General features: G+C 74.6%; 90 protein-coding genes and 3 pseudogenes (1 of these 93 running past the window's edge). 49 read left to right on the plus strand and 44 right to left on the minus strand.

Annotated features, from left to right (window positions below; translation table 11 throughout):
- The 3 genes and pseudogenes from ACFU9E_RS28695 to ACFU9E_RS28705 form a co-directional block, all read right to left on the minus strand.
- Positions 1–122, minus strand: a pseudogene (locus ACFU9E_RS28695) (ABC transporter ATP-binding protein); the annotation flags it as partial.
- 202 nt (positions 123–324) lie between these two features.
- Positions 325–2,481 (minus strand): restriction endonuclease, encoded by a 2,157-nt coding sequence (locus tag ACFU9E_RS28700; protein WP_380684483.1) that lies wholly within the window; start codon positions 2,479–2,481, stop codon positions 325–327.
- A 148-nt stretch (positions 2,482–2,629) separates the two neighbouring features.
- A complete protein-coding gene (locus ACFU9E_RS28705) occupies positions 2,630–3,349 on the minus strand; it encodes a hypothetical protein (protein ID WP_380684482.1) in 720 nt (239 codons plus the stop codon).
- A gap of 122 nt (positions 3,350–3,471) precedes the next feature.
- Here ACFU9E_RS28705 and ACFU9E_RS28710 point away from each other — a divergent pair.
- The 5 genes and pseudogenes from ACFU9E_RS28710 to ACFU9E_RS28730 form a co-directional block, all read left to right on the plus strand.
- A pseudogene (locus tag ACFU9E_RS28710) lies at positions 3,472–3,675 on the plus strand (MBL fold metallo-hydrolase); the annotation flags it as partial.
- Between the two features lie 159 nt (positions 3,676–3,834).
- Entirely contained in the window at positions 3,835–4,647 is an 813-nt protein-coding gene (locus tag ACFU9E_RS28715) for a TSUP family transporter (RefSeq protein WP_380684481.1), read from the plus strand.
- A 48-nt stretch (positions 4,648–4,695) separates the two neighbouring features.
- Positions 4,696–5,283 (plus strand): rhodanese-like domain-containing protein, encoded by a 588-nt coding sequence (locus tag ACFU9E_RS28720; RefSeq protein ID WP_380684480.1) that lies wholly within the window; start codon positions 4,696–4,698, stop codon positions 5,281–5,283.
- A 192-nt stretch (positions 5,284–5,475) separates the two neighbouring features.
- Positions 5,476–6,390, plus strand: a complete 915-nt coding sequence (locus tag ACFU9E_RS28725) for a DUF2797 domain-containing protein (RefSeq protein ID WP_380684479.1) — start codon at positions 5,476–5,478, stop codon at positions 6,388–6,390.
- 84 nt (positions 6,391–6,474) lie between these two features.
- Complete coding sequence (locus ACFU9E_RS28730; protein ID WP_380684478.1) at positions 6,475–7,440, plus strand: alpha/beta fold hydrolase; 966 nt, start codon at positions 6,475–6,477, stop codon at positions 7,438–7,440.
- 137 nt (positions 7,441–7,577) lie between these two features.
- Here the strand turns inward: ACFU9E_RS28730 and secD are convergent.
- The 3 genes and pseudogenes from secD to ACFU9E_RS28745 all read right to left on the minus strand — a co-directional run bounded on the left by secD (position 7,578) and on the right by ACFU9E_RS28745 (position 11,698).
- A pseudogene (secD, locus tag ACFU9E_RS28735) lies at positions 7,578–9,937 on the minus strand (protein translocase subunit SecD).
- Between the two features lie 149 nt (positions 9,938–10,086).
- On the minus strand, positions 10,087–10,491 hold the full coding sequence (locus ACFU9E_RS28740; protein WP_380686029.1) for a hypothetical protein: 405 nt from the start codon (positions 10,489–10,491) through the stop codon (positions 10,087–10,089).
- A gap of 217 nt (positions 10,492–10,708) precedes the next feature.
- A complete protein-coding gene (locus ACFU9E_RS28745; protein WP_380686031.1) occupies positions 10,709–11,698 on the minus strand; it encodes an alpha/beta fold hydrolase in 990 nt (329 codons plus the stop codon).
- A gap of 179 nt (positions 11,699–11,877) precedes the next feature.
- Between ACFU9E_RS28745 and ACFU9E_RS28750 the strand changes: the two genes are divergently transcribed.
- From ACFU9E_RS28750 to ACFU9E_RS28760, 3 genes are all read left to right on the plus strand, one after another.
- The gene (locus tag ACFU9E_RS28750; RefSeq protein WP_380686033.1) at positions 11,878–12,450 is read left to right on the plus strand and encodes a helix-turn-helix domain-containing protein; all 573 of its coding nucleotides are present in this window, start codon (positions 11,878–11,880) and stop codon (positions 12,448–12,450) included.
- Between the two features lie 360 nt (positions 12,451–12,810).
- A complete protein-coding gene (locus ACFU9E_RS28755; protein ID WP_380686045.1) occupies positions 12,811–13,326 on the plus strand; it encodes an RNA polymerase sigma factor in 516 nt (171 codons plus the stop codon).
- Positions 13,326–14,366 carry a hypothetical protein gene (locus tag ACFU9E_RS28760; protein ID WP_380686035.1) on the plus strand — a complete coding sequence of 347 codons (1,041 nt, stop codon included), beginning with the start codon at positions 13,326–13,328 and terminating at the stop codon, positions 14,364–14,366. Before ACFU9E_RS28755 ends, ACFU9E_RS28760 begins: the two co-directional genes overlap by 1 nt.
- Positions 14,367–14,440: 74 nt before the next feature.
- On the opposite strand, the gene ACFU9E_RS28765 is transcribed toward ACFU9E_RS28760, so the two are convergent.
- Positions 14,441–14,743: a hypothetical protein gene (locus tag ACFU9E_RS28765; RefSeq protein WP_380686037.1), complete on the minus strand. Its 303-nt coding sequence runs from the start codon at positions 14,741–14,743 to the stop codon at positions 14,441–14,443.
- 302 nt (positions 14,744–15,045) lie between these two features.
- Positions 15,046–16,017, minus strand: coding sequence for a formylglycine-generating enzyme family protein (locus tag ACFU9E_RS28770; RefSeq protein ID WP_380686039.1), 972 nt, complete (start codon positions 16,015–16,017; stop codon positions 15,046–15,048).
- An 86-nt stretch (positions 16,018–16,103) separates the two neighbouring features.
- Here ACFU9E_RS28770 and ACFU9E_RS28775 point away from each other — a divergent pair, with 86 nt between their 5' ends.
- A complete protein-coding gene (locus ACFU9E_RS28775) occupies positions 16,104–16,730 on the plus strand; it encodes a PadR family transcriptional regulator (protein ID WP_380686041.1) in 627 nt (208 codons plus the stop codon).
- Positions 16,727–18,508, plus strand: a complete 1,782-nt coding sequence (locus ACFU9E_RS28780) for a sulfatase (RefSeq protein ID WP_380715462.1) — start codon at positions 16,727–16,729, stop codon at positions 18,506–18,508. Before ACFU9E_RS28775 ends, ACFU9E_RS28780 begins: the two co-directional genes overlap by 4 nt.
- 63 nt (positions 18,509–18,571) lie before the next feature.
- Here the strand turns inward: ACFU9E_RS28780 and ACFU9E_RS28785 are convergent, their stop codons facing one another.
- Genes ACFU9E_RS28785 through ACFU9E_RS28795 form a run of 3 tightly spaced genes read right to left on the minus strand, consistent with a single transcriptional unit; the run spans position 18,572 to position 21,953 of the window.
- Positions 18,572–19,309, minus strand: a complete 738-nt coding sequence (locus tag ACFU9E_RS28785; protein ID WP_380688887.1) for a succinate dehydrogenase/fumarate reductase iron-sulfur subunit — start codon at positions 19,307–19,309, stop codon at positions 18,572–18,574.
- Positions 19,306–21,252: a fumarate reductase/succinate dehydrogenase flavoprotein subunit gene (locus ACFU9E_RS28790; RefSeq protein ID WP_380688889.1), complete on the minus strand. Its 1,947-nt coding sequence runs from the start codon at positions 21,250–21,252 to the stop codon at positions 19,306–19,308. Before ACFU9E_RS28790 ends, ACFU9E_RS28785 begins: the two co-directional genes overlap by 4 nt.
- Positions 21,249–21,953 (minus strand): succinate dehydrogenase cytochrome b subunit, encoded by a 705-nt coding sequence (locus tag ACFU9E_RS28795; protein WP_380688891.1) that lies wholly within the window; start codon positions 21,951–21,953, stop codon positions 21,249–21,251. Before ACFU9E_RS28795 ends, ACFU9E_RS28790 begins: the two co-directional genes overlap by 4 nt.
- Positions 21,954–22,049: 96 nt before the next feature.
- Here ACFU9E_RS28795 and ACFU9E_RS28800 point away from each other — a divergent pair, with 96 nt between their 5' ends.
- Positions 22,050–22,970, plus strand: a complete 921-nt coding sequence (locus tag ACFU9E_RS28800; protein ID WP_355361491.1) for a LysR substrate-binding domain-containing protein — start codon at positions 22,050–22,052, stop codon at positions 22,968–22,970.
- 93 nt (positions 22,971–23,063) lie between these two features.
- On the opposite strand, the gene ACFU9E_RS28805 is transcribed toward ACFU9E_RS28800, so the two are convergent.
- Positions 23,064–23,552 (minus strand): glutathione peroxidase, encoded by a 489-nt coding sequence (locus tag ACFU9E_RS28805; protein ID WP_380684922.1) that lies wholly within the window; start codon positions 23,550–23,552, stop codon positions 23,064–23,066.
- A gap of 114 nt (positions 23,553–23,666) precedes the next feature.
- Complete coding sequence (locus ACFU9E_RS28810; protein ID WP_380684921.1) at positions 23,667–24,194, minus strand: pyridoxamine 5'-phosphate oxidase family protein; 528 nt, start codon at positions 24,192–24,194, stop codon at positions 23,667–23,669.
- Positions 24,195–24,731: 537 nt separating this feature from the next.
- On the opposite strand from ACFU9E_RS28810, the gene ACFU9E_RS28815 reads away from it, so the two are divergent.
- The 5 genes from ACFU9E_RS28815 (at position 24,732) to ACFU9E_RS28835 (ending at position 28,408) form a co-directional block, all read left to right on the plus strand.
- Entirely contained in the window at positions 24,732–24,896 is a 165-nt protein-coding gene (locus ACFU9E_RS28815) for a hypothetical protein (RefSeq protein ID WP_380684920.1), read from the plus strand.
- Between the two features lie 110 nt (positions 24,897–25,006).
- The gene (locus tag ACFU9E_RS28820) at positions 25,007–26,494 is read left to right on the plus strand and encodes a SulP family inorganic anion transporter (RefSeq protein WP_380684923.1); all 1,488 of its coding nucleotides are present in this window, start codon (positions 25,007–25,009) and stop codon (positions 26,492–26,494) included.
- A gap of 72 nt (positions 26,495–26,566) precedes the next feature.
- Positions 26,567–26,863: an MTH1187 family thiamine-binding protein gene (locus tag ACFU9E_RS28825; RefSeq protein ID WP_380684919.1), complete on the plus strand. Its 297-nt coding sequence runs from the start codon at positions 26,567–26,569 to the stop codon at positions 26,861–26,863.
- 92 nt (positions 26,864–26,955) lie between these two features.
- Positions 26,956–27,546, plus strand: coding sequence for a TetR/AcrR family transcriptional regulator (locus tag ACFU9E_RS28830; RefSeq protein ID WP_380684918.1), 591 nt, complete (start codon positions 26,956–26,958; stop codon positions 27,544–27,546).
- 91 nt (positions 27,547–27,637) lie between these two features.
- The gene (locus ACFU9E_RS28835; protein ID WP_380684917.1) at positions 27,638–28,408 is read left to right on the plus strand and encodes an SDR family NAD(P)-dependent oxidoreductase; all 771 of its coding nucleotides are present in this window, start codon (positions 27,638–27,640) and stop codon (positions 28,406–28,408) included.
- A 53-nt stretch (positions 28,409–28,461) separates the two neighbouring features.
- Here ACFU9E_RS28835 and ACFU9E_RS28840 read toward each other — a convergent pair whose 3' ends face one another.
- A complete protein-coding gene (locus ACFU9E_RS28840) occupies positions 28,462–28,737 on the minus strand; it encodes a helix-turn-helix domain-containing protein (RefSeq protein ID WP_380684916.1) in 276 nt (91 codons plus the stop codon).
- Positions 28,738–28,834: 97 nt separating this feature from the next.
- Between ACFU9E_RS28840 and map the strand changes: the two genes are divergently transcribed.
- From map to ACFU9E_RS28880, 8 genes are all read left to right on the plus strand, one after another.
- Positions 28,835–29,602, plus strand: a complete 768-nt coding sequence (map, locus tag ACFU9E_RS28845) for a type I methionyl aminopeptidase (RefSeq protein ID WP_380684915.1) — start codon at positions 28,835–28,837, stop codon at positions 29,600–29,602.
- Positions 29,603–29,755: 153 nt separating this feature from the next.
- Complete coding sequence (locus ACFU9E_RS28850) at positions 29,756–40,612, plus strand: LamG-like jellyroll fold domain-containing protein (RefSeq protein ID WP_380715464.1); 10,857 nt, start codon at positions 29,756–29,758, stop codon at positions 40,610–40,612.
- A gap of 22 nt (positions 40,613–40,634) precedes the next feature.
- Positions 40,635–41,186: a hypothetical protein gene (locus ACFU9E_RS28855; RefSeq protein WP_380683370.1), complete on the plus strand. Its 552-nt coding sequence runs from the start codon at positions 40,635–40,637 to the stop codon at positions 41,184–41,186.
- 396 nt (positions 41,187–41,582) lie between these two features.
- Complete coding sequence (locus ACFU9E_RS28860) at positions 41,583–41,852, plus strand: hypothetical protein (protein ID WP_380683371.1); 270 nt, start codon at positions 41,583–41,585, stop codon at positions 41,850–41,852.
- A gap of 62 nt (positions 41,853–41,914) precedes the next feature.
- The gene (locus ACFU9E_RS28865; RefSeq protein ID WP_380683372.1) at positions 41,915–42,286 is read left to right on the plus strand and encodes a hypothetical protein; all 372 of its coding nucleotides are present in this window, start codon (positions 41,915–41,917) and stop codon (positions 42,284–42,286) included.
- Between the two features lie 319 nt (positions 42,287–42,605).
- Complete coding sequence (locus tag ACFU9E_RS28870; protein WP_380683373.1) at positions 42,606–43,550, plus strand: universal stress protein; 945 nt, start codon at positions 42,606–42,608, stop codon at positions 43,548–43,550.
- Positions 43,543–44,385 (plus strand): universal stress protein, encoded by an 843-nt coding sequence (locus ACFU9E_RS28875; protein ID WP_380683374.1) that lies wholly within the window; start codon positions 43,543–43,545, stop codon positions 44,383–44,385. Before ACFU9E_RS28870 ends, ACFU9E_RS28875 begins: the two co-directional genes overlap by 8 nt.
- 87 nt (positions 44,386–44,472) lie before the next feature.
- A complete protein-coding gene (locus tag ACFU9E_RS28880) occupies positions 44,473–46,389 on the plus strand; it encodes a tetratricopeptide repeat protein (protein ID WP_380683376.1) in 1,917 nt (638 codons plus the stop codon).
- A gap of 40 nt (positions 46,390–46,429) precedes the next feature.
- On the opposite strand, the gene ACFU9E_RS28885 is transcribed toward ACFU9E_RS28880, so the two are convergent.
- Both ACFU9E_RS28885 and ACFU9E_RS28890 read right to left on the minus strand, forming a co-directional pair.
- Positions 46,430–47,344: a hypothetical protein gene (locus tag ACFU9E_RS28885; protein ID WP_380683377.1), complete on the minus strand. Its 915-nt coding sequence runs from the start codon at positions 47,342–47,344 to the stop codon at positions 46,430–46,432.
- Positions 47,341–48,357 carry an SPFH domain-containing protein gene (locus ACFU9E_RS28890; protein ID WP_380683378.1) on the minus strand — a complete coding sequence of 339 codons (1,017 nt, stop codon included), beginning with the start codon at positions 48,355–48,357 and terminating at the stop codon, positions 47,341–47,343. The genes ACFU9E_RS28885 and ACFU9E_RS28890 overlap by 4 nt, the downstream gene beginning before the upstream one ends.
- Before the next feature lie 112 nt (positions 48,358–48,469).
- Here ACFU9E_RS28890 and ACFU9E_RS28895 point away from each other — a divergent pair, with 112 nt between their 5' ends.
- Entirely contained in the window at positions 48,470–49,570 is a 1,101-nt protein-coding gene (locus tag ACFU9E_RS28895) for a hypothetical protein (protein ID WP_380683380.1), read from the plus strand.
- Positions 49,571–49,803: 233 nt separating this feature from the next.
- The gene (locus ACFU9E_RS28900) at positions 49,804–52,155 is read left to right on the plus strand and encodes a transglycosylase domain-containing protein (RefSeq protein WP_380683379.1); all 2,352 of its coding nucleotides are present in this window, start codon (positions 49,804–49,806) and stop codon (positions 52,153–52,155) included.
- A gap of 79 nt (positions 52,156–52,234) precedes the next feature.
- On the opposite strand, the gene ACFU9E_RS28905 is transcribed toward ACFU9E_RS28900, so the two are convergent.
- Complete coding sequence (locus ACFU9E_RS28905) at positions 52,235–53,515, minus strand: glycerophosphodiester phosphodiesterase (protein ID WP_380690305.1); 1,281 nt, start codon at positions 53,513–53,515, stop codon at positions 52,235–52,237.
- A gap of 351 nt (positions 53,516–53,866) precedes the next feature.
- Positions 53,867–54,415: an RBBP9/YdeN family alpha/beta hydrolase gene (locus ACFU9E_RS28910; RefSeq protein WP_380690278.1), complete on the minus strand. Its 549-nt coding sequence runs from the start codon at positions 54,413–54,415 to the stop codon at positions 53,867–53,869.
- A gap of 253 nt (positions 54,416–54,668) precedes the next feature.
- Between ACFU9E_RS28910 and ACFU9E_RS28915 the strand changes: the two genes are divergently transcribed.
- The 4 genes from ACFU9E_RS28915 (at position 54,669) to ACFU9E_RS28930 (ending at position 58,983) form a co-directional block, all read left to right on the plus strand.
- Positions 54,669–55,235, plus strand: coding sequence for a DJ-1/PfpI family protein (locus ACFU9E_RS28915; RefSeq protein WP_355361459.1), 567 nt, complete (start codon positions 54,669–54,671; stop codon positions 55,233–55,235).
- A gap of 250 nt (positions 55,236–55,485) precedes the next feature.
- Positions 55,486–56,784, plus strand: coding sequence for a serine hydrolase domain-containing protein (locus tag ACFU9E_RS28920; RefSeq protein WP_380684890.1), 1,299 nt, complete (start codon positions 55,486–55,488; stop codon positions 56,782–56,784).
- A 363-nt stretch (positions 56,785–57,147) separates the two neighbouring features.
- The gene (locus tag ACFU9E_RS28925; protein WP_380684889.1) at positions 57,148–58,350 is read left to right on the plus strand and encodes a serine hydrolase domain-containing protein; all 1,203 of its coding nucleotides are present in this window, start codon (positions 57,148–57,150) and stop codon (positions 58,348–58,350) included.
- Between the two features lie 87 nt (positions 58,351–58,437).
- Positions 58,438–58,983 carry a gamma carbonic anhydrase family protein gene (locus tag ACFU9E_RS28930; RefSeq protein ID WP_380684888.1) on the plus strand — a complete coding sequence of 182 codons (546 nt, stop codon included), beginning with the start codon at positions 58,438–58,440 and terminating at the stop codon, positions 58,981–58,983.
- Between the two features lie 9 nt (positions 58,984–58,992).
- Here the strand turns inward: ACFU9E_RS28930 and ACFU9E_RS28935 are convergent, their stop codons facing one another.
- The gene (locus ACFU9E_RS28935; RefSeq protein WP_380684887.1) at positions 58,993–60,264 is read right to left on the minus strand and encodes an MFS transporter; all 1,272 of its coding nucleotides are present in this window, start codon (positions 60,262–60,264) and stop codon (positions 58,993–58,995) included.
- A 159-nt stretch (positions 60,265–60,423) separates the two neighbouring features.
- Between ACFU9E_RS28935 and ACFU9E_RS28940 the strand changes: the two genes are divergently transcribed.
- From ACFU9E_RS28940 to ACFU9E_RS28955, 4 genes are all read left to right on the plus strand, one after another.
- Positions 60,424–60,660 (plus strand): DUF2277 domain-containing protein, encoded by a 237-nt coding sequence (locus ACFU9E_RS28940; RefSeq protein WP_380684886.1) that lies wholly within the window; start codon positions 60,424–60,426, stop codon positions 60,658–60,660.
- Between the two features lie 33 nt (positions 60,661–60,693).
- Positions 60,694–60,930, plus strand: a complete 237-nt coding sequence (locus ACFU9E_RS28945; protein ID WP_380684885.1) for a DUF6296 family protein — start codon at positions 60,694–60,696, stop codon at positions 60,928–60,930.
- 125 nt (positions 60,931–61,055) lie between these two features.
- Positions 61,056–61,340, plus strand: a complete 285-nt coding sequence (locus ACFU9E_RS28950) for a DUF427 domain-containing protein (protein WP_380684884.1) — start codon at positions 61,056–61,058, stop codon at positions 61,338–61,340.
- A 148-nt stretch (positions 61,341–61,488) separates the two neighbouring features.
- On the plus strand, positions 61,489–62,379 hold the full coding sequence (locus ACFU9E_RS28955) for a hypothetical protein (RefSeq protein ID WP_380715466.1): 891 nt from the start codon (positions 61,489–61,491) through the stop codon (positions 62,377–62,379).
- Between the two features lie 123 nt (positions 62,380–62,502).
- Here the strand turns inward: ACFU9E_RS28955 and ACFU9E_RS28960 are convergent, their stop codons facing one another.
- From ACFU9E_RS28960 to ACFU9E_RS28980, 5 genes are all read right to left on the minus strand, one after another.
- Entirely contained in the window at positions 62,503–62,799 is a 297-nt protein-coding gene (locus ACFU9E_RS28960; RefSeq protein ID WP_380684893.1) for a hypothetical protein, read from the minus strand.
- A 199-nt stretch (positions 62,800–62,998) separates the two neighbouring features.
- Positions 62,999–63,160: a hypothetical protein gene (locus ACFU9E_RS28965; protein ID WP_355361438.1), complete on the minus strand. Its 162-nt coding sequence runs from the start codon at positions 63,158–63,160 to the stop codon at positions 62,999–63,001.
- 184 nt (positions 63,161–63,344) lie between these two features.
- Positions 63,345–64,550 carry a cytochrome P450 gene (locus tag ACFU9E_RS28970; protein WP_380684892.1) on the minus strand — a complete coding sequence of 402 codons (1,206 nt, stop codon included), beginning with the start codon at positions 64,548–64,550 and terminating at the stop codon, positions 63,345–63,347.
- An 88-nt stretch (positions 64,551–64,638) separates the two neighbouring features.
- Positions 64,639–64,887, minus strand: a complete 249-nt coding sequence (locus tag ACFU9E_RS28975) for a ferredoxin (protein ID WP_380684882.1) — start codon at positions 64,885–64,887, stop codon at positions 64,639–64,641.
- A 223-nt stretch (positions 64,888–65,110) separates the two neighbouring features.
- Positions 65,111–66,658: an ATP-dependent DNA ligase gene (locus ACFU9E_RS28980; protein ID WP_380684881.1), complete on the minus strand. Its 1,548-nt coding sequence runs from the start codon at positions 66,656–66,658 to the stop codon at positions 65,111–65,113.
- A 277-nt stretch (positions 66,659–66,935) separates the two neighbouring features.
- On the opposite strand from ACFU9E_RS28980, the gene ACFU9E_RS28985 reads away from it, so the two are divergent.
- The 3 genes from ACFU9E_RS28985 to ACFU9E_RS28995 all read left to right on the plus strand — a co-directional run bounded on the left by ACFU9E_RS28985 (position 66,936) and on the right by ACFU9E_RS28995 (position 70,548).
- Entirely contained in the window at positions 66,936–67,445 is a 510-nt protein-coding gene (locus tag ACFU9E_RS28985) for a GNAT family N-acetyltransferase (RefSeq protein ID WP_380690410.1), read from the plus strand.
- A 181-nt stretch (positions 67,446–67,626) separates the two neighbouring features.
- Positions 67,627–68,679 (plus strand): CAP domain-containing protein, encoded by a 1,053-nt coding sequence (locus tag ACFU9E_RS28990; protein ID WP_380715468.1) that lies wholly within the window; start codon positions 67,627–67,629, stop codon positions 68,677–68,679.
- 186 nt (positions 68,680–68,865) lie between these two features.
- Complete coding sequence (locus ACFU9E_RS28995) at positions 68,866–70,548, plus strand: sigma-70 family RNA polymerase sigma factor (protein ID WP_380689300.1); 1,683 nt, start codon at positions 68,866–68,868, stop codon at positions 70,546–70,548.
- A 27-nt stretch (positions 70,549–70,575) separates the two neighbouring features.
- Here the strand turns inward: ACFU9E_RS28995 and ACFU9E_RS29000 are convergent, their stop codons facing one another.
- The 4 genes from ACFU9E_RS29000 to ACFU9E_RS29015 form a co-directional block, all read right to left on the minus strand.
- Complete coding sequence (locus ACFU9E_RS29000; protein WP_380689298.1) at positions 70,576–70,824, minus strand: hypothetical protein; 249 nt, start codon at positions 70,822–70,824, stop codon at positions 70,576–70,578.
- A gap of 102 nt (positions 70,825–70,926) precedes the next feature.
- Entirely contained in the window at positions 70,927–71,808 is an 882-nt protein-coding gene (locus ACFU9E_RS29005; protein WP_380689296.1) for a hypothetical protein, read from the minus strand.
- Positions 71,795–72,316: a SigE family RNA polymerase sigma factor gene (locus ACFU9E_RS29010; protein ID WP_380689293.1), complete on the minus strand. Its 522-nt coding sequence runs from the start codon at positions 72,314–72,316 to the stop codon at positions 71,795–71,797. The genes ACFU9E_RS29005 and ACFU9E_RS29010 overlap by 14 nt, the downstream gene beginning before the upstream one ends.
- 491 nt (positions 72,317–72,807) lie before the next feature.
- Positions 72,808–74,307 carry a M1 family metallopeptidase gene (locus ACFU9E_RS29015; protein WP_380686533.1) on the minus strand — a complete coding sequence of 500 codons (1,500 nt, stop codon included), beginning with the start codon at positions 74,305–74,307 and terminating at the stop codon, positions 72,808–72,810.
- Between the two features lie 367 nt (positions 74,308–74,674).
- Between ACFU9E_RS29015 and ACFU9E_RS29020 the strand changes: the two genes are divergently transcribed.
- Positions 74,675–75,568, plus strand: a complete 894-nt coding sequence (locus ACFU9E_RS29020) for a carbohydrate kinase (RefSeq protein ID WP_380686531.1) — start codon at positions 74,675–74,677, stop codon at positions 75,566–75,568.
- Positions 75,569–75,857: 289 nt separating this feature from the next.
- Positions 75,858–79,223 carry a hypothetical protein gene (locus ACFU9E_RS29025; protein ID WP_380686529.1) on the plus strand — a complete coding sequence of 1,122 codons (3,366 nt, stop codon included), beginning with the start codon at positions 75,858–75,860 and terminating at the stop codon, positions 79,221–79,223.
- A 231-nt stretch (positions 79,224–79,454) separates the two neighbouring features.
- On the opposite strand, the gene ACFU9E_RS29030 is transcribed toward ACFU9E_RS29025, so the two are convergent.
- Both ACFU9E_RS29030 and ACFU9E_RS29035 read right to left on the minus strand, forming a co-directional pair.
- Positions 79,455–79,979, minus strand: coding sequence for a 2'-5' RNA ligase family protein (locus ACFU9E_RS29030; RefSeq protein ID WP_380686527.1), 525 nt, complete (start codon positions 79,977–79,979; stop codon positions 79,455–79,457).
- Positions 79,966–80,499 (minus strand): GNAT family N-acetyltransferase, encoded by a 534-nt coding sequence (locus tag ACFU9E_RS29035; RefSeq protein WP_380686525.1) that lies wholly within the window; start codon positions 80,497–80,499, stop codon positions 79,966–79,968. The genes ACFU9E_RS29030 and ACFU9E_RS29035 overlap by 14 nt, the downstream gene beginning before the upstream one ends.
- Positions 80,500–80,716: 217 nt before the next feature.
- Here ACFU9E_RS29035 and ACFU9E_RS29040 point away from each other — a divergent pair, with 217 nt between their 5' ends.
- Positions 80,717–81,664, plus strand: coding sequence for a polysaccharide deacetylase family protein (locus ACFU9E_RS29040; RefSeq protein WP_380715470.1), 948 nt, complete (start codon positions 80,717–80,719; stop codon positions 81,662–81,664).
- Positions 81,665–81,718: 54 nt separating this feature from the next.
- Here the strand turns inward: ACFU9E_RS29040 and ACFU9E_RS29045 are convergent, their stop codons facing one another.
- On the minus strand, positions 81,719–82,156 hold the full coding sequence (locus ACFU9E_RS29045; RefSeq protein WP_380687351.1) for a YchJ family protein: 438 nt from the start codon (positions 82,154–82,156) through the stop codon (positions 81,719–81,721).
- Between the two features lie 467 nt (positions 82,157–82,623).
- Here ACFU9E_RS29045 and ACFU9E_RS29050 point away from each other — a divergent pair, with 467 nt between their 5' ends.
- Both ACFU9E_RS29050 and ACFU9E_RS29055 read left to right on the plus strand, forming a co-directional pair.
- Entirely contained in the window at positions 82,624–87,609 is a 4,986-nt protein-coding gene (locus ACFU9E_RS29050; protein ID WP_380687353.1) for an amino acid adenylation domain-containing protein, read from the plus strand.
- A 103-nt stretch (positions 87,610–87,712) separates the two neighbouring features.
- On the plus strand, positions 87,713–93,244 hold the full coding sequence (locus ACFU9E_RS29055) for an amino acid adenylation domain-containing protein (protein WP_380715473.1): 5,532 nt from the start codon (positions 87,713–87,715) through the stop codon (positions 93,242–93,244).
- Between the two features lie 239 nt (positions 93,245–93,483).
- Here the strand turns inward: ACFU9E_RS29055 and ACFU9E_RS29060 are convergent, their stop codons facing one another.
- From ACFU9E_RS29060 to ACFU9E_RS29100, 9 genes are all read right to left on the minus strand, one after another.
- The gene (locus tag ACFU9E_RS29060; RefSeq protein WP_380683716.1) at positions 93,484–94,887 is read right to left on the minus strand and encodes an aldehyde dehydrogenase family protein; all 1,404 of its coding nucleotides are present in this window, start codon (positions 94,885–94,887) and stop codon (positions 93,484–93,486) included.
- Positions 94,888–94,933: 46 nt separating this feature from the next.
- Positions 94,934–96,670 carry an asparagine synthetase B family protein gene (locus ACFU9E_RS29065; RefSeq protein ID WP_380683717.1) on the minus strand — a complete coding sequence of 579 codons (1,737 nt, stop codon included), beginning with the start codon at positions 96,668–96,670 and terminating at the stop codon, positions 94,934–94,936.
- A gap of 89 nt (positions 96,671–96,759) precedes the next feature.
- Positions 96,760–97,335 carry a hypothetical protein gene (locus ACFU9E_RS29070; RefSeq protein ID WP_380683718.1) on the minus strand — a complete coding sequence of 192 codons (576 nt, stop codon included), beginning with the start codon at positions 97,333–97,335 and terminating at the stop codon, positions 96,760–96,762.
- Between the two features lie 49 nt (positions 97,336–97,384).
- Entirely contained in the window at positions 97,385–98,287 is a 903-nt protein-coding gene (locus ACFU9E_RS29075) for a hypothetical protein (protein WP_380683719.1), read from the minus strand.
- A 29-nt stretch (positions 98,288–98,316) separates the two neighbouring features.
- Positions 98,317–99,489: a hypothetical protein gene (locus ACFU9E_RS29080; RefSeq protein WP_380683720.1), complete on the minus strand. Its 1,173-nt coding sequence runs from the start codon at positions 99,487–99,489 to the stop codon at positions 98,317–98,319.
- The gene (locus tag ACFU9E_RS29085; RefSeq protein ID WP_380683721.1) at positions 99,486–100,634 is read right to left on the minus strand and encodes a hypothetical protein; all 1,149 of its coding nucleotides are present in this window, start codon (positions 100,632–100,634) and stop codon (positions 99,486–99,488) included. The genes ACFU9E_RS29080 and ACFU9E_RS29085 overlap by 4 nt, the downstream gene beginning before the upstream one ends.
- Entirely contained in the window at positions 100,631–101,302 is a 672-nt protein-coding gene (locus ACFU9E_RS29090; RefSeq protein WP_380683722.1) for a cupin domain-containing protein, read from the minus strand. Before ACFU9E_RS29090 ends, ACFU9E_RS29085 begins: the two co-directional genes overlap by 4 nt.
- Positions 101,303–101,448: 146 nt before the next feature.
- Entirely contained in the window at positions 101,449–102,528 is a 1,080-nt protein-coding gene (locus ACFU9E_RS29095) for a polyprenyl synthetase family protein (protein WP_380683723.1), read from the minus strand.
- A complete protein-coding gene (locus tag ACFU9E_RS29100) occupies positions 102,525–102,992 on the minus strand; it encodes a hypothetical protein (RefSeq protein ID WP_380683724.1) in 468 nt (155 codons plus the stop codon). The genes ACFU9E_RS29095 and ACFU9E_RS29100 overlap by 4 nt, the downstream gene beginning before the upstream one ends.
- Before the next feature lie 357 nt (positions 102,993–103,349).
- Between ACFU9E_RS29100 and ACFU9E_RS29105 the strand changes: the two genes are divergently transcribed.
- Entirely contained in the window at positions 103,350–103,727 is a 378-nt protein-coding gene (locus tag ACFU9E_RS29105; RefSeq protein ID WP_380683725.1) for a hypothetical protein, read from the plus strand.
- 79 nt (positions 103,728–103,806) lie between these two features.
- Here ACFU9E_RS29105 and ACFU9E_RS29110 read toward each other — a convergent pair whose 3' ends face one another.
- Positions 103,807–105,459: a cytochrome bc complex cytochrome b subunit gene (locus ACFU9E_RS29110; RefSeq protein ID WP_380689839.1), complete on the minus strand. Its 1,653-nt coding sequence runs from the start codon at positions 105,457–105,459 to the stop codon at positions 103,807–103,809.
- Positions 105,460–105,833: 374 nt separating this feature from the next.
- Here ACFU9E_RS29110 and ACFU9E_RS29115 point away from each other — a divergent pair, with 374 nt between their 5' ends.
- Positions 105,834–106,178, plus strand: coding sequence for a hypothetical protein (locus tag ACFU9E_RS29115; protein ID WP_380689837.1), 345 nt, complete (start codon positions 105,834–105,836; stop codon positions 106,176–106,178).
- Positions 106,179–106,269: 91 nt separating this feature from the next.
- Entirely contained in the window at positions 106,270–106,617 is a 348-nt protein-coding gene (locus ACFU9E_RS29120; RefSeq protein ID WP_380715476.1) for an ArsR/SmtB family transcription factor, read from the plus strand.
- Between the two features lie 40 nt (positions 106,618–106,657).
- On the opposite strand, the gene ACFU9E_RS29125 is transcribed toward ACFU9E_RS29120, so the two are convergent.
- Positions 106,658–110,584, minus strand: a complete 3,927-nt coding sequence (locus ACFU9E_RS29125) for an amino acid adenylation domain-containing protein (RefSeq protein WP_380682683.1) — start codon at positions 110,582–110,584, stop codon at positions 106,658–106,660.
- Positions 110,585–111,105: 521 nt separating this feature from the next.
- Here ACFU9E_RS29125 and ACFU9E_RS29130 point away from each other — a divergent pair.
- A complete protein-coding gene (locus ACFU9E_RS29130; RefSeq protein ID WP_355361372.1) occupies positions 111,106–111,339 on the plus strand; it encodes a hypothetical protein in 234 nt (77 codons plus the stop codon).
- Positions 111,340–111,383: 44 nt separating this feature from the next.
- On the opposite strand, the gene ACFU9E_RS29135 is transcribed toward ACFU9E_RS29130, so the two are convergent.
- Complete coding sequence (locus ACFU9E_RS29135; protein WP_380682682.1) at positions 111,384–112,688, minus strand: MFS transporter; 1,305 nt, start codon at positions 112,686–112,688, stop codon at positions 111,384–111,386.
- Positions 112,689–112,835: 147 nt separating this feature from the next.
- Here ACFU9E_RS29135 and ACFU9E_RS29140 point away from each other — a divergent pair, with 147 nt between their 5' ends.
- Entirely contained in the window at positions 112,836–113,561 is a 726-nt protein-coding gene (locus tag ACFU9E_RS29140; protein ID WP_380682681.1) for a TetR/AcrR family transcriptional regulator C-terminal domain-containing protein, read from the plus strand.
- Positions 113,562–113,572: 11 nt separating this feature from the next.
- Positions 113,573–114,085, plus strand: a complete 513-nt coding sequence (locus tag ACFU9E_RS29145) for an isochorismatase family protein (RefSeq protein ID WP_380682679.1) — start codon at positions 113,573–113,575, stop codon at positions 114,083–114,085.
- On the opposite strand, the gene murQ is transcribed toward ACFU9E_RS29145, so the two are convergent.
- Positions 114,072–114,992, minus strand: coding sequence for an N-acetylmuramic acid 6-phosphate etherase (gene murQ, locus ACFU9E_RS29150; RefSeq protein WP_380682678.1), 921 nt, complete (start codon positions 114,990–114,992; stop codon positions 114,072–114,074). The two genes, ACFU9E_RS29145 and murQ, sit on opposite strands and share 14 nt — an antisense overlap.
- A gap of 72 nt (positions 114,993–115,064) precedes the next feature.
- On the opposite strand from murQ, the gene ACFU9E_RS29155 reads away from it, so the two are divergent.
- Positions 115,065–115,343 carry the start of an endonuclease gene (locus tag ACFU9E_RS29155; RefSeq protein ID WP_380682677.1) on the plus strand. Its footprint extends 360 nt past the window's final position, so 279 of the gene's 639 nt are visible here — the first part of the coding sequence; it begins with the start codon at positions 115,065–115,067; its stop codon lies beyond the right edge, outside the window.

A 115,343-nucleotide genomic window follows, 5' to 3' on the forward strand; every position in this document is an offset into this window, starting at 1 on the left:
AAGGTGACGCTGACGTTGTCGAGGGCGACGACGCGGGTCTCGCCCTCCCCGTAGACCTTGTTCAGGCCGGTGGCGCGGGCGGCCGCCCGGCCGGTACGGACGGCGGTTGCGGACATCGTCACGAGGGCTCCTTGGAGGTGCGAGGTACGAGGCACGAGGCGCGAGTAGGAATATCGGAAGATTGCCTTCCCTTTACATTCTTCCAACCGGCCCGTGCCCGTTTTGTCGCCCCCGGGTACGGCCTCCCCCCGCCGTACCGGCGGTCCGGCGGGGGTGCTTCTCATCCTCAGGTATGACCTCCGACCCTGAGGCACCGTGCGGCAACTACTCGATCGCGACGCCCCAGCGCACCGCGAGTCCGGCCAGCCCGTCCTCCACCGGCGTCCCGCCCGGCGTGAACCGCCAGACGCCACCGCGCCGTTGGAAGGAGCCGAGGACCATCGCGCTCTGCGACACCCCGCCGGTCTCGGCCGCCCACTCGGCGGGGCCGTCGGTGTCCGGGCCGAACGCGCCCGCCACCGTCAGCCCGTGCACGTACCCGAGCGGCAGCACCGGCGGCTCCTCCTCCTCGGTGGACACCGCCACCACGACCTCGTCCACGCCCGGCGCCAGCCGCCCCGGCTCCAGGGTGAGCTCGGCGCGGCGCACCGGCTCGCCCGGCACCGAGCGGGTGGGGTGCAGCCGCACCGCGCCGGCCGGGTCCTGCGGGTTGTTGAAGAACACGAAGTGCTCGTCGTCCAGCACCCGGCCGTTGGCGCACAGGAACGCCGAGACGTCCAGCTCGACGGCGTCCCCGCCGGCCGTGCGGCTGCGCCAGGACAGCGCCAGTGCGGTGGTCGCGCCCTGCTCGGGCGGGTCCCCGGCGGGCGAGGCCCCCGGCACGCGGTGACCGGCGCCGTTCGTCCGCTCGCCCAGGCGTCCGCGCAGGCCCTGCTCCGCCAGCAGCTCCACCAGCTCCGGCCCGCTCACCAGGCTCAGCGGCTTGTTGCGGATGTACTCGTAGGAGCCCGGCCCGAAGCCCGCGGTGGTCACCAGGATGCCCTTGATCGCGCCGTGGTGGCGCACCGTCGAGTCGAGGTCGCGCACCGCGGTGGGGGAGACCGTCGAGCGGTAGCGCTTGGCCTGGATGACGATCCGTCCGCCGGTCACCGGATCGAGGTCCTCGGCGACCACGTCCACCCCGACGTCACCGCTGCGCGCCGTGGTCATCACCCGGAAGCCGCGCAGCCGGAACAGCTCGGCGATCAGCTCCTCGAACTCGATCGGGTCCATCTCGAAGAGGTCCGGGTCGTCCTCGCCGCCCTGCCCGGCCACACTGCCGCCGACCGTCTCCGGCAGCCGGTCCGGCCGCACCTCGTCCAGTCGCTCGGGGCGCGCCGACAGCACGCCGCCCAGGCCCTGGAAGCACTCCACGGCCGCCACCCGGTCCAGCGCCAGCCCGGCGAACTCGCCCCGGTCGACCGTCACCGTGGTGAGGAACCGCTCCGCCTCCCGGCCGGTGGCCGGGTCGATGCCGCGTACGAAGCCGTTCAGCACCACCGAGGCCAGCAGCCCGTCCCCGTCCGCCCGGTACAGCTCGGCCACCACCCGCAGCGCGGTCTGCGCCAGCACCTCCCGGTACAGCGCCTTGCGCTCCGTCGCCGGGCGGGCCACCTCGGCCTCCCGGTCGTCGGACTTCACGTACCGCACCCGGGCGGTCGCCGGGACCACGTCCGGGCCCGGCAGCTCCCAGTTCACCACCAGCTGGCGGCTGGACGCCTCCCAGGCCGCCACCAGCTGTCGCGGGAAGCCCTCCGGCCAGCCCGCCGAGGCGTACAGCACGGCGGTGAAGTACTCCTGCACCGCCTCCGCCTCGCCGGACCGCAGCCGGCGCAGCAACTCCTCGGTCCGGGCGGCCCGTTGCTCGTCCTCCCGGCGGAACCGGGCCACCCACTCCAGGTACTGCCCGTGGTACTCGGCCAACCGTCGCTGCCGGTCCGCCTCCGCGGCCTGCGCCGCGTACCAGTCCTGCTCGAACCGGGCCCGCGCCTGCGCCACGTACTGCTCGTACTGCTGCCACACCCCGGGGTTGCGGGCCTGCACCGGGTCCGGCGGCGGCACCTGGTAGCGGGCCTGGTCCGGCATCGGCACCGGCTCGCCGAGCCGGCCCGGCTCGAACGGCGGCACCGGGCGCGGGGCCAGCAGGCTCTGCGCCCGGAACGCCGCCGCGCCCGCGCCGGTCGCCAGCAGGCCGCGCAACTCCTCCACCCGGGCGTCCAGTTCGGCCGTCCGCCGGGCCGCCTGGGCCTCCCGGTCCTGTTGGTACGCCTTCTGCGCCTCGCGCTCGGTGCGGGCCGCGGCCTTCTGGGCCTCGCGCTGCTCCCGCTCCCGCCGGTTCTGCTCGGCGGCCTGGGCGCGCCACCGGGCCTCCTCCCGGCGCTGCTCCTGCCGCTGCGTCTCCGCCCAGACCGCCAGCACCCCGTTGTTCCGCCGCCCCGCCACGTCCACCCCTTCGTTCCACACCGGTCCGCCGCGGCGCCCGGCTCCCGGCTCCCGGCCGCGCCGCCGCCGCGCCCGCCACAATAGAACGTGTACCGGGGGCGCGCGCAAAGCCCCGGCGACCTGCGGCGTCGGCGGGGGTGAGCGGGCGTCAGGGGGCGGTGGCCGGCTCCCGCGCGTCCGCGTACCAGCGCCACTCGGTGCGGCGCGGGCGGCCGGGCGCCGCGGTGCGGCCGGTGGCCCAGAGCAGGGTCGGCCAGGGCTCGGCGCAGGCGGCGGCGGGGGTGGCGGGGGCGGATGCGGCGCCGGGCGCCACGTCCGGCGCCACGTCGGGGAAGAGCCGGGCGAGGGTGCGGCGGCAGACGTCGGCCGGCGGCTCCCAGGGCAGGCCGAGTCCCTCCGCGACGTCGTGCACGTGCACCAGCGTCTCCACCAGGCTCATCGCGACGAACCCCGCCGGGTCGGCGAGCCCCCAGGGGTGGAAGGCGCGGACCTCGGGGGTCCTGGCCCGGGCGATCGCGACCATCAGCCCGCCGCTCGCCTCCAGGACCTCCAGCAGTCCGTCCGGGCCGTCCTCGCGACGGGCGAAGGCGAAGCTGTTCGGCCCGCCGGGGAAGGGGCGCCGGGCGACGAAGGGCACGTAGCGGTCGCGCGGCGGCTCGGCCGGGCCGAGCTGGGCGGCGTAGGCGAGCAGGTCGTCCGCGAGGTGTTCGACGGTGGTCCAGCAGTCCCAGTCGACGCCGCCGGCCGGGCGGGACCAGTCGGCGTCGGCGGGGGCCGCGCGCAGGGTGTCCACGGCGAGCCGGAGCACGTCGGCCAGGTCGTCGGGGGTCGGGTCGCCGGGCGGCGTGGTGGGGTCCGTGGTGGTCATGCGCAGGACGGTAGCCGGTCGGGCGGACTTCGCCCAGCGATGCCCCTGGGGGTATCTCTGCTACAGTCGACAGTGTCCGGTGGATACCCCTGGGGGTAAAAAGCCCAGAGAAGGAGAGGCACGTGTTCTTCGTCGACACCCTGGAGATCGAGGGCCTCGGCAACCGCGGCTACGTCACCGGCGGCCTCGAACTCGCCCGGATCACCGGCGCGCACCACCTCGTCCCCGCCGACGCCGCCGTCTCCCACCGGCGGGTGCTGGTCCACGACGGCGACGACTTCGACGTCGACCGCGTCGCCGGTCTCACCCTGCGGGCCGTCGCCACCGCCTGACCGCCCTCCCGGCACGGCACGGCACCGCCCTCCCGGCACGGCAATACCCCCTCGCAGGAGCACCACCATGCACCACCACCCCCGCCCCGCCCCGGCCGCCCGAATACCGGCCGCCCCCCGCCCGGCCCGCCCCCACCTCCCGGGGTGGTGCCGATGACCACCCTGCTGCTGGCACTCGCCGCCGGAGCGGTCGTCGGACTGGTCCTCGGCGGGCTCGGCGGAGGTGGCGGCATCCTGGCCGTCCCCGCGCTGATCTACCTGCTCGGACTCTCCCCGGCCGCCGCCACCACCGCCGCCCTGCTGATCGTGCTCGCCACCTCGATCTCGGCGATCGTCGCCCACACGCGGGCCGGCACCATCCGCTGGCGCACCGCCCTCGCGTTCGCCGCCGCCGGTCTGCTGCCGGCCGCCCTCACCGGTGCGGCCGCCGCCAGGCTGCCGCAGAGCCTGCTCACCGCGGCCTTCGCCCTGGTCGCGGCGCTCGCCGCCGTCCGCATGCTGCGCCCGCCCCGTCCGGCTGCGTCCGACGGGCCGGCGACGGGTGACGGACCGGCGACGGGCGACGGACCGGCTGCGTCGCCCGGACCGGTGCCCGCCGGTGCCCGCCCCGGGCGGGCGGCCGCCTCCGGGGCCGGACTCGGCGCGCTGACCGGCCTGCTCGGCGTGGGCGGCGGCTTCCTGGCCGTGCCGGCACTGGTCGGCGCGGTCGGGCTCTCGATGGAGGCCGCCGTCGGCACCAGCCTCCCGGTGATCGCCGTCAACGCCTCCGCCTCGCTCGTCACCCGCGGCGGCGGCGCGGCCGGACTCGACTGGGCGGTGATCGCCCCGTTCACCGCCGCCGCGGTACTCGGCGCCTGGGACGGCAAGCGGCTCGCCGCCCGCCTCTCCGGGGCCGTCCTCCAGCGGACCTTCGCCGTCCTGCTGCTCGGCGTCGCGGCCGTGATGGGCGCCGACGCCCTGCTCTGACCCCCGACCACCTCCTTCCCCCCTTTTCCTCTACCGCAAGGAGCCTCCATGGCCGCCCTCACCGAGCTCACCCCGGCCCAGGCGCACCCCCGCCTGGCCGCCCTCACCGTCGTCGACGTCCGCAGCCCGGGCGAGTACGCCGCCGGTCACGTCCCCGGCGCCCTGAACATCCCGCTCGACCAGCTCGACCTCGCCCTCCCGGCCCTGCGCACGGTCGCCGAGCGCGGCGAACTGCTCGTCGTCTGCGCCTCCGGCAACCGTTCGGGCCGGGCCTGCGAGGCACTGGCCGCGGCCGGCATCCCGGCCGCCACGCTGGTCGGCGGCACCAGCGCCTGGGCGGCCGCCGGACACGAGGTGCAGCGGCCCGAGGGCGCCCCGGTGCGGGCGCCGTGGGCGATGGACCGGCAGGTCCGCTTCGCGGCCGGCGGGCTGGTGCTGGCCGGTGTGGTCGTCGACCTCGTCCGGCCCGGTGCCCGCTGGGTCTCGGCGGCGGTCGGCGCGGGCCTGGTCTTCTCGGCCGTGACCAACACCTGCGCGATGGGCTCCCTGCTCTCCCGCCTCCCGTACAACCGCCCCCGCCCCGGCCAGGTGGCGGACCTCGAAGCGACCCTCGCCACCCTCACCGGGGCCCGCTGACCGCACCCGCGCCCCGCGCCGCTGCTCCGTCGCTCCGCCGCCGACCCCCCGTCGGCGGCGGAGCCGTTCCCGGCCCGTCCCGGCCTGCCCGGCCCGCGCACCCACCCACCCGCCGGCGGAAGCGGGACTTTCCCGGCTGTCGGTGGCCGAGGGTAGCCTCGGGGGTTCGGACGGTGTGCGGTGAGGTGGCGGGTGAGCGTGGCGGGCGGCTGGATGTCCACCGGGTTGGGCTGGCGGGACGGGCGGGCCGTGCTGAGCGCGGTGCACGGGCGGCGGGTGCACGAGCGCGAGGTGGTGCCCGGGGTGGAGGTCGGCTGGCTGGTCGGCGGCCCGCGCCGTTGCATCGGAGCGTGGCTGGAGGGGCAGGACGAGCGCACGCCCTGCCCGCACCACTCCGTGATCGCGCCCGACGGCGCCGCCGTGCAGTGCGCCTCCTGTCAGAGCGTGGACCGCGGGCTGGCGCTGGCCCGGGACCAGATCCTCGACGACGGCCGCACCTACCGGCTGTACCTCGCCTGGTTCGGCGAGGGGCTGCTCAAGGTCGGGCTGACCGCCGAGCAGCGCGGTACCAGCCGACTGCTCGAACAGGGCGCGCTCGCCTGGACGTTCGCCGCCCGGGGCGCGCTGCCTGCCGTCCGCCGGGCCGAACTGACCGTGGCCGCCTCGGGGTTGGCCCGGGAGCGGTTCAAGAGCCGGGTGAAGGTGGACCACTGGTGGGACCACGGTGACGCGGACCACCGCCGCGCGCTGCTCACCGCCGCCCGGGACCGGGCGCACGAGCTGCTGCGCGGGCACGGCGTCGAACTGCTGGCGGACCACCCGGTCACCGACCACGTCGGGGTCTTCGGGCTGACCGGCGGCGCCCCCGACGTCTACCACGCGGTCGAGGGACTGGCGGACGGCGCGGTGCTGGCCGGGCGGCTGCGCCCGCCGATCGGCCGGCACCTGCTGCTCGACCAGCCGGCCGGCGCCGCGCCGCTGCTCCTGGACAGCCGGCTGCTGACCGGCTGGACGCTCGCCCCGGCGCCCGGGCGGCCGGCCTCGGGCCTGACGCTGAGCGAGCGGGTCCGCCCGGCCGAGCCGGACACCCAGGAGGCGCTGTTCTGAGCCGGCGGGCCGTCGACCTCGGTAGTTGCGTATAAAAACCGGCGCGCCTAGGCTCGGCCCTGCCTGGTTGCACTTCGCTACCGCATGGCTTTCCACTGCCCGCGCGAGAGGCCCGCCGTGATCGACGCCCACGAGACCTTCGACGGCACGTTCCCCTACCGCCCGCACTTCAGCACCGCCCCGGGCTTCCCGATGCACTACGTCGACGAGGGCGCCGGCCCGGTCGTCCTCTGCCTGCACGGCGAGCCCACCTGGGGCTACCTCTTCCGGGACGTCGTGCGCCGCCTCGCACCGGCCCACCGGGTCGTCGTCCCGGACCACATGGGGTTCGGCAAGAGCGCGACGCCCGCCGACCGCGGCTACTGGCTGCAGGACCACGTCGACAACCTGGAGGCGCTCGTCCTGGACCTCGGTCTGCGCCGGATCACCCTCGTCGGGCACGACTTCGGCGGGCCCGTCGGCATGGGCCTCGCGGCCCGCCGGCCCGAGCTGATCGCCCGGGTGGTCAGTGTCAACGGGCCCACCCCGTTCGGGCAGCCCGGCCTCGGCGACGCGCTGGCCGCCAACGCCGCCGACTCCCCGTGGTTCCGCTGGATCGCCAGGGCGCACGCCGACGGCACGCTGGACCCGGTGCTCGGCTCCCTCGACGTCACCATCCTGAGCACGCTCAGGCTCAACGGCTTCGAGAACCCCGCCCTCGCCACCGACACCTGGCTGCGCGCGTACGGCGCGCCGTTCCCGACCGCGGCCGAGAGCATCGGCGCGATCGGCTGGGCGAAGGGCTTCGCCACCGGCGCCCACCGCTTCGAGCAGCCCGACGCGGCGGCCCGCGCCGCGCTGGCGGCCGTCCCGGCGCTGGCCCTGTGGGGCGCCGCCGACCGGACGCTGAACGCCCGCCACTTCCTTCCGCTGTTCCGGGAGGCCTTCCCGGCCGGCCGGGTGGTCGAACTCCCGGGCGCCGGCCACTACAGCCCGGAGGACGCCCCGGAGGCCGTCGCCGACCACCTCGCCCGTTTCCTCGCCGACACCGCGGACGCGGCGGCCGCCTGAGCGGGGGCCGCGGTACGCCCCCGCAGGAGACCCTCGACGGCTGCCCCCACGCCCGCGGGGAGGCCCCGGCCGCCCAGGAGTCGGACCGGCCGCGGCACCGCTCCCGGACCGGAGCCCGGGAGCGGATCGCGTGTCGCTCAGACCACCGCGCCGTTGTGGTCGCGCGCCCCTGCCGCGCCGACCGCGTGCGGCGTCCGCGCATCCCCTGTCTCCCCGGCCTCGCGGGTCTGCCGGCCTTCCCGCGGCCGGTCCGGGAACCGTCCCTGGAGCAGCACGACCACCGGCATCGCGGTGAACACCGTCGACGCCGTGCCCACCAGGATCCCGGCCAGCAGCGCCACCGAGAAGTCGGCGAGCGAGTCGCCGCCGAGCACCGCCAGGGCCACCAGGACGAACAGCGCCCCCATGCCGGTGTTCACCGTGCGGGGGAGGGTCTGTGCCACGGCGCGGTCCGCGAGCTCCGCCCAGCTCGCCTTCGTCCCGGTCCGGCGCAGCTCGCGCAGCCGGTCCAGGACGACCACCGTGTCGTTGACCGAGTACCCGACGATGGTGAGCAGCGCGGCGAGGAAGACGCTGTCCACCGGCTTGCCCAGCCAGGCGAAGAGGCCGAGGACGAGCAGCAGGTCCTGCGTCATCGCGATCACCGCGGCGGCCGCGAAGGTCCACCGGAAGCGGATCGTGAGGTAGAGCAGCTGGGCTGCGACCGCGAGCCCGAGCGCGGCCAGCGCGTAGCCGCGCAGCTCGTTGCCGAGGCTCGGCCCGATCAGCTCGTCGCGCTCCACGGACAGTTCGCCGGTGACGCCGGTGAGCGCCTGACGGATGCGCTGCTGCTGGTCGTCGCCGGTCTCCTTGGTGCGGACGGACACGCCGGTGTCGCCGGTGGTCTGCACCACGGCCTGGGGGAACCCGGCGCCGACCACCGCCGCGCGGGCGGCGTCCGCGTCGACCCGCTGCGCGGCGGTGTACTGCGCCACCCGGCCGCCGGTGAACTCGACGCCGAAGTCCAGGCCGCGTCCGCCGATCCCGGCCAGGGCGAGCAGCAGCAGGCCGGCGCAGGCGCCCAGCCAGCGCCGGCGGTGGCGCATCAGCCGGGGCGGGCGCCGGGTCAGTCGGGTCCGGAGGCGGCCGACGGTGGCCATGCCGGTGAGGGTGGGCCGTCGGGTGACGGCCGGCCGGCGCACCGCCCACTCGGCGAGCAGCCGGGTGATCAGCATGGCCGAGAACATCGAGGCCAGCACGCCGATCGAGAGCGTCACCCCGAAGCCCTTGACCGGGCCGGTGGCGAATACGAAGAGCAGCCCGGCGGCGAGCAGCGTCGTCACATTGGAGTCGGCCACCGCGCTCCAGGCCTTCGCGAACCCGACGCGGAGCGGGCGCCGCAGGTCGCGTTCCCGGCCGCGGCCGGCCGCCCGGGGCGCGGTGTACTCCTCCCTGGCCCGCTCGAAGACCAGCACGTTGGCGTCCACCGCCATGCCGATGGCGAGCACGAAGCCGGCCAGCCCGGGCAGGGTGAGCGTCGCGCCGAGTGCGACCACGGCGGCGTACGAGATCAGTCCGTAAAGGGCGAGCGCGACGGTGGCCAGCGCCCCGAGCAGGCGGTACACGGCGATGATGAAGGCCGCGGTGCAGAGCAGGCCGATGGCCGCGGCCAGGGCGCTGGCCCGGATCGCCTCGGCGCCGAGGGTGGGGCCGACGGTGCTCTGCTCGATCACCGTCACCGGCACGGGCAGCGCGCCGCCCTTCACCAGGGCGGCGAGGTCGCGGGCCTCGTCGGCCGAGAAGCCGCCGGTGATCTGCGTCGAACCGCCGGTGATCCCCTGCCCGCAGGGCACGCTGTTCTGGACGCCGGGGGCGGACAGGACGCGGTCGTCGAGCACGATGGCGACCCGGCGGGCGGGGTCGGCCGGGGAGGCGCACGCCGCCTCCCCGGTGAGCCGGGCCCAGGCGTCGCCGGCCGAGCCGCGGAAGGAGAGGTCGATGCTCCAGCCGGCTCCCGTCCGGGCGTCGAGGACGGCCGAGGCGTCCTTGACGCCGTCACCGGTCAGCGCCGGCGGGCCCAGCCGCAGGTGGCCGCCGGGCAGGCCGGGATCGGCGAGGACCCGGGAGCCGTCGGCCGCGGGGGGCCCGGCCGGGCCGTCGGCGGTCGCGGTGACGGGGTGGAAGGTGAGCTGTGCGGTGCGGCCGATGACCCCGGCGGCCTCGCGGGGTCCTGGACGCCGGGGAGTTCGACGACGATGCGCCGCTCCCCGGCGCGGGCGAGCGAGGGTTCGGCGACGCCGAGGCCGTCGACCCGGCGGCGCAGCACCTCCAGCGCGCGGTCAGTGGCGTCCGCGTCCGCGCGGACGGTGGGCGAGTCCTGGGTCTCCAGGACGATCCGGGTGCCGCCGCGCAGGTCGAGACCGAGGCGGGGCGGGGTGGTCAGGGCGACGTAGAGCGAGACACCGACGACGGCGAGCGCGACGAGCGCGCGCCAGAACGTGGCACGGCGAGTAGACATGGGTACTCCACGGGCGGTCCACGGGAGCCGGGCGTCCGCGGAGGACGCCGCACCCGGGACGGGCGGACGCAAGGGAACGGCGCGCCGCCGGCAACGCCCCGGGCCGCGGGCAGGCCGCGGCACCCGGGGTCGGCGGGCGCGGTGGAACGTCAGCTGGACCGGGTGGAGGGGGGACCGCGGGTGTGGCGGGGGTCGTAGTGGCCGGACGGCGGGGCCCGCTCCTGGCGCGGCCCCGGGGCGTACACCCCGGGCCGGGGCCGGGGCACGTCCGTCCGGGCGGGCGGGAGCGCGACCGGCGGGAGCACGGGCAGCCGGACACCGGGCTCGGCGGCGGCCGCCCGCCGCAGGGCGACGTCGAAGCCGGGACGGTCCGCGGCGCGCCACACCTCCGCAGCCGGCGGGCCCAGCCGCACGGCGGCGACGGCCGGCGGCGCGTCAGGCGCCGGCTGCGCCGGGCCCGTCGCCGTACCGAGGAGGACCTGACAGACGGCCCAGGCCGCGAGGAACGCGCAGGACAGCGCGGCCGCCGCGGCCCGACACACACGTCGCTCCACTCCGGCCCCCTCCCCGCTCGCGCCGTCACCCGGCCCCGCCCGCAAGAACCTCTCACTCTAGGCGACTCCACCGCCGCGCGGGCAGGTGCGGGCCGCAAGAGCGGTCCGGCCGGGTCCGGGGGCACGCTCCGGCCGCCACCGCCGCACCGCCCATGGCCGTTGCCGAGGAGGCCAGGTCGCTCTTCCCGGTGCCGGCCGAACGGGACGGGAAGACGGTTCAGTGCTGGAGGGAGGCGAGCCAGGAGGTCAGCAGGCGGTTCACCTCCTCGGGGCGCTCCTGCTGGATCCAGTGGCCGCAGCCGTCCAGGATGTGGGTGGAGGTCAGGCCGGGGAGGGTGGTCGGGAAGGCCTCGATCGCGTCGGCCATCCAGGTGGTGGAGGCGTCCAGGGCGCCGCCGATGAACAGGGACGGCTGCTTGATCGGGGCGCCGCGGTACTGCGCGAGGTCCTCCCAGTCGCGGTCCATGGCGCGGTAGCGGTTGAGGGCGCCGGTCATGCCGGTGCGCTCGAACTCCCCGGCGTAGACGTCGAGGTCGTCCTCGGTCAGCCAGTCGGGCAGCCCGCCGCCGGGGAAGCGGTCGCGCAGCCGGCCGCCGTCGCGGGTCACGAAGTGGGGGTCGGGCTCGCCCGGGGTGGGCATGGTGTCGGCGGACAAGGCCGCGTAGAAACCCGCGAGCCAGCCCCGGAGGTCGGGCTCCATCTCCGCCTCGGCCCGGCCGGGCTCCTGGAAGTACGAGACGTAGAACTCGTGGTCGCCGCCCATCCGCGCGAAGACGTCGGTGGGGCGGGGGCCGCCGGGCGGCGCGTAGGGGACGCTCAGCAGTGCGACGGCGCGGAAGACCTCGGGGTGCAGCAGGACGGAGGCCGCCGCGATGTTGGAGCCCCAGTCGTGCCCGACGACCACCGCCTGCTCCTCGCCCAGGGCGCGCACCAGCGCGACGTTGTCCGCCACCAGGTCGAGCATCCGGTAGGCGTCCGTCGCGGCCGGCCTGGAGGAGCGGCCGTAGCCGCGCACGTCGAGTGCGACCGCCCGGTACCCCGCCGCGGCGAGGGCCGGAAGCTGGCGGCGCCAGGAGTACCAGGACTCGGGGAAGCCGTGGACGAGCAGGACCAGCGGTCCGGTGCCCTGTTCGACCAGGTGCAGGCGCCCGGCGGGGGCCTCGACGGTGCGGTGGCGCAGATCGGCGGACGGCATGGGCTGGTGCATGGATTCTCCTCGGTTCACGGGCGGCCGCGGTGACGCACCGATCCTGCGGCGCCGCGACCGTCCGACGCGAGGGGCTTTGTCATTCTGGCAAACTGGCAGGACAGGGCGGTGGAAGCGGCACGGCCGGAGGGAGCGGGGCGACGGTGACGGACGACGGCACGGCCGACACACTGGCGGCCATGGGTCCTCGGCTGCGGACCGCGCGCGAGCGGCGCGGCGCCACGCTCACCGACGTCAGCCGCACGACCGGCATCTCGCTCAGCACGCTGTCGCGGATCGAGACCGGCCGGCGCAAGCCGACCCTGGAGGTGCTGCTGCGGCTCGCGAAGGCGTACGGCAGCTCCCTGGACGAGCTGGCCGGCACCGCACCCGTCGCCGCGGCCGGACCGCGTACCCCGATGCCGCAGCGTCCCGACGGCGGCAAGGTGGTGCTGCCGTTGACCCGGTACGTGGGAGGCCTGCACGCCCACAAGCACGTCCTGCCCGCCGTCGACGCCCCGCCGGCACGGCCGCGCCAGGTCTCCCACGACGGGTACGAATGGCTGTGCGTCCTGTACGGGCGGCTGTGGCTGGCGCTCGGTGAGCAGGACCTCGTCCTGAGCGCCGGGGAGGTGGCCGAGTTCGACACCCGCACCGCCCACGGAGTCGCGAACGCCGGACCCGGCGGACCGGTCGAGTACCTGATCATGTTCGGGCCGCAGGGAGAGCGCCTACGCCCACTCACCCGGGCCCTCGGCCGCGGAGCCCGGTAGCGCGGAGCAGAAGGATCCTCCGAGTAGTTAACGCTTCTGCCGTCCCTGGACTCTTAGTCGTAGAAATGTTGAACGACAGCGGAGGAGCGCCGGTGGATCCCGTCACGGGCTCGGTCGTGGTGGCAGTGCTGGGGTTGGTGGGGGCGTCGATCACCCTCGTGGGGCGGTTATGGCCTCGTCGGCGGAGCGGTCCCCGCTCCTCCCCGCCCCCTCCCGTTGTTGTCGTCCTCGCGCTTCGCACGTGCGACGCCGACGACGGCGGTCCGGGGTTGCCGGTGGCGAAGGAGAAGCGGGGTCGCGGCGCGCATGAGTGAGACCGGCCCAGACGGGGAGGCCGTCTCGGCGGCGTCCCTCGGACGTCTGCCGGCCCCCGACAGCGGTGGCGGAACGAGCCCCCGGAGCGAGGAGTTCGCGTACTTCTACCGTACGTGCCTCCGCAGACTGGTGGCGTTCCTGATGTGGCAGGGGGCTCCGGCACCCCTGGCCGCAGAGCTGGCCCAGGACACGATGGTCAAGGCGTACGCGCGGTGGGACCGCATCCAGTCGCCGGAGGCGTGGTGCCGCAGGGTCGCGTCCCGCGAGCTGGTGCGCGCCTTCAGCCGCGTCGAGGAGAGCATCGAGGACCTCGATTTCGAGCCGACCTCCTTGTTGCCGGCGCCGGACGAAGCGATGGAATGGGAGCGGCAGCAGGACATTCTGAACCTGCTGAGCGGTCTGCCTCCCCGCCAGCGTCAGGTCATGGCCTGGACGCTGGACGAATATTCCCCGACGGAAATCGCGGCCGAGCTGGGAATGAAGCCGACGGCGGTCAGGGCCAGCCTCTTCAAAGCGCGCCTGACCGTCTCCAGAAGGATGACCGAGAGGGAGGGGGAGTGATGGGCGAGGAGTCTGTCCCTGGACGCCCGAACCGTGAGTTCTCGGGCCGGCTCAAGGATCTGCGGAAGACCTTCCTGGACGGGCTCGGCGATCACCTCGACGTGGAGGCCGGGCTGCGGGAGGTGATGATCTGCGCCCAGCACAAGGACCTCACCGAAAGCCTGGACGCGGTGCTGGACGTCGAAGCCGGGCTCGCGTCCATCACCTCCCGGAGCACCGCCAGGACCGACTTCGAGGAGGCCGCCGCACCCCTGTACGACGTCGGTCTGATGCACCAGCGGTTCGAGCTGATCGGGCCCGAGCAGCGGCTCGTGCTCCGGGAGCATCCGCTGGTCACCTCGGCGATCCTCGCCGACCTGCTCATCCGCACGGTGGTGCTGGCGCAGGATCTCACCCACGGTCTCGGCTTCGGCCGGTACCACCGGATGCCGTTGAAGCGGGCCGCGTTTGTCGCCCAGGGCATCGCCCGGGGAATCGCCCACGAGTTGGACGGCCGGGCCGCTCTCGCGTGGGAGCTGCGGGACATGGCGCACGAGATCGTCGCGCTGCTGGAGTCCCACTACCCCGCGATCGACCAGGCGGGAGTCATCGGGCAGATCCTCGTCCGGGAAATGGCGGCGACGATCGACCAGCGGGTGAGGAGCGCCGATCACCCGGCTGTCGCGGAGTTCCTGCGGGCCTGCCAGGTGTTCATGTACGCGGTGCGCGGCGGCGATCTGCCCCGTGCCGTGCGGGAGGTGGAGTACCTCACGCGGGCGCTGGCCGTTCACGTCGGCGAACTGCTCGGGATCGGTGAACCGGAGAACCTCGACCTGGAATTCCTTTCCGAAGTCCTGGACGATTTCACCACGGCTGATCTGAGCACCGCCGACCTCACCAGGGTCGACCTCGCGGGAGTGCGCTGGTCGGAGTTCCGCACGCGATGGCCGGCCGAGATCAGCGTCGACCGGCTCAGGGAGGATTCGCGCGAGACGCTGCCCGGGTCCGGGATCTACATCGTCCGGCCGGGAACCGGGACGCGCGACGTGACGAGGGTCTGACCGCGCGCACGCGGCCGGGGCCCGTCGGAAGGGCCCCGGCCGGGGAGCCGCACGACGGCGGTCCCGGGAACGGCCTAGGCCAGCTTGCTGCGCAGCGCGCCCGGGCCGGAGCGGGCGCGGCGTGACACCGGTGGGCGCGAGGGGCGGACGTCGCTGCGGGTGGCCCCGGGCTCTTCGGTGGCCGTTCTGGCGTGTGCCGCCCGGGCGGTCGCCAGGGCGAGGCGGGCCAGTAGCGGGTCCTCCCGGACGCCTGCCGCGTGCTTGGCGGCCTGGCACCAGGTGCACCAGACCGGCGAGGCGGGCCCGTCCGGGTACGCCATCGCCTCCGGCGGCAGGTAGTGGCTGCCGCACTCGACGCACTCGAAGACCAACCTCATCCGACGATCACCGTCCCGGATCCGTGGCACCGACCGCACGGCGACCAGAAGACGTGGATCTTCGGCACCATGCTCCCTTCCTCGTCCCGTTCGACCGTGGCTTCGGTCTTCTGGGTCCCCCCGGACCCGCCGCATCCGGAGCAGGCCTGGACCTCGGGCATATGCACACTCCTTTTCGGCGGGGACCACGGTAGCGCGAAATCCGGGGAGTCAGCACCGATCCTGACGAAGAGTCGAAGGAGCGGGGCGTGCGTGTCGAACCCGCGCGCCGGGTGCGGGCGTTCGAGGAGGCGCCCTCCGGTTCAGCGGGCCACCGTGCGGAAGCCGCAGTTGCCGCTGGTGGACTCGGGGGTGTTGCCGGTGCGCGCGGCCACCCGGTAGCGGTTGCAGTAGGAGTCGTGGCACAGGTACGACCCGCCGCGCAGCACCCGCCGGGTCCCGCTGTGGTCCTCGCCCGGCCCGCGCGGGTCGAAGCGTGGCGAGCGGGCGTAGTAGCCGGGATCGAAGCGGTCGGCGCACCACTCCCAGACGTTTCCGGCCACGTCCGCCAGGCCGAAGCCGTTCGGCGGGTAGCTGCCCACCGGTGCGGTCGCGAACCAGCCGTCCTCGCCGGTCGGCAGGTCGGGGAAGCGGCCCTGCCAGATCCGGCAGCGGTGCGCGCCGCCCGGGCGCAGCTCGTCGCCCCAGGCGTAGCGGGCGCCGGTCAGCGGTCCGCGGGCGGCGTACTCCCACTCGGCCTCGGTGGGCAGCCGGCGTCCGGCCCAGTGGCAGTAGGCGAGCGCGTCGCGGTGGCTGATGTGCACCACGGGGTGGTCGAGGAGGTCCTCGGCGTCGCCGAGCGGGCCGAACGGGTGGCGCCAGTCGGCGCCGCGCACCTCGATCCACCAGGGTGCGGCGGCGGAGCGGCCGAGCACGTCGGCGGGGTCGGCGAGGACGAACAGGTGGAAGACGGCGGAGGAGCCGGCCAGCTCGGCGTCGGTGCGGTGGCCGGTGGCCTCGACGAAGGCGGCGAAGCGGGCGGTGGTGACCGGTGCGGTGTCGATGGTGAACGGCTCCAGCTCCACCTCGTGCACGGGGGTCTCGCCGTCCGCCGGATAGCCCTCGCCGAAGGCGTCCCCCATCGCGAACACCCCTCCGGGCAGCGCCACTTCGGGGTGCTCCGGGCGCCCGGCCGCCGGGCGTGACGGGGGCGGCAGGAGCGGCACCGGGGCGGGTCCGGGGCCGGCCGGGGCCGACGGCATGCAGCAGGCGCGTGCGGCGGGGGGTTGACTCATGGGCCCAAGCTATAGCACTTTGCATCTAGGTGAGAATGCACCTAGCGACGTTCGAGGAACCGGCGGGAGCCGGGGAGAGGGCACCGGTGAAGTTCGACCACATCCTGCTGGGCCTGCTGGCCATCCATCCGCGCAGCGGGTGGGACCTCAAGCAGTGGCTGGCGGGGGAGGGGCAGTTCGTCCGCTCGAACGCCCACCCGAGCCAGATCTACCGGCTGCTCAAGCGGATGGCCGAGCAGGGCTGGGTGGTCTACGAGACCGACCCGCGCGACGGCCGCCCGGACGCCAAGGTCTACCGGCTGACCGACGCCGGGCGGGCCGAGCTGGTCCGCGAGGCCCGCTCGCCGTACGAACCGACCAGCCGCTTCCAGGACCCGGACTTCATGGCCCGGTTCTACTTCTCCGCCCAGCTGGCACCGGAGCAGCTCGTCCCGCTGATCGACACCGAGCTCGAATACCGCCGCCGCCAGGTGGCGGTGATGCGCCCCCGGGACCGCTCCCTGCAGTTCCCGGAGGACACGCAGGAGACGGACGTCCGGCGGCTGCGGATGATCCGCGAACTCACCCACGCGTACGGCACCTCCGCCGTCGACGCCTGGCTCGACTGGCTGGAGCACGTCCGCGGGCTGCTCGTCGACGGAACCATTCCCACCGCCGACCCCACCACCAGCCCCACCACCAACCCCTCCGCTCCCGAGGAGACGCCCCGGTGAAAGCCGTCCTGGTCATGTTCGACAGCCTCAACCGGCGGTTCCTGCCGCCCTATGGCTGCGACTGGACCGTCGCACCGAACTTCGCCCGCCTCGCCGCCCGCGCCGCGACCTTCGACAACTGCTACGGCGGCTCCATGCCCTGCATGCCGGCCCGCCGCGAGATGCACACCGGCCGCTACAACTTCCTGCACCGCTCCTGGGGCCCGCTGGAGCCCTTCGACGACTCCGTCCCCGACCTGCTGAGCAAGGCGGGCGTCTACACCCACCTGGTCACCGACCACCAGCACTACTGGGAGGACGGCGGCGCCACCTACCACAACCGCTACGACAGCTACGAGTTCTTCCGCGGCCAGGAGGGCGACAAGTGGAAGGGCCACGTCGCCGACCCGGAGATCCCTCACACGCTCTCCTGGCGCGAGGGTCCGATGTGGCGCCAGGACTGGGTCAACCGCCAGTACCTGGCCGACGTCGCCGACCACCCGCAGACCCGCACCTTCGACGCCGGGCTGGAGTTCATCGCCACCAACCGCGAGCAGGACCGCTGGTTCCTGCAGATCGAGTGCTTCGACCCGCACGAGCCGTTCTACTCCTACGCCGAGCACAAGAAGCACTACCCGCACGACTGGGACGGCCCGCACTTCGACTGGCCCGACTACAAGCGGGTCACCGAGAGCCCGGAGGCCGTCGAGCACGCCCGCAACGAGTACGCCGCGCTGCTCACCATGTGCGACGACTCGCTCGGCCGCGTCCTGGACGCCTTCGACGAGCACGGCCTGTGGGAAGACACCCTGCTGATCGTCTGCACCGACCACGGCCTGCTGCTCGGCGAGCGCGGCTGGTGGGGCAAGAACATCCAGCCCTGGTACGACGAGAACATCCACACCCCGCTGTTCGTCTGGGACCCGCGCAGCCGGGCCACCGGTCGGCGCGACTCCCTCGTCCAGACCGTCGACCTCGGGCCGACCGTGCTGGAGTACTTCGACGTGCCGCGCACCGCCGACATGCAGGGCCGTCCGCTCGTGGACACGGTCGCCCGCGACGCCCCGGTCCGCCCGCACGGCCTGTTCGGCGTCTTCGGCGGGCACGTCAGCATCACCGACGGCCGCCACGTCTACATGCGTGCCAGCAAGGACGCGTCCAACCGGCCGCTGTACGAGCACACCCTGATGCCCACCCACATGCGCGGCCACTTCACCCCGCAGGAGCTGGCCGGCGCCACCCTGGCCGGTCCGCTGCCGTTCACCAAGGGCGTGCCGGTGCTGCGGATGCCGGCCACCTCCTGGGGCAACCCGTACGCCTTCGGCACCCTGCTGTTCGACCTGGGGACGGATCCGGAGCAGGAGCACCCGCTGGTCGACGACGAGCTGGAGCTGCGGATGGCGGCGCTGCTCACCGAGGCGCTGCGGGAGAGCGACGCGCCCGCCGACCAGTTCGAACGGCTCGGCCTGCCCGCCGAGGGGCCGGTCACCGCCGAGCACCTGCTGGTCCGCGCCCAGCGGCCGCAGGCGCTCGCGGCCGGCGAGCCGCTGCCCGCGCCGGAGGAGTTCCCCGCCGGCCCGCTCTCGGTGCACACCCCGCTGCGCGCGCTGCTGGCGGACGAGGGGGCGCGCGAGGTCGTCCTGGAACGGCTGCCGATGCTGGCCAACCCCGGCCTGCGGGCGATGCTGGGCGGGATGTCCCCGTTCCGGCTCGCCGCCATGGGCCCCTCGGTGGGCGCGGCGGACCTGCACGCCCTGGCCGGAACGCTGGCCGCGCTGCCGGGCGCGGGCGGCGCGTAGCCGGGGAGCGGCGCCCCTCCCGTGCGGGGAGGGGCGCCGCTCCGCCGTGGTGCCGGTCCGGCGTCAGCCCAGCGAGCTGCGCAGGAACTCCCGGTTCATCGCGGCGATGCTGGGCAGCGGGATGCCCTTGGGGCAGGCCGTCGCGCACTCGCCGGTGTTGGTGCAGCCGCCGAAGCCCTCGGCGTCCATCGCGGCCACCATGTCGCGCACCCGGGACTTCCGCTCCGGCGCGCCCTGCGGCAGCACGTTGAGGTGCACCACCTTGGCGGAGGTGAAGAGCATCGCCGACCCGTTCGGGCAGGCCGCGACGCAGGCCCCGCAGCCGATGCACTCGGCGTGCTCGAACGCGGTGTCGGCGGCCTCCTTGGGGACGGGCGTGGCGTGCGCGTCGGGCGCGCTGCCGGTCGGGGCGGTGATGTAGCCGCCGGAGCCGATGATCCGGTCGAAGGCGGAGCGGTCCACCACCAGGTCCTTGACCACCGGGAAGGCCGCCGCCCGCCACGGCTCGACGTCGATGGTGTCGCCGTCCTGGAAGTGCCGCATGTGCAGCTGGCAGGTGGTGGTCCGCTCGGGGCCGTGCGCCTGGCCGTTGATGACCATGCCGCAGGCGCCGCAGATGCCCTCGCGGCAGTCGTGGTCGAAGGCGACGGGCGTGTCGCCGCGGGTGATCAGCTCCTCGTTGAGGGTGTCCAGCATCTCCAGGAAGGACATGTCCGGGCTGATCCCGCTGACCTGGTAGGTGGTCATCGAGCCGGGCGTGTCGGGGCCCGCCTGGCGCCAGATCCGAAGGGTGAGGTTCACGCGTAGCTCCGCTGGGTGGGGTGGACGTACTCGAAGTCGAGGTGCTCGCGGTGCAGGACGGGGGCCTGCCCGGTGGCGGTGAACTCCCAGGCGGCGGCGTAGGAGAACTCCTCGTCGCGCCGGGCCGCCTCGCCGTCGGCCGTCTGGCTCTCGGTGCGGAAGTGGCCGCCGCAGGACTCGGCGCGGTGCAGCGCGTCCAGGCACATCAGCTCGGCCAGCTCGAAGTAGTCCACCAGCCGGTTGGCCTTCTCCAGCGACTGGTTGAGCTCCTGGCCGGTGCCGGGCACCTTGATCCGGCGCCAGAACTCCTCCCGCAGGACCGGAATCCGCTCCAGCGCGCGGCGAAGCCCGGCCTCGTCGCGGGCCATCCCGCACTCGTCCCAGAGCAGTTCGCCGAGCTCGCGGTGGAAGGAGTCGGGGGTGCGGTCGCCGTCCACCGCGAGGATGAGGTTGAGGCGGTCGGTGACCTCGGCCTCCACCGAGGCGAGCTCCTCGTGGTCGGCGGGGACGGCGGGGAGCTTCTCGCGGGCCAGGTAGTCGTTGAGCACCGGCGGCAGCACGAAGTAGCCGTCGGCCAGACCCTGCATCAGGGCGCTGGCGCCCAGCCGGTTGGCGCCGTGGTCGGAGAAGTTGGCCTCGCCGATCGCGAACAGGCCGGGCACGGTGGTCTGCAGGTCGTAGTCGACCCAGAGGCCGCCCATCGTGTAGTGGATCGCCGGGTAGATCCGCATCGGCACCCGGTACGGGTCCTCGGCGGTGATCCGCTCGTACATCTCGAACAGGTTGCCGTACTTGGCTTCCACCTCGTCCCGCCCCAGCCGGCGGATGGCGTCGGCGAAGTCCAGGTAGACCCCCTGCCCGCCGGGGCCGACCCCGCGGCCCTCGTCGCAGACGTTCTTGGCGGCCCGGGAGGCGATGTCGCGCGGCACCAGGTTGCCGAAGGCCGGGTAGATCCGCTCCAGGTAGTAGTCCCGCTCCTGCTCGGGGATCTCGGCCGGCGGGCGGGCGTCGCCCTTGGCCTTGGGCACCCAGATCCGGCCGTCGTTGCGCAGCGACTCGCTCATCAGGGTGAGCTTGGACTGGTGCTCGCCGGAGCGCGGGATGCAGGTCGGGTGGATCTGGGTGAAGCAGGGGTTGGCGAAGTAGGCCCCGCGCCGGTGCGCCCGCCAGATCGCGGTGGCGTTGGAGTTCTTGGCGTTGGTGGAGAGGTAGAAGACGTTGCCGTAGCCGCCGGAGGCGAGCACCACGGCGTCGGCGGTGTGGCTGGTGATCTCGCCGGTGACCAGGTCGCGGGCGACGATGCCGCGCGCCCGGCCGTCGATCACCAGCAGGTCCAGCATCTCGGTGCGGGCGTGCATCTCCACGTTCCCGGCGGCGATCTGCCGCGACAGCGCCTGGTAGGCGCCGAGCAACAGCTGCTGGCCGGTCTGGCCGCGGGCGTAGAACGTCCGGGAGACCTGGACGCCGCCGAACGAGCGGGTGTCCAGCAGGCCGCCGTACTCGCGGGCGAACGGCACGCCCTGGGCCACGCACTGGTCGATGATCTCCACCGACACCTGGGCCAGCCGGTGGACGTTGGACTCGCGGGCGCGGAAGTCGCCGCCCTTGACGGTGTCGTAGAACAGCCGGCGGATCGAGTCGCCGTCGTTGCGGTAGTTCTTGGCGGCGTTGATGCCGCCCTGGGCGGCGATCGAGTGGGCCCGCCGGGGGGAGTCCTGGAAGCAGAACTGGACGACGTGGTAGCCCTGTTCGGCGAGGGTGGCGCCGGCGGCGCCGCCGGCCAGGCCGGTGCCGACCACGATCACCGTGTGCTTGCGCCGGTTCGCCGGGTTGACCAGCTTGGCCTCGAACCGCCGCTGGTCCCAGCGCTGCTCGATCGGCCCCTCGGGGGCCCGGGAGTCGGTGATCGGCTCGCCGACGGTGTAGTTCGGGTACTCGCTCAACTCACCACTCCGGTCATCACGGCCACGGGGACGGACAGGAAGCCCACGGTCAGCAGCAGCGCCAGGCCGTTGGCGGTGAGCTTCAGGGCGCGGTCGCGGCGGGCGTTGTTGGCGCCGAGGGTCTGCGCCGCGCTCCAGAAGCCGTGCCGGACGTGCAGGCCGACGGCGAGCATCGCGACGATGTAGATCACGCAGGAGTACCAGGTCCCGAAGGAGGCCACGATGTTCTGGTACACCTTGCCGTGCTCGGCGTTGGGGTTCACGGTCAGCGTGGTGAGGTCCAGGACGTGCCAGACGATGAACAGCGCCAGGATCACCCCGCCCCAGCGCATCGTCCGGGTCGCGTAGCTCGCCCGCCGCCGCTGGTGGGCGTACTTGCTCGGCCGGGCGGCGAGGTCGCGCCGGCTGAGCTGGTACGCGGCGACGCCGTGCAGCAGGACGGCGGCCAGCAGACCCACCCGGGCGATCCACAGGAACCACTCGTGGCCGAGGAACGGCTGTCCGATGGTGCGCAGCCACGCCGCGTAGCCGTTGATGTCGTCCGGCCCGAAGAAGACCTTGAGGTTCCCGAGCATGTGGGCGACCAGGTACAGCAGCATGGCGAGCCCGCTGACGGCCATGACCGCCTTCTTGCCGACGGTCGACCGCCACAGGGTCGCCAGGGTGGACGGGTGCCGGGCCGTCCGAGTCGCGGTTGTCATGGCGACAACGGTAGGGAGGGCGACGACGGTGCGTCCAAGACATGATGCGGCTGGCCACCATAGGCACCACCTATCGATGCGGCCTATCCTGGACGCGTGCAGCTCCAGCAACTCCGCTACTTCGTGGCCGTCGCCGAGACCCGCCACTTCACCCGCGCGGCCGAGGCGGCGCATGTCGCCCAGCCGTCACTCTCGCAGCAGATCCGTTCGCTGGAGCGGGAGTTGGGCGCCGAGCTGTTCCACCGCACCCGTGGCAACATCGCGCTCACCGACGCCGGCGACGCCCTGCTGCCGCTCGCCCGGCGCATCCTCGCGGACACCGAGAGCGCCCGCCTCGCCGTCCAGGAGACGGTGCAGCTGCGCCGGGGCCGGGTGCGGCTGGGAGCGCCCCCGAGCCTGTGCACCAGCCTGGTGCCGGACGTCCTGCGGGTGTTCCGGGACCGCTATCCGGGCGTGGCGCTGGTGGTGCGCGAGGGCGGCTCGCGGGACCTCGTCCGCTCGCTGGCGGCGGGGGAGCTGGACCTCGCGCTGATCATCACCCCGCCGCGCGGGGAGGCCGCGCCGGCGCTGGCCGTCACCGAGCTGCTGCACGAGGACCTGGTGCTGGTCTCGGCGGAGCGGCGGGCCCGGCGAACGGTGCGGGTGGCGGAGCTGCGCGGGCGGCCGCTGGTGATGTTCCGGGAGGGCTACGACGTGCGGGAGGCCACCCTGGCGGCCTGCCGGGAGGCCGGCTTCGAGCCGGAGTTCGCCGTCGAGGGCGGGGAGATGGACGCGGTGCTCGGCTTCGTGCGGGCCGGGCTCGGGCCGGCCGTGCTGCCGGGCATGGTCGCCCACCGTTCGGGGCTCGCGGTGACCCCGTTCGCCGGCCCGGGCCTGGGGCGCACCATCGCCGTCGCGCACGGCCACGAGGTGCCGCCGACCCGCGCGGCCGAGGCCCTGCGGGCGACCCTGCTGGCGCATCTGCACGACGCCGCGAGGGACGGCGAACTCCCGCCGGGGACGCGGTTGTTGCTCTAGCGAGTGCGTTGCCGGCGGAGGCCGGGGAGCCCGGGGCGCGGAGCCCGGAGCCCGGGGCGCGTCCTGCGGCCCCGGGCTCCGGCGCGCGGCTGCTCAGTTGGGCAGCACGGCCTCGATCGCGGCGATCACCTCGTCGGACTCCGGCTCGGTGCGCGGGCGGATCCGGGCGGCCACGGTGCCGTCCGGTCCGAGGACGAACTTCTCGAAGTTCCAGGAGATGTCCCCGGCCTGGCCCTCGGCGTCGGCCGTCTCGGTCAGCCGCGCGTACAGCGGGTGCCGGTCCTCGCCGTTCACGTCGGTCTTCTCGAACAGCGGGAAGGTCACGCCGTAGGTGGTGGAGCAGAAGGTCCGGATCTCCTCGGCGCTGCCCGGCTCCTGCCCGGCGAACTGGTTCGACGGGAAGCCCAGCACGGTGAAGCCGCGCTCGGCGTACCGCTCCTGGAGCCGCTCCAGGCCGGCGTACTGCGGGGTCAGGCCGCACTTGGAGGCGACGTTGACGATCAGCAGCGCCTTGCCCTTGTAGTCGGCGAGCGAGGCGGCCTCGCCGGACAGCGTGCGCAGCGGGATGTCGTACAGGCTCACGGTGGGGTCCCCTTCGGAGGAGGTCGTCGGTCGTGGGTCGTGGCTGGTCGGCGGTGGTGCCGTGGCGGGCGGGCCCGCGCGGGTACGGTACCCCGCCCGCTGCCGCCCACCTGCTCAACCGCGCCCGGACGGCGGGTGTTCCGGCGCGCGCCGACGGGAGCGGGAGTCCTCGGCGGCCGACCGCTCCAGCAGGGCTATCTGGTCGGTGACGGCGGCGAAGTCGGCGCTGAGCCACCGCTCGGGCCGCATCCGGACGGTGACGTCCGCCGTCAGCTGGTCGGCGGTGGCCAGCAGGTAGGCGGCGGCGGTGGCCGGCGGCAGGTAGCGGTGGGCCAGCGCGGCGCGCTCGTCCGGGTCGACCCGGTCCTCGATCGCCACCACCGGCCCGGCCGCGCTCACGTAGCGGCAGGGTGTCTCCTCCTGCTGGGCGCAGAGCGTGAACCGGCCGGCTGCCCGGATCCGGCGCGCCTTGGCGGAGTTCCGTCCGGTCAGCACGGTGATCAGCCCGCCGGGCCGGTAGGAGTACCAGATCGGCACGGTGAGCGGGGCCGCGCCGGGCTCCGCCTCGGCGACGGACAGGACGCCGACGTGCACGCCGGCCAGGAAGCGCTCGCACTCGGCGCGGGTCATCGCGAAGGACACGGTGGGGCCTCCCGGGCAGGAAGGCCCGCGCGCGCACGTCGCGCGCGGGCGGTTCCTTGGTACGTACCCGCACTGCCCCAGGGTGGAACGCCTTCCGGGGGGTCGGGGCGACGGTGGGCGGTGCGGGACCACCGATGGATCGGCCGCATGCTCGACGGGCGAACGTGCGTACCCGTCCGAGGCCGGGATTTCGGCCCGGAGGCGCGTCCGGTGTGCTGCCGGAGTGAAGGTTCGGTGTGCGAGGTTGGCGTGCTCCGGGCCGCTGGGTACCGTCGGTGGCACGCCGGACCCGTCATGGTTGCCATGTTCAACAGGGGGTCACGGCAAGGGGGTTCGGGACATTCCGGGGATCGGGGGAGCTCCGGCCGTCGGGTCCCGTGCAGCACGCACGCCGCGCCGGCCGGCCCGTCCCGCGCGTCCCAGCCGCCACCGCAGCACCGCAGCCTTCAGCAGCAACGCACCCGCAGCAACGCACCCGCAGCGGTGCGCCGCGCCCGCGGCGCACCGCCGTGCCGGGTGCGCGGAAGGAATCTCCCGATGCCTCGACGCCGTGCCCTGCCCGCCTGCCCCGCCTGCCCCGTCTGCCTCGCCTGCCCCGCCGCACCCGCCATCGTGCCCACCGCCACGCCCGCCGCCCTGCCTGCCGTTGCGCCCGCCGCCACGCCCGCCGCCCGGATCGCGCCGCCGGGGGTGCTTCGGTGAACCGCCTGCCCCGCGGGCGCAAGCGCCCGCCCGCCGCCCCGCGCCGCAGTGCCCCGCCCGGCCGCGACCGGCCCCGTCGGACGCCGCGCCACCGCGGCCCGGTCGCCGTCCTGCGTGCCGTCCCCTGGCGCTACGACCTGCCCGCCTCCCTGGTGGTCTTCCTGGTCGCCCTCCCGCTCTGTGTCGGCGTGGCCGTGGCCTCCGGGGTGCCCGCCGAACTCGGCCTGGTCACCGGCATCGTCGGCGGCCTGGTGGTCGGCGCGCTGCCCGGCAGCAGCCTCCAGGTCAGCGGCCCGGCCGCCGGCCTGACCGTCCTCGTCCACGAAGCCGTCCAGCAGTACGGCGCGGGCGCCCTCGGCGTCCTGGTGCTGCTCACCGGACTGCTCCAACTCGCGATGGGCGCACTCCGGTTGGGCCGCTGGTTCCGTGCCATGTCGGCCTCCGTGGTGCACGGCATGCTGGCCGGCATCGGCCTGACCCTGCTGCTCGGCCAGCTGTACGCGCTCGCCGACCGCCGCGCCCCCGGCACCGGGCCGGAGAAGATCGCCGGCCTGCCCGCGCTGCTGCGCGACGCCGCCACCGGAGCCGCCCGCCCGAGCGCGGTGGCGCTGGGCATCGCCACCCTGCTGGTGCTGATCGCCTGGAAGTACCTGCCGCCCCGCCTGGCCCGCGCGCTGCCCGGCCCGCTCGGCGCCGTCGGCCTGGCCGCCGCCGTCACCGCCGTCGCCGACCTGCCGGTGGCCCGGGTCGAGGTGGCCGGACTGCTCGACGTGATCCGGTTGCCCGACCACGCCGCGCTCGGCGCGCTGGCCACCACGGCCGGCGTCGGCACCGTCCTCGCCTTCACCCTGATCGCCTCCGCCGAGACCCTGTTCAGCGCCGCCGCCGTCGACCGGATGCACCACGGCCCGCGCACCCACTACGACCGCGAACTCACCGCCCAGGGTGTCGGCAACGCCCTCTGCGGCCTGCTCGGCGCGCTCCCAATGACCGCCGTGATCGTGCGCAGCGCGACCAACGTCCAGGCCGGCGCCCGCACCAAGGCCTCACGGGTGCTGCACGGCGGCTGGCTGCTGCTGTTCACCGCCCTGCTGCCGGGCGTGCTCGGTCTGGTCCCGCTGACCGCGCTGGCCGCCGTCCTGGTCCACGCGGGCGCCAAGCTCATCCCGGTGCGGCGGATCGTCGCGCTCTGCCGCGACCACCGGGGCGAGGCGGCGGTGCTCGCCGTCACCACCGTCTCGGTCGTCACCACCGACCTGTTCGAGGGGGTGCTGATCGGCATCGGCCTCGCCGTGGTCAAGTCCGCCTGGCAGACCTCCCACCTGCAGATCGCCGTGGAGGAGCCGCCCACCGCCCCCGGCGCCGCCGAGGCGCCCCTGCGGGTGCGGCTGAGCGGCAACGCCACCTTCCTGCGGCTGCCCCGGCTGCTGGACACCCTCGAACGCCTCCCGGCCGACCGCCCGGTCGAACTCGACTGGTCCGGCCTTCGCCACCTGGACCACGCCTGCACCGTGGCCCTGGCCGCCTGGGCGGCGCAGCACCGGGCCCGCAGCTCCGCCCCGCTGGCGGTCGACCCGCCGTTGCCGACCGTGGTCTGACCGACTCGCTAGCCTGGTGGCCCGTCGGCCGACCGGGCCGCCCGGGGAGCCGCACTGGGAGGAGACGCAGCCGTGATCGTTGCCTTTTCGGTCACCCCGCTCGGGGTCGGCGAGGACGTGGGGGAGGCGGTCGCCGCGGCCGTCAGGGTGGTCCGCGCGAGCGGGCTGCCCAACCGCACGGACGCGATGTTCACCAGCATCGAGGGGGAGTGGGACGAGGTGATGCCGGTCGTCCGGGAGGCGATCGAGGCGGTCAAGGCCTACAGCAACCGGGTCAGCACCGTCATCAAGATCGACGACCGGGCCGGGGTCACCGATGGCCTGACCCGCAAGGTCGCCTCGGTGGAACGCCACCTCGCCGGGGGCTGAGCCGCCCGGCCGGCCCGCCCCGCTGCCGGGGCGGGCCGCACCGCCGATTTTCTTTCTTGACCGATCGATCTGGAAACGACTACCTTTCAGGCATGGCACGGACCAAGGAATTCGACCCGGACGCGGCGCTGCAGTCGGCCCTGGAGCTGTTCTGGGAGCGTGGCTACGAGGCCACCTCGATGGCCGACCTGGTCGAACACCTCGGGATCGCCCGTGCCAGTGTCTACGCCACCTTCGGCAGCAAGCGGGAGCTCTACCTGCGCGCGCTGGAGCGCTACGGCCGGCAGCAGCAGCCCGTGCTGCTGGCCGAGCTGTCGCAGCCCGGCCCGGTGCTGCCGGCCGTCCGCGCCCTGGTCCTCCGCCTCGCCGGCGAGTCCGCCGCGGACGGCGAGGCCGGCCGGCGGCGCGGCTGCTTCGTCACCAACACGGCGGTGGAGCTGGCCCCGCACGACCCGGACGCCGCCCGCCGGGTGGAGGCCAATCTGGCCCACCTGGAGACGGTCCTCACCACGGCACTGGTCCGGGCGCAGGCCCAGGGCGAACTGTCCGGGGACCGCGACCCGCACGGGATCGCCCGGATGCTGCTGGTGCTGTTCCAGGGCATGCGGGTGGTCGGCAAGGCCGGTGACGGCTCGGCCCGGCTGCGCGACGCCGCCGGTCAGGCTCTCGCGCTGCTGGACTGACCGGTTCCCGCTCGATGTGTTTCGTGTGTTTCTTGCTGTCTCCATTCTGAACCGAACGGTCAATATAGACCCCCGATCGAGGAGCACTCGCATGACCCGCAGCACCACCCGCTTCACCGGCAAGTCCGTCCTGGTCACCGGTGGCGGCAGCGGCATCGGCCGAGCCGTGGCGCTCGCCTTCGCCCGGGAGGGCGCCCGCGTCGCCGTCGCCGGCCGCACCGCGAGTGCCCTCGCCGAGACGGTCGCCCTGATCGAGCGCGAGGGCGGCACCGCCGTCGCTCTGACCGGCTCGGTGTCCGACGCCGCCGACGCCGCCCGTCTGGTCCGCGAGACCGTCGAGCGGCTCGGCGCCCTGGACGTCGCGGTCAACAACGCCGGCGTCTTCGGCGGCGTCGGCCGGATCGCCGACGTCGCGGAGGAGGAGTGGCAGCGGCTGATCGACATCAACCTCACCGGTACCTGGTACGCGATGAAGCACCAGATCGCCCACCTGCGCGCCAACGGCGGCGGGGCGATCGTCAACATCTCCTCGAACCTCGGCACCCACCGGCGGCTCGAGAACGTCGGCGCCTACGCCGTCTCCAAGGCCGCCGTCGCCACCCTGACCCGGGCCGCCGCCCGCGACCACATCGCCGAGGGTGTGCGGATCAACCTGGTCAGCCCCGGCCCGATCAACACCACGATGTCCTCCCAGCCCGGCGAGAGCGACTCCGACAAGGCGGACCGGATGAAGGACAGCATCCCGGTCGGCCGCGCCGGTGCCGTCGAGGAGGTCGCCGCGGCCGTCCTCCACCTGGCCTCGGAGGAGTCGGCCTACACCGTCGGCGCGGACCTCGTCCTCGACGGCGGCGTCACCGCCTGACCGCCGCCGGCCGGTGGCCCCCCGACCGGGGTGCCACCGGTCCCCGTGCCGGCTCAGGCCGACAGCGCCGCGCCCTCCTCCTCGGCCGGATCCGCGCAGGCGGTGGCCAGCTCGTCCAGCGAGAGCCCCAGCGCGTACGCCAGCGCCGCGACGGTGAAGAACGAGGGTGTCGGCGCCCGCCCGGTCTCGATCTTGCGCAGCGTCTCGGCCGAGACGCCGGCCGCCGCCGCCACCTCGACCATGCTGCGCCCGCCCCGCGCCTCGCGCAGCAGCACACCGAAGCGCTCGCCGCGCTCGCGTTCCCCGGGGGTCAGCGGAGTCCTCACCATGCCCCCGATGGTAGGCCACGGGGCAAGCCGTCGGCACCGCCTCGACCGTGATACAAATACCGGTATAAGAATTGGAGCAAGCTGGTCGGAGGACCTCGTGGTGGAGTTCAAGTCGGAGGTGGCGCTGGCCGCGATGCGGGAGGCCGGGCGGGTGGTCGCCACCGTGCTGGCCGAGGTCGAGCGGGCGTCGGGCGTCGGGGTGAGCCTGCTGGAGCTGGACCAGGTGGCCCACGACGTGCTGCGGAAGGCCGGTGCGACCTCGCCGTTCCTCGGGTACCGGCCGTCCTTCGCCCCGGTGCCGTTCCCGGCCGTCATCTGCGCCTCCGTCAACGACGCCGTGGTGCACGGCATCCCCGACGGCTACCGGCTGCGCGACGGCGACCTGGTGAGCATCGACTGCGGCGCCGTCCTGGACGGCTGGGCCGGCGACGCCGCCGTCAGCTTCACCGTCGGCACGCCCCGCCCCGAGGATGTCCGCCTGATCGACACCACCCGCCGCGCCCTGGAGGCCGGCATCGCCGCCGCCGTGGTCGGCCACCGCACCGGCGACATCGCCCACGCCGTCGGCACCGTCGCCCGCACCGCCCGCTACGGCCTCCTGGAGGGCTACGGCGGCCACGGCATCGGCCGCCGCATGCACGAGGACCCGCACCTCCCCAACGAGGGCCGCCCCGGCCGCGGCTTCCCCCTGAAGCCCGGCCTGGTCCTGGCCATCGAACCCATGCTCATCGGCGGCGGCACCGACACCTACACCACCGACCCCGACGGCTGGACCCTCCGCACCACCGACGGCACCCGAGCCGCCCACATCGAACACACCGTCGCCATCACCGAGGCCGGCCCCCGCATCCTCACCCTCCCCTGAGCCGCCGGCCGTGCGCACGATTATTCATATTTGATGCCATTCATAGAGTGAGTTGCATCACTTTTGGAAGATGGATCTTTGTCGACCTACTGACAGTCAGATATATCTGCACACGCTCTTTTTGCATCCCCTTGACTGCCAGGTGGGTTCCGCGTGCTGCACCGATCCGTCGCTTTCCTGCTGTCGTTGACCATGGTCGTCCTCGGGACGGCGGAGGGGACGGCGGCTGCGGAGGAGATTGCCCGTCAGACCGCCGCTGCGGCCCCGGACCCGGGCCCCTTGCCCAGGCAGGGGGCGGGCAGTGCCGATGGCCTGGACCACGACGCGAGCACGGCGGCGACAAGTGCGGCTGCCGAGGGCGGCCGCGACGGCGCGGCGCCCGCGCCGGGCGAGCTGCCCGAGGAGCAGCCGGCCGCCGTTGACCCGGCGGCCCCGGTCATCCCTCCGCCGGCCGACCTGCCCGCCACCGACGCCAAGACCGTCGACAACCCGGCCAAGCCGCAAGGCAAGGCCGAGCAGGCCGGAAAGCCCGGCCCCGACGCCACCGCGGCCAAGGGCTTCGATCCGGCCAAGAGCACGGAACTGGTGGACAAGCGCACCGCCCATCAGCGCACCTATCAGAACACCGACGGCACCTTCACCACCCGCAGTTACCCCACCCCGGTGAACTTCCGCCGGGGGGACGGTTCCTGGGCCGCGATCGACACCACCCTGATTCCCGACGGCACGGCCACCGCCGGTCGCACGGCACCCGTCCAGTCGGGCTGGACCCCGGTGGCGGGCGAGAGCAAGCTGACGTTCGGCCTCACCGCCGATGCCGATCCGTTGGTCCGCCTCGCACTCGGTGACGGCCTGTTCGTCGGCTATGCCCTCGAAGGCGCCGCGACCGCTCCGGGCACCACCCAGGGCGGCACCATCACCTATCCCGACGCTCGCCCGCACGCCGATGTCACCTTCCAGGCCGGCAGCACCTCCTTCAAAGAGACTCTGGTCCTCAAGGACGCCACAGCACCCACCGAGTGGGTCTTCCCGCTGCGCCTGCAGGGCGTGACCGCGGCGCTGGACGCGAACGGGGCCGTCGTGTTCACCGATGCCTCAGGGGCGGCCCGCGGCCGGATGCCGGCCGGCTGGATGCAGGATTCCGCCTTCGCCCCGAACACCGAAGAGGGTGTCATTTCCGGTGGCGTCGGCTACGAACTCGTATCAGTGGCCGGGGGGCAGGCCCTCAAGGTCAAGCTCGATGAGGCCTGGCTGCACGCGCCCGAGCGCGTCTACCCGATCAAGGTCGACCCGTCGCTGTCCTCGATCAAGGCTGTCGAAGGCACCTACATCGAGTCGCCCTACAACCTGGACTTCTCCGGCGACACCGTGCTGAAGGTCGGCACATACGACAACGGAGGGCACCAGGCCGAGGCGTACATCAAGTTCAACGGCATCGAGAACGCTCTCAGTAACGCCAACGTGTTGGGTGTACGACTGTCGCTGTTCAACGGCTGGTCCAGCAGTTGCCGCTCACGTACCGTGAGCATCCACCAGATCACCTCCAACTGGTGGGAGGGAACGCCGCGCTCCTTCCCCGGCCCCTCGACCGGGCCGGCCCTCGCGGCCCCTGCGTTCGCCCACGGCTGGCGGCCCAGTGCGAACAGTGACTGGGTCTGCGGCCAGGCATGGGAGTCCATCGACCTCGGCGCAGGGGGCCGCAACCTCGTCAACGAGTGGACGCACCACTGGACGCCCAACTACGGCCTGGCGATCAAGGCCGACATGTGGGACTCGTACGGCTGGAAGCAGTTCGGCAGCGACAACCACAACGGTGGCCAGCCGGTGCTGGACGTGACGTGGTCAAAGTACGGTGCGGACTACGAGTTGTGGGGCCTGCAGCAGCCGGTCACCGCCACGCAGGAGGGCATCGTCCGACTGCGGGCCTGGAACCGCGGGATGGAGACCTGGACTCCGGGTAACAAGTACAAGATGTCGTACCTGCTGTTCGACCAGTGGGGCAACAACATCACCAACTACGGCAGCAACGTCGCCTGGACGTCCATGCCCCACGACGTCCCCCCGGGCGGTGGCGTGGTCATCGACGCGCACATCCGCTCCCTGCCGCAGGGCACCTACACCGTCGCATTCACCATGGACGAGTACCAGACCAGCAACTTCTGGGCCGACGCGGGCGTGCAGCCCATCTCCATTCGCATCTCCTCCATCAACGTGCCTCCGCACCTCACCCGACTCGCTCCGCCATCGGGCGCGGTGGTCTACCAGACCCAGCCCACCCTCGCCGCGGAGGGCCAGGACCCCGACCGCGCACCGAGGCCCGAGCTCGACTTCAAGTTCTCGGTGTGCCGGGTGGTCGGCAACAACCCCCGGGTGGACTGTAAGGAGAGCAGTTGGCTGGTCCGGCAGTCCCGCTTCGTCGTGCCCGCTGGATGGCTCGGCTGGAACGAGCAGTACGCCTGGTATGCCAAGACTGGTGACGGAGCAGCCGAGAGCGACTGGTCCCAGCCGTCCTACATCCGCACCGTCCTGCCCCAGCCCAACCAGTACGTCAACGGTGCCGACGCGGGTCGCAGCTTCAACACCGCCGCCGGCAACTACACCACCGCCGCCACCGACGCCTCCCTGCCCACTGTCGGTCCCGAACTCTCCGTCACCCGCAGCTACAACTCCCTGGACCCGCGCACCACGGGTGCCTTCGGCGCAGGCTGGAGCACTCCTTGGGACATGCGCATCGACGTCGAGACCTCCAGTTGGCTCTCGCTGCCCGGGAACGTCCTGCTCACCGCCGCCAACGGCTCGCGGGCCCGCTTCGGCTGGGACCCGGGCAAGGACGCCTATGTCGGCGGCTCCGGGATGGCGGCCGACCTGCGCAAGCTGCCGGACGGGAACTGGCTGCTGACCGATCGCGGTGGGAAGACGCACTACTTCGACCCGAGCGGCAGGCTCGGGCAGGCCAGGGACATGGCCGGGCACATCCAGGAGCTCTTCTACTCCGGCGACAAGCTCGTCAAGGTCAAGGACACGACCTCCGGCCGCTACCTGGACTTCAGCTGGTCCGGCAACCACGTGACCGCTGTCACCCCCACCGGCTCCACCGGCGGCTGGACCTACCAGTACGACGGTGACCGGCTCACCAAGGTCTGCCCGCCGGGCGTCTCCCTCACGGCCGACAAGGGCTGCACCGTCTACGAGTACGCCACCGGTTCACGCTACCGATCCTCGGTGCGGGATGCCGGAGCGAGCGGGTACTGGCGGCTCGGTGAGAACACAGGTGCCGCTGCAGCCAACGACGCGCAGGTCAGCGACCGGGCACCGGCCGACGCAAAGGACGTGGTCTGGGGCGCACCCGGTCCGCTGACCGGAAGCACCGACACGGCGGTGACCCTCAACGGACGGCCAACCTCGTGGGTCGAGCTGCCCAACCGGGCCATCAGCTCCTCCACCAACCGCACCGTCGAACTGTGGTTCCGCACCACCTCCGCCGGCGTGATCCTCTCCCAGCAGAACAGGGCGATGTCCGAGGATCCGTGGAACGTCATACCTGCGCTCTACGTCGGTTCCGACGGCCGCCTGCGCGGCATGTACTACGGCGTCACCGGGGGCCCGATCACGAGTCCGGGCCCGGTGACGGACAATGCCTGGCACCACGTCGTGCTCGCCGGCGCCCGGAACACCACCGCGCTGTTCCTCGACGGTGCGCTCGTCGGAACGGCCGCAGGGGAGATCGACCACCTCAATATGGACCGCGCCTACCTCGGCGGCGGCTGGACCGGCAGCATGCCCGGTGGCAACGGCGGCTGGTCCTGGTTCAGCGGCCAGGTCGACGAGGTCGCCGTCTACGACCAGCCGCTCACCGACCGCACGGTGGCCGAGCACTACGCCCTGCGCACCGGCAGCGCCCAGCTGACCGGTACCGTCCTGCCCACCGGCCGCACCGGCGCCCGCGCCCGCTACGACGGGGTCTCCGAACGGCTCACCACCGTCACCGATTCGGCGGGCGGCGACTGGAAGATCTCCGAACCGGCTTTCACCGGTGGTTCCTTCCTCTACAGCAACGCGGTCAAGGCCTCCGACCCCGCCGCCTTCTGGCGGCTGGGAGAGCGTGACGGTGCGCTCGCGGCCAGCGAGGCCGGCAGCGGCCTCGCCGGCACCTATGGTGATGGTGTCACCAAGCGGGAGCCGGGTGTCTTCGCCCCCACCGACGACACCGCCGCACGCTTCGACGGCGGGTCCGCCGCACAGATCGAGATCCCCCAGGACGTCCTGCACGCCGGCACCGACCTCGCCGTCGAGCTGTGGTTCAACACCACCAAGCCGGGCGTGCTGCTCGGAGACCAGAGCCGCGCTCTCGACGACCCGGCCGGCGTGGGCGGCAACTGGACTCCCGTGATGTACGTCGGGTCCGACGGTCGGCTCTACGGGCGCTTCTGCTGCCAGGCGATCGAGGGCACCATCTCCCCGAACGCCGTCACCGACGGCGCCTGGCACCACGCGGTCCTGTCCGTGCAGGGCACCGCGCAGAGCCTCTACCTCGACGGCAGGCTCCTCGGCACCCAGCAGGGCGCCGTCGACCATCAGGCCAACAGCCACACGTACCTGGGTGCCGGCTTCGCCCGGATGTGGCCCGCCTCGCCCGGCGACATCAGCCACTTCAACGGCCTGATCGACGAGGCCGCGATCTACCAGCACCCGCTCAGCGAGGCGGACGTGGTGGCCCACTACCGGGCCCGCAGCTCCCAGGTCGCGGGGCAGGGCGTCGGCTACCGCGCTTCGGTGGTCGCCGATTCCCCGGGCGGCTACTGGCGCCTGGACGAGACCGGCGGCACCACGGCGGCCAGCGAGGTCGCCGCGATCAAGGGCAACGGCAGCTACGCGCCCGCCGCCAAGCCCGCCACCACCGGCGTGTTCGGGCCCGGTGACGGCAAGGCGGTCGAGTTCAACGGCACCAGCACGTCCTACGTCGACCTGCCCACACCCATCCTCCAGGCCAAGACCGACATCGCCGCCGAACTCTGGTTCCGTACCACGGGCCCGGGCGTGCTGCTGTCCGTGCAGAGCGAACCGATGAACGCGGCACCGTACAACACGGTGCCGGCCCTCTACGTCGGCTCCGACGGCAGGCTCCGAGGGTGGTACTACGGCATCTCGGATGGTCCGATCACCTCGAGCGCCGCCGTGACCGACGGCTCGTGGCACCACGCGGTGCTCAGCGCCGGGCAGGGCACCCAGTCCCTCTACCTGGACGGCGCCCTGGTCGGAACCCTCGCCGGCACGGTCAACCACCTCAACATGAATCGCACCTACCTGGGCGGCGGCTACGTCGGGAACGCGCCCGGCGGCAACGGCGGCTGGTCCTGGCTGAACGGCCAGCTCGACGAGGTCGCCCTCTACCAGCACCCGCTGACCGCGGAGCGCGTCGCGGCCCACTACCAGGCACGCTCCCTGTCGGCCGCCACCGAGCTGGCCTCCCGCGTCACCCTGACCGACCCGTCCGGCAACGTCTCCACTGACGTCCACGACGCCACCCGCGGCAACCGCCTGGTCGCCCGCACCGACGAGTCGGGAGCCACCACCAGCTACACCTACGACACCGGCGGATTCCTCCACACCGTCACCGACCCGAACGGCCACTCCAGCGTCAGCGGCCACGACGCCCGCGGCAACACCGTCTCGCTCACCACCTGCCGCGACGTCAACTCCTGCTGGACCTCGTACACCAGCTACTACTACAACCCCGACAACCCGCGCGACCCGCGCAACGACAAGCCCACCGAGACCCGCGACGGCCGCTCCGCAGGGCCCGCCGACAACACCTATCGCACCACCGTCAGCTACACCGCCCTCGGCCTTCCTGACACCACCACCCGCCCCGACGGCCGCGCCACCCGCGCCACCTACACCGTCGGCACCGAGCCGGCCGCCGGCGGCGGCACCACCCCGCCGGGCCTGCTCGCCACCGAGACCACGGCCGGCGGCGCGGTGACGAGCTACGCCTACAACGCCGCGGGTGACGTGGTGCGGTCCGTGCTGCCCAGCGGGCTCGTCTTCACCTACGGATATGACGCGGCCGGCCGCAAGACCTGGACGACCGAGACCTCGGACGCGCAGCCGGCCGGTGTCACCACCACCTACGCCTACGACGCGCTCAACCGCCTCACCGTCCAGACCGGGCCGAAGGTCTCCGACGCTGTGACCGGCGCCGAGCACCAGACCCGGTCCACGACGACCTACGACGGGGACGGCCGGGTGACCGGCACGACGGTCGCCGACATCGTCGGCACCGACGGCTCGCGGACCGCCACGACCGTCTACGACACGGCCGGCCGGGCCGAGACCGATACCGACGCCGAGGGCGGCATCACCCGCTACGGCTACGACGCACTCGGCCGCACGACGCGCTTGACCGACCCGCTGGGCCAGGTCACGCGGTTCACCTACACCCCCCGCAGCCAGCGCGCGACCACCGTCGTCGAGGGCTGGAACGGCGACGGCGGCGCCGCCCGCGACCTGACCGTCGAGAGTCGGGCCTACGACCCGGCCGGGCGCCTGGCGTCCGTCACCGACGCCATGGGCGCCGTCACCTCCTTCACCTACTTCGACGACGGGCTGCCCGCGACGGCCACGGCCGAGGGCGTGACCCAGTCGGACGGCACCAGCCGCTCCATCGTGCTGGAGGCGAACGAGTATGACGGTGCCGGACAGCTCGTCAAGCGCACCACCGGCGGAGGCCGCACCACCACGGTGAACAGCTACGACTCGGTGGGCCACGTGACCCAGAGCGTGCTCGACCCGGCAGGCCTCAAGCGCACCATCTCCGCCAGCTACGACGCCGACGACCGTGTCACGTCCACCACGCTGAAGGTCAGTGACACCGAGAACAGTGTCCAGAGCAGCACCTACGACACCGCCGGCCGCCTGACCCGCAGCGAGCTGTCCTCCTCGCTCGGGGGACCGAGCGCCGTCGCCACCTACGCCTATGACCAGCGCGGCCTGGTCGTCAGCAGCACCTCGCCGCTCGGCAACGTGGCGGGCGCGGACCCGGCCGCCTACACCACCACGTACGGCTACGACGCCCTCGCCCGCGCCGTGACCGTCGCCTCGGCGCCGGTGTCGGCGGAGAGCGGCGGCGGCGCCGCGGCGAACGTCCGGCCGACCTCCACCACCGGCTACAACGCGTTCGGCGAGGCGGTCTCCGCCAAGGACCCGCTCGGCCGGGTCGCCCGCACCGCCGTCGACCGGCTCGGCCGTGCCACCTCGGCCACCCTGCCCACCTACACGCCACCCGGAGCCGGCACCCCGCTCACCGCCACCAGCACGGTCGAGTACGACAAGCTGTCGCGTGTCGTGGCTGCCAATGACGCAGCCGGGCGACGGACCACGTTCGCGTACGACCGCCTGGGTCACGAGACCAAGCGCGTGGAGCCCAACTCGCTCGGCGGTCTGCAGCCTCCCGTCGACGACAACCCGCCCACCTGGAGCTCCACTTGGACCCCCACGGGCCTACAGCTCTCCGCCACGGATCCGGTGGGGGCCCGCACTGAGGCGACCTACGACCAGCTCGGTCGCGTCCTCACCGCCACCGTCGTTGAACGCAAGCCCACCCTGCAGAACCTCACCAGAAGGTTCACCTGGGACGACGCCGGGAACCAGACCGCCACCACCAGCCCCACCGGCAGCGTCGGGAAGGCCAGTTACAACGCGGCCGGCCAGATCCTCACCGCGACCGACCCGCTCGGCCGCACCAGCCGCCGCGAGTACGACGGCGCCGGCCGCCTCACCAAGAGCACCTCCCCGATGGGTGAGGCCGTGCGCACCCGCTTCGACGGCCTCGGTAATCCGATCGTCGCCGAGGACCTCGACTCCGCCGGCACGGTCCTGCGCACGGTCACCACGGCGTTCGACCTCGAAGGCCGGGCGGTGAGCGCGACCAGTCCGACGACCGGCGCCGTCACCACCACCCGCTACGACGTGCTCGGCCGCCCGGTCGCGCTCACCGAGCCTGTCTCGGCAGGCCAGTCGATCACCACGACCTTCGGCTACGACGCCGCGGGCAACCGCACCCGTCTCACCGACGGACGCGGCAACACCACCGTCTACACCTTCAACACCTGGGGCCTGCCCGAGAGCACCGTCGAACCGTCCACAACCGCCCACCCCGCTGCAGCCGACCGCACCTGGACCACCGCGTACGACGTGGCCGGTCAGGCAGTGAAGCTCACTGAACCGGGCGGTGTGGTGCGTACTCGCACCTTCGACCCGGCCGGGCGCGTGGTCCGCGAGAGCGGAATCGGGGCGGAGGCGGCCACCATCGACCGCGAGTTCGTCTACGACAAGGCCGGTTACCTGGTCCAGCACAACGCGACCGCCCTCGCGAGCCAGGCGTACGCCTACAACGACCGGGGCCTGCTGCTCAAGGCCGGCACCGACCTGAACGCCCAGGCCCAGACCTGGGAGTACGACGCCGAGGGCCGGCAGACCAAGCGCTGGGACAAGTCCACCGGCACCACCTTCTTCGGCTACAAGGCCGACGGCCAGCTGGACTGGGCGCACAACCCGCAGACCGGGACTCAGAACTGGTACGGCTACGACGGCGACGGCCGCCTCAGCAAGCACTTCTACGTCGCCCCGGACCCGGCCGACACCACCAAGCTCAAGGCCATGTCCGAGCGCCGTCTCAGCTACGACGCGTTGGGCCGCCTCACCACCGACCAGCTGATGGTGAACCCCACCGTCGGCACCGGCACCCAGCTCACCGCCACCGCCTACGCGTACGACCTCGACAACCGCCTCACCCGCAAGATCGTCAGCGGCACCCTCGCCGAGCCGGCCAAGGACAATACCTACGGCTACGACTTCGCCGGCCGCCTCACCTCCTGGACCGCCGACGGCACCACCACGCCCTACACATGGGACGCCGCCGGCAACCGCACTGGCAACGGCACCGCCACCGCCTCCTACGACGAGCGCAACCGCCTCGTCGGCGACGGCACCAGCACCTACCGCTACACCGCCCGCGGCACCCTCGCCGCCGTGACCACCGGAGTGCAGCAGGAGACCCTCGGCTACGACGCCTTCAACCGCCTGGTCAGCGACGGCTCCACCACCTACACGTACGACGGCCTGGACCGCGTCAGCACCCGCAACGCCGCCAAGTTCACCTACGACGGCGGTACCAACAACCTGGTCAGCGACGGCACCTGGAGCTATGCGCGTGACAGCGCCGGCACTCTCCTCGGCGCCACCGACGGCACCACCAACGTCCGTATCCGCACCGACCAGCACACCGACGCCACCGCCACTCTCAACACCGATGGCACCGCCGTCATCGGAGCCACCACCTACGACCCCTTCGGCAAGCCCGTCACCACCAGCGGCACCCGCTCCAGCCTCGGCTACCAGTCAGGCTGGACCGACCCCACCACCGGCGACGTCAACATGCACGCCCGCTGGTACCGCCCCGGCACCGGCGGCTTCACCTCCCGGGATTCCTGGCAGCTGAACCCGTTCCCGTCCGTCCAGGCCAACCGCTACACCTACGGCAACGCCGGCCCGCTCAACGCCACCGACCCGACGGGGCACATGGCGTTCATCGGGAACGATAGCGGGGTAGGTCCCAACGTCCCTCTGCCCGCTCCGAGGGTGGTGGTCGTCAAGGGCTACGGCAGCGAGATCAAGTCCGGCGACGGCGGTAAGTTCAGCGGCTCCATCACCATCAACCCGGGGAGCAACCAGGCCCCCGCGCAGGCGGCCCAGCCGGCCGCGCCGTACGTCCCGAACACCTCGGGCGCCCGGGCGCAGGCTCCGAACCCGGCACCCGCGCCGGGCCTGGCCTTCCCCGGCGCGGGTGTGGCAGGCCTCGGAATGGGCGGCTACGGTTCCGCGAGCAGCTCGTCGAGCAGCTCCTGGCGCAATGAGATCGATCAGGAGAAGCAGGAGGCCCGGGACTGGCGCCGGAGCAACCCCGGACGCCTGTCCAGCAGCACCCCGCGTGGCCAGGGCTCCCCGCCCTCGCCGGTCGCCCAGGGGTCGCCGTACGCGCCGCCGAAGGGCCCGGCCGCACCGAAGAACCCGACCGGCTCGCCCGTCAAGAACCCGACCGGAGCCCGCGGCCCCCAGAAGCAGCAGCCCTGCAAGACCTGCAGCCCCGTCAAGGCACCCCCGCGCCCGGCCGCCCCCAAGGCCGAGCCCCCCAAGCCCATCTTCGACAAGAACGCGCCGGCCCCCCAGCGACCCACCCCTCAAGCCGACTGGGTCGCTCCGGACACCCGCGACGCCCTCAACTTCCTCGCCGCTTCCTATAGCAGCGCCGACGTCCTCGCGATGCTCGTTCTGGCCGCCAACGTCACCCCCACTCCCGATGCCGCCCTCGACGCTGCCGCGAATCCGGATTCCGGGCAATCGCAGAACGGCGCCCCCAGCTGTCTTGGTCGTCGGCCTGCGGGTGCGGTGAGTGACAATGGCGGACAGGGAGGGTGGATCGACTACTGGAACCTGGAGCCCGTGATCGACCCGAGCGCGCCTGCAGGCGCTCCCAGCGTCATGCGTCCGACGGGAGTAAACGCGTGTCTGGTGGGCGCTCCCAGCGGCCGACGCGGAACCCGTGCCGACGGCAACATCACCGGCTGGAGCGAGGCGCAGGCTATCGCGAGCGCGGCCGGAATCCCCTCGGCGTCGAACCCTCTGGCGCGCTGCCATTTGATTGCTCGGACATTCGGCGGGAGCGGCACCGAGGGAAAGAACCTCGCTCCGTGCTTCCAGCAGGGTGCGAATGTGGGAGAAATGAACAGCTTCCGAGAGTTCGAGAAGCATGTCGAGGATGTCTTGCGCGAAAAGCAGATTGTTGACTACACGGTCATACCGCTTTACTACACTCCTGCAAGCACCATTCCGTATGGATTCTCGCTGACGGCCTATAGCCAGTTCCGGAACGGGATTCCGGACATGATGGAGTATTCTTATGTGGACAACTCTAGGCTGTACAATGGCGCGACTGTTCATCTCGGCAACTGACTCTAGGTAAGGGATTCTTGCGGTGAGTGACCGGCTGTGGGATCTGATGGGTGAGGCCATGGGAGGGCTGGGGAGGACTCCGTGGGAAGGCTCGCCCAGTGAGGTCGGCTTCGAATTTCCTGCGGACTATCGGGAATTTGTCGATCGGTATGGGTCCGTTCGGATCAACGGCGAGATGTCGGTCTTGGTGCCGACGCTCCGATCCTATGACGGTGGACCTGGTGTCGGCTTCTCGGGATTCGTGCGCATGACAACGCATGGAATTGCTGCCGAGCTGGCGGCCGACGAGGATTGTCCCTATCCGGTCTACCCGGAGCCCGGCGGGATCCTCGGATGGGGTTCCAATCTCAATGCGGATCAGTTCTTCTGGCTGACCGAAGGTGATGATCCGGACTCTTGGGTGATTGTTGCCTGGTATCGAAGCCGGGGGGAATGGGACCGCTTCGACGGTGGTTTCTCTGATTTCATTATCGGCGTCCTCGACGGGTCTTACCCTTATGCGGATGAGGTTGCGCCGAGGAATCCGGAGGAACCGCTCTGGGTGCATCAGGGCGATTGGAACTGGGTGCGTTAGCTTCGCTATGGCACCGGGGCGAAACCCGTTGGCTGGGCGGACGAGAACGGGACGGGTGGTGGCCGCGCTCCTACTTCGCCTGGCTGCGGCTTTTTGGTAGGTGTCGGCGGCGACAAGAAGGAGGTCGTGGCGTGAATCCGACGGTCAGGCGGCTGGCTGATGTCGTCGGGAGTTCGGGAGCACACGGGAACCTTGTCGACTGGGCCGAGCTTTAGAGGGAGACGGGTCCGCGCCTGCCTGCCGCCTACCGGGACTTCGTCGCGGTGTTCGAGGGTGGGGAGCTGGACGAGTCCTCGCGGTGCGGGTGCCGCCGTCGGAGGGCCGTCCCGACGGTCTGCTGTTGGAGGGATTGGGGCTCGATCCGCGGGACGCGCCGCCGTCGGAGAGGGAGCGGGCGTGGAGGAACTGCCCGAGGCGGGCAGGCTGCTTCCGTTCGCGACGACCGCGAACGGTGATGTGGCGTTCTGGGTCTGCGACTCGGTGATCCCGAGAGCTGGGACGTCGCGGTCTTCAGGTGCCAGGTGCCAGGTGCCGTGCGGGACCAAGCCTTGGCACCGGTACGGGATGGGCTTCGGCGAGTTCCTCGCCGGTGCGCTGCCCAATCCGTTCAACGACGGGTCCTGGAACCTACCGCCGCACGAATACTGGAACCTGCGGCAGAGCTGACGGCTCGGAAGGACTGGGTGGGTGCTTTGCTCGGTCCTTCCCGCCCCCCGACTGAGGTTGATGTGACTGACATGACGAACGGCGGCTTCCGGGAGCTGGTCGGGGTCGCGCCCAGGCTGCGGGGGCCGGGTCCCGGGTCATGGGATGCGGTCGAGGAGTGGGCGGGCATCGGGCTTCCGGAGGATTTCAAGGAGTTCGTCGGCCTCTATGGCGACGGCCTCGTGGCGGGGCATCTCGCAGTCCCACACCCGGAGGGCGTCGATCCGATGGTCGACTTTATGAGCCGGGGGCGGCGCAAGCTCGTGGCGGTGCTGCCCGACTACGTCGAGGACGTCGGGCGGCTCTCCTTCGATCCCGCGGGGCTGGTCCCCTGGGGCTACTCCAACTGGGACGGCGATGACTGCCTCCTGGTGCCACGTGACGGGGGCGAGTGAGACATCCTCGTCGTGTTTCGGCAGCTGGCCTGCATCAGGCTCTACGAGGGTGGCTTCGCCAGGTTCATCGCCGGGGTGCTCTCGGAGCGGGAGCTTCCCCCGGGATAGCCGGTCTTCGAGCCGGCCTGGGCGCCGATCGAAGGTTCGCCGCTCGGCTGACACCTTGTGCGGGGGCTGCCCTGCGCGGCGCGGGACCGTCGGCCGGGTGGCGGGGACCTTGGACTCTGGGTGGACTGGGAGGGGGCGGGAAGGGTGGTGGTTGCGGCCGGGCTTCCACCCCGTCCGGCCGCATCCTGTTCGAGAACTGCCGGAGGTCGTCATGACAAGGTCCGTCGTCGTCGGTGTCGATGGTTCGCCCGAGAGCCTTGCCGCGCTGGACTGGGCGGCGGAGGAGGCCGCGCGGCGGGGGCTGCCGCTGAAGGTGGTGCTCGCCTGGCCGACGGTGGTGACGCCGCTCGCGGTGCTCGGGACGGTGGATCTGGCGCGCCGGCAGGCGGACGTCACGCTGCGTGATGCCGAGCTGCGGGTGCGGGAGCGCTGGCCGGAGCTGACCGTGCAGGCCGTCCAGGTGCCGACCGACCCGGTGCGGGCGCTGGTCGACGAGGTGAGCGGGGCGCAGGAGCCGGACGGCGCGCCCGCGGAGCTGCTGGTGCTGGGCTCGCGCGGGTTCGGCGCGGTGGCCGGGTTCCTGGTCGGCTCGGTGAGCCAGCGGGTGCTGGCCCGGACGGACTGCCCGGTGGTGCTGGTCCGACGCGGGGAGGACGGGGAGGAAGCCGCCGGGCCGCGCGAGGTGGTGGTCGGCGTCGACCCGTTCGAGGGAGCGGATGCGGTGCTGGCGCACGCCTTCGAGGTGGCCGAGCGGCGCGGGCTGCCGCTGCGCGCCGTGTACTGCTGGACGCTGCCGGCGACCTACCAGTACGCGGGCATCGCGGCCAGCGTCGACGTCACCGGCGAGATGCTGGTGTACGCCAAGGGCGAGCTGACCCGGGTGGTGCAGCCCTGGCGGGAGAAGCACCCGGGGGTGGCCGTGACCGAGGAGGCCGTGAACGCCCGCCCGGCCAAGGTGCTCGCCGACCGTGCGGCGGGCGCGGAGCTGGTGGTGATCGGACGGCGGGTCCGCCGGTCGCCGCTGGGCGCGCACATCGGCGCCGTCGCGCACGCCGTCCTGCACCACGTGCCCTGTCCGGTCGCCGTCGTCCCCTACGAGCGGCCCGAGAAGCAGGACCAGCAGGACCAGCAGGAGCAGGAGGCCGGCGATGCGTGACCAGGTGCTGGTGGGCGTCGACGGCTCGGAGGAGAGCCTGGCCGCCGTCGACGTCGCCGTCCGCGAGGCGCGGCTGCGCGGCACCCGGCTGCGGATCGTGCACGCGTTCATCTGGCCGCTGATGCACGTCCCGCTCGGGCCGGCGCATGACGGTCCGCCCGAGGGCGGGCTGCGGCACCAGGCGGAGGGCATCCTGGCGGACGCCCGGGCCCGCGCCGAGGCGCTGGACCCGCGCCTCGACATCGCCACCGAGCTGGTCACCGGGGAGCCGCTGACCGTGCTGGCCCGCTGGTCGCGGGAGGCCGGGCTGGTGGTGGTCGGCAGCCGGGGGCTCGGCCGGTTCGGCGCGCTGCTGATCGGCTCGGTGGCGGTGCACCTGGCCGCGCACGCCGACTGCCCGGTGCTGATCGTCCGCGGCCGGCCGGACCCGGAGGGGCCGGTGCTGGTGGCGGTGGACGGCAGCGGAGTGGGCGCCGAGGCACTCGGCTTCGCCTTCGCCGAGGCCTCCGCCCGCCGCGCCGCGCTGACCGCCCTGCACGTCGCCCACCCGAGCACCAGCTGGCCCGACCAGGAGGAGCGGGTGCTCGCCGAGGCGCTGGCCGGCTGGCGGGAGAAGTATCCGGACGTCGAGCTGCGCTCCGAGGTCTTCGAGGCGCAGACCCGCCCGGCGCTGATCGAGGCGAGCCGGGAGGCGCAGCTGCTGGTGGTCGGCGCCCGCGGCCGCGGCGGCTTCGCCGGCCTGCTGCTTGGCTCCACCAGCCAGGCGATGATCCAGCACGCGCACTGCCCGGTCGTCGTCGTCCGCCATCCGGAGGAACGCACGGCGGAGGCCTGACGGCGCGGGCCCGGCCCGTCGAACCTCCCCGGGGACCGGTGGCCCCGGGGAGGTTTGGCCCGCGACGCGCCGTGCAGAACAGGAGGCATGCGGGAACGGCGGCACGGGCGGCTGATGGTGATCGTGGTGTGCCTGGGCGCCCTGACGGCGACGCCGACGGTGGTCCTCGCCCTCGGGATCACCCGGCCGTGGACGGTGGCGGCACTGAGCGCCGTGGCCGCCGGTGCGGTGGCGGTGCTGGGGCTGTGGCAGGAGCGGTACCGGCAGACCTTCAAAGCGGCCGACGACGACCGCGCCCGGGTCCTCAACGGCGCCCTGGTCCGCGCCGACGGTTCACTGCTGCGGGTCCGCGAGGTGGCCGACCCGGTCCTGCTCGGCGTCCATCCGGCGCTCGCCCTCCAGCCCGAGGAGGGGGCGATCGACCGGGTCCCCGCCTACGTGCCCCGCGACGCCGACGGGGAACTGCGCGAGTCGCTGGCCCGCGGCGGCTTCGTCCTGCTGGTGGGGGACTCGACGGCCGGCAAGTCCCGGTCGGCGTGGGAGGCGATGCGGGCCACGCTCGGCGACCACCTGCTGCTCGCGCCGAAGGACCGCGAGGCCCTGCCGGCGATCGTGGCAGTGGCCGCCCGGGAGCGCCGCTGCGTCCTGTGGCTGAACGACCTGGAGGGCTACCTGGGTACCGGCGGGTTGAGACGCGAGGACCTCGGGCGGCTCTTCGGCGAGGGCGGTCACCACCGCGTCGTCCTGGCCACCCTGCGCACGGCCGAGGAAGCCCTGCTGGCCGGCGAGGACGACGACCGCGGCGTCCCGAAACAGGCCGCGGAGGTGGTCCGCCAGGCCCACCGTGTCTACCTGCCCCGGTTGTTCAGTGCCGCCGAGACCGACCGGGCCCGGCTCCGCGCCTGGGACCGCCGAATCGAGAGTGCGCTCACCCTGGGCGGCGGGTACGGTCTCGCCGAGTACCTCGCAGCCGGCCCCGAACTGCTGCGGCTCTGGCAGGACGGGTGGAGCCCGAACACCAGCGCCCACGCTCCCGGACACCCCCGGGCCGCGGCGCTGGTGACGGCGGCCGTGGACATCCGGCGCGCGGGGCATTCGGCGTCGATGCCCCGCGCGCTCGTCGAGGCGGCGCACACGTACTACCTGGAGCGGTCCGGCGGCGACCGGCTGCGGCCGGAACCTCCGGACGAGGCGTGGAAGTGGGCGACGCGGCCACGCCGGGCGACCACCGCGCTGCTCCAGCAGTCCGGGGACCGGGTGGGGGTGTTCGACTACCTGCTGGACGTCACCCAGCGCGCCGCCGGTCCGGCCGATCTCGTGCCCGAGCCCGTGGTGAGGCTCATCGTGACCGGCGCAGATCCCGTCGACGCCGAACGGGCCGCCGCCACCGCCTACGCCCAGGGACGGTACGAACTGGCCGTCGTGGGCTGGCGGCGGGCCGCCGCCGCGCCGGGGCCGGAGGCGTTGAACAGCCGCAACAACGCCGCGCGCGCCCTGCGGCGGCTCGGCCGGCTGCCCGAGGCCCTGGCCGAGCACCGGGCGGTGGCCTCCGCCCGCACCGACACGCTCGGACCCACCCACCCGGACACCCTGATCGTCCGCGACAACCTCGCCAACGTGCTGCGCGACCTCGGCCGGGTCGAGGAGGCGGAGGCCGAACACCGGGCGGTCCTGGGGCTGCTGACCGAGGTTCGCGGCCCGGACGACGCGTTCACGCTGTTCAGCAGGGACAACCACGCCGTCGCGCTCCGGGAGATGGGACGGGCGGTCGAGGCGGAGTCCGAGCACCGTGCGGTCCTGGACATCCGCGAGCGGGTCCTGGAGGCCGATCACCCCGACACCCTGCGCACCCGTCACCACCTTGCGCTGGCGCTCCGTTCCCAGGGCCGGTCGGCGGAGGCCGGCGCACTCCTGGCGTCCGTCGTGGCGGCCCGCACGAGGGTGCTCGGCCCCGGCCACCCGGACACCGCCGATGCGGCGGCCGACCTCGCCGCGACCTCCTGAACGGCGCCCGGTGCGGGGGCACATCCCGCGCGCGACGGGCTCACCCCAGCAGCCGGAGCCGGGTGGCGGCCACGCCCACCCGGACGCTCTGGCCCCGGGCCAGCTCCAGCGCGTCGGCCTCGACCCCGTCGCCGAAGGCCACCAGCCGGTCCGACTCCACCGTCAGGACCAGCCGCCGGCCCGCGTCGAGCAGGCCGTACACCCGCGCGGTGCCGGTGGCGGGGGAGGGCCAGGCCTCGCGCACGAACCAGGCGAGCGCCGGGGCGCCCGGCTCCGGCAGGGGGAGCGGGCCGCCGCGCTCCAGCCAGACCGAGCGGCACCAGCCGGTTCCGCCCGTCCCGGTGCCCACCAGCACGCCGGACGAGGCCTGCGGCTCGCCCTCGTCGGCCCCGCCCGGCCGCTCCTCGACCGCCAGCCGGTAGCGGGCCGTCTGGTGGCCGGGCTGGCCGACGTACACCTCGTTGAGCGCGAGCAGCCGCTGGGTGTCGTCGGCCACCGCCTCCACCATGGTCCGCTCCTCGGTGCGCCGCTCGGCGCCCGGGCCGACGGCGGCCGGCAGCAGCCGGGCCAGGTCGGGCGCGCGGTGCCGGACCAGCACGCCCGGGTTGCGTCCGGGCTCCGCGTCCACGCCGATCACCGGCTGCCCGGCCAGGTACTTGGCGACGTTGGCGACCAGCCCGTCCTGGCCGACCACGACCACCACGTCCTGCGGCTCGAACAGGAACCGCGGCAGGTCGGCGCGCTCGACCCGGGTGCGCCGCCAGTCCAGCGGCACCGCGCCGGCCGCCTCGGCGAGCGCCAGCTCCTGACGCCGGTGGCGCAGCTCGATCTCCTCCACCGACCGGTCCCGGCTGCTCAGGAAGTACGCCGCCTGGCCGGGCGTGCCGTGATGGGCGAGCAGTTCCTGGTACTCGGTGCGGCGGTGCACCAGGACCACCCGGGGCGCGAGCGTCACCGCCCGGCCCCCTCGGCGCCCGTCGCACCGAGCCTGGCGAGCAGACCGGTGAGCACGTCCGGGGTGAGCGTGAGGCTGTCGATCCGCGGCAGGTGCTCGGCGAGCCGCATCAGCGCGAGAGCCCGCAGCACGGCCGGGTCGGCCTGCTGGTGGGCGGCCAGCCAGGCGGCCTCGGCGGCGGCCTTGGCCTCGCCCAGGGCGCGGGCCGCGTCGGCCTCGGCACCGGCCAGCCGGGTGCGGCGCTGCGCCTCGGCGTCGGTACGGATCCGGTCGGCGGCGGACTCGTCCTCGGCCTGCAGCCGGCTGTTGGCGCCCTGCTGGGTGATCAGCTGCTCCTCGCGCCGGGCGAGTTCGATCCGGTTGGCGAGCTCGTTCTCCGCGATGCCGCGCTCGTGCTCGACGGCGACGGCGCGCCGTTCGAAGGTGGCCCGGTCGGCCTCCTGCTGGACCAGTTCGCGGGCGGGGGTGCGCAGCGCGCGCTCCACCTCCGGCTCGGGGCGCAGCGCGACCACCCGGACGGCGATCACGGCGAGCCCGGTCTCGGCCAGCCGGGCCTCGGCGGCGAGCCCGGCGGCCATCCGCTCGCGGACGGCGGTGACGCCGTCGGCCAGCGCGGCGGCCAGCGGGGTGCGGGCGAGCAGGCCGAGCGCGTGCTGCTGGGCGGTCTCGGTGAGCAGGGTGGCGAGCTGGTCGAGCGGGGCGGAGCGCCAGGCGCCGGTGTGGGGGTCGATGCCGAAGTCGACGCGGGCGGCGGCGGTGGCGGGGTCGGTGATCCGGTAGGTGAGGGTGCCCTGGACGGTGACGTCCTGGAAGTCGGCGGTGCGGGCGTGGAAGAGCATGGCCAGCTCGCGGTCGTCGACCGGGACCTCGGAGAGCGCGGCGGTGAGCGGGCGGAACCAGAAGGCGAGTCCGGTGCCGTCGTGGGCGAGGCGGCCGCGCCGGACGTGGCGGATGTGGGCGGTGGGCCGGGCGCGCAGGTGGCGCAGCCCGAAGCGCTTGGTGATGTCGGCCATGAGCAGCTCCTTATCGTCGTGATGACGATATTGGCCGCCCGCCATTTTCGTCAAGCTGACGAAAAAGGCCGGGCCGGTTCCGCCGCCGGGGCCGTGGGAGGATCGACCGGTGCTGAGGACGCGAACGACGAGGCTCCCCGCCGCCCTGCTGGCCGCCGCCTGCGCGACCGCCGCGGTCGCCGCCACCGCCACGCTCGGCGCCGCGCCGGCCCGCGCGGCCGACCCGGGCGGCCAGGCGTTCACCATCGGCGACCCGCGGATCACCGAGTCCAGCGGCCTCGCGGCCAGCCGGCAGCACCCCGGCGTCTACTGGACGCACAACGACAGCGACGACGGCCCGTACGTCTACGCCGTCGACTCCCAGGGCCGCACCGTCGCCACCGTCACCCTGCGCGGCATCGAGCCGCGCGACGTCGAGGCGATCTCGCTCGGCCCGGACGGCCGGCTCTACGTCGGCGACATCGGCGACAACCTCGGCGGCAAGTGGCCCGAGGTCTGGATCTACGCCTTCGCCGAGCCCGCCGAACTCCGCGACCAGACCGTGCAGGTGACCCGCTACCGGGTCCGCTACGAGGACGGCCCGCGCGACGCCGAGGCGCTGATGGTCCACCCGGTGACCGGCCGCGCCTACATCGCGAGCAAGAAGCAGGGCGGCGGCGGCCTCTACCAGGGCCCCGAGCAGCTCTCGGCGAGCGGCGTCAACACCTTCCGGCGGATCGCCGACGTCCCGTGGATCACCGACGGCGCCTTCTCGCCGGACGGCACCCGGCTGGTGCTGCGCGGCTACTTCTCGGCCACCCTCTACCGGTGGAAGGACGGCGCGCCGAGCGGTGACGAGCCGCTGTCCACGCCCTTCCAGCGCCAGGGCGAGTCGGTCACCTTCAGTGCCGACGGCCGGGCGCTGCTCTACGGCAGCGAGGGCAAGGACAGCCCGGTCTGGCGCTCCCCGCTGGACGACGACCAGCTCCCGGACACGGTCAAGCCGCTGCCGAGCGCCACGCCCACCCCGACCGCGGCGGCCGCGGACCGCTCGGCGCCGTCGTCCGGGGCGGCCGCGCCGCCGTCGGAGGGCGCCTCGGCGGGCTCCCCGTCCTCCTCGGCCGACGGCGGGTCCTCCGAGGCCGGCACCGGGGACCAGGTGCTCGGGGTGGCGTTCCTGCTCGCGGTGGCGGGCGCGGTGTTCGGACTGCGCCGAAAGAAGCGCGACGGCTGACCCCGGCGCGGCCCGCCCGCGCTGCCCGAACGGGCCGGACGGGGCCGGAAGGGGCCGAACGGTCCGGTCCGCCGGCGATGGTCGGACGTCGGCGAACGACCCCGCCCGCACCGGGCCGGACCCCGGTCCGGTGGTCATGCCACGCCCAACAACGCCGATCTGTCGCCGATTTGTGACAAAGCTTGGCCAACACCGGCCCCACGGGCGGTTTTCGTGGACGTAATGTTCCGACTATGTCACGGAGAAGCCGCCGCACGCCCTCCCCGGAGCCCCTCGACACCTGGGTGCCGCGCCCCCGGCGCCGGGAGACCCCGCTCGGCCTCCTCGGCCACGGCGTGAAGTTCCTCGGCTACAGCACCCTCGCGGGCGTGCTGCTGGCGGGCATCGCGCTGCCGGCCGCCGGCGCGCTCGGGCTCGGCATGAAGGGCACCGTGGAGGAGTTCGACACCATCCCTGACGACCTGAAGGCCCCGCCACTGACCCAGGCCAGCTGGATATTCGACGCCAAGGGCCAGCAGATAGCCAAGGTCTACGAGCGCGACCGCCGGGTGATCACCGCGGAGGAGATGGGCCCGCTGATACGCCAGGCCCAGGTGGACATCGAGGACGCGCGTTTCTACGAGCACGGCGCCGTCGACCTCAAGGGCGTCCTGCGGGCCATCACCAAGAACGCGGAGAGCGGCACCGCCCTGCAGGGCGCCTCCACCCTGACGCAGCAGTACGTGAAGAACGTCAACGTGGAGAAGGCCGGCGACGACCAGGTGGCGGTCCGGGAGGCCCAGCGCAAGACCCTGGGCCGCAAGGTGCAGGAGCTCAAGTACGCCATCAAGCTGGAGGAGGAGCTCACCAAGGAGCAGATCCTCACCAACTACCTGAACATCACCTACTACGGCCAGCAGGCGTACGGGATCCAGGCGGCGGCCCAGCGGTACTTCGGCAAGAACACCAAGGACCTCTCCGTCGCCGAGGCGGCCACCCTCGCCGGCCTGGTGCAGAACCCCTCCCAGTTCGACCCCAAGGCCCACCCCGAGGCCTCGCGCAAGCGCCGTGACGTCGTGATCGACAAGATGGTGGAGAACAAGCACCTCACCGCGGAGCAGGCCAAGGAGGCCAAGTCCGGGCCGATCGTGCTGCACTACCAGGCACCGCAGAACGGCTGCATCACCGCCGACGCGGGCATGGGCTTCTTCTGCGACTACGTCAAGCACGTGATCAAGCAGGACCCGGTCTTCGGCAAGACCGCCGCCGAGCGCAAGAAGCTCTGGGACATGGGCGGCCTGTACATCCACACCACCCTCGACCCGGCGAAGCAGGCGGCCGCGCTCAAGGCGGTGACCTCGAAGGTCAAGGTCACCGACGAGGTGTCGGCGGCGATGACCATGGTGGAGCCGGGCAGCGGCAAGATCCTGGCGATGGCCCAGACCCGCCCGTACGGCATCGACCCGTCGAAGAACCAGACGGTCGTCAACTACAACGTGGACGCGGCGATGGGCGGCGGCAACGGCTTCCAGCCGGGCTCCAACTTCAAGCCGATCGTGGCCGCCGCCGGCCTGGAGGCCGGGCTCACCTCCACCCAGGCCTACGACTCGCCGAACAAGATGGACTGGCCGACGATGAGCACCTGCGACGGCACCTGGAAGAACCTGGACAAGGGCAAGAAGAGCGGCACCATCCCCAACGAGTCCACGAGCGAGGTCGGCCCGTACGAGCTCAAGGAGGCGATGGCGCTCTCGGTCAACACCTACTTCGTGCAGATGGAGCAGGAGATCGGCCTCTGCGCGGTCAAGCAGATGGCCAACAAGCTCGGCGTGCTCACCAAGGCGAGCGGCAAGCCGCTGGAGGAGCTGCCCGCCCTGGGCCTGGGCACCCAGGAGGTGAGCCCGCTGGTCATGGCCAACGTCTACGCGACCTTCGCCAACCGCGGCACCTACTGCACGCCGGTCGCGATCAGTGCCATCAAGACGATCGACGGCAAGGACGTCGCGGTCAGCCCCGCCAAGTGCGAGCGGGTGTTCTCCGAGGGCACCGCCGACATCATCAACACCGTGCTGCTCGGGGTGACCGAGAAGGGCGGCACCGCGCGCGACCTCGGCCTGGACGACGACCGCCAGATCGCCGGCAAGACCGGCACCTCCGACGAGAAGAAGTCCGCCTGGTTCAGCGGCTACACCGCCAACCTCGCCACCTCGGTCTGGCTGGGCGGCCCGGCCGGCGGGGTGAAGATGAAGAACATCCGGATCGGCGGCAAGTGGTTCGACGAGGTCTTCGGCGCCACCGGCCCCGGACCGATCTGGCAGATGGCGATGAACGACGCCGTCCGGGGCATGCCGGAGCAGGAGTTCAAGACCGTCTACATCCCCAATCCGGCGCCCAAGCGCGATCCCTCGGCGAGCCCGGGCAGCAGCTGGCCCGGCGGCTCCGCGACCGACTGGCCGTCCTGGCCCGGACGCCCCCAGCCGACCAGCCGGGCGCCGCGCAACCCCAGCCCCAAGCCCACGCAGCCGACCCAGCAGCCGCAGCCGCAGCAGCCGGACGAGCAGCAGGGCGAGCCCGCGCAGCCCGAGCAGCAGCACCAGGACGGCTGAGCCGCCGCGTCGGCACGACACCGCGCGCCCCGGAACGTCGACGGACGTTCCGGGGCGCGGTCGTGGGCGGAGCCTGGCGTCAGTGCACGCCCTTGGCCGCCCAGAAGTCCTGGCGGGCCAGCACGGTGCTGTCCGTCTGGTCGGTGAAGAAGCCGTCCACGCCGAGCTCGTAGAGGTACTTCGCCCAGCCGATCGAGTCGCCGTAGGCGTTGGGGTCGGTGCCCCGGCGGTAGTCCAGCGGCAGGAAGGAGTTCTCGTTGCGCACCGTGTAGGGGTGCAGCAGCAGGCCCGCCGCGTGCGCGTCCTTGACCAGGGTGGTCGGCGGCAGCAGCTTGCCGGTCGCGTCGACGGGCGCGATCAGGGTGGTGGTCGGGCCGATGCCGTGCGCGAAGGAGGAGATCCAGCGCAGGCCCTCGGGCTTCACCAGGTCGGCGACGGTGCGCTTGTCGCCGGACAGCACGAAGTCGTACGGCTGGCTGGTCGGGCCGCTGAGCAGGAAGATCTTCGGGTTGTCGACCAGCTTGGCGAGGCGCTGCAGGCTGCTCGGCTCGAAGGACTGCAGGATCGCCCGGCCGTTGCGCCCGGCCAGGCCGGTGCGGCGCAGCTCGTCGGCGAGGCGCTCCTCCAGCGGCAGGCCGATCGAGCGGAAGTAGCTGGGGTGCTTGGTCTCGGGGTAGACCCAGACGTCCCGGCCGAGCTCACGGCCGCGCTTGCGGGCGAAGTCGGCCACCTCGCGGAAGGTCGGCACGGCCCAGCGGCCGTCGTAGAGCGTGTTGCGCTGGCGCTGCTGCGGCAGGCGCTCCTTGGCGCGCAGGGTGCGCAGCTCGGCGAGCGTGAAGTCCTCGGTGAACCAGCCGGTCTGGGCGGCGCCGTCGATCGTCCTGGTGGTGCGGCGGTCCGCGAACTCCTTGTGGTCCGCGACGTCCGTGGTCTCCGCGATGTTGTTCTCGTGGCGGACCACCAGGTGGCCGTCCTTGGTGGGGACGAGGTCCGGCTCGATGACGTCCGCGCCCAGCCGCAGCGCCAGGTCGTACGAGCCGAGGGTGTGCTCGGGACGGTAGCCGGGGGCGCCGCGGTGACCGATGATCAGCGGGTGCGGCAGGCGGTCCAGGCCGGTGCCGGTGCGCACCGGCGAGGGGGTACCGGTCGGGCGGGCGGCGCCGCGCTCGTCGGCGGCACCGTACTGCTCGTCGCCCGGCTCGTCGGCGGCGGGGGTGGCGAAGGCCTCGCCGGCGCCGGCCGCGAGGGCCGCGGCGCCGAGCCCGGCCGCACCGGTGACCCGCAGGAAGGACCGGCGGGAGGAGGCGGTGGTGTCGGTGGACTGCGCCGGGGTGCTGCCGTCGGACGGACGGTACGTCATGGATGCTCCTAGCTCGCGCTGATGGCGTCGCGGTGTGAGTGCCGCCCGCAGACTAGGAGCAGTGGTTCCCCGCCGGGTGGCCGTCGGGCGAACTGCGGGAGAAGTTCCCGCACCCACCGTCCGGGCCCCGTACCCGTCGTCCGGGCCCTGCCGGCTCGGGGCCCCGCCGCCTCGGGGAACGTGGGAGGCCGGCCGCGGTCACGCACCGCGGCCGGCCTCCGGTCCGGGGTGGGCGGACCACTGCGTTTGATTCTGGCCCGGGAGGTGGACGCGATCCCATCCCCGGAACCTGGGATGGACGCGGGCCCCGAGTCCTGGGCCCCGAGCCTTCGCGCCGTGCCGCCCGTCCGCTCAGAGGGCGGCGAGCAGTTCCCGGCCCAGCGGCCAGTCGCCCAGCCCGGAGTCGGAGTTGAGGTGCCCGAAGGCGCCGGTCTCGACGTAGCGCGCACCCCAGGCCTCGGCGAACCGCCGGGCCCGCTCCGGGGTGACCCACGGGTCGTCGGTGCTGCACACCACGGTGGCCGGGAACGGCAGCCGGGACAGCGCCACCGGGCGGAAGCCGGACAGCTCGGGCACGTCCGCGTGGTCGACGTCGGCGGGCGCGACCAGCAGCGCGCCGCGCACGGCCGCCGTCCGTCCGGCCGGCGCGGTGGCCGCCCAGCGGGCCACCGTCACACAGCCCAGGCTGTGCGCCACCAGGACCACCGGCCCGTCGGCCGCCGCCTCGGCGACCGCCGCGTCCACCCGACCCACCCAGGCCTCCGGCTCCGGGTGGTCCCAGTCCTCCTGCCGGACCCGGACGAACACCGCCGGGTCGGCCGCCTCCCAGTGGCTCTGCCAGTGGGCCGGGCCGGAGTTCTGGTAGCCGGGCAGGACGAGATAGGTGGTGCGGTCCGACATCGGTGCGGACTCCCTCCGGGGCTGTCGCGGTCATGGGGCAGCACGGAGTCTAGGCGTGTGCCCCGATGGGGGCGCGCGCCGCCGACGGGGGGCGTGCGGGGGCGCGTGCGGGGTGGCGGCTGACCGGTGCGCCCCGTTGCGCGGGTGGGGCGGGTGCGGGAGGTTGGTGCGGTCCCGCACCGGTGCCCGCCGGTCGGGGGCCGTACCACTGCTCCACTGTTCGAGGACCGATCACTTCGGAGGGATGTCGACGATGGCATCGAAGATCCTGCTCGTCACCGGGGACGCCGCGGAGTCGCTGGAGGTGTTCTACCCGTACCAGCGGCTGCGCGAGGAGGGCTACCAGGTCGACATCGCGGCGCCGGCGAAGAAGCGGCTCCAGTTCGTGGTGCACGACTTCGTCGAGGGGTTCGACACCTACACCGAGAAGCCGGGCTACACCTGGCCCGCCGACGTGGCGTTCGCCGACGTCGACCCGGCCGACTACGTGGCCCTGGTCATCCCGGGCGGACGTGCCCCGGAGTACCTGCGCAACGACCCCGAGGTGCAGCGGATCGTCCGGCACTTCTTCGAGGGCGAGAAGCCGGTCGCGCAGATCTGCCACGGCCCGCTGGTGTCCGCCGCCGCCGGGGTGCTCGGCGGGCGGACCAGTGCCGCCTACCCGGCCCTGGAGCCGGACGTGAAGGCGGCGGGCGCGACCTACGTGGACGGCGAGGCGGTGGTGGACGGCGTGGTGGTCTCGGCCCGCGCCTGGCCCGACCACCCGGCGTGGCTGCGGGCGTTCATCGAGGTGCTGCGGGTCAAGGCCCCGGTCGCCTGATCGCCTGATCGCCTGTCCGCCCGACGTGGGGGCGCCGGCGGCCCGGCCGTCGGCGCCCCCGAGCGGTTTCGGGGGGTGGCCCATCCTTGAGGGGGAGCGGCCCACCGTTCCCAGGTAAGTCCAGGGTCGGAGCCGGTCTGGACCGTGGGCTGACGACCTGGTCCGCCACCGCCTGGCACCGTGTCAAGTGCCGAGATGCACAGGGGTGTTGAACGCACCCGTCGGCATGGACACGGGAAGGTGGACGGACATGGCGGAACGCAGGGGCGGAACGGATCCGGGCGGTCGCGGGGGCGCGGGGCGTCGCCGCCGCCCGGCCGCGCGCCTGGTGGCGCTCGCGCTCGCCGGCGCGGGCCTGGTCGGGGTGACGGCCCCGGCGGCCGGCGCCCTCGGCGCGGCGGGGCCGGTCGGGGTGGTGACGGTGACCGGCACTCAGGACGGCGCGACGCCGGACACCGGTGCGCGGGGGCCGCGCAAGGGCGTCGACCCGAGGGCCCTGGACGCGGCGGTGCGCGCCATCGTCGACTCCGGCGGCGCCTCGGCCTCGCTCGCCCGGGTCGGCGAGCACGGCCGCACCCTGTGGAAGGGCGCCGCCGGTACCGCCGACTACGCCACCGGCGCCCCGGCCTCGGCCACCGGCCGGTTCCGGATCGGCAGCGTGACCAAGACCTTCGTCTCCACCGTCGTGCTCCAGCTGGTCGCGGAGGGTCGGCTCGGCCTGGACGATCCGGTGGAGAAGCTGCTTCCGGGCGCGGTGCCGAACGGTGCGAACATCACCCTGCGCCAGCTGCTCAACCACACCAGCGGGCTGTTCGACTACACCGAGGACCAGGCCTTCGACCCGGGAGCACCCGGTGCCCTCGAACGGTGGCTGGCGAACGGTCGCTACACCCGCTGGACACCGGAGCAGCTCATCACGCTGGCCAACAACCACCCGGCGTACTTCCCGCCCGGCCAGGGCTACCACTACTCCAACACCGACTACATCCTGGCCGGGCAGATCATCCAGCGGGCCACCGGCCGCACCTGGCAGCAGGAGGTCGAGCGCCGCGTCATCCGTCCGCTGGGCCTGACCGCCACCTCCATGCCCGACCACGAGACGGCCGTCCCCGGCCCGCACGCGCACGGCTACTTCGACCTGCCCGACGGCCGCGTGGACGTCACCGAACTGGACCCGAGCATGGCGGGCGCGTCGGGAGCCGGGATCTCCACCACCGCCGACCTCAACACCTTCATCACCGCCCTGCTCGGCGGACGGCTGCTGCCCCGGCCGCAGCTCGCGGAGATGATGACGGTCACCCCGCAGAGCCAGGGCGGGTACGGCCTGGGCCTGGAGCGGACCACCACCGACTGCGGTGAGCTCTGGGGTCACACCGGCGGCATCCCCGGCTTCAGCACCTTCCTGTACAGCACCGCCGACCTGCGCCGCCAGCTCTCGGTGTCGATGAACGGCAGCGGCCTCTCGACCCCGCTGCCCACCAGGAAGGCCTTCGAGAAGCTGGTCGCCGCCGCGACCTGCGACACCCCGGCCCCACTCGGCCGGGACTGACCCCGGACCGCCGGCCCGCCCCGGAGTACCCCCAGGGCCGGGGGCACTCCGGGACGGGTCTCCGGGGCACCCCCGGGCGGGCCTCGGGGCATCCCCTGCCCGGAGGCCTATCCGAGGGGCGGCCGCCGTGCGAGGGTCGTAGCCGAGTCGCAGCCGGTAAGGACGGTGGGCCGACGACCTTTCGGAAATGTCTGTCAATATGTCAGTTCTGGTGACTGGCGGGGGCATTGGCGGAATCGGGTGGCGATGGGCAGGGGAGGGTTCATGGGTGGGACGGGGCGCTGGGACGGAGCGGACCCGGGGGCGGCGCGGGGGCGGTCCCGAGCGGCAGCGGAACGCCGGCGCGGGACGGCGGTGCGCGTCGTGGCACTCGCGCTTGCGGGTGCGGGTCTGGTGGGTGCGGCGGCCCCGACGGCCGGCGCCCTCGGCACGGCGGCGCCGACCGCGGTGGTGGCGCTGACCGGTCCCCGGGACACGGCGGTGGACGCCGCCGGCCGTGGCCCGCGGACGGGCGTCGACGCCAGGGCCCTGGAGGCCTCGGTGCGCGGCATGCTCGCGGGGGACGGCGTGACCGCCTCGCTCGCCCGGGTCGGCGAGTACGGCCGCACCCTGTGGAAGGGCGCCGCCGGTACCGCCGACATCACCACCGGCGCCCCGGCCTCCCCGGACGGCCGGTTCCGGATCGGCAGCCTGACCAAGAGCTTCGTCTCCACCGTCGTGCTCCAGCTGGTCGCGGAGGGTCGGCTCGGCCTGGACGATCCGGTGGAGAAGCTGCTGCCGGGCGCGGTGCCGAACGGTGCGAACATCACCCTGCGCCAGCTGCTCAACCACACCAGCGGGCTGTTCGACTTCGCCGACGATCCGGCCCTCGGCCCCGGGAAGGACCCCGTCAAGGTCCAGGAGTGGCTGGACACCGGCCGCTGGACCCGCTGGACGCCGCAGCAGCTGATCGCCCTGGCCAACGCCCACCCGCCGTACTTCGCGCCCGGCCAGGAGTTCCACTACTCCAACACCAACTACGTCGTGGTCGGGCAGATCGTCCAGCGGGCCACCGGCCGCAGCTGGCAGCAGGAGGTGGAGCGCCGGATCATCCGTCCGCTGGGCCTGACCGGCACCTCGATGCCCGTCCACGAGACGGCCATCGCCGGTCCGCACGCGCACGGCTACCTCGCGCACCCCGGTGGTCCCACGGACGTCACGCGGCTGGACCCGAGCATGGCGGACGCGGCCGGCGCCGGGATCTCCACCACCGCCGACCTCAACACCTTCATCACGGCCCTGCTCGGGGGGCGCCTGCTGCCCCGGCCGCAGCTCGCGGAGATGACGACGGTCGCCCCGCAGAGCGACGGGAGGTACGGCCTCGGCCTGGAGCGGGCGACCACGCCCTGCGGCGGCACGCTCTGGGGCCACACCGGAAGCATCCACGGCTACCTCACCGCCGTCTTCTCCACCGCCGACCTCCGCCGGCAGTTCGCGGTCGCGATCAACGCCGACGGCGAGCAGCTGCCCCGGGCCACCGGGGAGGCCTACGGGAAGCTGGTCGACGCGGCGACCTGCACCGGCTGACCGGGGCGACCCGGCTCCCGGACCGGCCGGGCGGGGATGCCATCATGGCCCGCACCTGATGGGCCGTCGTCACGAGGAGGACGAGAGATGGCAGAGCAGCTGATCGCCGAAGTCGGGGGCCGGGTGCCCGCCGTCGACCCGGGCGCCTTCGTCGCACCGAACGCGGTCGTGGTGGGCAGCGTGACGGTCGGCGCGGGGGCGAGCGTCTGGTACGGCGCGGTGCTGCGCGGGGACGCCGAGGCGATCACGGTCGGCGCGGGCAGCAACGTCCAGGACAACTGCACCCTGCACGCCGACCTGGGCTTCCCGCTGGTGATGGGGGAGCGGGTCTCGGTCGGCCACAACGCCGTGCTGCACGGCTGCGTGATCGAGGACGACGTGCTGGTCGGGATGAACGCCACCGTGCTCAACGGCGCCCGGATCGGCGCGGGCTCGCTGGTCGCGGCCGGCGCCGTGGTGCCGCAGGGCATGGAGGTCCCGCCCGGCTCGCTGGTCGCCGGGGTGCCGGCCAAGGTCCGCCGCGAGCTGACCGAGGAGGAGCGGGCCGGCATCAAGTTCAACGCGGAGGGCTACCTGCTGCTCGCCGACGGCCATCGTGGGCTGCGCCCGCTGCCGCCGGCCGCCTCCGCCTGAGCCAGTGCCTCAGCGGCCCGCGCCGACCCGCTTCTCCGCGGCCGGCGCGGGCCCGGGCACCCGGGCCGCGGCACCGCCCGCGCCGCCCGCGCCGCTCCCACGTCCGGCGGCGACCACGACCGTCGGCGTCCGCCCGCGCCGCCGCCGGTCGGCGGCCCAGGCGGTCACCGCGATCACCGCGCCCGAGGCCGCCAGGCCCGAGCCGACCAGCGGCGGCGAGGTCCAGCCCAGCCCCGCGTCCAGCGCCAGCCCGCCGAAGAACGCGCCCTGGGCGTTCGCCAGGTTGAACGCGCCCTGCACGGTCGCCGAGGCCAGCGTCGGAGCGCCGTGCGCCTCGCGCATCACCAGCGTCTGCACCGCCGGTACGATCGCGAACCCGAACAGCCCGACCAGCACCACCGTCACCGCCGCCGACCACTCGGTGCGGGCGGTCACCGCGAACAGCGCCAGCACGGCGGCGAGCAGCAGGAACGCGGCGCACACGGTCGGTCGCAGCGCGCGGTCGGCCGCGTACCCGCCGAGCAGGTTGCCGATCGTCATCCCCACCCCGAACAGCGCCAGCACCAGGGTCACCGAGCCGGTCGCGTACCCGGAGACCTCGGTGAGCAGCGGGGTGATGTAGGAGTAGCAGGCGAAGAAGCCGCCGCAGCCGAAGACCACGGTGGCCAGCGCCAGCCAGAGCTGCCCGCTGCGGAACGCGCCCAGCTCGTGCCGCAGGCCCGCCTGCGCGGGGGAGGGCAGCTCCGGGACGAGCCGGGCGATCGCCACCGCCCCGGCCGCGCCGATCGCGACCACCACCAGCATGGTCGCCCGCCACCCCAGGTGCTGGCCGAGCAGCGTCGCGGCGGGCACCCCGACCACGTTGGCGAGGGTCAGCCCGGAGAACATCACCGCGACCGCCCGGGCCCGCCGGTCCGGGGCCACCAGCTCGGCCGCCGCCACCGCCCCGGCGCCGAAGAACGCCCCGTGCGGCAGCCCGCTGACCAGCCGGGCGGCGGCCAGCGTCCAGAAGTCGGGGGCGAGCGCGCAGAGCAGGTTCCCGAAGGCGAAGAAGGCGGCCAGCGCGACCAGCACCGCCTTGCGCGGCCGTCCGGCGGCGAGCGCGGTGAGCAGCGGCGCCCCGATCACCACGCCGAGCGCGTACGCCGAGATCAGCCAGCCGGCCTGCGGGATCGAGACGTCCAGGCCGTCCGCGACCTGGGGGAGCAGCCCCATGGCGGCGAACTCGGTGGTTCCGATGGCGAACGCGGTGACGGCCAGGGCGACCAGCGCGAGAGGCAAGGGGGTACTCCGGGAGGGAAACGGGAGGAGTCGGGATTGTCCGGCCGAAATCCTAATCCGGATTCCTGTGCGACCGGATGACGTGCCCGTGTGGGGCGGTGGACGGTCCGGTGACGGACGGGGGTCGCCTCCCGGACGTCCGCGCGGGAGACTGGGGTCATGTGCCGCAGTATCAAGACGCTGAGACCACCCGTGACGCCCGACGCCACGGCGGAGGACTACCGCGCGGCCGCGCTCCAGTACGTGCGGAAGGTGTCCGGTTTCCGGGCGCCGGCCGCGCACAACCGCGAGGCCTTCGACCGGGCCGTGGACGCCGTCACGGAGGCCACCGCCCAGCTGCTCGCGGAGCTGGAGGTCCGCGGCGCCTCCGCCCGTCCGGCCAGGGCCGCCGCCTAGCGGCCGGGTCGAACAGGCACCAGGAGGTCGGTGATGAGTCCCGTCACCCGTTACGCACTCACCTTCCCGGGCACCCCCGGCACCCAGGCCCCGCAGGACGTCGTCGTGGTCGCCCGCACCAGCGCCACCGGGCCCGGCGGTCACCCGGTGTACGAGGACCCCAGCGGCATCGTGCGGGCCGAGATCAGCGACGCGGGGGAGGTCCGGATGCTCGCCACCGGCGGCCACCAGACACCGCACTGTCCGGTGCACGCCCAGGCGCTGCCCTGACGCCCGCCGCGGCTGCGCCCCGGTCCCGCCCCGGTCCCGCCCCGGTCCCGCCCCGGTCCCGCCCCGGTCCCGCCACGGTGTCCCGCCCCGGTGACACCGCCGTTCCCGTGGGGCAGACTCCGGACATGACCACAGCACGCTGGCAGGGCACCGTCGTCGCCGAGAGCGAGGACACCGTCGTCGTCGAGGGCAACCACTACTTTCCGGCCGACTCCGTGCGCACCGAGTACCTGCGCCCGTCGGACACCACCACCGTCTGCGGCTGGAAGGGCACCGCCGAGTACTACTCGCTGCACGTCGACGGCGCGACCAACCCGGACGCGGCCTGGTACTACGCCGACCCCGATCCGGCGGCCGAGCACATCCGCGGCCGGGTGGCGTTCTGGCGGGGCGTGGAGATCACCGAGTGAACCGGCCCGGTTCCGACCGGGGACCCGGCGCCGGCTGACGGCCCGGGCCGTCAGCACGCGGCCGTCGGAACGCGGCCGTCGTCGTCCTGTCGCAGGACCGGGACACCCCCGGGGCGTATCGCCGCACCCCGCCGGGTACCGCCACACCATGGCAATCTTCAGGAAGCCGGGACGGCCCGCACAGCCCGAGCCCACCCCCGACCGCGTCGCCGACGAGCTGGCGGGCCTGGTCGAGGAACTCGAACGCCCCGCACCCGGCGAGCCCGCCGAGGGCGGCCCCGGCGGGCTCGCCGAGTACCGGGCGGTCGTCGAGCGCGGCCGACGGCGCGGCGCCCGGCTGGTCTCCGCCATCGCCCGCCGGCTCGGCACCGGGAGCCGGGCCGCCGCCAAGGGCGCCGCGTACGGCGGCCGCGCCCTCACCGAGCAGCTGCTCCAGACCGCCCCGCGCATCCCGGTCCGCACCCTCGCCACGCTGCGCGCCCAGCACCCCGGCGCCACCGACCCCGAGAAGCTCGCCGACCTGCTGATCACCGGAGCGAGCCGGGCCTCCAGTGCGCTCGGCGCCGGTGTGGGCGCCGCCGCGATGCTCCCGGTGCCGCCCGCGATGCCGGTGGAGATCGCCGCCGAGACCATCGCCGTCGCGGCCGTCGAGATCAAGCTGATCGCCGAACTGCACGAGGTCTACGGCTCTCCCGTCCAGGGGACCGCCACCCAGCGGGCCGGCGCCTACGTCGGCGCCTGGGCCAACCGGCGCGGCATCGATTCCACGCTGCTCGCCAAACCGGCCGGTCTGACCGCGATGGCGCTCGGCAGCGAGGTGCGCCAGCAGGTGCGCCGCCGGCTCACCCGCAGCTCGCTGCGCCGCCTGCCGTCGCTGACCCCGCTGCTGGTCGGCGCGGGCATCGGCGCCACGGTCAACCTGCGCGACACCCGCAAGGTGGCCCGCGAGGTCCGCAAGGACCTGCGCGGGCGCCCGCCGGCCGACCCGGGGTACTGGGTGGCCGCGGCCCCCGCCCCGAAGCCGCAACGCGGCGACTGACCGGGGCACCCGCGGCGGCCCGGCACCGCCCGGGGACACCGTGCGGAGCCGGGCCGGGCGGTGTCGGACGGTGCCGGGCGGTGTCGGGCGGTGTCGGGCCGGGTGGTGCCGGGAAGGGCCGGGTCAGCCGGCCGGTGTCCGCGGGGCCGCCGCGCCGCGCCCCGCCTTGACGGCGTTCACCATCGCCTGGTGGACGGCCCGCGCCGTGTTCTCGTCGGCCGCCGGCACCGGACTGCCCGCCACCGAGTACCAGTCCAGCGCGCCGGTGTACTGCACGGTGAGCTGCGCCTCGCCGTCCACCCAGGTGGTGTGCACGGTGAGGTCGCCCGAGATCGGGCCGACCTCGACGGTGGTGACCCCGCCGGGCCCGCTGATGATCGACTGGGTGGTCCAGGTGGCCCACGAGGACCGGGGATCCAGCGGAGGCGCCGCCCGCCCCGCCGTCCCGCCCGTCCCGCCCGCCGGGCCCTGTCCCGCCGTGCCCTGCTGCTGTTCGGTCATGCGCCCATCCTCCCTCGCCGGTCCGCCGCCGCTCGGGCAGCGACACCGGCGGTCGCGAAGGCCGCCCGGGACTCGGGCGGCCTTGTGGCAACTGGTGTGTCGAAGCGGTCGGAGCGGGTCAGGAGCCCGCCCTCGGCTCCTCCTGGGGCTCGCCCTCCGCCTGCGAGGTGTCCTGTGCGTGCTGGTTCTGCATCGAGGTGATGCCCTCCTCGGGGTCGGCCGCGCGGACGTCCTCGTCCCGGTCCGTGCTCACCTCGGAGCGTGCGCTCATGTCGGTCATCGCGGGCTCCGTCTCCTCGGCCGGCCGGGGCGACCGGACCCGCCTCGGCACACCGTGGTGCCGGGCGGCCGCCGGGCCGGTTCGCTGTTTCGCACCTCCAGCCTGCCTCCGCACCCCGGCGAGGGCCAACCGGGCGGGTGCCGACCCCCGCCCGGCTGAGACCCGGTTCAGGCGCCACCCGGTGTCACCAGGTGACCGGCAGCGACCTCAGCCCGTAGATCAGCGCCTCCGCGCGGAACTCCAGCGCCTCCTCCGGCACCGCCAGGCGCAGCCCCGGCAGCCGCCGGAACAGCGTGGCCAGCGCGATCTGCAGCTCCGCCCGGGCCAGCGGCTGCCCCAGGCACTGGTGCACCCCGAAGCCGAAGGCGAGGTGCCGGCGCGACTCTCGGCCGAGGTCGACCTCGTCGACGCCCAGCCGGCCCTCGGTGCCGAACAGGGCGTCGTCCCGGTTGGCCGTCGACAGCATCGCCATCACCCCGTCCCCGGCACGGATCAGGGTGCCGCCCAGCTCGACGTCCTCCAGCGCCAGCCGCGGCACCCCGGTGTGCACGATGGTGAGCAGCCGCAGCAGCTCCTCGACCGCGCCGGGCACCGCCGCCGGGTCGGCGAGCCGGGCGGCCTGCTCGGGGCGGCGCAGCAGCAGCGCGGTGGAGAGCGCGATCATGTTGGCGGTGGTCTCGTGCCCGGCGACCAGCAGCAGCACCCCCGTCGACGCGACCTCCCGCAGGGTGAGGTCGTCGCGCGCCGCCAGCCGGCTCACGATGTCCTCGCCGGGCTCGGAGCGCTTCCGCTCGGCGAGCCGGGTCAGGTAGTCCAGCAGATTGCCCTGCGCCCGGGCGATGTCCCGGTCGTCGGCGTCGGTGGCGAGCAGCAGCCGGCTGTTCTCCTGGAACGCCTCCCGGTCCTCGTACGGGACGCCGAGCAGCAGACAGATCACCAGCGAGGGCACCGGCAGCGCGAACTCGGAGACCAGGTCGGCCGGGCCGCCCCCGGCCGTCATCCGGTCGAGCGCCTCGTCCACGATCTGCTGGACGTCGGGGCGCATCTCCTCCACCCGCTTGACCAGGAAGTCGCCGGTGACCATGCGGCGCAGCCGGGCGTGCTCGGGGTCGTCGAGGCGCAGGAAGGACGGGTTGGCGGCGACCAGCGCGCGCCGCCCCTCGCTCAGGAACGGGAACGCGGGCCGCCGGGCGTCGGAGCTGAACCGGTGGTCCGAGAGCACCGTGCGGACCTCCTGGTAGCCCGTCACCAGCCAGCAGGGGCTGCCGTCGGGGAGTTCCGCGCGGCTGACCGGGCCGGTGCTCGCGGCCTCGGTGTACGCGGGCGGCGGCGCGAACGGGCAGGCCGTGTCGCGCCGGGCGGGGATCGGGGTGACGGGGACGGTGGACATGCTCAAGGTGGTCTCCTCGCGTGACGGGTGAGAGCCGTGGCAGGCGGTGGGAGACGGCGGGAGGGCGGCGGGGCCCGGGCGGTGGTCGTCAGTCGGTGGTGCCGGGCCCGTCGGTGCGGGTGTCGGTCTCGGTGCGGGTGTCGGTCTCGGTGACGCTGATCGCACCGCCGGGGCAGAGGTCGGCGGCGAGGCGCACGTCGGCGAGGAGCGCGGCGGGCACGGCGGCCAGGCGGAGGTTCACCAGGCCGTCCCGCTCGTCCTGTTCGAAGACCTCGGGCGCCGTCATGACGCACTGGCCGGAGCTGCAGCAGCGGTCCCGGTCGACGTTCACCTGCATGTCGGACACCTCTCCGTGGTGTGGCACCGGGCGCGCCCGGGCCGGGTCGCCCTCCGCTGTCACGGCCAAGCTAACCCCGGCTCCCGTCGCACACGAAGAGTGGACGGCCACTTCGCGGAGAATGGCCGATATGCCTCCGGTCGTGAACTGGTTTGCCAAAAACGGAGTTTGATCTGCCATCAGTTGGTTGTTCCGGGTAAGTGCCGATGGGTCCGGGCGGCGCTCAGCCGAGGCCCTCCGCGGCGGCGATCTCCCGGACGGTGGCGACGGTGTCGGCCTCCGCCGCGCTCTTGTCGCCCCGGTAGCGCACCACCCGGGCGAACCGCAGCGCCAGCCCCGCCGGGTAGCGCGGGCTGCGCTGGACGCCGTCGAAGGCGATCTCGACGACCAGCTCGGGCCGTACCCGGACGGTCCAGGCGTCCCGCTCGACCTCGCGGGCCAGCAGCTCCCCGGTCTGCCAGGCGAGCGTCTCGTCGGTGAGCCCTTTGAAGGTCTTGCCGAGCATCACCCACGGGCCCAGCCCCGGCTCGCCGCCCGCCCGCGCGCCCAGGTGCAGATTGCTGAGGAAGCCCCGGCGCCGTCCGCTGCCCCACTCGGCGGCCAGGACCACCAGGTCCAGGGTGTGCCGCGGTTTGACCTTGACCCAGCCGGCGCCGCGCCGCCCGGCCCGGTAGCCGGCCGCCGGGTCCTTCACCAGCACCCCTTCGTGGCCGTGCGCGAGGGCCTGCTCGAAGAAGGCGAGCGCCCCGGCGGGGTCCCCGGTCTCGGTGTGCGCCACCCGCAGCCCGGCCGGGACCGCCCCGGCGAGCGCGGCCCAGCGCTCCCGCCCCGGGTGGTCCACCAGGTCCTCGCCGTCCCGGTGCAGCAGGTCGAAGAAGTACGCGCCGAGCGGGACCTCGGCGCGCAGCCGCTCCGGGTCCCGGCGGGCCGCGGTGCGGGCGGCGGTCTCCTGGAAGGGCCGCGGCCGGCCGTCCGGTCCGAGTGCGAGGGCCTCGCCGTCCAGCACCGCCGCGCGCACCGGCAGCGCCAGCGCGGCCTCCACCACTTCGGGCACCCTGGCGGTGATGTCGTCCAGCGACCGGGTGAAGACGCCGACGTTCCGCCCGTCCCGGTGCACCTGCACCCGGATGCCGTCCAGCTTCCACTCCAGTGCCACCGGCCCGGCGAACCGCTCCAGCGCCGCACCGACGTCCGGCGCCGAGGCTGCCAGCATCGGCCGCACCGGCCGGCCGACCTCCAGGCGGAACGCGTCCAGCGCCGGCCGCCCGCCGGTCAGCGCGGCCTCGGCGACCGCCCGGGCCGAGCCGCGGAACATCAGCGCCCGGCGCACCGCCGCCGCCGGGACCCCGGCGGCCTGCGCGAGGGCGTCCGCGACCACCGCGTCCAGCGCCCCCTGGCGCAGATCGCCGAGCAGGACGGCGCGCAGGAACGCCTGCTCCGCGTCGGTGGCCCGCTCGAACAGCCCGGTCAGCAGACGGTGCCGCTCCGCGCGGGCGCCCGCGCCGTGCACGGCGGCGATCGCCTCCAGCGCCCGTTCCGTCTCCCGCACGCCCAGCCCGGGTTCGGCGGCGGGTGGCGGGAGGTCGCGCAGGGCGGCGGGGCCGAGGCCGGTGCGCAGCCGCTGCGACTCGCCGGACAGCAGCGCGACCGCCGACGGTGCCTCGTCCGGGCCGAGCGCGCGCAGGCAGTCGGCGAGCAGCCCGGTCTTGGCCCGGCGGCCGGGCTCGGCCGCCACGGCGCGGGAGGTCAGGGCCAGGCGGCGGAGCAGCATCGCGGGCCTCCTCGGGAGGGCGGGGTCCCGGGGCGGGGGCATCGCGGGCCGGGGGTCCAGGATCGGCGATCCGGACCGCCGACGCGCGGCGGGCGGCGGGAGGCAGGGGCGGCCGCGGCCGCCCACCGTCGGGTCGGCCGCGGCCGGTCCAGCCGACGGATTGGCGTGGCGGTGCGGCGCACTTGGCCACGCTGTCGATCGGTGCCCGAGCGGACGGGCCGTCATGCTGGCGCGCATCCCAGCCCACCCGCCACCCACCCACCCAGGGGAGCCCCGCATGACCTCGGACACCACCGCCACCGAGCCGGACGTCACTGACCCGGCTGCTGCCACCCACTGGAGCGTCGACGCGCCGGCCGACGCCGACTTCGCCGCCTGGCGCGAGCTGTTCCGCGGCTACTGCGCCTTCTACGGGGTGCCGATCCCCGACGAGAAGGCCGAGTTGGTCTGGTCGTGGCTCACCGACCCGGCCCACGAGCTGGACGGCCTGCTGGTCCGCGACGCCGACGGCACCCCGGTCGGTCTCGCCCACTACCGGCCCTTCGTGCGTCCGCTGCACGGCGCGGTCGCCGGCTTCCTCGACGACCTGTTCGTCGCCCCCGGGGCGCGGGGCGGCGGGGCGGTCGACCTGCTGCTCGCCCGGCTGCGCGAGATCGCCGCCGAGCGCGGCTGGAACGCCGTCCGCTGGATCACCTCGGAGGACAACTACCGCGCCCGCAGCAAGTACGACCAGGTCGCCACGCGCACCCGGTTCGTCACCTACGACATGCCCCCGGCCGACGCCTGACGGCGCTGCGCCGCTGCGTCACCCCGTCCCGCGCCGTCCTGCTGTTCCGCCGTCCTGTTCGGAAATCAGTTCGCACTTTTCCGTTATTCGGTGATCCGCAGGCGGTCTCCCCTGTGTCGGCACCCGTCCGGCGGACCCTCCCGCCGGACCCGACGGACCCGAACACAGGAAGCGTGCGCAGGTGAACAGCGAAGACCGGACCACCATCCTCCCCGCGACCGGGCGTCCCGGCCCCGGCGGGCGTTCCGCGCGGCGCGCGGCGGAACGGCGAAGCGGCCACGGCCGACGGCGCCGCCGCGGCGGGGTCGGACCGGTGGTGGCCGTGGTCGCGACCGTGGCCGGGACGGGCGTGATCGCCGCACTGACCGGAGCCGGGTACGCGGTGTACCGGGGCGAGGAGGGGACCGACACCGCCGTCCGGGCCGTTGCCCACGAGCCCCTGGTCGCCGCGGAGGCCGGCGACCGGAACGGCATCCAGGTACCCGGGGCGGGCGCCGCCGCCCCGGAGGCGGCCCCGGTCGCGACCGACCAGGCCCCGACGGCCGGGACCTCACCCACGAGCCCCGTGACGTCTGCCGCCCCGGCGGCCACCACCCCGGGCCGAGCCGCTTCCGGCGGGCCCGGTACCGCCTCCGCCGCGCCGCACACCCCGGCCGCGAGCACGGCACCCGCCGGCGCCGCGCCCGCCACCGGCGGGGCCACCGACCCGCAGCGGCCGAGCGCTCCGGCGTCGGCCCCCGCCACCGCCGACGCCCCTGCCACCCCGACCGCGACCGCGGCCGTCGGTGCCAAGCCCTCCGCGACCGCCCCGCGTCCGAGCGCCACCACCAAGCCCGGCGGCTCGTCCAACGGCTCCTTCGCCCAGCAGGTGGTGGACCTGGTCAACGTCCAGCGCTCGCAGGCCGGCTGCGGACCGCTCACCGTCGACGCCCGGCTGACCGCCGCCGCCCAGGTGCACAGCGACGACATGGCCGACCGGAACTTCTTCGACCACGCCAGCCCCGAGGGCTACCACGCCGACCACCGCATCGAGGCGGCCGGCTACCGCTGGAGCACCTGGGGCGAGAACATCGCGCGCGGCCAGAAGGATCCGGCGGCGGTGATGGAGTCCTGGATGAACAGCCCGGGTCACCGCGCCAACATCCTCAACTGCTCCTTCAAGCAGATAGGCGTCGGCGTCCGGACCGGCTCGGGCGGCCCGTGGTGGACGCAGGTCTTCGCCGCGCCGTCCTGACCGCCCGTCCGGGCCCGTCTCCTCGCCGCCCGTCCGGGCTCGTCCTCCCGCCGCCGTCCGGGGCCGCCGGACGGCGGCGGGCCTCCGATTTTCCGTATCAGCGTGAATTGTTGTTATCTGAGCACTCCCCAGAAGTCTCCGAGGAGGCAGCGGCGGACGGACGACAGCAAGACGGAGTGCGGACCCATGAACGTAGACGTGCAGAGCAGGACCGGGACGACCCTGGTGCTCGCGGCCCAGGCGGGCGACCCGCAGGCGCGCGAGGCGCTGGTCGCCGCCTGGTTCCCGCTGGTCTACAACGTCGCCGGCCGGGCGCTGAACGGCCACGCCGACGTGGACGACGTCGCCCAGGAGACCATGATCCGGGCCCTGGACGGCCTGGCGGGCCTGCGCGACCCGGAGGCGTTCCGGTCCTGGCTGGTCGCGATCACCATGAACCAGGTCCGCAGTCGCTCGACCGGTCAGCAGCAGGCCGCCGTCGGCGGCCTGGACGAGAGCTGGGAGCTGGCCGACCCGCGAGCGGACTTCACCGACCTGACCATCCTCCGGCTCGGCCTCTCCGGCCAGCGCCGGGAGGTCGCCGAGGCCACCCGCTGGCTGGACCCGGACGACCGGGAACTGCTCGCCCTCTGGTGGCTGGAGGCGGGCGGTGAGCTCACCCGGGCCGAACTCGCCGAGGCGCTCGACCTGACGCCGCAGCACGCCGCCGTGCGCGTCCAGCGGATGAAGAAGCAGCTGGAGGCCGGCCGGGTGGTGGTCCGCGCGCTGTCCGCCTACCCGCGCTGCCCGGAACTCGCCGAGCTGACGGCGGGCTGGGACGGCACGCCGAACTCGGTCTGGCGCAAGCGAACAGCCCGGCACATCCGCGACTGCGCCGCCTGCGACGGGCTGGGGCGCGATCTCGTCCCGGCGGAGGGGCTGCTGGCCGGGCTGGCGCTGGTCCCGGTGCCGCTGGGCGGCCCGCACGGGCTGGTCTTCCAGGCGACGGGCGCGGCGGGTGCCACGGGCGGGACTGGCGCGACGGGCGCGGCGGGCGGCGGGACCTCGGGCCCCGCCGACGCGGCGGGTACGGGGGGTACCGCGGGGGGCACGCCGCCCGGCGCACCGCCCGCCGACCCGGCCGGAGGAACCGGCGGCTGGGCCGGGTACGCCCGACGGAAGACCGTGCTGGCGGGCGGGACGGCGGCCGTGCTCGCGGCGGCGACGCTCGCGATGGTCTGGCCCCAGTACTCCGGTCCGGGCGACCCCGCCCCGGAGACGACCACCCCGGCCGCCGCCCTGGACGCCCCGGACCGGACCGCGTCAACCCCGTCGGCCCCGGCGCCGCCGCCCCCGGCACCCGCCGCGCCGAGCCCGAGTACGCCCCCGTCGGCCACTGCCGTACCCGCCCCGGCGGATCCACCGCCGGCGCCGACCGGTCCGGCGCTCACGCCCACCGCGAGCGCGAGCAGTGCCCGGCCGAGCACGGCCCCGGCCGTGCCGGCCAATCCGGAGCGCCAGCTGGTCGACCTGGTCAACGCCGAGCGGGCCCGGCGCGGCTGCGCCCCGCTGCGGATCGACCCGAAGCTGCGCGCCGCCGCCCAGAAGCACTCCGAGGACATGGCCGCCCGCAACTTCTTCGACCACGTCGCCCCCGACGGCAGCCGGACGGACACCCGGCTGACCGCGGCCGGCTACCGCTGGTCGCAGTGGGGCGAGAACCTCGACCGGGGACCGAGCACCCCGGCCGTGGTCTTCTCCCGCTGGATGGACGGCGGCATCCACCAGTCGAACATGCTGGACTGCGCGTTCAAGGACGTCGGCATCGGCGTGGCCACCGGCCCCGGCGGCCCCTACTGGACCCAGGACCTCGGCACCCCGCTCGGCTGAGCGTCGTACCGGGGCACGCCCGTCCGGTCAGACCGGCAGGCCGACCAGCCCCGGCGCCTCGCCCGTGACGTGGCCGGTGGTCTGGCCGACCACCCCGGTGGCGTCCCCGACCTGCCCCGGCAGGGCGTCCGGCACCGAGGCGAGCGGCCCGCTCTGCAGCGGTCCGGTCAGGTCGCCCTGGCCGACGAGGCCGGCGGCGTGGGCGCTGGGGGCGGTCAGGGAGGCCACGACGCCTACGGCGAGCGAGGCGACGGCGAGCATGCTGCGCTTCTTCATGCCCCCTCCAACGACGCTCCGCCACCCGGGTCACGGCCCGGCCGTGGACCAGGGGCGCGCCGGGGTCGGCGGCGCGCCCCCACGGTCACCGCTCGCGGACGCTCACTTCGTCCGGCCGGACGGCGTGAGCGGGGTGGCCGGGGTGGCCGGGGTGAGCGGGCCGTCCGAAGCCTGCCCGGCCGGACGGATCGAGGCGGCCATCCTGTCCAGCGTCGTGAGCGTCTCCTTCGACGGACGGCGCAGACAGCCCGTCAGCTGGACGACCTCGGGCCGCCCGCCCAGGACGAGCCTCCGGAACCCGAGCACCTGTTGGGTGCCGCCCATCGCCATGCACTCCTTGTCGTTCGACGCGGAGTGCAGCAGTTCCTCGCCCTCGTACTTGCCGACGGCGCCCGGATCGCGCACCAGTCGGAGTGCGAGCACCACGCCGTCGTTGGACAGTCCCCCCGAGGAGAAGCACACCGACTCCTGCAGGCCGCCGCGGATGGGGCAGCCGGACTCGTCGGACAGTTGTTGGGAGGCGAGGTAGCCGACGGGCGCCGGATGGTCGGGGGCGGGCAGCACCGTGAGGTCGTACCAGCCCTCCGGAACGTCGACGGCGATGTCGTCCAGCACGCCGAAGCGGACCGTCCTCTGGTCGGCGGCCCCGGACCCGCTGTCCGGCGAGGCGCTCGGGGATGCGCCGGAGGGCGGGGCTGAAACGGCCGGGCCGAGCGCGGTGGCCGGCGGGCCGGGCGCCAGCGCGGGGGCCGCGGCCAGCACGGCGACGGTCAGCCCGACGGCCAGTCCGCCCGCGAGGGCGGCGCGGCGACGGCGACGGCGGGTCCGGAGCACCCGGGCCAGCACGCGCTCCAACCGGTCCTCGGGGGAGGGCAGCTGGGGGGCGGCCAGCTGGAGCAGGACCCGCAGCTCGTCCGCCACCTCGCGGTCCTCCGCCGTCTCCCGGTCCCCGGCGCCCGCAGCGGTGAACTCAGGATCCGTCACGACGACCCCCGTCCACGAGCAGCTCCCGGGCGGGCAATCGACCGCGCAGCGCCTGCAGGGCGCGGTGCGTCTGGCTCTTGACGGTGCCCGTGGTGCAGCCCAGCGCCTCGGCGGTGTCCTCCACGCTGAGGTCCTCGAAGAAGCGCAGCACCACCACCGCCCGCTGCCGGGGCGGCAGCGCCCGGACGGCGGCCGCCACCACCTGGCCCATCACCACGTCGTCGAACGGGTCCGCGGCCGACGGCGGCTCGGGCAGCTGCTCGTGCGGCAGCTCCCCGTGCCAGCGGCGGCGCCACCACGAGACGTGCGAGTTCACCAGCACCCGGCGCACGTACGCCTCGGGCCGGTCGATGGAGATCTGCTCCCAGCGCGGCCACACCTTGGCGAGCGCCGTCTGCAACAGGTCCTCGGCCAGGTGCGGGTCGCCGGTCAGCAACCAGGCCATCCGGAGCAGCCGGGGGCTGCGGGCGGCGACGAACTCCTCGAAGTCCGGTGTCGCGTTCCTCATCCCGCTGCCCCCGCCATGCCGTTCCCGCCACCGTTTCCGTCACCCGCACCGCCACGTCGGCGGCGGTCCTGCCGGTCGGCCGTGGCCGCCGGGTCCTCGCTGTCGTTCTCACGGCTGCTGAACGCGTTGGGGTCCGCTCCGGGTTGCCCCGCTCGGCGGTCCGGTTTTCCGGCCTCCTGTGCCGGAGGGTCCGGCCGGGGCTCCGCGGGGGTGCCGGGGCGGCGGGGCAGAGCGTCGTGGGGGCAGGGCGTCGCGCGGCAGGGCGGGGGCGGCCGGACGCGGACGCTGGACGGCCCGCGAGCCGGCCGGGACTCGGCCGGGCGGCGGGCGGGCCGTGGCCACCACGATCCGCCCCCCACCACGGCCCGCCAAGGGCGCGCGAAGGGCGCCCGGGGGCACCGGCAGGGCGCGCCCGACCGGGCGGTCCGCCCGCCCCACGCCGGCCGCCCCACGCCGCCCGCCGCCACGCCACGTCGCCGCCTCCCGACCGTTCAGAGCGTCCCCGACCCGTGCGGCACACCTCCCGCCTCCCGGGCGACGCCGGGATCCACCTGGTCCACCGTCCAGTCGGGGTGACCGGGCATCGGCGGAGTCCGCTCGCCGTAGAGCCACGGGTGGAGGAAGGCGCTCAGCGGCTGCCCGGACACCTCGTCGGCCGTGCGCAGGAAGTCGGCGGTGGTGGCGGTGCCATGGCGGTGGCGCCGCAGGAAGGCCTGCTCGATCCGGTCGAACACCTCCGGCCCGACCCGCTCCCGCAGGGCGAACAGCACCAGGGCGCCCCCGGTGTAGCGCTGGCTGTCGAACAGCGTCGCGGCGGTCGGCGCCGCCACCGGACCGGAGTCGTGGCGCCACTGGTCGCCCCGGGCGTAGACGGCGCGCATCCGGTCGGTGAGGGTGGTGAAGCCGCCGGAGTCCGGCCAGCCGCGCTCGTAGCGGTACATCAGCCCGTAGAAGTCGGCATGGCCCTCGTTCAGCCATAGGTCGGCCCAGCTGCCCGGGGTGACGCTGTTGCCGAACCAGGAGTGCACCAGCTCGTGCATCATGTGCGAGCCGATCAACGGCTCCGCCCGGCGCAGGAAGTCCGGCTTGTAGAGCGTCAGCGTCTGCGTCTCCAGCCCGGTGAAGTCGAACGCCGCGGGATCGTCGGTGTCGACGGGCAGCAGCCCGTACGTCTCGAAAGGGAACCGCCCGAGGTGCTGCTCGGCCCAGGCCAGCTGGCCGGGCGTCAGGGCGAGGGCCGGTTCCAGGTCGGCGGCCCGCGCGGTGGGCACGACGTCGCGCAGCGGCAGGCCGTCCGGGCCCCGGCGCTCGCGGACCGTGTAGCGGCCCACCGAGGCCTGGACCAGCTCGGTCGCCATCGGCTCCTGCGAGACGTAGCGCCGGGTGGTCGTGCCGTCGGGGTGCGGCTCGGTGGCGGTGAGCAGGCCGCCGGCCGCGCCGTACAGCTCGTCGGGCGCGGTGACGGCGATGGTGAAGCGGGCCTTGTCGCCCGGCCGGTCGTTGCACGGGAAGACGGTGTGCGCGCCGTCCGGCTGCCCGGCCACCGCGAAGCCGTCCGGAGTCACCACCCACCCGGTGTGCGGCAGCGCGGCGCGCGGGTCGGCGGTGTACTCGACCTCCACCCGCAACACGGTGCCCGCCCGCACCGGCCGGGTCGGCAGCACGGTCAGCTTCTCCTCGTGCGCCCGGAACCCGGCCGGGCGGCCGTCGACCCGTACCGCGTGCACGTCCAGGCCGAGCGCGTCCAGCTCCAGGCCCGCCGACCGCTTGAGCACGCGGGCGGTCAGCACGGTGGTCCCGTCGACCTTGCGGTCGGCGGGCCGGTAGTCGAACGCGAGGTCGTAGGCGAGCGCGTCGTAGGCGGTGGTGCCGAGCGCGGGGAACACGGGGTCCCCGGTGCCCGCGGCCGGCACGCCGGCCGCCGGGGTCGGCCCGAGCGGGAGCACGGCCAGCGCGAGCGCGGCGGTGAAGACGGAACGGTGCCAGGACAAGGCGATCACCTCTCTCGTGTCGAAGCTCTCCTGTCGAACGGACCCGCTCCCGGCACCGGAGCGGGCCCCGGTTCCGATGAGCGATCTACTGGGCACGGACCGTAGCAGAGGGCTCCGACAATCCATGCGACACGCGGCGTCGCCCGGATGGAGCACTTCGGTAGCCGAGCGGATGCGCAGTGTCATATCGTCGAAGAGCTCCGCCCCCTGACGGGCGGGGCCACGGCCGCCGGAGCGCCTGGCCAGGACCGGCGGCCGTACTCGTGCCCGCACGCCGTTCCCGCCGCGCCCGCCACCTCGTAGGCTTGGCAGCCGCGCCGGCCCACCACAGCCCCGCCGGCCCACCGGACCGGCAGGAGCAAGCCCCGTGACCAGCCCGCACTTCGTGGTGATCGGCGAGTGCGTCGCCGACGTCGTCCGCACCGACGGCGCGCCCGACACCGTCCACCCGGGCGGCAGCCCGGCCAACGTCGCGTACGGGCTGGCCCGGCTGGGGGAGCCGGTCGGGCTGCTCACCGAGCTCGCCGACGACCCCTACGGCCGGCTGATCCGCGCCCACCTGGAGTCGGCCGGGGTGACCCTGCTGCGCGAGCCGTCCGCCGCCGGCACCGGCCCGCGCACCCCGTCGGCGGTGGTGCGGCTGGACGCCGAGGGCCGGGCGCACTACACCTTCGACATCGGCTGGACCCTCCCGGCCGGTGACCTCCCCGTCCCACCGGGGCACCTGCACATCGGCTCGATCGCGGCCGTGACCCCGCCCGGCGCGGCGGCCGTGCTCGCGCTGGTCGAGCGGTGGCACGGCCGGGCCACCGTCAGCTACGACCCGAACGTGCGGCCCGCGCTGATGGGCGAGCACACCGAGGCCGTCCGCCGGGTCGAACGCTGCGTGGCGCTCAGCGACCTGGTCAAGGCCAGCGACGAGGACCTCGCCTGGCTCTACCCCGACCGCACCCCGGAGGAGGCCGCCCGGCACTGGCTCGGCCTCGGCCCGGCCACCGTCGCGGTCACCCGCGGCCCGGCCGGCGCCTTCGCGCTCACCGCCGACGGCCGCCACATCGAGGCCGCCGCCCGCGCGGTCCGGGTCGCCGACACCGTCGGCGCCGGCGACGCCTTCACGGCCGCCCTCCTGCACGCCCGCCGCACCGGCGCCGACCTCCCCACCGCCCTCACCCGCGCCACCACCGCCGCCACCCTCACCGTCACCCGCCCCGGAGCCACCCCACCCGACACCGTCGAACTCGCCGCAGCCCTGCGCGGATAGCCCACCGCCGGCCGGCGGCCGGGTTTGCGGCCGGTGACGTCACATGTTCGGACGATCACCACAGCCCACGCTCCGATCCCCACCGGGCCCATCGCGAAGCGGCCACGATCACCATCGCCACGCTCACCTCGGCGGAGCAACCCGCCGAGGCTCCCACCCGGAGGGGGAACGGGGGAGAGCCGACCGCCCGGCGCCGTCGGGCCGGAGCGCCCCGTACCTGCGGGGCGGGCTTGTTGCCGCGGCAGAAAATCCAGGGGACACCCCTGCCGCACCCGGCCACAATGACCGCATGCCGCAGGAAACCGATCAGTTGCTCGCCGACGTCGACCCGCTCTCCCACCCGGAGCGTCAACGGCTGGTCGCCCGCAGGGCCCGGGAACTGGCCACCGACGGCCGTCTCCCGGAGCTTCTCGCCGATCTGGAACGCCGCGGTGTGTACGGCCGGCGGCTGGCCGCGTTCGCCGCGTCGGCGGGTGGCGCCACCGACCACCTCACCGAGCGGCTGACCGACCCCGACCCGGTGGTCCGCGGGTACGCCCTGCGAGCCGCCCGCACCCCGGCGATCACGGACGAGGCGATCGAGGCGGCGTTCGCCGGTGCCTCCCGCACCCTGCGCCGACAGCTGGCCCGGGCCGTCCGGCACGGCCGCCGCCACCGGCTCGCCGAGCGGCTGGTGGCGAGCCTGCGCGCCGAATGGGGCGACACCGAGGCCGCCCGGCTGCTCTCCGCCTGCGGCCCCGCGTTCGTCGGCCGGACCCTGCCCGACCTCGCGCACGCCTCCCCGCTCGCCACGCTCGCCGCACGTTTCCCGGACGAGGTCCTGGACCACCTGGAGCGGGTCCTCGCCGAGCACCCCGAGACGCTGCGGCTGGGGCAGTGGCCCGCCCTGGCCGACGCCCTCGGCGCCACCACGCGCGCCCGCCCCGACCGGGTCCTCGACCTGATGGAGCGTTTCGGCCCGGACCTCCCGCTGCGCCGCGACCAGCTTCCCCCGCTGGCCGCCACGGATGCCGAACGCACCGTCCGCCTCCTCGCCGACCCGCGGCGCGGCACGGTCGGGCCCTGCACCACACCGCCCACCAACGGCACGCTGCGACGGCTGGTGCGCGCCGACCCGCCCTCGCTCCCCGCCCTCGGCCGCCACTGGCTGGCAGCCCCGCGCTGCTTCGCCGCCCTGCTGCGCGCCCTGCCGCCGGGTCGACGCGACACCTTCCTCGACCTCGCGTACGCCGGAGCCCTTCCGAGGGAGGGCGACCTTCCCCTGCTGTTGCCGCTGTTCCCGCACGCCCGCCGCCATGCCGAGGCCCGGCGGCAGGTCGCCGCACGCCGCGCGGAGGGCAGCCCCTGGCCCCGGACAGCCGCCGCGTCGGCCTACCTGCCCACCGAGGAGGCCCAGCCGGCACTGCGGGCCGCACTCTCCCGCCCGGATGCCGGCGACCGGGCCGCCGCGTGGACGGCCCTGTTCGCCAACGCGGCCGCTTCCGGCGACCGGGCCGCCGTCCAGGACGCGCTCGGCCTGCTGCCGCGGCTGCGCAACGAGCAGGACCCGGTGCGCAGCGCGGCGCTGACCTCGCTCGCCCGGGTGCCCGCCCGGCTGCTGACCCGGGCGGCGGTGCCCCTCCTCGACGGCGCCGTCGAGGATGCGATCAACGCCCGTGACTGCTCGCACGCCACCCGCGCCGCCCTGCAACGGCTGGTCACCGAGGTTCTGCGCGAGCACGCCCTCGCCGGTGGAGCCGAGCTGGTCGAGTGGGCGCTGCGGAGCCTGCGGCGGATCGCCGGGCAGACCGGCACGATCGAACTCGGCCCGCTGGAGCACCGGCTGCGGCGGGGTCAGGAACACGCCGTGTTCGCGACCTTGCGGCCGTGGTTGGACACCATGGCCGACACCGCGGACCACTGGCTCCTGTTCACCCTGGCCCGCTCGTTCGGCCGACGGGCCCGTGGCATCCCGGAACTCCAGGAACTCCTCCTGCACGCCCTCCGGTTCGGGCCGGACGGCGCGTTCGGTACGGCCGCCGCCCTATGGCTGGACGACCCGCGCACCCGCGGTTCCCGGGTGGCCGAGATCCTGGAGATCGAGCCCTCCGCCGCCGTTCTGCCCCCGGTCCGGAACGTGCTGGTCGAGCTGCGCACCGATCTGCTCGACCCCTTGCTCGACCCCGTTCCGCCGTACGGGCGGTTCCTCGGACGGTCGAAGCGGGCAACCCTGCCACCCACCCGGTCGGCGAGCCGCTGGACGCCGGGCCAATGGCGGGCCGCCGCCGGCCTGGCCGCCGCGGCTGCGAACGATCCCACCCTGCCGCTGCACGCGCGCGCCGCGGCTGTCCACGCCGCCGCCGCGATCCCGCAGTACGGCGAAGCGGTCGTCCGAGCCCAACTGGACTCGGACGAGGTGGTGCTCGCCGAGGCGGCGCTCGCCGCGCTGGCCCGGACGGACCGGCCCGCCGACGCGCTGGGCGACCTGCTGGCCCACGCGGGCGGCGACCGCGCCCGGGTCGCGGTGTACGCGGCCGCCCGGGCCGCCCGGTCCGCCCTGCCGGGCGAGCTCGCCGAGCGACTCGGCGGGCTGCTGTCCCGGGCCCGGGGCGCCAAGGTGACCAGCCGCAAGGAAGCCGTGCGGCTGGCCGCCGAGCACCTGCCGCCGCGGTCCGCCGCCGACCTGCTCGTCGCCGCGTACCGCGCCGAAGGCCAGCACGAGGACGTGCGCGCCGCAGCGGTGGCCTTCGCGGCCGGTCTGCTGGACGCCGAACCGGTCTGGGACCTGCTCGCCGAGGCCGCCGGGCAGGGCCCGCCGGCCGTGCGCCGCGCCGTACTGCGGGCGGACCCGGGGTGCCTTCCCGAGACCCACCGGGCCCGCTACGCCCACCTGGTGGCCTCGGTCGCCGCAGCCCCGGACCCGGAAGTCGCCGTGCCCGCCCTCGCCGTGCTGCCGCGATGGGCCGCCTGGGCCCCGCAGACCGCGGACGTGGCCCGACAGGCCGTCACCGACCTTGCGAACCGCGGCAGCTGGCGTGCGGCCGCGGGGGCCGTCCGCACGCTCGCAGCCTCGGGACTTCCCCACCCGGTCGGCGGCACCGCCCCCGGCAGCCTTCTGCACCGCACCCTCGCCGAACTCGCCGCCGCCGCGCGGACGGACGATCCGCACGCCGGGGACGACCGGGACCTGCCGGCCCGCCGGAGGCTGGCTCACCTCGCCGATCTCCCGGCCGACGACCGTCACCGGCCCCTGCTCGCCGGCACCGCCGACCTGCTCGCGGCCGAACCCGACCTCGCGGACATCAGAGCGGCGGCGCTGCGCCGGCTGGTGGACCCCGCGGCCGGGCCGCAGGCGCTGGCGGACGCACTCGGCGCGCTCGCCGAAGCTCACCGTGACCGGCCCGCGGCGGCCGCGTTGACCGCCCTGGCGCTGCAGCGAGAGCATGCCTCGGGCCCGCTGCCGCCGCCCGGGACGCTCGACGCGCTGGTGCGCACCGCCCGCCGCACCGGCGACACCACTGCGGCCGCCGGATTGTTCGCGACCGCGCTGACCGAGGCGTTCGGCGACCGCCTCGGCTGGCCCCGGGAGTGGCGGACCCTGCTGCGCGAGCTGCGCCGCCATCCTTCGCCGGACGTGCGGGAACGCGCCGTCGCTGCCGTCATCCACCGGGAGTGACCTGTCGCCGGGCCGCCGGGTGCGCCGCATCCGGTGTGCGTGGTGCGGGACGGAAGGCGGGACCGCGGAGGAGAGATCATCCGTGAAGCTGATCCCGCCGTGCTCGTGCCGCCTTGCGCACACACCGGGGCTCGACCGGCGGACCTGCGACGCCGAGCCGCGGATCGCGGTGCTCGCCCTGAGAGCGTCCGCACCGCTCGGCCCCGGCTGCTGACTCGTGGGCCGAGCGGGTCAGGCGGCCAGGGGGCGGGTCTGCTGGGTGTCGGAGTCGAAGGTGCGGGCCGTGTCGAAGGTGCCGGTGACGTCGGGGTGGCGGCCGAGGAGGGTGTGGGCGAGGGTGACGTCCTCCGGAGGGAGGCGGCGGGTGAGGCCGAGGTGGGGGGACCAGCGGCCGGGGACGTAGTGGGGGTCGGGGCCCTCGGCGTGTTCCAGGGCCTGCCAGACCCGGTGGTGCAGCTGCAGCAGCTCGAGGGTCGGGACGACCGACCAGCCGAGCACCCGGCGGCGGCTGCGGGCGGCGAAGGAGAGCAGGCCGGTCAGGCGGACGGTCAGCGGCAGGGCGTCCGCGAGGAGTTCGTCGAGCCGCTCGACCGCCCCGGCGGGCATCCGGGCGCAGGAGGCCAGGGTGAGGTGGGGGCGGTGGCCGGGGTGCGGGTTGTGGGCGAGGCTGTCGACGCCGCCGTCGGCGAGCTGCCGCCAGACCGCGCACACGGCGCGGTCCAGCGGCGGGTCGCAGAGCAGCTCAACGGTCTGCACGGGTGAGGTCCTTGGCATACCAGATCTCGGCGTACGGGCGGTCGGTGTAGGCGGGGATCTCCTGGTAGCCGTGGCGGGCGTACAGGGTGCGGGCCTCCACCAGGTCGAGCCGGGTGTCCAGGACGATCCGCTCGGCGCCGAGCGCCCGCGCCGCCTCGTCGACGGCGGCCATCAGCCGGGCGCCGCCGCCGGTGCCGCGTCGGACCGGCCGGACGTAGACCCGGGTCAGTTCGACGGTCGTGGCGTCGACGACGCGCAGTCCGGCGCAGGCGGCGGGCTCGTCGGCGTAGCGGCCGAGCAGGAAGACCCCGGTGGGCGGGGCGAGGTCGTCGCTGGGGGAGCCGGCGAGGCCGGTCTCGATCTCCTCGGGGGTGCCGTCCCGCCCGAGGTGCAGCCGGTAGTAGCTGTTGGCGACGTCGGTGTAGTAGTCCCGCAGCAGCGCCAGGGCCTCGGTGGACCCGACATCGGCGGGCGCGATCGCCCAGAGTTCGGTGGTGTTGCGCTGCGTGCTGATCGTCATGCGCGCATTATCGGTCGCGCGCCGACACCGCTGCGAGCCCTTTTCGATCATCCTCTCGATCGCCCTCGTCCTGGTGGGCCGGGTGGGTGACGGGGGGATTGGGTGGTCGGCGTGGCGGGGGAGCAGTGGGGCTATGGATAGACCATCAGATAGTCGTACTGGTGGGGGATCGGCGGCTCGGCGGGCTCGGCGGGGGCGGAACGGGCTGGTCGCGGCGGTGTGCCTGGCCGCCGCGGTCGCGGGGTGCGGCGCGCCGCCGTCGGCCGAGCGGGCCGCGGCGAGCGCGCCGACGAGCACGGCCGCGGGCACCGCAACGAGCGCGGCGGCGAACCCGGAGGGCACGTCGGCGGACGGGGGCGGGTCGCGCGCGGCCGCGGCGCCGCTGGTGCTGCCGGGCCCGGCCCGCGCCGAGGAGGAGGCCGGCGGCGAGGCCGTGGCCCGCAAGGCGCGGGCCGCCAGGACGGCGCTGGAGACCGCCGCGCGGTGGGGTCTGGCACGGCCACCGCTGCCCGTCCCGCCGCCCCCGGCGAGCCGCCCGGCGCTGTTCGCCACCCAGGGGGTGAAGCTCGCGGAGGGCCTGCCGCCGGTGGTCTACCGGGTGCCCACCGACGAGCGGATCGTCTTCCTGACCGTCGACGACGGCGCCGAGAAGGACCCCGAGTTCAGCCGGATGGCCGCCGAACTGGGCGTCCCGCTGTCCACCTTCGTCGCGGACTACCTGGCCCGCTCCGACTACGGCTACTTCCGCCGGCTGGCCGCCCAGGGCGACGCGGTGAACAACCACACCATCAACCACCGCAACCTCAAGGTGCTCGACTACGGCACCCAGCGCGAGGAGATCTGCCGCCAGCAGGACCAGCTGGAGGAGCAGATCGGCGCCCGCCCGCGGCTGTTCCGCCCGCCGTACGGCGAGTACAACGAGGACACCCTGCGGGCGGCCGGTTCCTGCGGCGTCCAGGCGGTGCCGCTGTGGAACGAGGAGGCGTTCCCGGACCACATGGAGTACCGCTACGAGGACCAGCGGCTCCACCCGGGCGACATCATCCTCACCCACTTCCGCGGCACCGACCTGTGGAACGGCACCATGCCCGACCTGCTGCGCAAGGTGGTCGACGAGGTGACGGCGCAGGGCTTCGCGCTGGCCCGGCTCGACGACTACCTGTAGCGCGGTCGGCGGCTGGAACGGCGGACGGCGGCGACGGGCGGGACGCGGGCCGCGTCAGCCGAGCGAGAGGGCGTCCAGGTACACCCAGGCGCCCTCGTGCCGGACGAACCGGCTGTGCTCGGTGAGGACGCCCTCCTCCCGCCCGTCCGCGTAGTGCGCCCGGAACGCCACCGTGCCCTCGGCGTGGAACGGCCCGCCCTCGGTGGTGGAGAGCACCTCCAGCCGCAGCCAGCGCAGCCCCGGGTCGAAGTCGACCGAGTCCGGCCGGGTGTCCGGGTGCCAGGTGCGCAGCAGATAGGCCTCGTCGCGGGCGGCGAATGCGCTGTAGCGCGAGCGCATCAGGGTCTCGGCGGTGGTCGCGGCGCCCTGGCCGCGGTGCAGCAGGCCGCAGCACTCGGCGTAGCTGGCGGGCAGGCCGCAGGGGCAGGGCGAGGAGGGCAGCAGGCGCGGCGCGGGGGCGGTGGCGCGGGCGGCGGATCGGCGTCGGGACATGGGTCCATTCTGGCGCCTCGCGGGGGCGGCTCCGAAGCGGTGCGGGCGCGGTCCGGCGGGGTGCGCCGTCGCGCTCCCGCCGAGGTCTTCCGGGGGCCTTGCCGGAGGTCTTCCGCCGGTGCGGCGGAATGGCCTAAAGTTGACCGTCCTCCGACAATCCGGAAGGTAGAAATCCGCTTGCACCGACGTCAGGGCATGCGCGCCCGTAGCTGACGGGGTGTCGAAAGAGACCGTATCGGTCCGCACTGTCCCTGCCAAGGCGCCTGACAATGTGTACGAAATCGCCAACGAACCGTCACACTTGAGCACCGCTGGCGGGCGCGTCGGGGGTGATCTTTCCGGCATATCGAACGAGTGACGGAAATGTGCTGGTGATTCGTAGATCTTTACCCCACCATCTCCCAGGGCACACCGCCCATTTCTCGCCGACCACAAGTCGATGCAGCAGCACCCCTCGGGAGAGAGTGATGAGTTCGACGGGACTTCCCCCGCTGGATCCGGCCGCGCCGCTGGCCGCACTGGTTACCGCGCAGGTCAGACGGACACCGGACGCCACCGCCGTGATCGACGGCACGCGCCGGCTGACCTACCGCGAACTGGACGCCGCGGCCGACGCGATGGCGGGCCGGCTGGCCGCCGCCGGCGTGCGCGCCGAGACACTGGTCGGCGTCTGCCTACCGCGAACGGCGGACCTCGTGGTCAGCCTGCTGGCGGTGCTGCGGGCCGGCGGCGCCTACGTACCGCTCGACCCGGCCTACCCGCGCGACCGCCTCGAACTGGTGGTCGGCGACGCGCAGGCCCCCGTCGTGGTCACCGACCGTGCCCACGAGCACCTGCTGAACGGCGCCGGCGCCACCCTCCTGTACGTCGACGGCGAGAGCCCCGCCGCTCCGCTCGACCCGGCCGCCGCGCGCCCCACCACCGGTGACGCCACCACCGACGCGCTCGCCTACGTGCTCTACACCTCCGGCTCCACCGGCCGCCCCAAGGGCGTCTCGGTCACCCAGCGCGGCGTCAACGCGATGCTCCGCTGGGCGGCCGGCACCTACACCGCCGCCGACCTCGCCGGCGTGCTCTTCGGCACCTCCGTGTGCTTCGACATCTCGGTGTACGAGCTGTTCCTCCCGCTCTCCGTCGGCGGCACGATCATCGTCGCGGAGAACGTCCTCGCCCTGCCCGAGCTGCCCGCCCGGGACGAGGTCACCCTGGTCAACACCGTGCCCAGCGCCATGGCGGCACTGCTGCGTGGCGACGGCCTTCCCGGCGGCGGGGGTCTGCCGGGCACCGTGCGCGTGGTCAACCTGGCCGGCGAGGCCCTCCCCCGGCACCTGGCCGACAAGGTGTACGCCCAGCCCCTGGTCGAGCGCCTCTACAACCTGTACGGGCCCACCGAGGACACCGTCTACTCCACCTGGTCGCTGGTCTCCCGCGACGGGGCCGGCGAGCCGGTCATCGGCCGCCCGCTCGACGGCACCCTCGGCCACGTCCTGGACGAGCACCGGATACCCGTGCCCGACGGCGGCATCGGCGAGCTCTACCTCTCCGGCGAGGGCCTGGCCCGCGGCTACCACGGCCGCCCCGACCTCACCGAGGAGCGCTTCGTCCACGTCGACGGCCTGCGCTGCTACCGCACCGGCGACCTGGTCCGCCGGCTGCCCGACGGCGACCTGGAGTACCACGGGCGCGTCGACCACCAGGTGAAGGTCCGCGGCTTCCGCGTCGAGCTCGGCGAGATCGAGGCCGTGCTCGCCGGCCACCCGGCCGTCGAGTCCGCCGCCGCGGTCGTCCAGCGCGACGAGGCCGGCGACTACCTGGCCGCCTTCGTCCAGCCCGCCGCCGGCGCCGCCGAGCCGACGCCCGCCGAACTGCGCGCCCACTGCGCCGCCTCGCTGCCCGGCTACATGGTGCCGCTGGCCGTCGCCGTCCTGGCGGAGATGCCGCTCACCCCCAACGGCAAGACCGACCGCAAGGCGCTGCCCCCGGTCGCCCGCAGCCGCGCCGGGCACGAGCTGTTCGTCGCCCCCCGCACCCCCGTCGAGAGCCGGATCGCCGAACTCTGGCAGGGCCTGCTCGGCGTCCCCGAGATCGGCGTCCACGACGTCTTCCTCGACCTCGGCGGCCACTCGCTGCTCGCCGCCGGCCTGCTGGCCCGGATCGAGCGCGAGTTCGGCACCCGGGTGCCGCTCGCCGAGTTCTTCGCCGCCCCGACCATCGCCTCCCTGGCCGTCCGGGTCGCCAACGGCGGCGGCGGACGGGCCTCCGTCGAGCCGCCCCGCCGCCGGTCCGACCTGCCCGCCCGCGCCACCGACTTCCAGCGCGAACTGTGGCTGCACGAGTCCATGCAGCACGACAGCCCGCTCTACAACGTGCCGCTGCGGATCCGCGCCGAGGGGGCCCTCGACCGCGAGGAGCTAAGCCGCGCGCTCACCGAGGTCGTCCGCCGCCACGAGGCGCTGCGCACCGCGCTGCGCGGAGCCGCGATCCCGACCGAGCACGACCCGGTCGACGCCGACGTCCGCCCGCCCTACGCGGTCGAGGTGCCGCTGCTCGACCTCACCGGGGCCGACGGCGCGCAGCCCGACGAGGAGGCGATCGACGCCGCGCTGCGCGCCGAGGCCGCCCGCCCGCTCGACCTGTTCAACGGCCGGCTGCTGCGCGTCCTCGCCGTCCGAACCGGCGAGGACCGGCACGAGCTGCTGTTCACCGTGCACCACGCCGCGATGGACGGCTGGGCCGCCGGGCTGTTCCTCGCCGAGCTCGCCCGGGCCTACCGGGACGGCGAACTGCCCGAGCCCGACCTCCAGCTGTCGGACGTCGCCCGCTGGGAGGAGCTCAACGTCGCGGCCGGCCGCGAGGCCGCCGAGCGCTGGGGCGAGCGGCTGCGCGGGATCGAGGGCGACCAGCACCTGCCCGGCGACCGCCCGCACCCCAACCCGCAGGACGTCGCCGGCCGCCGGATCGCCCGCCGGCTCGACGCCGGCCTGGTCACCGGCGTCGAGAAGTGGGCCGCCCAGGAGGGCGCCAGCCTCTACATGGCGGTGCTCGCCGCGCTCGGCGGGATGCTGCACCGCTACACCGGACGCACCGACGTCGCCGTGCTCAGCCCCTTCGCCGTCCGCCCGGTGCCCGAGCTGGAGACGGTGCTCGGCTCGCTGATCAACACCGTCGCGCTGCGCTTCGACGTGGCCGGCACCGACAGCTTCCGCGACCTGCTCGCCCGGGTCCGCCCGGCCGTCCTGGAGGCCGCCGAGCACAGCGGCTTCCCGTTCGTCGAGCACGCCCGCGCCTCCGGCGGCTCGGCCGGCCTCACCGCCTCGCCGATCTCCCAGGTGCTGCTGGCCGTCCAGAACCACCCGGTGGCCGGCGTCGAACTGCCCGGCCTGAGCCTGACGTTCGTCGCCGAGGTGTGCAACAGCACCGCGAAGACCGACCTCTCGCTGTTCCTGGAGTTCCCGACCGACGGCCCGCTGCTGTCCGCCGAGTACCGGACCGCCCGCTACGACGAGCGGTCGGTGCGCGCCGCGCTCGACCACCTGGTCGCGCTGCTCGCCGCCGCCGTCGCCGAGCCCGACCGCCCGCTCGGCGAGCTGGTCATGCTCTCCGCCGCCGAACTCGCCGCCGACGAGCCGGTCAACCGCACCGAGGCGCCGGTCCCCGACGCCCGGCTGCACGAACTGGTCGCCGCCCAGGCCGCCCGCACCCCGGACGCGCCCGCGGTGTCCGCCGCCGACGGCACCCTGAGCTACGCCGAACTCGACGCCGCCGCCGACCGGCTGGCCCACCTGCTGGCCGCCCGCGGCGCGGGCCGCGGCAGCCTGGTCGCCGTCGCCGTCCGGCGCGGCCGGCTGCTGCCCGTCGCCCTGCTCGGCGTGCTGCGCAGCGGCGCCGCCTACCTGCCGCTCGACGTCGACCAGCCGCTCGCCCGCAACCGCGGCGTGCTCGACGACGCCGGCGTCACCCTGCTGGTCGCCGACACCGCCACGGCCGGCGACGAGCTGCTGCACGGCCGCGCGAGCGTCCTGGTGGACGGCCCCGAGCACGCGGCCGCGCCCGCCGAGGCGCCGGCCGTCACCGTCGGCCCGGAGGACCCGGCCTACCTGCTGTACACCTCCGGCTCCACCGGCGCGCCCAAGGGCGTCGCCGTGCCGCACCGCGCGATCGTCAACTTCCTGACCTCGATGGGCCGCGAACCCGGCCTCACCGAGCGGGACGTGATGGCCGCCGTCACCACCGTCACCTTCGACATCGCCGGCCTGGAGCTGTGGCTGCCGCTGGTCACCGGCGCCCGGGTGGAGATCGCCGACCGCGCCACCGCCACCGACGGGACCGCGCTCGGCGCCTGGATCGACAAGCAGGGTGTCACCCACGTCCAGGCCACCCCCGCCACCTGGCGGATGCTGCTGGAGGCCGACTGGGCCGGCCGTCCCGGGCTGACCGCCCTGTGCGGCGGCGAGGCGCTCACCGCCGACCTCGCCCGCGCCCTGCTCGGCCGGGTCGGCACGCTGTGGAACATGTACGGTCCGACCGAGACCACCATCTGGTCCACCGTCCAGCGGGTCACCCCCGACATCGCCGCCCACAGCGGCGTGGTGGCCCTCGGCGCGCCCATCGCCAACACCCGGCTGCACCTGCTCGGCACCGCCGGGCAGCCCGTGCCGGTCAACGGCATCGGCGAACTGTGCATCGCCGGCGACGGCGTCGCGCTCGGCTACCACGGCCGGCCCGACCTGACCGCCGAACGGTTCACCGCCGAACCCGGCCGCACCGACGGCGCGCGGATGTACCGCACCGGCGACCTCGCCTGCCGCCGCGCCGACGGCCGCCTGGAGTACCACGGCCGCGCCGACGCCCAGGTCAAGCTCCGCGGTTTCCGCATCGAACTGGGCGAGATCGAGGCCGCGATCACCGCCGTCCCCGGCGTCACCGCGGGCGCCGCCCGGCTCGTCGAGACCCCGGCCGGAGCGGCCCTGGCCGGCTACGCCGTCGCCCCGGGCCTCACCGAGGACGCGCTGCGCATCGCCCTGACCGAGCGGCTGCCCGACTACATGGTGCCCGCCGGCCTGGTCCTGCTCGACGCGCTGCCGCTGACCCCCGCCGGCAAGGTCGACCGGGCCTCGCTGCCGGTGCCGCAGCTCGGCGGCGCCGGCGCCCCGCCCGAGGGCGACTGCGAGGAACTGCTCGCCGACCTGTGGATCGAGGTCCTCAAGGTCGAACGGGTCTCCCGGCACGACGACTTCTTCGCGCTCGGCGGCCACTCGCTGCTCGCCACCCGGCTGCTCGCCCGGATCCGGGACACCTTCGAAACCGAACTGCCCCTGCGCGTCGTCTTCGAGGACCGGACCCTGGCCGCCCTGGCCCGCCGCGTCGAGGAGCGCCTGCTGGAGGAGATCGACGACCTCGACGACCTCGGCGACGACCTCGGCCTCGACGCCACCGCAGGGAGCGCCCAGTGACCCACCGATCCACATCCGGAACCACCGGCAACACCGGAGAGCCCGGAACCACCAACGCACGCCCGGCCGCCGGAGACACCGGCGTTCGAACGGGGGAGACCGCATGACCGACCAGCCCACCGCCGGGACCGTCCCGGAACCGGATCCGGCCGCCAGACGGCAGGAACTGCTGCGCCGCCGCCTCGCCAAGGCCAAGGCCGCCAAGGAGGCGGCCGCGGCCGGCGGCGGCACCGACCGCCGCACCATCGCCCCGCGCCCCGAGGGAACCCCGGCGCCGCTCTCCTCGGCCCAGCGCCGGATGTGGTTCCTGGCCCAGTACGAGCCGGACAGCGCCGCCTACCACATCCCGCTCGCCCTGCGCATCGAGGGCGAACCCGACGAGGCCGCCCTCGCCGCCGCCCTCACCGACGTCCTCGCCCGGCACGAGGTGCTGCGCACCGTCTACCCGGAGGTCGACGGCGAGGTGCGCCCGGAGGCGCTGCCCGCCGACCGGTTCACCCTCACCACCGCCGACGTCCCCGCCGAGCAGGTCGAGGCCCGGCTGGAGGCCGAGGCGCGCCGTCCGTTCGACCTCGCGGCCGACCTGCCGCTGCGCGCCGCCCTGCTGCGCACCGGCGACGGCGCCGTACTCAGTCTGGTGCTGCACCACATCGCGGCCGACGGCTGGTCGATCGGCGTGCTCTTCGGCGACCTCGCCACCGCCTACGGCGCCCGCCGCACCGGCGCCGCCCCGGCGTTCACGCCGCTGCCCGTCCAGTACGCGGACGTCGCGCACTGGCAGCAGACCGAGCTCGCCGCCGAACTCGACCGCCAGCAGGCCTGGTGGCAGGAGCGCCTGCGCGGCGCCACCGCCACCGTCACGGTGCCCGCCGACCGGCCGCGGCCGGCCGTCGCCGGCACCACCGGCGCCCGGTTCACCGCGGAGCTCGGCGCCGAGCGCAGCCGCCGCGTCCGCGCCCTCGCCGAACAGACCGGCAGCACCGTCTACATGGTGCTGCTGGCCGCCCTGCAGACCGTCCTCGGCCGCTACACCGGCAGCGAGGACGTCACCGTCGGCACCCCGATCGCCGGGCGCACCCGCAGCGAGACCGAGCCGCTGGTCGGCTGCTTCGTCAACACCCTGGCGATGCGCACCGATCTCTCCGGCGACCCGACGGTCCGTGAGCTCCTGGAGCGCGTCAAGGACGCCACCCTGGGCGCCTACGGCCATCAGGACCTGCCGTTCGAGCGGCTGATCGACGCCCTCGGCCTGGAGCGCGAACTCGCCCACACCCCGCTGTTCCAGGTCCTGCTGAACGTCCACAACCAGGCCGAGGCCCGTCCCGAGCTGCCCGGCCACAGCGTCGACTGGCAGCCGATCGGCACCGACACCGCCAAGTTCGACCTGTCGGTGGCCGTCGTCGACACCGGGGGTGACCTCGCCGCCGACCTCGTCTGGCGCACCGAGCTGTACGACGAGGCCACCGTCCGGCGGGTCTTCGGCCACCTCACCACGGTGCTCGACGCGATGGCCGCCGGCCCCGACCGCCCGCTCGCCGACCTGGCCCTGCTCACCCCGTCCGAGCAGCGGCAGCTCGCCGACTGGGACGACGAGACCCTGCGCGGCTGGGACCTCGACGGCACCCTGCACGGCCTGGTCGAGGAGCAGGCCCGCCGCACCCCCGACGCGCCCGCCGTGCGCGGCGCCGACGGCGTCCTCAGCTACGCCGAACTCGACCGGCGCGCCAACGCGCTGGCCCACCGGCTGCGCGAGCACGGCGTGGGCCCGGACCGCCCGGTCGGCCTGCTGGTCGAGCGCTCCGCCGCGCTGGTGGTCGGCATGCTCGGCATCCTCAAGGCCGGCGGCGCCTACCTGCCGCTCGACCCGGTCTACCCGGACGGGCGCATCCACGCCCTGCTCGACGCCGCCGGGGCCGCCGCCGTCGTCACCACCGACGACCTGCGCGAGCGGCTCACCGCCGACCTGCCGGTGGTCGTCGCGGACGGCGAGGAGCGTGCCGACGCGCCCGAGGCGGACGTCCGTCCCGAGCACCTCTGCTACCTCATCTTCACCTCCGGCTCCACCGGCGCGCCCAAGGGCGTCGCCGTCGAGCACCGCAACTACCGCAACTACCTGCACGGCCTGCGCGAGCGGATCGGCGGCGACCAGCAGGGCTGGAACTGGGCGCTGGTCTCCACCTTCGCCGCCGACCTGGGCACCACCAACGTGTTCGGCGCGCTCACCGGCGGCGGCTGCCTGCACCTGCTGACCCGCGACCAGGCCACCGACCCGGACGCCTTCGCCGCCTACGCGGCCGAGCACCGGATCGACGCCATGAAGCTGGTCCCCAGCCACCTGGAGGGCCTGGCCGCGCACGGCACCGGCCTCGCCGCGATCCTCCCCGCCCGGCTGCTGATCTGCGCCGGCGAGGCGCTGCGGCCCGACCTGGTGGACCGGATCCGCGCCGCCCGGCCCGACCTGCCGCTGCACAACCACTACGGGCCCACCGAGACCACCGTCTCGATGCTCGGCACGCCCGTGCCCGCCGACCTCGGCGACGCGGCCACCGCGCCGCTCGGCCGGCCGTTCGGCAACGTCCGCGCCCACCTGCTGGACGCCCACCGGCGTCCCGTCCCGCTCGGCGTCCCCGGCGAGCTGTACGTCTCCGGCGGCGGCGTGGCCCGCGGCTACCTCGGCCGCGACGACCTCACCGCCGAGCGCTTCCTGGAGGTGGACGGCCACCGCGCCTACCGCACCGGCGACCTGGTCCGCCGCCGCCCCGACGGCGCGATCGAGTTCCTCGGCCGGATCGACCACCAGGTCAAGATCCGCGGCTTCCGGGTCGAGATCGGCGAGGTCGAGGCCGAGCTGACCGCCCGCCCCGAGGTGCGCGAGGCCGTCGTGGTCGCCCGCGGCGAGGGCGCCGCGCGCTCCCTGGTCGGCTACCTGGTGCCCGCCGACCCGGCCGCCGCGCCCGACCCGGGCGAGCTGCGCGCCGCGCTGCGCACCCGGCTGCCCGACTACATGGTCCCGGCCGCCCTGGTCGTCCTGGACGCCCTGCCGCTGAACGCCAACGGCAAGGTCGACCGGGCCGCCCTGCCCGAGCCGGTCGCCGCCCAGCCGGTCTCCGGCGGCGGCGAGCTGACCACCGACACCGAGCACGCGGTGGCCGAGGTCTACCGCAAGGTGCTGGAGGCCGAGGAGGTCGGCGCGGCCGACGACTTCTTCGCGCTCGGCGGCGACTCCTTCTCCGCCGTGAAGGCCGTGCGCCTGATCGGTGACGGCCTGTCGGTCATCGACCTGTTCCAGCACCCCACCGTGCACGAGCTGGCCGCGCTGATCGACGCCCGGGCCGGCGGCACCGCCGACGAGGGCCCGCGCAGCCTGCTGCACAAGCTCACCCGCGGCAACGCCCCGGCTGCGATCAACGTGGTCTGCGTCCCCTACGGCGGCGGCAGCCCGATCACCTTCCAGCCGCTCGCCGACGCGCTGCCCGCCGGCCACCGGCTGTACGCCGTCGAGCTGCCCGGCCACGACCCGAGCCGGCCCGACGACGAGCTCGCCGAGCTGAACGGGCTCGCCGACGAGCTGACCGCCCAGGTGCTGGAGAAGGTCGACGGCCCGGTGCTGCTCTACGGGCACTGCCTGGGCGGCGCGCTCGCCACCGCCCTCGGCTCCCGGCTGGAGGCGGCCGGCGTCGACCTGCGCGGCCTCGCGCTCGGCGGCACCTTCCCGGCCGCCCGGCTGCCCGGGCGCTTCGCCGAGTGGATGGCCCGCCGGATGCCGGGCGACCGGGTGCTGTCCAACCGCGGCTACCTGGAGTACCTGCGCGCCATGGGCGGCTTCACCGACGTCTACGACCAGGCCGAGCAGGACTTCCTGGTCCGGGCGCTGCGCCACGACGTGCGGCAGGCCGAGGACTTCTACACCCGCGCCTACGGGGACGAGCGGCCGGAGAAGATCGACGCCCCGATCCTGTGCGTGGTCGGCGAGAAGGACCGCGCCACCCTGCTCTACGAGGAGCGGTACGCCGAGTGGGAGCACTTCGGCGACACCGTCGAGCTCGCCGTCGTGCCGCGCGCCGGGCACTACTTCCTCAAGCACCAGGCCGACGAACTCGCCCGGGTGCTGGCGGAGTTCGCCGCCACCGGGGAGATATCCACCCCGGCCGCGGTCAAGCGCCCGGCCGCCCGGGCCGAGCTGGGGATCTTCGCCAAGGTGGCGATCGGCCAGTTCATCTCGATGATCGGCACCAGCCTGTCGACCTTCGCACTCGGCGTCTGGGTCTACCAGCAGACCAACTCGGCCTTCGACTTCGCGATGATCTCGTTCATCGCGGTGCTGCCGGCCGTCCTGCTGCTACCGGTCGCCGGCGCGCTCGCCGACCGGGTCGACCGGCGCAAGATCATGATCGTCACGGACACCGTGGCCGCCGCCGGCATGCTCGGCCTCGGTCTGCTGCTCTGGGCCGACCTGCTCCAGATCTGGCACATCTACGTGGTGGCCTGCATCGGCTCCACCTGTGGAGCCTTCCAACGGCCCGCCTACCTCGCCTCGATCACCCAGCTCGTGCCCAAGCGCTACCTGGGCCAGGCCAACGGCCTCGCCCAGCTGGGCACCGGCGCGGGCGACATGATGGCCATCCTGGCGGGCGGCGTGCTGGTCACGCTGATCGGCCTGCACGGCGTCGTGCTGTTCGACATGGCGACCTTCCTCACCGGTGTCACCTGCCTGCTGATCGTCCGCTTCCCGGACGCCATGTTCGACAAGCAGGAGGAGCCGCTCTGGCGCGAGGTCGTCACCGGCTGGCGGTACATCGCGCGCCGGCACAGCCTGGTCGCGATGGTGGTCTTCTTCGTGGTGTTCAACTACCTGTTCGCCGTCGCCACCGTGCTGATCACCCCGATGGTGCTGGCCAGCGGCACGCCCCTGCAGCTCAGCGTCATCACCGCGCTCGGCGGCCTCGGGGCCATGATCGGCGCCCTGGTCATGGGGCTCTGGGGCGGCACCCGCCGCCGCACCATCGGCATGATCGGCTTCACCTCGGTGGTCGGCCTCGCCGCCGTCCTGGCCGGCAGCCGCCCGGAGACCGCGCTGACCGCCTGCGGACTCTTCGTCCTCTGGTCGGCCATGATGATCCTCAACTCGCACTGGATGGCGCTGATCCAGACCAAGGTCGGGATGGAGCTCCAGGGCCGCGTCCTGGCGACCAACCAGATGCTCGCCATGTCGATGATGCCGCTCGGCTTCCTCACCGCGGGCCCGCTCTCCGACCACGTCTTCGAGCCGATGATGCGGCCCGGCGGCGCGCTGGCCGACTCGGTCGGCCTGGTGCTCGGCACCGGGCCGGGCCGCGGCGCCGGACTGCTGCTCGTGGTGGTCGGCCTGGTGCTCTTCGTCTGGGGCCTGCTCGGCCTCGCCTACCGGCCGCTGCGCCTGCTGGAGGACATCCTGCCGGACGCGCTGCCGGACGCCGAGATCGGTGACAAGGACGCCATCCAGGCCGAGGCGGACCGGCAGCTCGCCCTCGCCGAGGCCGCCCGCAAGGGCCGGAGCGTCCCGGGCTCCGTCCGGGTGCCGCACCCGTCCGGCAAGCCGGAGCCGGTCGAGGACGACGACCCGGCCGACCGGGTGCACGCCTCCACCGGCCGGTAGCACCACCCGCGTACACGCGCCCCCGTCCCCTCTCCGGAGGGGGCGGGGGCGCCGTCGTACGTCCGTGACCCGGCCGACCCCAGCCGCGGCGGGACCTGGTGGACGTCCGACGGCACCCGGAAGCCGCTCGTGATCGGCACCGTCGGTGCGGCTGACCGCCCGGCCACCTGGCCCGGTGCGGGGCCCGGCCCGGGGGTGGCGGCACGGCCGGCCGTGCCGCCGGTCCTCGGAGCCGGTCCTCAGAGCCGGGCGGTCACCGTCTTGGGGCGCTGGTACTCGTGCAGGGCCAGCACGGAGAGGTCGGTGCCCTGGCCGGAGGCGCCGCGGCCACCGTGCGGGAGTTCGGCGGTCTGGACGAGGTGGCAGTTGATCCAGGTCTCGCCGGCGTCCAGCCGCGCGGTGAGGTCCAGGGCGGTGGACAGGTCGGCGGTCCAGACGCTCGCGCCGAGTGCCTGCGGCACGGCGTTGGCGAGGGCGAGCGCGGCGTCGACGGTGGGGGCGTGCTGGACGGTGAGCAGCGGGCCGAACACCTCCTCGACCACCGCCGGGTCGTCGTCGGGGAGGTCGGCGAGCAGCCGGGCCGGGCGCCAGAGGCCGTCGGCGCGGCCGGGCGCGGGCAGTGAGCGCTCGGCGCCCGAGGCGGCGAGGATCCGGTCGTAGCGGGCGGCCTGGCCGGGGTTGTTGAGCGGGCCGAAGTCCCGGCCGGCCTCGTGCTCGCCGAGCGCGGCGGCGAGGGCCTCGACGGTCCGCTCGTAGTGCTCGGTGAGGGTGATCACCCGGGCGGGCGCGGCGCAGCTCTGCCCGGCGTTGTAGGTGCACGCCGCCGCGAGCGCGGACCAGGTGTGCGCGGGGGCGTCCGGCAGCACCAGCACCGGGCTGTTGCCGCCGAGTTCCAGGCTGACCCGGCGGTGCCCGGCCCGGGCGGTGATGTCGGCGCCGGCGGCCGCGCTGCCGGTGAAGGCGATCAGGTCCACCGCGGCGGCGACCAGCAGCCGGCCGGTGTCGCGGTCCCCGGGAAGGGCGGTGAGCACGTCCTCGCCGAGCGCCTCGGCGGCGTGGGCGGCGAGCAGCGTCGCGGAGTCGGGGGTGGTCTCGGCGGGCTTGACCACGACGGCGTTCCCGGCGGCGAGTGCCGGGGCGGCGCGCCAGGCGGCCATCAGCAGCGGGTAGTTCCACGGCACGACGGCGGCGACCACGCCGACCGGCTCCCAGCGCACCCAGCTCTCGTGGCCGGGCAGGTAGCGGCCGGCGGCCGGCGCGGTGCCGGTGCGCGCGGCGCCCGCGGAGAACCGGAACAGGTCGGCGACCTCGCGTATCTCGGCGGTGGCCTCCGCCTCGGGCTTCCCGGTGCCGGCCTGCTCCAGCACGGTGTACTCGGTGAGGTGGCGCTCGATCAGGTCGGCGAGCGCGTCCAGGCGGCGCTCGCGCTCGCGCGGGGTGAGCGCGCGCCAGCGCGCGGCGGCGGCCCGGGCGCGGGTGACGGTCGCGGCGACCTGCCCGGCCCGCGCGGGGACGAGCGTGCCCCGGGTGTGACCGGTGCGCGGGTCGGTCAGGTGGAGCTCGGGTGCGTCGGCGGAATCGGTGGCGAGGTCGGCGGTGGAGTCGGTGGCGGAAGCGGTGGCGGAAGCGGTGGACGGTGCCATGGCGGGGCCTCCCGGGCCGGGGCAGCAGGGGACGTGGGCGAGCGGGTCACAGATCGTAGGAGCGCAGCCAGAGTTCGAGGGTGAGCACCAGCCAGAGCTTGCCGCCCTGGCGGGGCAGCAGGGTGCCCTCGCGGCGCATCCAGGTGCGCACGGTGTCCGGGCGGACCAGCCCGCGTTCACGGGCGGTGCGTCCGAGCAGCAGCTCGCCGGAGAGCTCGCGCAGCGGGCCGTGCAACCACTGCTGGACCGGGACCCGCATGCCGCTCTTGGGCCGGTCGACGACGGCCGCGGGCAGCAGGTCCCGCACGGCCTCCTTGAGCACCCACTTCTCCACCGTGCCGCGCAGCTTGAGGGTCGGCGGGGTGGCGAAGGCGTGGTCGACGACCTGCCGGTCGAACAGCGGTGAGCGGCCCTGCACCCCGCGCGAGGCGGTGAGCCGCTCGACCTTGGTGAGGATGTGGTGGGCACCCTTGGTGCGCAGGTTGCAGTGCAGCAGCTGGTTGAGCAGCGCCCGCATCGGCCCCGGGGCCAGGTAGGGGGCGACGAAGCGGTGCGGCCGCGGTTCGCCGGCCAGGGCGTGCAGGGCGTCGGCGGTGAGCAGCCGGGGCAGGTCCTCGTAGCACTTGCGGTAGGACCGCAGGTAGGCCTCGGCCCGCGCCTCGGGGGACGGGTCGTCCCGGTGCATCTCGTGGACCAGCATCGGCAGGTTCTTCGGCCCGCCGTACACCGGGTCGCCGCCCTCGCCGTTGAGCGAGACGGTGATCCCGTCGGCGGCGACGGCCTCGGCGAGCATCAGATTGGGGACGGTCAGCGGGTCGCCGACCGGGCTGTCGAGCAGGGCGACGGTGTCGGCGAGCCGGGCGGCGACCTCCTCGCCGGAGACGGTGAGGATCCGGTGCCGGGTGCCGCAGTGGTCGGCGACCAGACCGGAGTACCCCAGCTCGTTGGGCAGCCGGTCGCCGAAGCTGATCGAGTAGGTGTGCACCGGGTGGTCGTGCAGCCCGGCGGCGAGCGCGGTGACCAGCGAGCTGTCGACACCGCCGGACAGCAGCACCCCGACCGGACCGTCGTCCGGCAGCCGCCGGGCGGTGGCCTGTTCGAGCAGCCCGCGCAGCTGCCGCGCGTACGCCTCGGCCGGCGGCGCCTCGCCCTCGGGCAGGCGCTCGGCGGGCTCCCAGAACGGCTCCTGGCGGGCGGACCCGTCGGCGGCCAGACGCAGCGCGCGGCCGGGCAGCGCCTCGTGGACGCCGCGCAGCAGGGTCTCCTCGCCGGGCAGGTAGGCGAAGGTGAGGAAGGAGCGGACGGCGGCCAGGTTGAGGCCGGTGCCGAGCGCGGGCCAGTGGCGCAGGGCGCGCAGCGAGGTGGAGGAGGCCCAGCAGCCGTCGGCGCGGGCGTAGAACAGGGTACGGGTGCCGGCGTGGTCGCGGATCAGGACGAGGTCGGTGCCGTCGACGACGGCGAGCGCGAACATGCCGTCGGCCCGCCGCAGGCCGTCCGCGCCGAGCCGCCGCCACAGCCGCAGCAGCAGCTCGCCGTCGGGGCAGCCGTCGGGGGCGGGGGAGCCGGCCGCGGCGAGGGCGGCGAGCAGCTCGGGGCGGTTGTGCAGGGTGACCTCGCCGACGGCGGTGGTGCCGTCGACGGTGAACGGGCCGGTCGCGAAGCCGGGTTCGGCGTGCAGCAGGGCGGCCTGCGCGCCGTCGGGGGCGGGGGCGCCGGTGAGGGCGGCGAGGTGGGTGCGGGCCCGGTCGGCGTCGGGGCCGGCGCAGGCGCAGCAGCGGGGCATGGTGGCGCGGTGCCTTTCGATCGAGTGGCGGCCCGCCGGGGCGGGGCCGGGGTGGTGCGGAGGCCGGGCGGGCCGGTGGCGGGGGCGGCTCAGCCGAAGTCGTCGCCGTCCCAGCCGTCGTCGGAGTCGTTCCAGTCGCCGAAGTCGTCGGCGGACCCGTCGTCGGCGGCCGGGTCCGCGTGGTGGCCGTCGTGTCCGTCGTCGCCGTCGTCGCCCGTGGAGACGTCGCCGCCCCCGTCACCGCCGCTGGAGGCCTGCCGCCGGGCCTCGGCCCGCAGTTCCTCCTCCTCGGCCTCCGACAGCTCGTCCGGCGGCAGCTGCGCGGCGGTGATCGCGGCGACCCCCGCCACGCCGAGGGCGCCGACCACCACGCCGAGCCGCCCGCCGAAGGAGCTGCGGTTCAGGGTGACCAGCCCGCCGCCCCACACGGTGCGCCCGTAGCCGATGTCACGGCCGTACTCGGTGGCGCCGTCCGCGTACCGCCGCTTGACCAGGTCGCGGCCGAGGGGTTCGTCGGTGCCGGAGCGGCCGAGGCTGTCGTGCCAGTGGATCTGCCGGTCGGTACCGCGCCGGCGCCACTCGCTGCGGCCGTCCTCGTATCGGCGGTGCACTTGGCCGTCCGCCAGCAGTTCGTCGCGGTAGCCGAGGTGGCGTGCGTTGCTCATGGGTGCGGGGTCCTCACGGATCGGGACGGGACGGGGAGGGGGTGCGGGTTCAGCCGGTCGGCCAGCTGAGGAAGCCGCTGCCGCGCGCGGTGCGCACGCGCCGGCGCAGCGGGGTGCGGCGCGGTCCGGCCGTGCCGCCGCCGCGGACCTGGCGGATCACCGTGTGCAGCAGCCGGGCCGGGGCGACGGCGGCCAGTTCGATGGTCCGACCGCTGCCGAGCCAGGCCCGCTCCTCGGGGCGCAGCCCGGCGGGCAGCGGCCCCCGGTAGCCGTGCGGGCCGCGTCCGGAGGTGAGGTGCAGGGTGGCGGCGTGCCGGGGCACCAGGCCCATCGAGCGCACCCGGACGCCCTGCGCCGGGTCTGCCGTCGGTCCCGCCGTCGGTCCCGCCGCGGGCTCCGGCTCCGGCCGGTACGCCGCCCGGACCTCCTCGAAGCAGGCCAGCCCCGACGGACTGGCGTCGTGCAGCACGTGCACGACGGCGCCCCCGGCCCGCTCCAGCGCCGCCACCAGCCGTTCGTCCAGCGGCAGGTCACCGGCCGCGACGATCGGACAGGCGGCCTCCAGATGCAGGTCGTTGGCGAGCAGCATCGCGGTGATCTCCCGGCTCTGGCAGACCAGCAGCCGGGGCAGCCCGTAGTCGTAGAGGTCGGGCTCCGCCGCGTCGGCGGCCCCCGGGCCGACCGCCCCCGGGCCGGCCGGACGCGGCGCGGGCGGCGCCGGCAGCAGGCCGGGCAGCTCGTCGTGGCGCGCGGCCAGCGCGGCGGCGAACCGGGCGTACCGCACGGGCGGCGCCAGCGTGTACGGGATCCGGCGCGGTCCGGCGTGCAGCGGCTGGAGGACCCGGCACAGCTCGTAGTAGAGCTGGCGCTCGGTGTACCGCAGCCCGCCGGGCGCCCCGGCCCGGCCGGCGGCGACGGTCAGTGCGCCGTCCAGCAGCGGACGCAGCGTCATGGGGTTCCTGCCTCTCGTCGTCCCCGCCGTCACGCGGGGCCTTTGCGGAGGTCGGTGCCGCCGGGGCGGCCGCCGTCCTCGGTCGTGCCGTCCGGCCCGGGCTCGGGCCAGGTCATGAAGCCCACGGCGAGCGCCCGCCGACGGGTCTCGACCGGGCTCTCCGGCCGCCCCGCCGCCGGGGAGCGCACCGGGCCGGTCCGCAGGGCGGCCGGGTCCCGGGGCGCCGGCGGCGCGGTGATCCGCTCGGCGGCCCGCTCGGCGAGCGCCAGCAGCCGCTTGGGCGGCAGCGCCGCCAGCGGGGTCCACCAGCCCTCGGCGAACCAGTCGCGCTGGCCGGCGGTCAGCTCGGGCAGCTCCCGCTCCAGCCGGGCCGCCAGCTCCGCCGGGCGGTGGATGTCGCGCAGCAGCGTGTACTTGTGCTCGTCGGTCAGCACGGTGCGCACCGAGAGCCCGGCGTCCAGCACCCGCAGTCCGGGCCGCCCGGCCCGGGCCTCGGCGACCCGCAGGTGGCCGTACGGCGAGGCGTCGTGCAGGACCACCAGCGGCAGGCCCGCCGGGACGGCGCGCGGATCGGTGACGACCAGCGCGCGGTGGCGCTCGTGGTAGCGGTTGGCGTGCAGGAAGGCGCCGACCGTCCGGTCCGGGCAGAGCACGACGAACGCCGGGCCGGCGGGCAGTGGTCCGGGCTGCACCAGCCCGTCCTCCACCAGCCCGGCCGGCAGGGCGCCGTAGACGGCCCGCCAGCGGTCCAGCACGGTGCGGCGGAACTGGTCCTCGGTCCAGCGCGAGTTCACCGAGGTGTCCGGCACGGGGGAGTCGGCCAGCGCCCAGTTGCGGATGCCGAAGCCGATCATGACGAGCGCGGCCAGCAGGATCCACTTGCCGAAACCGGTGCCGCTCAGGATGAAGGCCGCCACCAGGCCGATCACCGCGAAGGTGATCAGCGCCGCCGCGTCGCTCCGGCTGCCGCGGAACTTCACCGGGGGCCGCCCGCGGTGCTGCAGGGCGTAGTTGAGCTGTCCGCTGGTGACGGTCAGCCGGCCCTCGTCGGTGAGCTTCGCGATCACCTTGCGGATCCGTACGTCGTGCAGGCCGACGCCGTCGCTCTTCGGGTCGAGTGCGAACTCCTTGCGGCAGTAGGAGCACCGGTGCCGGGGGCGCTGGCGCTGGAGCAGGTCCTTCGAGCAGTTCGGGCAGATCATCGCGGCACCTCCGGTACCGGCCAGCTGAGGAATCCGACATCGCGGCGCAGGGCCCGGTCGGCGGCCCGCTCGGCCATCGCCAGGACGCGGCGGGGCGGTTGGGCGGCGAGCGGGCTCCACAGGCCCCGGGTGAACCAGGCGCGCTCCGCCTCGGTGAGTGCGGGAAGCTGCCGCAGTTGCCGCCTCAGCGGCTCGCGCAGCTGGTGCTCGTACAGCTGGACGGCCCGCCCGCCCGCCGCCAGGACGGTGCGCGCCGACAGCCCGGCGTCCACCACCGTGCTGTCCGGCCGCGCGGCGCGGGCCTCGCCGGCCAGCAGGCAGCCCGCCGGCGAGGCGTCGTGCAGGACGATCACCGGAAGGCCCTTCGGCAGTTCGGCCGGCGTGGCGACAAGCACCGCCCGGTACCGCGCGGGGAATCCGTTGACGTGAAGGAACGCGGTGACCGTCCGATCCGGGCAGAGCACGCCGAGCGCCGCCGGGCCGTCCAGCTCGGCCGGCCGCACGGCGGACTCCTCGACCACGCCCTCCGGGAGCGCGCCGTGGACCGCGATCCAGCGCTCGACGACCGAGCTGCGGAACATGTCCGCGTTCCAGGCGGAGTCGTTGCCGAGCGGTGAGGTCCACTGGGCCTGCCGCTGCTTGAGGCGTTTGCGCCGTTCCTGCCAGGCCCGTTCGGCCTGCTCGTGGGCGGATCTCAGCCCGTGCCGCCGGGACCACCGGACCAGCTCGGTCACCGCCCCGTGGAGCACCATGAGGCCGATGGCGGCGAGGGGGAGCGTGAAGACGATCAGGCCGATCGACAGGGTGAGCAGGTAGCAGACACCGGTCATCGCCGCCGCAGCCACGACGAAGTTGACGGCGATGACGACCGGATGGTCGAACCTCGGCGGATTCGGTCGCGCGGGCGGGTTTTCGCGGGGCACCGGCCCGGGCGGCCGCCGCTCGTGGAAGGCCCAGCGCAGCTGCTCCACCGTCAGGACGACCCGGCCGCCGTCGCCCAGCCGCTCCACCGTGCGCCGCAGCCGCAGGTCGTGCAGGCCCCGGGTAGATTTCGGCTCCAGCGCGAACGGCTTGCGGCAGCGTCCGCAGACCCGCCCGGTGCGTTCACGGCCGCGTAACCGGGCCTCGCAGTGCGGACAGATCATCGGCCCGATTCCTCCAGCGCCGCCGCCAGCCTGCGCAGCCCCGCGGCGAGCCGCTCCCGCCGGCCGACCTGCCCGATCCGCTGACCGCGCTCCACCGCCCGCAGCGCCTCGGCGAGTTCGGCCTCCGAGCGGCGCTCGGCCTCGGCCGCGGTGATCGCGTAGTCCTCGTGGTCGATGCCGTACCCGGTGTTGGCGGCCAGGATGTTGAGCGGTTCGCGGCCCCGGTTGGCGAAGGAGTGCGGCATCAGCTCGGGTATCCGGATCAGCAGCCCCGGCGTCAGCGGGACGTCCACCACTCGGCGCCGCTCGGCGTCGTAGAGGCCGCAGGCGGCGTGGCCGAGGCTGAGCACCAGGTGCTCGCCGCCGTGCGCGTGGGGGGTGAAGGCGCTGCGCGGCGCGACGATGCCGAGCTTGTAGGTGGCGTTCGACGGCCGCTCCGGCGAGGTCTTGGCGTCGCCGACCAGGTAGTGGGCGAACTGGCCCTCGTCGATGAACCGGAGCAGTTCCTCCCCGGCCGGACCGTGCGCCGAATCCGGTCCCAACTCCCGGGCGCCGTCCCGGTCCGCGAGCAGCACGCGGCCGTCGGGGCGCAGCCGGTACAGCTCGGCGCCGGCCGGCAGCCGGCCGGCGAGCCGTTCGAGTTCCCGCAGACCTGACCGTAGGGACATCGGCCACCCCACCCCCAGCTCGACCTGTGCGACGTCACCCCCGGTGACGCGGAGCGCCGCGCGGCCGGTTCCCTGCCTCCGGGACCGGTGTCGCGGATCCTACGCAACCGGGGTGACATCGTCCGGGGCGGGGAGTGGACAGAGGGTCAACGGCCGCGGGCCACCACGAAGTCCGGCAGTGCGGCGAGGAACGCCAGGGCCTGCGCCGCCTCCTCGTCGGGCGGCTCCGGCGCCCCCGCCAGCACCGCCCCGACCTCCCGTCCGGCGGCCGCCACCAGCCCGGCCGCCGCCTCCCGGGCGCTCGCCACGCAGTCGTACGCCGCCATCCGGTCGAGCAGCCAGGCCACCTCCGCCGCCGCCCCGGGGCCGCGCTGCGCCCGGGTGAGGCTCAGATGGCGCACCACCCGGGCCCGTTCGGCGGGGGTGGCGCGCTCCAGCAGGTGGATCAGCATCAGGGTGCGCTTGCCCTCCCAGAGGTCCCCGGCGATCTCCTTGCCGTACTCCTCGGCGGCCCCGGTCAGGTTGAGCACGTCGTCCTGGATCTGGAAGGCGGCGCCCAGGTACCAGCCGAACCGGTCCAGCCGGTTCGCGTCGGTGCCCGGGCCCTCGGCGACCAGCAGGCCGGAGCGGCACGGGTAGAGGAAGGTGTACCAGGAGGTCTTCTTCAGGCACATCCGGTAGTAGTCGGTGGCGGTCAGCCCGCAGGCGTTGTCGCGGATCCAGCCGATCTCCAGCGCCTGGCCCTCCAGTGACTGGCGGCACATCAGCTCGGTCTCCTCGAACAGCCGCCAGGCCAGCTCCCCGCCGAGCCCCCGCCGGTTGGCCATCACCCGGCGCAGCCCGAGCAGGTTGATCGCGTTGCCGACGTTCAGCGCGACCTCGACCCCGTACCGGGCGGGCAGGGTGGGCGCGCCCCGGCGCAGCTCGCTGCCGTCCTGGATGTCGTCGTGGACGAGGAAGGCGTTGTGGAACAGCTCCACGGTGACGGCCGGGTTGAGGGCCCGTTCGGAGCGCCCGCCGAAGGCCGCGCAGGTGGCCAGGCAGAGCGCCCCGCGCAGGCCCTTGCAGGGGCGGGTGGGGTAGTCGGCGGCCAGGTCGTAGAGGTACGGCGGGCTCTGCTCGGGGATGTGGCGCAGGAGTTCGGCGACGGTCCGCTCGCGGTAGCGGGCCAGGACGTGCTCGACCAGCGGCGCGCCGAGGGCGGGGGACGCGGCCGGGGCGCTCACCCCTGCGGCCGCTCGTCCGGCCGCTCGTCCGGCCGCTCGCCGGGAGCCGCGCCGGGCGTCGGGCCGGCGCCGTCGCCCGGCCGTGCGGTGCGCTGCGGTCCGAAGGCGTCCTGCAGCCCGCGGTTGGCGAGGCCGGGGACGAGCGAGCCGAGGCCGAGCAGCAGGTCGACGACGTCGTGGGCGTTGGCGGTGAGGCGCTGGGTGTGTTCGGAGACCTCGCCGGTGGTGCTGGCGAGCACCCGCTCGCTGACCGCGTCGATGAGCTGGTGGGTGTTCTCGGAGACCCGGCGCACCAGCCGGTCGAACTCCTCCTGGTCGACGCGGTGCTCGCCGGTCAGCCGCTCCGTCGCGGCCCTGGCGTCGGCGAGTCCGGCGGCCAGCTCGCGCTCCAGGACGGCCGCCGCCTCCATCACCGCGCGCGAGCCCTGCTCGCCCGACTCGCTGAACCGACCGGCGTCGGGCATGGCTGACCTCCTGGTTCGCGTCCCGGACGGGGCCGGGGACGGCGGGCCGCTCCGGCGCCGGGCAGGGGCGCCGCCTCGATCGCCGATGGTACACGGGTGTGTGCGGAGCGTGTCCATGGTGGCGCGGGGGAGTGGTCGGCCGGGTGCGCCTGCCGCAGTGCGCCGGAGCGGCCCCGGCGCGCGCGGTCGGGTGCGCGCTGCCTGCCGGCCGGGCGGCTCCCGGGGGCGGTGCGCGGCGGTCCGGCGAGTCGGCGGCCGGATGCCGGACGGTCGCTGGTAGTGATGGCGTGCTTGCGGAGCGATCCGCCGGGGGCGGAGGTCGGGAAGGCCGGGGACGGCACGGCAGAGGGAGCGGTCATGGGTGGCAGGCAGCGTCCGCCGAAGGCGCGGAACGTCCGCTCGGTGGCGGACACCGGGGCGGAGATCGCGAGGTTGGAGGGCTACCTCGCCTGGGAGGCGGAGGTCGCGGCGGCCGGGCGGGACGCCCGGGCCTTCGCCGACCGCTTCCCCTGGCTCCCCGAGGACGACCGGGAGGCGGTGGAGCGCGCCTACGCCGACGACCGGCTGCGGTACGCCGAGGAGGTCGTCGACCGGGCCGTCGGCCGCTGCCGCGAGCTGGCCGCCCGCTACCGCGCCGAGTGCCGCCGGGTCTGCGCCCGCTGGGCGGCGGTCTGCCTGGCGGTGGCGTTCGCCGCGGCGCTGCTCGCCGTGCTCCCGGCCGCGCTGCGCGCCTGACGGCCCGCCACCGGCCGCGCACGGGCCCGCCGCACACCCCTCGGGTGCGCGGCGGGCCCGTGCGCGCGGTGCGCGGGTCTCAGTGGTGGCCGTGGCCGCTGCTGATCTTCTCGTGCTCCTCGGCGGTCGGCTTGGCGATCTGGGCGCCCTCGCCGTAGAAGCCGCGGGAGAGCTTGGCCCGGGCGCGCTTCCAGATGGACACCTTGCGGGCCACCCCGTTCTCGTCCACCGCGGGCGGCAGCACGACCGGCTGCGGCTGGTCGTGCGAGGTGAGCGTGTAGAGCCGGTCCTGCGGCAGCGGCGCGTGCACCTCGACGAACTCGCCGTGCTGCAGCCGCTGGATGACGCCGGTCTCGCGCCCGTGCAGCACCTTCTCCCGGTCCCGCCGCTGCAGGCCCAGGCACCAGCGCTTGGTGATCACGAAGACGATCACCGGACCGACGAAGAAGCCGATCCGGGCCGCGTTGGTGATGGCGTTGATGGACAGGTGGAAGTGGGTGGCGAGCAGGTCGTTGCCGCCGGCGGCGAGCAGGATCAGGTAGAGGGCGATCCAGGCGGCGCCGAAGGCGGTGCGCACCGGCGCGTTGCGGGGCCGGTCGGCGATGTGGTGCTCGCGCCTGTCCCCGGTGATCCATCCCTCCAGGAACGGGTAGGCCCAGATCGCCACCAGGATCAGCGGGAAGATCATCAGCGGGACGAACACGCCCATGACGAGCGTGTGGCCCCAGAGGCCGATCTCCCAGCCCGGCATGATCCGGATCAGGCCTTCCGAGAAGCCCATGTACCAGTCCGGCTGGGCGTCGGTGGACACCTGGTCCGGCCGGTACGGGCCGTACGCCCAGATCGGGTTGACGGTGGCGATCGCGGCCATCGCCGAGACCACGCCGAACACCAGGAAGAAGAAGCCGCCCGCCTTGGCCATGTAGACCGGCATCAGCGGCATGCCGACCACGTTCTCGTTGGTCCGGCCGGGCCCGGCGAACTGGGTGTGCTTGTGGTAGAAGACCAGGATCAGGTGGGCCACCAGCAGGCCCAGCATGATGCCCGGGATCAGCAGGACGTGCACGGTGAAGAGCCGCGGAATGATGATGGAGCCCGGGAACTGGCCTCCGAACATGAACATCTCGATGTAGCTTCCGACGATCGGCACGGCGAGGACCGCGCCCTCCATGAACCGGATGCCGGTGCCGGAGAGCAGGTCGTCGGGCAGCGAGTAGCCCATGAAGCCGTCGAACATGCCGAGGATCAGCAGGCCCGCGCCGAACAGCCAGTTGATCTCGCGGGGCTTGCGGAACGCGCCGGTGAAGAAGACCCGGAACATGTGCGTGAACATGGCGGCCACGAAGACGATCGCGGACCAGTGGTGGATCTGGCGGATCAGCAGGCCGCCGCGGATCTCGAAGCTGATGCCCAGCGTCGAGGCGTAGGCCTCCGACATCCGGATGCCCTTGAGCGGCACGTAGCTGCCGTCGTAGACGACCTCGCCCATGGACGGGACGAAGAAGAGGGTCAGCCAGACGCCGGTCAGGATGATGATGAGGAAGGTGTAGAGGCAGATCTCGCCCAGCATGAAGGACCAGTGGTCCGGGAAGATCTTGCGCAGGTTGGACTTGGACAGGGCGTAGATGCCGAGCCGTCCGTCGGTCCAGTCGGCGAGGGCCTCGACCTTGTTGGCGGGCTCCGCGCGGGTACTGGTGGCCGGCTCCGGGCCCGGCTTGCGGTCGGCTCTCACGACGGGCTCCCCGGCGTCCGCCGCGGCACGTCCTGGACGCCCGGCCGCGAAACGGCCGGCCGATGGAGTGATGTGATCATCGGACCTCTCGATACGGGGGTGCCGGGCAGGCCGGCGCGCGGATCCGGCGACCCGCCGCCCCGTTGCTCAAAGTGATGGAGCGCTTACTCTGTCATGCTGTCGGGAGCACGCCGACTGTGCACGTCCATCGGCCCGTCCGGCCGCTCGTGTCGGCCCGTCCGGGGGGTGCGGCGCACCGGTTCGGCCCCCGCCGCGGCCCCGATGCTGCGCTCGGGTGCTGTTGGCGGCACGGTGAAGCGTTTCGGCGCGCGCCGCGCCCGGGGAGGGTGTGGGGCCGGGCCTACGCTGCGCCAATGGTGGAACACGCGGAACTCTTCGAGGACGTGACGGCCGACCTGGCCAGGGCCGGCTTCGACACCGGGCGCGGGCCCTCGGGCCTGCGGATCGACCGGGAGTCGCAGGGGGTGGTGATCGGCTGGCCGTCCGTGGACGGCACGGCCGGCGACCGGCCGCCCGCCGAGGGCATCCGGGCGGCGGTCACCGGTGCCGTCGCCGCGGTGCTGCGCGAGTCCGGCTACCGGGTCGCGCAGGCGGGCCCCGACGGACTGGTCGTCACCGACGGCCCCGCCCGGGCCGCGGTCGCGGCGGAGGGGGCCGAGCGCGAGCCGGCCGCCGTCCCCGAGCAGTGGTGGGGCTGACGCCGGGGCGGCGGGCCGTCGGATTGCCGCTGCTCCCGGCCACGTGCAACCATGAGGTTGCAACTGCTGGTGACGGCCGAGGAGCAGCCCCATGAACGACACCGCGACGGTGGACCGCGGCCCCGGCGACGCGGCGGTCGACGGCGTGCTCGGCGCCCTCGCCGACCCGACCCGCCGCCGGCTGCTCGATCTGCTCGCCGCCCAGGGCGAGGCCACCGCGACCACCCTCGCCGGGCGGCTGCCGGTCTCCCGGCAGGCCGTGGTCAAGCACCTGGCGGTGCTGGACGCCGCCGGCCTGGTCGCCGGGCAGCGGGCCGGGCGCGAGGTGCGCTACACCGTGCGCCCGGCCGCCCTGGACTCCGCGGCGCGCTGGCTGGCCGGCCTCGCGGCCGACTGGAACCGGCGGCCGGCCCGGGGCCCGGCCGCCGGCGGCCGGTAGCCGGGCCCCGGGCGGCTCGGGCGGTGACGGCCGGTCGGGTTCAGCCGTGCGTCGCGGCGGCGAGCGCCGCGGCCAGCTCCGCCACCCCGGGCTCCCGCAGCACGCCGTAGTGGTCGCCGGCCAGCCGCACCGTGTGCGGCGCGGCCGGTCGGCCGGCGCCGCCCCCGATGCCGTCCGCGCGATCGTCGCCGCCGGCGCCCTCGATGCCCTCGATGAACGAGTAGTCGTCACCGGTGGCCTTGAAGACGGTCACCGGGGCCGACAGCCGCCGCTCGGCCAGCTCCCGGAAGCTGTACTCGAACTCGTACGTCTCGCCGACGATCCGGGCGATCCGGCGGATCAGCTCCTCGTCGAGGTCGGGCAGCAGCCCGTGCACGAAGCCGGCGAAGCCGTCCTCGTCGTGCACCCCGGCCAGGCACCGCGCCAGCTCCGGTCCGCCGATCGATCCCGCGAACACCGAGTACAGGATCGTCAGGTACGCCGGGTTGCGGTAGGAGGACTCGCGCCCGTACCGCTCCCCGTCGGCCCGCCGCAGCTCCGGGTTGCCCGGGCAGATCAGCATGACGTCGGCCACCCGCTCCCCGGCCCGCTCCAGCTGCCAGGCCGTCTCGAAGGCCACCCGGGCGCCGAACGAGTACCCCCACAGGGTGTACGGGCCGTGCGGCCGGATCCGCCGGATCTCCGCCAGGTCGGCGGCGGCCGTCTCCCGGATCGTCGGGTACGGCGTCTCCCCGGGGTTGATCCCGTACGACTGCACCCCGAAGAACGGCCGGCCCGAGCGCCCGGCGAGCGGGCGCAGGTTCATCGGGTAGCCGCCCAGCCCCGGCCAGCAGAACACCGGCTCCCCGGCGCCGTCGCGGGCCAGCGGCACCAGCCGGGACACCGGCCCGCCGCCTGACCCGCGGGAGGTTCGGGCCGTGTCGATCCGCGCCGCCAGGTCCGCCAGCCTCGGGCACTCGAACAGCACCTGAAGCGGCAGTCGGGTGCCGAACTCCCGGTTCACCCGGTTGACCAGCGCCACCGCGATCAGCGAGTTGCCGCCCGCCGCGAAGAACTCGTCCGCCGTCGAGACGGCCTCGTACTTCAGCGCGGCCGCCCACACCGTGGCCAGCCGGCGCTCCGTCGGCGTCGACGGTGCCGTGAACGGCGCGCCCGTCCCCGCGTCGCGGACCTGCTCGGCGGCGGCCAGCGCCTTGGCGTCCACCTTGCCGTTGGCGGTCAGCGGCAGCCGGTCCAGCACCAGCACCCGGTTGGGGATCATGTAGTCCGGCAGCACCGCCGCCAGCTCGTCCCTGATCAGCTCCGCCGGGCCCTTCATGTGCACGGCGTCCTCCTGCATGCCCTCGCTGCGGACCTGCTCCTCGCTCACCCGGCCGCCGAGGAAGAAGTACGACGGCCCGGCCGGGATCCCGCAGCCGGTCAGGACGGTCTCGATCCGCCGGGCGGACGGCAGCGGGTGGCCGCTGCGCGAGCTGTAGCCCGAGGACATGAAGCCGAAGCCGAGACCGTTGCGCTGCAGGTGGTGCAGCCGGGCACCGAGGCCGATGTACTCCAGCCACGGCTCGGTGGCCCGGCTGACCGCTGTGATGCCGAAGCCCGCCCGCCGGTACACCTGCTGGTTGATCGCGATGACGTGCCGGGACTCCACGATCTCGTCCGAGACCCGGACCAGCTCGCCGCCCTCGTGCCGGTACAGGCCCGCCGGCAGGCCCTCGACCCCGCCCGGATGGGCCTGGACGAACAGCTCGGTGTCCTCCCGGCGCGGCCGCCCGTCGTCCGCGGCGACGGTGAAGCTGCCCAGGTAGAAGTCCTCCTCGGCGACGTCCAGCCGCCGCTGGACGGCCGGCTCGTGGCCCAGCGGACGCACCGCCAGTCCGTACTCCGGCAGCACCTCCTCCAGCACGCCCAGCATGTGGCCGGTCTCGAACTCCAGCACCTCCCGGATGTTGTTGCGGTACACCGGCTCGATCGCGCCGCGGCGGCCCAGGAAGTGCACCGCCAGCGGCGGCCCCGCGGGGTCGGCCTCGCCGACCCGGACCAGGGTGTGCTCCACCGGGTGGTGGTAGTACACGCCCGCCGGCGCGCCGTGCGAGCCGTCCGTCTCCAGGTACAGCTGGGTGGCGTACAGCGCCCCCGGGGAGGCGTAGGCGTACTTCGGCAGCAGCCGCTCCTCGCTGTGGAACTGTCCGAACCACCGCAGCACCGGGCCCAGTTCGGCGAGCGTGACGGGGGCCTCCCGGGGCGCGGCGGGCACCGCGGGCGGGGCCGGGTGCGGGGCGGCCAGCAGCGTCAGCAGGTCGTCCGCGGTCACCGGGCCGCCCTCGAAGAAGCGGTAGGTCTTGCGGGCGAAGGTCTCCCGCCGCTGCCGCCCGGTCTCCCGGCGCCCCGGCAGCTCCACCACCGGCCGCCCGGCCAGCTCGGCCGGGGTGCGCACGCCCGGATTGGACAGCTGCGCCCGCACCTGGAGCCGGCTCGCCTTGGACTGGTGGTGGCCGCCGTGGTTGCCCTGGTCCATCAGGGCGGCCTCCTTGGGATTCAGCTCCACGCAGGCGACCAGGTTCCGGTGCCCGGTCCGCGCGTCGTCGGTGACCACGGCCGCCGCCCGCCGCACCCAGGTGTGCTCCTCGATCGCGAGCGCGATCTCGTCCAGCTCCACCCGGTAGCCGCGCAGCTTGACCTGGTTGTCCACCCGGCCGGCGCACTGCAGGGTGCCGTCCGGGTTCCACTGGGCCAGGTCGCCGGTGCGGTACAGCCGCTCGCCCGGCAGGTGCGGCGAGGCGACGAACCGCTCGGCCGTCAGATCCGGCCGGTTGAGGTAGCCCCGGGCCAGCTGGACGCCGCCGATGTACAGCTCGCCGGCGGCCCCGACCTCCACCGGCGCCAGCTCCCCGTCCAGCACGAAGCAGCGGGTGCGGTCCACCGGCACGCCGATCGGCACCGAACCGCCCGGGTCGCCGAGCGCTTCGGGGTCGACCCGGTGGGCGGTCGCGTTGATGGTGCACTCGGTCGGGCCGTAGAGGTTGACCAGTGCCGCACCCGGCAGCGCGGCCGTCAGCGCCCGCGCCAGGCGCACCGACAGCGGCTCGCCGCCCGAGTACAGCCCGCGCAGGCCGGTGCAGTCCGCCAGCCGCTCGGTGTCCAGCAGCGCCTGCAGCAGGGTGGGCACGCACTGGAGGGTGGTCACCCCGTGCGAGAGCACGGTGTCGATCAGCGCCTCCGGATCCCGGTAGACACCCGGCGCGCCCATCACCACGCGGGCCCCGGCGGCGGGCGCCAGGATCTCCCACTGCGCCGCGTCGAAGCTCATCGGCGTCTTCTGCAGCACGGTGGCGGCCGGGCCGAGGTGTCCGGCGTCGGCCAGCCAGCGCAGCTGGGACACGATGCTGCGGTGCTCGATCATCACGCCCTTGGGGCGGCCGGTGCTGCCGGAGGTGTGGATGACGTAGGCGAGGGACTCCGGCTCCGGGGCGGCGGGACCCTGGCTCTGGTGCGGGATCGGGGACGCGCCGGGGTGCTCCGCGTCCTCGGGGGCGTCGGCCGGGGTGACGATCCGGGTGCCCGGCGGGACCAGCTCGGCCAGCCGGGTCCGGAGGTGCTCCTGGGCGACGATCACCTTGGTCCCGCTGGACTCGATCATCCAGCGCACCCGCTCCTGCGGGTACTCGGGCGAGAGCGGCAGATAGGCGGCACCCGCGTGGAGGATGCCCCAGGCCCCGGTCATCAGCTCCAGGGACGGTTCGGTGTACAGGCCGACGCAGTCGTCGGCGGTCACGCCCAGCCGGTGCAGCCGGGCGGCGAGGGCGTCGGCGGCCGCGCGGAGCTCGCCGAAGGTGAGCCGGCCGGCCTCGTCGGTCACGGCGATGGCGTCGGGCCGGGCGGCGGCCTGGGCACGGAGCAGGTCGGGCAGGCAGAGGGAGTGGCGGGCGGCGTCGAGCAGGACGGCGGACGGGACGGACTCTGCGGTCATGAGGGGGTTCCCTGAGGTCGGGGCCGGTACGGCCGCCCGGTGCGCCGACCGGGCGTGACTCCCAAGGTCGGCCGCCCGGTGTCCCGTCCGCCTGGGGCGAGGGCCGCCTTCCGGTCCGGATTTCCGCCCGGGCCGGAAGGCGTCCGGGTCCCGGGTGTCCCGGGCAGGTCCCGGTCGGCCGCGCTCGCGGTCCCGCCCCGGGTCAGGTGCCGGCCGGGTGGCCACCGCCGTCGGGTGCGGGAGGAAGGCGGTCACGGCGGGCGGGGCCGAGCGGCCGCGCAGGGTGGCGGTGCGCACGAGGCGCCCGGGCGATCGACGCGGACTTTCCGGTGCGGCCGCCCGCCGCGGGGGTGCCGCCCCGGCAGATCGGTCGGACCTGGGGTTCCGGGGGGAAGTGACGTTGGTCCCTGCCGCCCGCCCCGTCGGGTTCCGCACGCTGGAATGCGGGTCCGCCGGTTCACGAAGACCGGCGGGCCCACCAGCAGACCCGGTAGCCGAACGAGTGAGGACCCACGCCGCCCATGCCCGTCGAGACGATCGTGCACCGTCTGGTCGATGCCTTCTTCACCCACTGCCGGGAGTGCGGCGAGCCCCGCGACGTCGAGTGCCACCACGCCCACTGGCGGCTCTACCTGGATCTCGACCTGGAGACCCTGCGCCGGATCCGCGCCTGGGCGCTCGACCCGGCCAGCCGGGCCGGCACCGAGACCGAGCGCACCGTGCTGCTGCACTGGCTGGAGACCCAGGAGGTCTGACCGCCTTCGGCGGCTCCCTCGGTGCCGCGGACGGCCTTGAGCGCTCAGGTCGGGTCCGGCGCCGTTGCCCGTTCCGCGCGGACCTCGGCGACGTGCGGGTCGGTGCGATCGTCGTACCGCCACAGCGCCGGCAGCGCGGCGGCCAGCACCCCGCCGCTCACCAGGCAGGCCAGGCCGCCGGTGCGCAGCGCGGCCCGGATGCCGTAGCGGGCGGCCAGTCCGCCGGCCCGGAGGTCGCCGAGGGCCGGCCCGGCGGCGCTGATCAGCAGCTCCAGCCCGGCCGCGCGCCCGCGCAGCCCGTCCGGGATGGACCGGTTCCAGATCGCGCCCCGGAAGGTGTCGCCCACCCAGTGCGCGGCTCCGGCGACGGCCAGGCAGAGCAGTACCGGCCACAGGCCGGAGCCGAGCGCGGCCGCCGCCGTCGCCGCGCCGACCGCCGCGCAGGACAGCAGGACGAACCGCCCGTGCCGGTGCACCCGCCCGGTCCAGCCGCTGGTGGCGGCGGCCAGCAGCCCGCCCGCCGCCGAGGCCGAGTAGAGCAGGCCGAGCGCCCAGCGCGCGTCCAGCTCGTCGGCGAGAAAGGGGAAGAGCGCGGTCGGCAGGGCGAAGGCGGTGGCCGCGAGGTCGGCCAGGTAGGTGCCGACCAGGTCCGGCCGCCGGGCCACGTGGCGGGCGCCCTCGGTGAGCTCGCGCAGCGCCGGGGCCCGCTCCTCCCGGGCCGGGCGCAGCGGGCGGAGCAGGGTGAGCAGCGCGATCGAGAGGAGGAAGGTGGCCAGGTCGACGAGGTAGGCGGTGCGCACCCCGGCGGTGGCGATCACCACCCCCGCGGCGGCGGGCGCGACCAGCCCGACCACGGTCCACCGCAGGGAGAGCAGGGCGCCGGCCGCGAGCAGCTGGTCGTGCGGCACCAGCCGGGGGACCATCGCCTCCAGCGAGGGCTGCTGGACCCCCTGGAGCGCGGCGGCGCAGCCCGCCGCCGCGTAGAGCGGCCAGATCATCGGCTCGTCGGTCAGCGCGTTGAGAAGCAGCAGCGCGCAGAGCACGGCGAGCGCGATCTCCGTGGTCAGGGCCACCGTCCGGCGGTCGAGCCGGTCGGCGAGCACCCCGCCGTACAGGCCGAGCAGGACCGTCGGCACCAGCTCCACCGCGCCGACGGCGCCCACCGCGAGCGGCGAGCCGGTGGCGTCGGCGATCTGCAGCGGGATCGCGGTGAGGGTGAACACCGAGCCCAGCATGGTGACGGCGCCGGACGTCCAGACCAGGCGGAAGTCCGCGGAGGACCGCCAGGGCGCGGTGTTCGGCAGGAGCCGGGACCACGGGCGGCCCGGGCCCGTTCCGGTGGTCGTCATGAGTGTGTGGGTCCCTTCCGGGGAGACGCGAAGGCGCGGGGACGGTTCCTTATCGCTGATAAAGTCCGAGCCGGAACTTAGCAGCGATAAAGTGAGCTGCCAAGGCAATAGCCGGGGCCGGCCCGGGCGGCGGAAGGGCGGTACACGATGGCGCTGACACGGGACGCGGTGGTGCGCACCGCCCTGCGGCTGCTCGACGAGGTCGGCATCGACGGACTCACCACCCGTCGGCTGGCCCGCGAGCTCGGCGTGCAGTCCCCGGCCCTGTACTGGCACGTCAAGAACAAGCGGCAGCTGCTCGACCTGATGGCGGAGGCCATGCTGGCCGAGGCCCTGCCGCCGGACCGCGAACCCGACCCCGCGCTCTGGCCGGACTGGCTCGCCGCCGACGCCCGGGCCAAGCGCGCCGCGCTGCTCGCCCACCGCGACGGCGCCCGGGTGCACGCCGGCACCCTGCCCACGACCGAGGAACTGCCCGCCGTCGAAGCGCAGTTGGGCGCACTGTGCGAGGCGGGCCTGCGTCCGCGCACCGCGCTGCGGCTGCTGCTGACCATCGACCGCTACGTCATGGGCTGGGTCACCGAGGAGCAGGCCTGGCGGCAGGACGCCGAACAGCGGGACGGCTCGCCTTTCCCGGACGAGGCGCTGCGCGAGCTTCCGCTGCTGCGCGAGGCCGCCGACGTGCTGCGCATGACGGACCACGACGCCGACTTCGAGTACGGGCTGCGGGTGCTGATCGAGGGCTTCCGGACCGAGATCGCCCGCGAGGCCGCGGGTGCCGCGGGTGCCGCGGGTGTCGCGGAGGCCGGGGAGGCCGGGGAGGCCGGGGAGGTCGGGCCTGGGGACGATTCGCCGGCCGATCCGATCCGCTAACTTGACCGTCCATGCGAACTCTCGACCCTGCCCGCACCGCCCTCGTCCTGGTCGACCTCATGGAGCGGATCGCCGCCCTGCCGCTCGCCCCTCGCCCCGGCAGTGAGGTGGTCGCCACGGCGCTCGACCTCGCGACGGCGTTCCGGGCCGCCGGCGCGCCGGTGATCGCGATCCGCGTCGAGCGCCCCGGCGTCGCCGAGCAGCCACCCGGGAGCGACCTGCTGCCCGAGGTCGCCGCCCTCGCCGACGAGGTCGTCGTCAAGCGCACCATCGGCGGATTCCACCGCACCGACCTGCACGAGCTGCTCCAGGCGCGCGGCGTCGACACCCTGGTGTTCGGCGGCATCGCCACCAACCTCGGCGTCGAGTCCACCGCCCGGTCGGCCGCCGACCACGGCTACGCGGCGGTGTTCGTCGAGCAGGCCATGACGGCCCTGACCGAGGAGGAGCACCGGGCGTCCGTCGCCCTCTCGCTGCCCCGCTTCGGCGAGGTGGTCGACCGGAGCGGCCTCAGCCTCGGCTGACGCCGCCCCGGGCCAGCTCCAGCGCCTCGCGCAGCCGGCCGTCCGCCGAGGTGAGCAGCCGGGCGGCGGCCGGGGCGTCCACCCCCGCGAGGACGACCAGCACGGCGTCCTTCACCTCGCCGCCGGTGGCCGCCAGCGCCCGTCGCGCCGTCTCCTCGTCCGCGCCGGTGATCTCGGTGACGATCCGCCGTGCCCGGTCGCGCAGCTTGGCGTTGCCGGCCCGGACGTCGACCATCAGATTTCCGTACGTCTTGCCGAGCCGGACCATCACCGCCGTGGAGAGCAGGTTCAGCACCAGCTTCTGCGCCGTGCCCGCCTTGAGCCGGGTCGAACCCGCCACCACCTCCGGCCCCGTCACCACCTCGATGCCCAGCTCGGCGGCTGCGACCAGCGGCGATCCGGAGCTCCCCGCCAGTCCGACGGCCAGCGCCCCGGCGGCGCGGGCGTAACGCACCGCCGCCACCGTGTACGGGGTGCGACCGGAGGCGGAGAGGCCCAGCACGGTGTCCTCGGCGGTCAGCGCCAGCGCCGCCAGGTCGGCGGTCGCCAGCTCCGGACGGTCCTCCGCGCCCTCCACGGCGCGCACCAGCGCCCGCGCGCCGCCCGCGATCAAGCCCACCACCTGGCCCGGGGCGGTGTTGAAGGTCGGCGGGCACTCGCCGGCGTCCATCACCCCGAGCCGCCCCGCCGTGCCGGCGCCCGCGTAGACCAGTCGCCCGCCCCGGGCCATCCGCTCCGCGACCGCGTCCACCACGACGGCGATCCGCGGCAGCTGTCCGGCCACCGCCCCGGCGACCGTACCGTCCTCGGCGTTCAGCAGCCGCAGCAGCTCCAGCGTCCCCAGCCGGTCGAGGCCGGCCCACTCCGGCCGCACCACCTCGGTGGCCGGGCGGTCGGTGTCGTCCATACCGTCTCCCTCCCCGCGCATGACGGCCGCCAACCGGGGCAGGCGCCGCACGGGCGGGGAAAGGAGACCGCGATGGGCCACGAGGAGACGGTCGCCGCCCTGCTGGCACGCTTCGGCCGCACCTACGCCGACGAGGCGGGCATCAGGCTCCGCGACACACCGTCGCCGCTCTACCGGCTGCTGGTCCTCACCACGCTCAGCTCGGTGCGGATCGGCGCCTCCCTCGCGGTCGCGGCGGCGCGGGAACTCTCCGCGGCCGGCCTGCGCACCCCGAAGGCGATGGCCGCCTCCCGCTGGCAGGACCGGGTCGACGCCCTCGGCCGCGCCCACTACGTCCGCTACGACGAGAGC

Origin of the sequence: Kitasatospora sp. NPDC057595, from assembly GCF_042800875.1 — a bacterium.
Taxonomy (GTDB): domain Bacteria; phylum Actinomycetota; class Actinomycetes; order Streptomycetales; family Streptomycetaceae; genus Kitasatospora.

Bases quoted from the DNA above. Each gene is read 5' to 3' on its own strand.
- ACFU9E_RS28705 (WP_380684482.1), bottom strand. From the start codon at position 3,349: ATGACCACCACGGACCCCACCACGCCGCCCGGCGACCCGACCCCCGAC.
- ACFU9E_RS28715 (WP_380684481.1), top strand. From the start codon at position 3,835: ATGACCACCCTGCTGCTGGCACTCGCCGCCGGAGCGGTCGTCGGACTG.
- ACFU9E_RS28720 (WP_380684480.1), top strand. From the start codon at position 4,696: ATGGCCGCCCTCACCGAGCTCACCCCGGCCCAGGCGCACCCCCGCCTG.
- ACFU9E_RS28730 (WP_380684478.1), top strand. From the start codon at position 6,475: ATGGCTTTCCACTGCCCGCGCGAGAGGCCCGCCGTGATCGACGCCCAC.
- ACFU9E_RS28745 (WP_380686031.1), bottom strand. From the start codon at position 11,698: ATGCACCAGCCCATGCCGTCCGCCGATCTGCGCCACCGCACCGTCGAG.
- ACFU9E_RS28750 (WP_380686033.1), top strand. From the start codon at position 11,878: ATGGGTCCTCGGCTGCGGACCGCGCGCGAGCGGCGCGGCGCCACGCTC.
- ACFU9E_RS28760 (WP_380686035.1), top strand. From the start codon at position 13,326: ATGGGCGAGGAGTCTGTCCCTGGACGCCCGAACCGTGAGTTCTCGGGC.
- ACFU9E_RS28765 (WP_380686037.1), bottom strand. From the start codon at position 14,743: ATGAGGTTGGTCTTCGAGTGCGTCGAGTGCGGCAGCCACTACCTGCCG.
- ACFU9E_RS28770 (WP_380686039.1), bottom strand. From the start codon at position 16,017: ATGAGTCAACCCCCCGCCGCACGCGCCTGCTGCATGCCGTCGGCCCCG.
- ACFU9E_RS28795 (WP_380688891.1), bottom strand. From the start codon at position 21,953: ATGACAACCGCGACTCGGACGGCCCGGCACCCGTCCACCCTGGCGACC.
- ACFU9E_RS28815 (WP_380684920.1), top strand. From the start codon at position 24,732: ATGCCTCGACGCCGTGCCCTGCCCGCCTGCCCCGCCTGCCCCGTCTGC.
- ACFU9E_RS28830 (WP_380684918.1), top strand. From the start codon at position 26,956: ATGGCACGGACCAAGGAATTCGACCCGGACGCGGCGCTGCAGTCGGCC.
- ACFU9E_RS28835 (WP_380684917.1), top strand. From the start codon at position 27,638: ATGACCCGCAGCACCACCCGCTTCACCGGCAAGTCCGTCCTGGTCACC.
- ACFU9E_RS28840 (WP_380684916.1), bottom strand. From the start codon at position 28,737: ATGGTGAGGACTCCGCTGACCCCCGGGGAACGCGAGCGCGGCGAGCGC.
- ACFU9E_RS28870 (WP_380683373.1), top strand. From the start codon at position 42,606: ATGACAAGGTCCGTCGTCGTCGGTGTCGATGGTTCGCCCGAGAGCCTT.
- ACFU9E_RS28875 (WP_380683374.1), top strand. From the start codon at position 43,543: ATGCGTGACCAGGTGCTGGTGGGCGTCGACGGCTCGGAGGAGAGCCTG.
- ACFU9E_RS28880 (WP_380683376.1), top strand. From the start codon at position 44,473: ATGCGGGAACGGCGGCACGGGCGGCTGATGGTGATCGTGGTGTGCCTG.
- ACFU9E_RS28890 (WP_380683378.1), bottom strand. From the start codon at position 48,357: ATGGCCGACATCACCAAGCGCTTCGGGCTGCGCCACCTGCGCGCCCGG.
- ACFU9E_RS28900 (WP_380683379.1), top strand. From the start codon at position 49,804: ATGTCACGGAGAAGCCGCCGCACGCCCTCCCCGGAGCCCCTCGACACC.
- ACFU9E_RS28905 (WP_380690305.1), bottom strand. From the start codon at position 53,515: ATGACGTACCGTCCGTCCGACGGCAGCACCCCGGCGCAGTCCACCGAC.
- ACFU9E_RS28910 (WP_380690278.1), bottom strand. From the start codon at position 54,415: ATGTCGGACCGCACCACCTATCTCGTCCTGCCCGGCTACCAGAACTCC.
- ACFU9E_RS28915 (WP_355361459.1), top strand. From the start codon at position 54,669: ATGGCATCGAAGATCCTGCTCGTCACCGGGGACGCCGCGGAGTCGCTG.
- ACFU9E_RS28920 (WP_380684890.1), top strand. From the start codon at position 55,486: ATGGCGGAACGCAGGGGCGGAACGGATCCGGGCGGTCGCGGGGGCGCG.
- ACFU9E_RS28930 (WP_380684888.1), top strand. From the start codon at position 58,438: ATGGCAGAGCAGCTGATCGCCGAAGTCGGGGGCCGGGTGCCCGCCGTC.
- ACFU9E_RS28940 (WP_380684886.1), top strand. From the start codon at position 60,424: ATGTGCCGCAGTATCAAGACGCTGAGACCACCCGTGACGCCCGACGCC.
- ACFU9E_RS28945 (WP_380684885.1), top strand. From the start codon at position 60,694: ATGAGTCCCGTCACCCGTTACGCACTCACCTTCCCGGGCACCCCCGGC.
- ACFU9E_RS28950 (WP_380684884.1), top strand. From the start codon at position 61,056: ATGACCACAGCACGCTGGCAGGGCACCGTCGTCGCCGAGAGCGAGGAC.
- ACFU9E_RS28955 (WP_380715466.1), top strand. From the start codon at position 61,489: ATGGCAATCTTCAGGAAGCCGGGACGGCCCGCACAGCCCGAGCCCACC.
- ACFU9E_RS28965 (WP_355361438.1), bottom strand. From the start codon at position 63,160: ATGACCGACATGAGCGCACGCTCCGAGGTGAGCACGGACCGGGACGAG.
- ACFU9E_RS28970 (WP_380684892.1), bottom strand. From the start codon at position 64,550: ATGTCCACCGTCCCCGTCACCCCGATCCCCGCCCGGCGCGACACGGCC.
- ACFU9E_RS28975 (WP_380684882.1), bottom strand. From the start codon at position 64,887: ATGCAGGTGAACGTCGACCGGGACCGCTGCTGCAGCTCCGGCCAGTGC.
- ACFU9E_RS28980 (WP_380684881.1), bottom strand. From the start codon at position 66,658: ATGCTGCTCCGCCGCCTGGCCCTGACCTCCCGCGCCGTGGCGGCCGAG.
- ACFU9E_RS28985 (WP_380690410.1), top strand. From the start codon at position 66,936: ATGACCTCGGACACCACCGCCACCGAGCCGGACGTCACTGACCCGGCT.
- ACFU9E_RS28995 (WP_380689300.1), top strand. From the start codon at position 68,866: ATGAACGTAGACGTGCAGAGCAGGACCGGGACGACCCTGGTGCTCGCG.
- ACFU9E_RS29000 (WP_380689298.1), bottom strand. From the start codon at position 70,824: ATGAAGAAGCGCAGCATGCTCGCCGTCGCCTCGCTCGCCGTAGGCGTC.
- ACFU9E_RS29010 (WP_380689293.1), bottom strand. From the start codon at position 72,316: ATGAGGAACGCGACACCGGACTTCGAGGAGTTCGTCGCCGCCCGCAGC.
- ACFU9E_RS29025 (WP_380686529.1), top strand. From the start codon at position 75,858: ATGCCGCAGGAAACCGATCAGTTGCTCGCCGACGTCGACCCGCTCTCC.
- ACFU9E_RS29035 (WP_380686525.1), bottom strand. From the start codon at position 80,499: ATGACGATCAGCACGCAGCGCAACACCACCGAACTCTGGGCGATCGCG.
- ACFU9E_RS29045 (WP_380687351.1), bottom strand. From the start codon at position 82,156: ATGTCCCGACGCCGATCCGCCGCCCGCGCCACCGCCCCCGCGCCGCGC.
- ACFU9E_RS29050 (WP_380687353.1), top strand. From the start codon at position 82,624: ATGAGTTCGACGGGACTTCCCCCGCTGGATCCGGCCGCGCCGCTGGCC.
- ACFU9E_RS29055 (WP_380715473.1), top strand. From the start codon at position 87,713: ATGACCGACCAGCCCACCGCCGGGACCGTCCCGGAACCGGATCCGGCC.
- ACFU9E_RS29060 (WP_380683716.1), bottom strand. From the start codon at position 94,887: ATGGCACCGTCCACCGCTTCCGCCACCGCTTCCGCCACCGACTCCACC.
- ACFU9E_RS29065 (WP_380683717.1), bottom strand. From the start codon at position 96,670: ATGCCCCGCTGCTGCGCCTGCGCCGGCCCCGACGCCGACCGGGCCCGC.
- ACFU9E_RS29070 (WP_380683718.1), bottom strand. From the start codon at position 97,335: ATGAGCAACGCACGCCACCTCGGCTACCGCGACGAACTGCTGGCGGAC.
- ACFU9E_RS29075 (WP_380683719.1), bottom strand. From the start codon at position 98,287: ATGACGCTGCGTCCGCTGCTGGACGGCGCACTGACCGTCGCCGCCGGC.
- ACFU9E_RS29080 (WP_380683720.1), bottom strand. From the start codon at position 99,489: ATGATCTGCCCGAACTGCTCGAAGGACCTGCTCCAGCGCCAGCGCCCC.
- ACFU9E_RS29085 (WP_380683721.1), bottom strand. From the start codon at position 100,634: ATGATCTGTCCGCACTGCGAGGCCCGGTTACGCGGCCGTGAACGCACC.
- ACFU9E_RS29090 (WP_380683722.1), bottom strand. From the start codon at position 101,302: ATGTCCCTACGGTCAGGTCTGCGGGAACTCGAACGGCTCGCCGGCCGG.
- ACFU9E_RS29100 (WP_380683724.1), bottom strand. From the start codon at position 102,992: ATGCCCGACGCCGGTCGGTTCAGCGAGTCGGGCGAGCAGGGCTCGCGC.
- ACFU9E_RS29105 (WP_380683725.1), top strand. From the start codon at position 103,350: ATGGGTGGCAGGCAGCGTCCGCCGAAGGCGCGGAACGTCCGCTCGGTG.
- ACFU9E_RS29115 (WP_380689837.1), top strand. From the start codon at position 105,834: ATGGTGGAACACGCGGAACTCTTCGAGGACGTGACGGCCGACCTGGCC.
- ACFU9E_RS29120 (WP_380715476.1), top strand. From the start codon at position 106,270: ATGAACGACACCGCGACGGTGGACCGCGGCCCCGGCGACGCGGCGGTC.
- ACFU9E_RS29125 (WP_380682683.1), bottom strand. From the start codon at position 110,584: ATGACCGCAGAGTCCGTCCCGTCCGCCGTCCTGCTCGACGCCGCCCGC.
- ACFU9E_RS29130 (WP_355361372.1), top strand. From the start codon at position 111,106: ATGCCCGTCGAGACGATCGTGCACCGTCTGGTCGATGCCTTCTTCACC.
- ACFU9E_RS29135 (WP_380682682.1), bottom strand. From the start codon at position 112,688: ATGACGACCACCGGAACGGGCCCGGGCCGCCCGTGGTCCCGGCTCCTG.
- ACFU9E_RS29140 (WP_380682681.1), top strand. From the start codon at position 112,836: ATGGCGCTGACACGGGACGCGGTGGTGCGCACCGCCCTGCGGCTGCTC.
- ACFU9E_RS29145 (WP_380682679.1), top strand. From the start codon at position 113,573: ATGCGAACTCTCGACCCTGCCCGCACCGCCCTCGTCCTGGTCGACCTC.
- murQ (WP_380682678.1), bottom strand. From the start codon at position 114,992: ATGGACGACACCGACCGCCCGGCCACCGAGGTGGTGCGGCCGGAGTGG.